The sequence below is a fragment of the Devosia sediminis genome (assembly GCF_016411825.1).
GTDB lineage: Bacteria > Pseudomonadota > Alphaproteobacteria > Rhizobiales > Devosiaceae > Devosia > Devosia sediminis.
Genome location: NZ_JAEKMH010000004.1, coordinates 167,122 through 281,441, shown reverse-complemented (window position 1 = coordinate 281,441; position 114,320 = coordinate 167,122). Strand labels below are relative to the sequence as shown.

Here is a 114,320-nt window from a genome sequence, read left to right as displayed (position 1 = left end):
GGTGGCGTCGCGCAGGATGTCTTCGTCGGTCGGGTCGCTGGCCATGCCCGAACCGGCAAAGCGCGGATCGTCGCATTCCTGGTCATTGGCCCATTCGGAAGAATCATCGCCGAAATCGATCTGGCCCGGGGTCGGGGTGATGCTGACCGTGTCGACCAGCGTCAGCTCGCCCGCTTCATAGGCAGTGCGGCAATCGGTGGCGTCGTGGCCGATATCGGCGTCTTCGAGTTCCTCGGCCATGGCCGATCCGGCAAAGCGGGAATCGTCGCATTCGCCGTCATTGGCCCATTCGGATGTGTCGTCGCCGAAGTCGATATCTTCGGGGCGCGTGGTCACCGGTTCGGTGGCATCGGCATCGCCCTCGTCGGGCTCCGCCAGGGTGATGGTGCCGGCCTCGAAAGCGGTGCGGCAATCGGTGGCGTCGCGGGCGACATCGACATCTTCGAGTTCGGCGGCCATGCCTTCGCCGGTAAAGCGCATGTCGTCGCATTCACCGTCATTGGCCCATTCGGACGTGTCGTCGCCAAAGTCGATATCGCCGCTGCCCACGGGCGGGTCGCCGGCGATCTCGCCAGTCTCGGCCAAGGTGATGGAGCCGGCGTCGAAGGCCGCCTGGCAATCGGTGGCGTCCTTGCCGATATCGGCGTCTTCGAGCTCGGATGCCATGCCCTCGCCGGTAAAGCGCGGGTCGTCGCATTCGCCGTCATTGGCCCATTCGGAGCTGTCGTCGCCGAAGTCGATATCGGCGCCGCTTTGCGCTTGGCTTGGTGCCACGAGGCCCGCGACGAGGATCAGCGCCAGGCCGGTGGCGCCCAGACACTTGTTGAATGTACGCATAAGCTGTTCTCCCTCAACCACATTTGTCGCCCCAGTGAGCACCATCTTATAGCGGCTTTATGGCAGCCAGAAGTGGGAAAGCGCTCGCGCATTATTCGGCGATGGCGCGATTGCGGCTCTCGCGCCGGGCAAAGAGCCAGGACCCGAAAAGGACCATGGCCGTGCCCAGGGCATGCACCCAGGTGAATGCCTCGCCCAGGATCACCACGGCCAGCACGATGGTGATGATCGGGCCGAAGGAAGCGGTGGACGAGGTGGCGCGGGCGCCGATGCGGGTGATGGCGGCGTTGAGCAGGAAGGAGGGCAGGACGGTGCCGAAAATGCCCAGCATCAGCCCCAGGAACCAGATGTAGGGGGTGAAATCGAAATAGCTCTCGACGCCGTCGACGATGAGGCTCTGACCGATAGCGAGCACCGCTGCGGTGGACATGCCGATACAGGTAAAGAGCGCCGAACCCAGCACCAGCATCTGCAGCCGCGCCAGGTGCTGGTAGAGCGCGAAGGTGAGGGCCGAGCCCAGCACCAGCAGCGTGCCGATCCACAGTCCATCGGGCTGAACGGTGAGGTTCCAGGCGAAGATCACCATCAGCCCGCCATAGCTCAGCAGCATGGGCGGCACGAGATTCCAGCTCATGCGGTCGCCGAAGAACCACACGCCGAACAGCAGCACGAAAAAGGGGTAGGTGAAGAGCACCAGCCGTTCATACTGGGCCGAAACGAAGGCGAGACCGGCAAAATCGAGATAGCTCGAAAGGTAATAGCCCAACGCGCCCACGGCCATGCTGGCGGCGAGCCGGGCAGGCGTAATGAGACTGCGGACCTGCGGGTTGCGCCGCAGCAGTGAGACCAGGATGACGAGATAAACCGGCAGGGCCACCAGCATGCGCAAAGCGAGCGTCGCTTCGGTGGAGACGCCGGCGGCAAAGGCGAGCTTGATGAAGATGCCCTTGGTCGAAAACAGCGCCGCGCCGCCCAAAGCCAGGAGATAGCCTGCCGTGTCGATACTGGGCTGGGGGGAGGCGGGGGAGGTCGTGGTCATGCGGCAGGATCCTTTGCGCCAGCAATAGGCCCGATCGCACCCTATTCAAAGCCGGCCACGCGCAATTCCGTCCAGCGACGCGCCGGGTACCATAGTTGCCCTCGGTTCGAGCCCAGGGGCGGAACGGTGATTATGCCACCCACTCAGCCGCGCGGATGGGCCTTGGCGTAACTCTCGAGCAGGTGCTCGGTATCGACCTGGGTATAGATCTGCGTGGTCGAGAGGCTGGCATGGCCCAGCAGTTCCTGGATGGCGCGCAGGTCGCCGCCCTTGCCCAGGAGATGGGTAGCGAAGGAATGGCGCAGGGCGTGCGGGGTCGCCGATGGCGGCAGGCCGAGGGCCGAGCGCAACTGCTCCATGCGCATCTGGATGAGCCGGGGCGAGAGGACGCCGCCGCGCACGCCGCGGAACAGCTTGTCCTCGGGCCAGAGCTTGAACGGCGCCAATCCGAGATAGGTGTCGATGCTTTGGCGCACCGCCGCGATCAGCGGCACCATGCGCACCTTGCCGCCCTTGCCGGTGACGCGCAGCGTATCGGCTTCGAGGTCCGCCTTGGAAAGCGACAGGGCTTCGGAAATACGCAGGCCCGCGCCGTAGCAGAGCGAAATGACCGCCATGTCGCGGGCGGCGACCCAGGGCCGGTCCTCCATCTCGTCGGTGGCGGCAATGGTGTTTTTCGCTTCGACCACGGTCAGTGCCTTGGGCAGCGAGCGGGGTATCTTGGGCGTGCGGATGACATTGAACGCCTCGGTGGCGAGGATCCCCTCGCGCTCGAGAAAGCCGAAAAAGCTCTTCAGCGCCGAGAGCACCCGCGCCAGCGACCGGGAGCCCAGGCTTTCCGAGCGGCGCTGCGCCATGAAGGCGCGGATATCGGCGCCGCGCAGGTCCCGCAGCGATTGGAGCGTGACGGGTCCGCCCATATGGCCGGCGAGGAAGCTCATGAACTGGCCAAGATCGCGGCCATAGGCCTCCAGCGTCTTCGGCGCCAGCCGCCGCACGGACCCCAGGTCCCGCAGCCAGGCGTCGATGCGGCTGCGGATAAAATCATCGGTGGCAAAGGCGCTGTCGGTCATGCGGGTAAGGATAGGGGCGGTTGGTTAGAAAAGTCTGGAAATGTCGCAGACCTCTCCAGTGTCGTCACCACCCGACTTGATCGGGTGGTCCATGCGGCCGAGAACTGGATTGCCCGGTCCAGCCGGGCAATGACGATGGGGCGAGGATTCGTGAGCCAAAGCTCACCCAAACGGCCGCCAGCCGGACCAGTCGCGCTGGCGTTCGCGCGGGGCAAGGCCGAGATCTGCATGGAGATGGCCCGGGATGGTGTCCGGCCGCCGGGCGCGGCTGCGGTCGATCAGCCAGTCATAGAGGCTGGCGTCACGGGCAATAGACTCCATATCCTGGTGCGCGGGGTGATGCATATGGGCATTCATGGTCGTTCTCCTCATCCGTCCTGCCATGAACACTAAGTGAACATCGCGTCAGGGCGTGTCAGCATGGAAGTGGCGCAGAATCGCTTGCATTGCCGGCACGGCGGTGCGAACAGAACAGGCACAGATGATCGATCGCCCGGACATTGTTGCTGTGATGGTGGGGGTGGCCGTCGAAGGCCCCTACAGCTATCGCGTGCCCGAGGGCATGATGGTGGAGCGCGGCTCGATCGTGGCCGTGCCGTTGGGGCCGCGGCTGATCCTGGGAGTCGTCTGGGGTGTTCCGAAAGACCTCATCGCCCACAATCGCCTGCGCGATATAGCCCATGCCTTTGATGTGCCGCCGCTGTCCGAGGAATTGCTGCGCACCGTCGAATGGGTGGCGCGCTACACGCTGACCGCGCCCGGCCAGGTGCTGCGCGGGGTGCTGCGCTCGCCCGAGGCGCTGGATGCGCCCAAACCGGTCATTGCCTATCGCCGCACCGGGCACGAGCCGGAAAAGCTGACCCCGGCCCGGCTGCGCGTGCTCGACACGCTGATGGACGACATGGCCTGGCCCAAGCCGGCGCTGATCGGGGCGAGCGGGGTCTCGTCCTCGGTCATTGATGGGCTGGAGCGGGCGGGGGCGGTCGAAAAGCTGGAAATCCCGGCGCCGCCCGTGGTCATGCCGCCCGACCCGGACGACAACCCCGCCACGCTCAATCCCGAACAGCAGGCGGCGCTGGACAAGATCCTGGCGCTCGATGTCCACGGCTTTGGCGTCGCCCTGCTCGATGGGGTCACCGGCGGGGGCAAGACCGAGGTCTTCTTCGAGGCCGTGGCCGATACCTTGCGCGCCGGGCGGCAGGCGCTGGTGCTGCTGCCCGAAATCGCACTCACCAACACCTTCATCGACCGCTTCACCCGGCGCTTCGGGACGCGCCCGGCCGAGTGGCATTCGGACATGACGCCGGTGCAGCGCGCAAAAGTCTGGCGCGGCGTGCTCGATGGCTCGGTGCGGGCGGTGGTGGGCGCGCGCTCGGCGCTGTTCCTGCCGTTCCGCGAACTGGGGCTACTGGTGCTCGATGAGGAGCATGACGGGGCCTACAAGCAATCCGACGGCTTTACCTACCATGCCCGCGACATGGCCGTGGTCCGCGCCAACCTGGCGCAGGCGCGGGTGGTGCTGTCCTCGGCCACCCCGTCCGTCGAATCGCGCAACAATGCCAATGCCGGGCGCTATAGCCACGTGACGCTGGAAAGCCGCTTCGCCGAAGCGGCCATGCCCGACGTCACCGCAATCGACATGCGCATCAACGGCCCGGAAAAGGGCGAGTGGATCGCCCCATCCCTGGCGCGCGAGGTGTTCGCGGCGCTGGACCGGGGCGAGCAGGCGCTTCTGTTCCTCAATCGACGCGGCTATGCGCCCCTGACGCTCTGCCGCTCCTGCGGGCACCAATATCAATGTCCGGACTGTTCGAGCTGGATGGTCGAGCACCGTTTCCGCGGCGTGCTCATGTGCCATCATTGCGGGCATGAGCGGCGGACCCCGAAGACCTGCGACGAATGCGGCGATACCGAGAGCCTGGTGGCCGTCGGGCCCGGCATCGAACGGGTTGCCGAGGAAGCGGCGACGCGCTTTCCCGATGCGCGCCGGGTCTTGCTCTCCACCGACATGGGCAGCCATGCCCAGCTCCGCGAGCGTTTTGCCGAGATCGAGCGGGGCGAATACGACCTCATCATCGGCACGCAGCTCGTTTCCAAGGGCCACCATTTTGAAAAGCTCTCGGTCGTGGGCGTGCTCGATGCCGATCTCGGTCTCGCCCATGGCGATCCGCGCGCTGCCGAAAAGACCTTCCAGATCCTCACCCAGGTGGCGGGGCGTGCCGGGCGCGCAAGCCGCCACGGCAAGGCGTTCCTCCAGACCTATCACCCCGATCATCCGGTGATGAAGGCCATGGTCTCGGGCGATCGTGAAGCCTTTTATGCGCAGGAAATGCTGGCGCGGGAGGCGGGGGGCATGCCGCCCTTCGGCCGGCTGGCGGCGCTGATCATTTCCGCCAACGAGCAGCAGGCGGCCATGGCCTATGCCAAGGCGCTGCTGTCTGCCGCGCCCATGGCCGAGGGCGTGCGGCTGTTCGGGCCGGCCGACGCGCCCATTGCCATGATCCGCGGCCGCCACCGGGTGCGGCTGCTGGCGCAATCGGGCAAGGATTTCGATCTTTCGGGCTATATGCGCTTCTGGCTGGGCAATGCGGAAAAGCCCAAGGGCGACATCAAAGTCCAGGTCGACATCGATCCGATGAGTTTCATGTGACGGCGGGACGTCGCGCGGGCGCAAGACATCCTTTACCTTTGGACCGCAAGTTGGGGTTAGCCACGGAGTGATGACCGAGGCTAGCGGCGGGCGGTGTGCTTACCCAGCCATCCCAACCGCCCGCTGCGCCCCCTATCCGGTCAGAAGACCGGCCGGCGATCAGAAGATCACAAGGACATAATGCGAGCACAGACCTTAAGCCTTCGTAACGGCGCGGGCCGATACGGCACGTCTGTGCGAATTGGGCGGTGGATGCAAAGCATGGCTGTCGCCATTCAAGCGTAGCTCTCATGGCCGTCTCGCCTGGAATCTCCCCGCCGGGGAGATTCTGCCCGTTAGGCCGGCTGCCGCCATTCGGGCATAGCCCTCATGGCCTTCTCCGCTCTCGCCGCGCCACTGGCGCATCTCGGGCCTCGCGGCCACGCTTCGAAGTGCGACACTTTCGACACCATCGAATCCCCCCGGGGAGCCTTGCATGGCCGGCTTGGCCTGTGTTAGAGCGGGCGCGAATTTCAAGGGGTCCGGCTCGCGGCCCGTTTCCGAGCACGTCCAAGGTACAAAAACCCGCCCGGGTTCCGGCCAACGGAGCCAATAACTGGGTCGGACCAAGAGAGGGTGAAGCGGCATTGGCAGCGCAGAATTCAGTGCTTACCCAGATTGCGCGGCCTTACGCGTCGGCGCTCTTTGATCTCGCCCAGAGCGAGAACCAGCTGGCCCAGGTCGAAACCGGCCTTTCGGATGTTTCGAGGCTCATTGGTGAAAGCGACGATTTCTCGCGCTATCTCCGCTCCCCGGTGATCTCCGGCGACGTCAAGGCGTCGACCCTGGAAGCCATTCTGGGCAAGGCCAAGGTCAATCCGCTGGTGGGCAATTTCCTGCGCCTCGTGGCCAGGAACGGGCGTCTCTTCGCGCTCGACACCATCATCGCCGTGTTCCGCGAGCTGGCCGCCGCCGCCCGTGGCGAAACCACGGCCGAAGTGACTTCCGCTGCCCCGCTGACCGATGCGCAGGCCGCGGCCCTCGCCGAAACGCTCAAGGCCAAGCTGGGCAAGACGGTGACGCTCAATCAATTCGTTGATCCCTCGCTGATCGGCGGCCTTCAAGTGAAGGTCGGCAGCCAGATGATCGACTCATCCCTCAAGACAAAACTCGCTGCGATGAAGATCGCCATGAAAGAGGTCGGATAATGGACATCAAAGCCGCGGAAATCTCTGCGATCCTCAAGGACCAGATCAAGAATTTCGGCCAGGAAGCCCAGGTTTCCGAAGTCGGTCAGGTGCTCTCCGTCGGTGACGGTATTGCCCGCGTCTACGGCCTCGACAACGTCCAGGCCGGTGAGCTCGTCGAGTTCCCGGGTGGCGTCAAGGGCATGGCCCTCAATCTCGAAACCGACAATGTCGGCGTCGTGATCTTCGGCACCGACCGTGCCATCAAGGAAGGCGACGTCGTCAAGCGCACCGGCGCCATCGTGGACACCCCGGTGGGTCCGGGCCTGCTCGGCCGCGTGGTCGACGGCCTCGGCAACCCGATCGACGGCAAGGGCCCGATCGTTCACACCGAACGCCGCCGCGTCGACGTCAAGGCTCCGGGCATCCTGCCGCGCAAGTCGGTGCACGAGCCCATGTCCACCGGCCTCAAGGCCATCGACGCGCTGATCCCGATCGGCCGCGGCCAGCGCGAGCTGGTCATCGGTGACCGCCAGACCGGCAAGACCGCCATCATTCTGGACACTTTCCTCAACCAGAAGCCGGCCCATGAAGCCAATGCTTCGGACACCGACAAGCTGTTCTGCATCTACGTTGCCGTGGGTCAGAAGCGCTCGACCGTTGCCCAGTTCGTGCGTCAGCTCGAAGAGTCCGGCGCGCTGCAGTACTCGATCGTCATCGCCGCGACCGCTTCGGACCCGGCGCCGCTCCAGTACATCGCGCCCTTCACCGGCTGCGCCATCGGCGAGTGGTTCCGCGACAATGGCAAGCATGCCGTGATCGCCTATGACGACTTGACCAAGCAGGCCGTCGCCTACCGCCAGATGTCGCTGCTGCTGCGCCGTCCGCCGGGCCGCGAAGCCTATCCCGGCGACGTGTTCTACCTCCACAGCCGCCTGCTCGAACGCGCCGCCAAGATGAACGAAGACCATGGTCTTGGTTCGCTCACCGCGCTGCCGGTCATCGAAACCCAGGCCAACGACGTGTCGGCCTATATTCCGACCAACGTGATCTCGATTACCGACGGCCAGATCTTCCTTGAAACCAATCTGTTCTTCCAGGGCATCCGTCCGGCCGTGAACGTCGGTCTCTCGGTGTCGCGCGTGGGTGGTTCAGCCCAGGTCAAGGCGATGAAGCAGGTTGCCGGCTCGCTCAAGGGCGAACTGTCGCAGTATCGCGAAATGGCCGCCTTCGCCCAGTTCGGTTCGGACCTCGACGCCGCCACCCAGCGCCTGCTGAACCGTGGTGCCCGTCTCACCGAGCTGCTCAAGCAGCCGCAGTTCTCGCCGCTCAAGACCGAAGAACAGGTCGCGGTGATCTTTGCCGGCGGCCAGGGCTATCTGGACTCGGTTCCGGTCAACAAGGTGCAGGATTTCGAAAAGCACATCCTGTCGAACCTGCGCTCCAAGCATGCCGATCTCTTGACCACCATCGCCACCGAAAAGGCTCTGAGCGACGACACGCGCGCCAAGCTCAAGTCGGCTCTGGACTCGATCAAGCAGACCTACGCGGCCTGAGCCCTGAAGGAGACGACAGGCAATGCCGTCGCTAAAGGATCTTAAGAACCGGATCGACTCGGTCAAATCGACCCAGAAGATCACCAAGGCCATGCAGATGGTCGCGGCGGCCAAGCTCCGCCGCGCCCAGGAAGCCGCGGAAGCTGCCCGTCCCTATGCCGAGCGCATGGGGAAGGTGCTGGCTGCCCTCGGCGCCGTCTATGATGGCCAGGAAAACGCACCGGTGCTGCTCGGCGGCACCGGCAAGGACCAGGTGCATCTGCTGGTGGTCGCCACCGGTGAGCGTGGTCTCGCCGGCGGGTTCAACTCGTCGATCGCCCGTCTTGCCCGCGACCATGCCCAGAAGCTTCTGGCCCAGGGCAAGACCGTCAAGATCCTGACCGTGGGCCGCAAGGGTCACGACATTCTCAGGCGCCAGTATCCGGAACTGATCGTCGATACGTTCAACTTCCGCGAAATCAAGCAGGTCGGGTTCACCCAGGCGAGCCAGGTTGCCGACAAGGTGCTGGCCATGTTCGCCGCCGGCGAATTCGACGTCGCGACCCTATTCTTCGCCAAGTTCGGCTCGGTGATTTCGCAGGTGCCGACGGCCCAGCAGATCATTCCGGCCAAGCTGGAAAAGGCACAGGGCGAAGGCGAAGCCGCCGCGTCGGCCGTGCCCTACGAATACGAGCCGAGCGAAGAAGCCATCGTCGAGGACCTGTTGCCGCGCAACATCTCGGTGCAGCTGCTCCGCGCCCTGCTCGAAAACTCCGCCTCGTTCTACGGTGCGCAGATGTCCGCCATGGACAATGCCACCCGCAATGCCGGCGAAATGATCAACAAGCTGCAGCTGAGCTACAACCGCCAGCGCCAGGCCCAGATCACCAAAGAACTCATCGAAATCATCTCGGGCGCGGAAGCGCTCTAACCCATCAGCGAGGACGAACAAATGGCAGAGAAGAAGGCCGGTCGCGTTTCGCAGGTCATTGGCGCCGTCGTTGACGTGGTGTTCGACGATCACCTGCCCGCCATCCTGAACGCGCTTGAAACCACCAATAATGGTCAGCGCCTGGTGCTGGAAGTTGCCCAGCACCTCGGCGAAAACGCCGTGCGCACCATCGCCATGGACACGACCGAAGGTCTGGTCCGCGGCACCGAAGTGACCGATACCGGCGCTTCGATCTCGGTGCCGGTCGGCGACGAGACCCTTGGCCGCATCATGAACGTCATCGGCGAGCCGATTGACGAAGCCGGTCCGGTCGTCACCTCGGGCCGTCGCGAAATCCACCAGGAGGCTCCGTCCTTCGTGGAACAGTCCCCGGAAGCCGAAGTGCTGGTGACCGGCATCAAGGTCGTGGACCTGATCGCTCCCTACGCTCGTGGCGGTAAGATTGGCCTGTTCGGCGGCGCCGGCGTGGGCAAGACCGTGCTGATCCAGGAACTGATCAACAACGTCGCCAAGGCGCATGGTGGTTACTCGGTGTTCGCGGGCGTCGGTGAACGCACCCGCGAAGGCAACGACCTCTACCACGAAATGATCGAATCGGGCGTGAACAAGGACCCGCATGAGAACGGTGGCTCGGCCGCCGGCTCCAAGTGCGCCCTCGTTTTCGGTCAGATGAACGAGCCCCCCGGCGCCCGCGCCCGCGTTGCTCTGACGGGTCTGACCGTCGCCGAGCACTTCCGCGACCAGGGCCAGGACGTGCTGTTCTTCGTGGACAACATCTTCCGCTTCACCCAGGCCGGCGCCGAAATGTCGGCTCTTCTGGGCCGTATCCCGTCCGCCGTGGGTTACCAGCCGACGCTGTCGACCGACATGGGCGCGATGCAGGAACGCATTACCACCACCACCAAGGGCTCGATCACCTCGGTGCAGGCCGTTTACGTGCCCGCCGACGACTTGACCGACCCGGCCCCGGCCACCACCTTCGCCCACCTCGACGCGACGACCGTGCTCAACCGCGCGATCTCGGAAAAGGGCATCTACCCGGCTGTGGACCCGCTGGCTTCGAACTCGCGTATTCTGGACGCCAACGTCGTCGGCCAGGAGCACTACGATACCGCCCGCCAGGTTCAGTCGATCCTGCAGAAGTACAAGGCGCTCCAGGACATCATCGCCATCCTCGGCATGGACGAGCTCTCCGAAGAAGACAAGCTGACCGTGGCCCGCGCCCGCAAGATCGAGCGCTTCATGAGCCAGCCCTTCGACGTGGCCGAAGTGTTCACCGGTTCGCCGGGCGTGTTCGTGCAGCTCGAAGACACCATCAAGGGCTTCGCTGGCCTCGTGCGTGGTGACTACGACCACCTGCCGGAAGCTGCCTTCTACATGGTCGGCACCATCGACGACGCCGTCGCCAAGGCCCAGAAGCTGGCTGCCCAGGCCGCCTAAGCTTTCTGCCGATTGGGTTCGCCGTGCGCGGCGGACCCACTGCCTGACCCGAACCTCCCGGGTTCGCTCCGCTAAGGGACCAAAAGAATGGCTGAAGGCCTCAAGATCGAGATCGTGTCGCCCGAGCGTCTGGTGCTGTCCGAAACCGTGGTTTCGGTCACCGTGCCGGGTACCGAAGGCTATTTCACCGTGATGACCGACCATGCGCCGTTCATGACCACGCTGAAGCCCGGCTTCATCACCGTGACCAAGGCTGCCGGCACTGCCGACATCTACTTCGTCAAGGGTGGGTTCGCGGATGTGTCGCCGGCCGGTCTCACCATCCTCGCCGAACAGTCCGTGCCCTTCACCGAGTTCGACCATGCCGATCTGCAGACGCAGATCCAGGCCGCGCAGGAAGAACTGACCCGCGCCGAAACGCCGGAAGACAAGTCCTATGCTCAGGAAGTCGTCTCGGGCCTCCTGAACCTGGCCGTGGAAGCGCAGCAGATCAACGGCGCGCACGTCCACTAAGGGTCGAAATCTCTTTCGCTGAATTGCCAGAAGGCCGTCCGCAAGGGTGGCCTTCTTGCTTGCAAAACGGGCATCCCGCACAACTTTTGTGCAAGTCATTGATATTGCACGATATTTCTTGCCCATCAACCAGCGATTAACCCTTGGGGCGCACTCTCCTGGGTAGAGGCGCAAATCCGGCCAACAGCGGTCGGGCCTTGGGGGCACGATCATGGGTTCAATTCTGCGCAATATGCGCCTTACCTTTGCCATCTCCAGCATGACGATCGGGGCGATCACACTGGCGATCCTGGCCGTGCTCGGCGGGCTCTATTTCAGCCTCGGCGCTTCGGTGGCGCGGGACGAGCAGCAGGCGCTGACCGATACGACCCGCATTGCCGCCCAGATTCTACAGGTCAACCTGCCCAGCCTCGAGGTCGGGCTCGACGAAGCGGGCAATGTTGCGAGCCTGTCGGCCCGCAGCATGCCGCGGTTTCGGACGCATGACGTCATCGATGCGGTGGCCCGCGTGGCCGGGCAGGACGTAGCCGTTTATGTCTACGATACGGAGACCAGCCCGGACATGGTGGTGGGGAGCACCAGCCTCCTGGACCCCTCGGGTGAACGACGTCTGAACGACAATCTTGCGGCCGGGCATCCGGTGTTCGACGCTCTCGTCGCCAACCAGCCGGTGCAATCGGAAGCCACGATCGATGGGGTCACCTATCTTCTCGACTACCGCCCCGTCGCCACCGCCGATGGCGTCGTCATCGGGGCGCTGATGGTGGCGGTCGATCGCGGGCCGCTGGTCGCGGTGCTGGCCAGCACCATGACGGTGCTCGGCGCCGTCGCCCTGGCCGGCCTGCTCGTTACTGGCCTCCTCGCGCTTGTCGTGTCGCGCAAACTGATGCGGCCGATCCCGCAGCTTGCCGGCGTTATGGAAAGCCTTGCGGACGGGAAGCTCGATGCCGAAGTGCCGTACCAGACCCAGCGCAACGAGATCGGCGCCATGGCACGGGCCCTCGAAGTGTTTCGCGCCAATGCCGTCGAAAAGGCGGCGCTCGATGCGCAGGCGCGCCAGCACCTGGCCGAGGCCGCTGATCATACCGGCCAGCTCCAGGCGATCTCGCGCAGCCAGATCGTGGTCGAATTCGATCTTCACGGCGTGGTACTCGCCGCCAATGACAATTTCCTGGCGCTGCTAGGATACCGCCTGGAAGACATTGTCGGGCGCCCCAATGCGCAGTTCCTCTTCGATGCCGATCCGGCAAGCGCGAGCTATCGCCAGTTCTGGACTGACCTTTCCGAGGGGGCTTTCAAGAGCGGCGAATATCGCCGCCGCACCCGTTCGGGCCAGGAGGTCTGGATCCAGAGCACCTTTACGCCGATCTTCGACACCGATGGCGTGCCCTACAAGGTCGTGCAGTTCGCCACCGACGTCACGGCCCGCAAGGCCTCGGTCGCAGCCATCGGCGCCGGCCTCAAGCAACTGGCGGAAGGCGATCTATCGACCACGATCGAGCGGCCCTTCCCGCCCGAATTTGAGGACCTGCGTCTTGCTCTCAATGGCACCGTGCAGCGCTTTGCCGATGTGGTGGGGCAGTTGCGAACGACATCGCGCTCGCTGCGCACCGCGAGCGGGGAATTGCTCAGCGGCGCCAATGATCTCTCGGAGCGCACCACCCGCCAGGCCGCCACGATCGAGGAAACCTCCGCCGCCATGGAAGAACTGGCCGCCACAGTGGCCAGCAATGCGGGCATGGCGGAAGATGCCGCCGGCAAGGCCGAGACCGTGTCCAGCGTCGCCGCGGAAAGCGGGGCGGTCATGGGCGAGGCGACCGGCGCCATGGAGCGGATCACCCAGTCCTCGGCCAAGATTTCCAATATTATCGGCATGATCGACGACATTGCCTTCCAGACCAACCTCCTCGCCCTCAACGCCTCGGTGGAAGCGGCGCGGGCGGGCGATGCCGGCAAGGGCTTTGCCGTGGTTGCCGTCGAGGTCCGCAGGCTGGCGCAAAGCGCTGCCCAGGCCTCGGCGGAAGTGAAGGCATTGGTTGAAAAAAGCGCCGAGGAAGTGCGGGGCGGCTCGAGCCTGGTCAGCGCCGCCGGCGACCGCCTCCGGGCCATGCTCGATGCGGTGCGGGAAAACAGCGATCTGGTGCGCGCCATCGCCCGGGCCAGCCGCGAGCAGGCGGCCTCCATCGAGGAGGTCAACACCGCCGTGCGCACGCTCGACCAGATGACCCAGCACAATGCCGCCCTGGTCGAGGAGACCAATGCGGTCATTGCCCAGACCGAGGGGCAGACCCAGGCGCTCGACCGCATTGTCGACGTCTTCGTCCTTGGGGAAGCGGACGCGGCCCCGGCCCCGGCAGTGCCGTCGGGCCGTCGGGCGGCCTAGTCATCTACGCCCGTTCTCCCGACCGCTGCGCCGCCCTCGGGCTTGACCCGAGGGCCACCGCCAACGGTCCCGATATCCGAGCGCGGTGCGTGCCTTGAGGGGCCCTCGGGTCAAGCCCGAGGGCGGCGCGGAGAGTGGTGGCGGATTGGAGCCAGACCTCGAATCCGTGCTTACCGCAAGGGGCCAGAGCCGTCGACCTACCCCAACGCCGCGTCGACCAGCGCCTCGGCGTGGAGCTGGGTCGTGTCATAGGTCGGCAGCGAACTGGTGCTGTCGTCGATCAGCATGCCGATTTCGGTACAACCGAGGATCACCGCCTGGGCGCCGCGCGCCGCCATGCGGTCGATGGCCGCCTGATAGACCTCGCGCGACTCGTCGCGCACGATGCCCTTGCAAAGCTCGTCATAGATGATGCCGTTGAGATTGGTGTGGTCCACCTCGGGCACCATGACGGTGAGCCCGCGCTCGCGCAGGCGCGCCTTGTAGAAATCCATCTCCATGGTGAAGCGGGTGCCCAGAAGGCCGACGGTATCGAAACCATCGGCCAGCAGCGCCGCCGCCGTGGGGTCGGCAATATGGACGAAGGGAATATCGACGCCCGCGAGCATGACGCCGGCAACGACATGCATGGTGTTGGTCGCGAGCCCGAGCACTTGAGCCCCGGCGGCCTCGAGCGATCGCGCCACGGCGTTGAGCTGCTGTCCGGCCTCTTCCCAGCGTCCTTCGGACTGCAGCGCGGCGACCGGGGCAAAATCCACCGAATGGAGGATCAGCGGCGCCGAATGGAGCCCGCCAAGGCGCCGGGCCGTCTCGCGGTTGATCGCGGCATAGTAGTGAGCGCTCGATTCCCAGCTCATGCCGCCAATAAGGCCGATGGTTTTCATGGTGTCAGTCCCGGCGGAAGCGTTGCGGAATATGGGCGAAGGCGTCCACTACCTGCTCATAGGCCTGGCGCTTGAACGGCACGATGAGGCCCGGGACCCGGGCGAGTTTTTCCCAGCGCCAGGCATTGAACTCGGCCTTGTGCCGGCCGCCGCCGGGGGCGAGCACGTCGATCTCGCTGTCCTCGCCGGTAAAGGCAAAGGCGAACCAGCGCTGGCGCTGGCCGCGATACTTGCCCTTGAAGGCGACGCCAAGGAGGTCGTCGGGCAGGTCGTAATAGATCCATTCCGGCGCTTCGGCGAGAAGGCTCACCGAAACGATGCTGGTTTCTTCCTCGAGTTCGCGAAGGGCGGCGCGCAGCGGGTCTTCGCCCTTGTCGATGCCGCCCTGCGGCAGTTGCCAGGCCGAGCCCTCAGCCGCGGATTGCTCGGGATCGCCGGCGGATTGGCGATGGCCGATGAACACCTGGCCATCCCTGTTGAACACGGCAATGCCCACGCAATCGCGATAGGGCAGGGCATCTCGGTCTGGCCGGTCGGTCATGGTTCGGGCTTTCGTTTGGCGCCCGCGCTATTGCATCAGGGCGCTGACGGGCACCAGTGCAATGCCCTTGGCGTCGAGTTCCCGCGTCCAGTCGGACACGGCCTGCACCGAAATGGGCAGGGCGCTGACAATACCGATGGCGCTGCCCGATTCCAGTGCCTGGGCCTCAAGGCTGGCCAGCGCCGAAAGAATGGATGCGCGGGCCGGATTGGCGTCGATCATGGTGGAGGCGCGATTGAAGGGCACGCGATTGGCCCCGGCCAGTTGCTGGGCCACCGAGCGGTTGGAGGAGCCATCGTCGAGATAGCCGAGGCCGCGTGCGCCGAATTCTTCCATGATCGGGGCGAGGTCGGCCGCCGAGGCCGTGAAGCGCGCGCCCATATTGTTGATGACGCCGAAATAGCCGCCGAAGCGCGCCATCAGCCAGAACAGCTTTTCGAGATTGTCGCGCGGCGCCTCGCCGGTGAGGATGGTATGCGGGCCCGGATCGTTCTGCGGATAGTCGAAGGGTTCGAGCGGCACTTCGAGCATGACTTCATGCCCTGCGGTGCGCGCCGCCGCTACGGTGTTTTCGAGGCTCCGGCCATAGGGGGCGAAGGCCAGGGTCACTTCGTCGGGCAGTTGGTCGATGGCGTCGAGCGACCCCTGCTCGTTGATCCCGAGACCGGTGACCACAATCGCGATCATCGGTCCGCCCGCGGCCACGGCCGAGCCTGCCGGACGGCGATAGGCCGCAAAGGGGGTGAGGCCGGTGCCCGACATGCGCGGGATGGTGCCGGCAGAGGTTTCCTCGCTGAGATCGGGCAGGGCGCCGAAGCGGTCGGGCACCTGGCCGAGGGCCGTGCCCGCGCCGGGCGCCGGCTGCGGAACGGCGACGATCGAGCCGTCGGCGGGAAACTGCTGGGGGTCGGCGGTGATGGTGGCGGGCCGGCTCTGGGCCGAATTGGCCACCGTGTTGTTGTCGCGGGTGGAGGTGATGGCCACGTCCTGGCTGGGACGGCCGCCATCGGGGTCTTCCACCAGAAACAGGCGCAGCGCCACGCCGCCGATGATGAGGAAGATCAGGACAAAGAGCAGCCGCGCCAGCGGAAAATGAAACCGCCCCGACCGGGCCTCGTTCCGGCGCTTGCGGCCGGTCAGCGGCGTGGACAGGTCATTGGCCATCGGTCTTGCGTCTATCCCCTAGGGCGCTTCCAGCACAAGCGGCAACGGTCTGCGGTCCGGAAGCGCAACAAACAAAGACCTGGATCCTTCGATCCAGAGGGCAGGATGCGGCGCGAATCAACCCGCCGCATCCCCAGTCTAGCATGGCCTCGTACGCGGCCGGCCTATTCCGCCTTGGGCGGGAAGGCCTCGTTGGTCTCCTCGCCCTTCATCAGGCGGATGGCATATTGGAGCTGGGTATCGTCGGCCTTTTCGGCCGGCACATAGACCGAGGAGCCAACGCTCGATTCTTCCTGGCCCTCGATGGTGATGTGGCCTTCGAGCCCGGCTTCGCCGATGATCTCGTCGCGACCCTGGAACTCCTCGGGCACGACCTGCTTGATCTCGATGTCGGGCGTGATGCCCAGCGCCTGGATCGAGCGATTGTCCGGCGTGTAGTAGCGCGCAGTGGTCAGGCGCATGGCTCCATCAGGGCCGAGCGAGATGATCGACTGCACCGAACCCTTGCCGAAGCTTCGCGTGCCCACGAGGGTGGCGCGCTTGTGGTCCTGCAGGGCACCGGCGACGATTTCCGAGGCCGAAGCCGAGCCGCCATTGATCAGCACCACGACCGGCACGTCTGCCAACTGGTTGTCGAGCGGATCGGGCACGGCGTCATAGCGGGCGCTTTCGCTGTCGGTACGGCCGCGAGTCAGAACCACGGCGCCGCGATTGAGGAAAGCATCGGCGACATAGACAGACTGGTCGACCAGACCGCCGGGATTGTTGCGGAGGTCGAGGATGATGCCCTTGGGTGCAACGCCGTCGCGGGCCTCGTAGATGTCCTCGATGGCGCGTTCGATGCCGACAAAAGCCTGTTCGGAGAAGCGCGACAGGCGGAGCAGGGCAATGTCGCCCTCGCCTTCGGCCTCGCCGCCTTCCATGCTCCAGCGTACGGCGCGCATGGAGATGATGCCGCGCTCGAGCTTGAACTCGATCGGATCGGTCACGCCTTCGCGGATCACCGAAATGGTCACTTCCGTGCCCACCGGGCCGCGCATCTTTTCGACCGCCTCGTCCTGGGTCATGCCATCGACCGGCAGGCCGTCGATTTCGTAGATCAGGTCATTGGCCATGATCCCGGCGCGGGCGGCCGGCGTGTCGTCGATGGGTGAGACGACCTTGATCAGGCCTTCTTCCATGATGATCTCGACGCCGAGACCGCCGAACTGGCCGGACGTATCCTCGCGCATGTCGTCATAATCCTGCGGCGGCAGGTAGCCCGAATGCGGGTCGAGCGAGGTCAGCATGCCCTGGATGGCGGCACGGATCAGCTCTTCCTCGTCGGGGGGATCGACATATTCGGCGCGGATGCGATCGAAGATTTCGCCGAACAGATTGAGATCGGCATAGATCTCGAGCGGATCGCGCTCCTCGGCCGCGGCGCGCTCGGCTGCGGTGGGCTCGGGTTCCTCGCCGCTCGGATTGGGGTCGAGCTGCTCTTCCTGCTGCGCCGGAGGATCGGCCGGGGGCTGGTCCTGGGCGATCAGCACCGTGGCAGGCACCAGCACTGCCGCAGCGATGGCGGCAAGGCGGAGAGTGTTGAGGCGCATGGGTTGGTTATCCCGTCTGTTCGTTATTGGCCCACCACCCGGCCGGGTCGAAGGGCTCGTTGTTCTGTCTCAATTCAATATAGAGGGTCGGCTGTTCGTTACCAGCATTGGTCGTTACGGTCCGTCCAATTGTGCGTGATCCCATGGTCCCGAGCGGTTCGCCCAATTGCACGAACTGGCCGATATCGGCCGTGATGGTGTCGAGGCCCGCCAGGAGGGCGGTATATCCCCCGCCCGTATTGAGAATGACGATCTGGCCATAATTGAGGTAGGGACCCTTGTAGAGCACCCAGCCATCGGCCGGCGCCACGACCTGGGCGTCGGCGCGGGTCATGATCGACTGCCCCTGGGCGAGACCACCGCGCCCGTCATTGGCGCCATAGTCGACGACGGTGACGCCATTGGCCGGCATGGCGAGATAGCCGCGGGCCAGGGGGAAGGGCACGGCGGGCAGCGTCCGCGCGGTATCGGCCAAAGCAAGCTGGATGGCCTCGGGCGAAAGCTGCGGCAGCGTCGGATCGGCGACCGGCGCCGTGGCGGCACCATTGGCGGCGCGTTCGGACAGGGCGCCAATCAGCTCGCGCAGCGAGGTGGCGCGCTCGGCCAGGTCCAAGGCCGCGGCCTCCTCGGCCAGGAGTTCGGCGCTCATCTGGTTGACGCCCTGCTTGCGCGCAGCGATCAGCGTGGCGATGCGGAGCTGTTCTTCTTCCAGCACTTCGTAATTGGCCTTGAGCGTGGCCTCTTCGGCCAGGGCCGCCAGCTTGATCTCGGTCAGGGCCGAAAGGTCTGCGGCGACCGTGTCGGCCTTCTGCTTGAGCTGGGGGAGGATGGCGGCCATCAGCATGGCGCCGCGGGCCGAGCCCAGCGCGTCGTCGGGATCGACGATCAGCGCCGGCGGCGGATTGAGCGAAATGCGTTCGAGAGCCGCCAGCACATTGGCGATCTCGCTGTCGGCGCCATCGAGCCGGCCGCGCACTTCGAGCTCGCGCACGATCAGGTCGGAAATGCGCTCCTCGACATCGGCCACCTCGATTTCGGCCAGTTTCACGCGCTGGGCGGCGGCGATGAGAGCGGCATTCTGCTGGGCGGTATCGCCTTCCATGGCCGCGATTTCGGCCTTGAGCGCGTCGATGCGCTCACGGCTCAAGGTCAGCGAGGCCTCGACCTCCTCGAGGTCGATGGCATTGCGGTCGGCCGGTTCGAGCGCGGGCGTTTCGGTGGCGGCGGGCGCCGCTGCGCCATCAGGCGTCGCCGTCGGAGCCGGGTCGGGATTTTCCGAAGCAGCGCCGGTTTCCCCGGCGGGCGCTTCGGCAGGGGTGGCGGCCGGATCGATGGGCAGGGCAGGCCGCAGTTCGACGGTTTCATTGGCCGGCGCGGGCGTCTCGGTCTGCGCCAGGAGCGGCCAGGCGGCCATGCCTCCCACCAGGCTGCCCGCCAGCAGGGCTATCGCAATTCGTGCCGGCCGCTTGGGCATGGCGTCTCCTGGTGCCGGGACCGAAATCCCCGAATCAATTTGCGGCACTTTAGCAAGCCCCCGGCAAACCGCCGGTTAACAATGCTTAACCATGACGGTGGGCCGGGTGTCGCGACGACGGGGCTCGATACGAGCAAGCCGCGCCCAAAATGTGGCGCCCGCTCGCGCTCAGTCGCCGCGGTGATAGGGGTGACCCGAGAGGATGGTGGTGGCGCGATAGAGCTGCTCGGCCAGCATGATGCGCACGAGCTGGTGCGGCCAGACCATGGGCGAGAAGCTGACGGTGAGGTCGGCGCTGCGCACGAAATCGGGGTCGATGCCATCGGCGCCACCGATGACGAAGCCGATGGCCGGCCGCCCGTCGTCGCGCCAGCGGGCGAGCTGATTGGCGAAGGCCTCGGAATTGAGACCCTTGCCGCGCTCGTCGAGCATGACGGTGATGCCCTCGGGGAGGGCGGCACGGAGGGCCTTGGCTTCTTCGGCCCTGCGTGTAGCGGCCGAGCCGGCGCGCGATTCTGCGATTTCGGTGACGTCGAAGCCGGTCAGGGCCAGCGGTTTGCCGCTGGCCTGGGCCCGGTCGAGATAACGGGCCACGAGCTCGCGCTCCGGCCCGTTCTTCATCCGGCCGATGGCCGCGATCGCAATGCGCATCGAAACCTAGTGCTGGTCGGCGGCGAAATCGGCCTGCCACATCTTTTCGAGGCTGTAGAACTCGCGCACTTCCGGACGGAAGATGTGGAGGATCACATCGCCCGCATCCACCAGCACCCAGTCGCAATGGGGCAGGCCCTCGACGCGCGGCTTGCCATGGCCATTGTCGCGCAAGGCGGTGATAACCTGGTCGGCAACGGCACCGACATGGCGCTGCGAGCGGCCGGAGGTGACGATCATGTGGTCGGCCAGCGACGACTTGCCGGTAATGTCCACCGCAACCGTTTCTTCGGCCTTGGCGTCATCCAGCACGTCGAGAATGAGGTCGATCAGGGGTTTTTGCGAACCGGCCACGGGGGTGGGCGAAGCGGGGATCGGGTTGTTGGGCTGGGCGGCCATCAGAAACGGCCTTCCGCCCATGCGCGGGCATGGGTCATGCGAGAGTTGAGCATCCTTGGTTGTTGATCGGAATGTAGCGGCGTCGACTGAACGGCAAGCCGTATCATCCTGTTCCGGTGACAATCATCACTTGTCCCGAATATGCGCCTTTGCAGGGGTTTTCGCAAGGTCGGGTCCTGCCGGAACCTTAACGCGGGTTGCGTGACGCCCTGATGGCGCTCGAGGAAAGGGCCGATTGCCGGCCCTGGAGATAGATCCAGGCTGGGGGGCGGCAGTCGGCCAGAAGGGCAGCGTCGCTCTCGTCGAGCTGGGCGTGATCGAGCATGGTGGCCGCCCGCGAGGCCAAAGCCCGCCGTGCGGCGCCGGGGCGCACATAGACGGCGATGGGGAGGCGCGCGGCAATATCGCGCCAGCGCTGCCAGCGGTGGAAATCGGCGAGGCTATCGGCCCCCATGATCCAGACGAAGCGCCGGCCAGGCAGCCTGGTGGTGAGGAAATCGACGGTCTGCCAGGAATAGGCAAAGCCCTTGGCCGCCTCGAAACCGGTCACCCTGATGCGCGGATTGCGGATCATCGCCCGTGCCGCCCCGACCCGGTCGGCGAGCGGAGGAAGGGCGGAATTGTTCTTGAGAGGGTTGCCCGGCGTCACCAGTACCCAGAGCGCATCGAGCTGCAGCCGGCGCAATGTTTCCTCCATGACCAGGAGATGCCCCTCATGCATGGGATTGAAGCTGCCGCCAAAGAGGCCGATGCGCATGCCGGGCGCGGAGGGCGGGACTTCGGTGACGCCGGGGATGCGGAGGGGTGGGCGGAGGGTCACTCTACCTCTCCCTCTGGGGGAGAGGTCGGCGCGCAGCGCCGGGTGAGGGGGCCTGCTTCAGGCAGTGAGTTTGCCAAAAGGCCCCCTCACCCCACCCTCTCCCCCAAAGGGAGAGGGGGCGCAGGTGCCGTTGGCTTTGCGTAGTTGAAAGCATCAAGGCCGGAGCTGCCCGTTGCCGCGGACGCGGTATTTGAAGCTGGTGAGCTGTTCGACGCCCACCGGCCCACGGGCATGCATCTTGCCCGTGGCAATGCCGATCTCGCCGCCGAAGCCGAATTCGCCGCCATCGGCGAACTGGGTCGAGGCATTGTGAACGAGGATGGCGCTGTCGATGCCGTTGAAGAACTTTTCGACCGCCTCGGGATCCTCGGCGATGATCGCCTCGGTATGGTGGCTCGAATAATGTTCGATATGGGCGATGGCATCTTCGACGCTGTCGACGACCTTCACCGAGATGATGGCGTCCTCGTATTCGGTCTTCCAATCTTCCTCGGTCGCCGGCTTGGCGACCGGAATCATGGACAGAACCGTGGCGTCGCCGCGGATTTCACAACCCTTGGCCACCAGCGCCTCGATGATCGGCCCGAGGTGGGTCTGGACCACATCCTTATGCACCAGCAGGGTTTCGGCGGCGCCGCAAATGCCGGTACGGCGCATCTTGGCGTTGAGCGTCACGCTCACGGCCTTTTCGAGGTCGGCCGAGCGGTCGATATAGACATGCACCAGGCCCTCGAGATGGGCGAAGACCGGCACCCGCGCTTCGCTCTGGACGCGCGCCACCAGCGTCTTGCCGCCGCGCGGCACGATGACGTCGACATTGCCATCGAGACCCTTCAGCATCTCGCCGACGGCGGCGCGGTCGGTGGTGGGCACGAGCTGCACGCATTCGATCGGCAGGCCGGCGAGATGGAGGCCGTCGAGCAGGCAATCGACCAAGGCGCGGGAGGAATGGAAACTGTCCGAACCGCCGCGCAGAATGACGGCATTGCCTGATTTTATGCAGAGCGCGCCGGCATCAGCAGTGACATTGGGGCGCGATTCAAAGATCACGCCGATGACGCCGAGCGGAGTGCGCACGCGCTCGATATGGAGACCGTTGGGCCGGTCCCATTCGGAAATCACGGTGCCCACGGGATCGGGCAGTTCGGCAATGGTCTTGACCGCCTCGATGATCCCGTCGATGCGCTTGTCGTCAAGCAGCAGCCGGTCGAGAAAGGCCTTGGAAATGCCCTTCTGCTCGGCCGCCTGCATGTCGAGCGCATTGGCGGCGAGGATCTGCTTGCGATGCGCATTGATCGCGCCGGCCGCGGTCAGGAGCGCGGTGCGCTTCTGCTCCGATGTGGCGATCTTGAGCGCATTGGCGCCGATCCGCGCATTGCGGCCGATCTCGGCCATGATGGTGGCGATGTCGCCGGAGGCCTCGTGCGCTGCACTCATTCTGCCGTCTCCTTGGCGCCGGTCAGCACCAGATTGTCCCGATGCACCATTTCCGAGCGATTGCCGGCGCCGAGAAGCTCGGCCATGACATCGCTGCGCTTGCCCATGACGAGGCGGGCATCCTCGCTGTCGAGGCTGGCCAGCCCACGGGCGATTTCCCGGCCGTCGGGATTGAGGACGGCAATGGTGTCGCCGCGCTCGAAGGTGCCCGTTATGCGGGTGATGCCGATGGGCAGCAGCGAGCGGCCCTGGCGCAGGGCGCTGGCGGCGCCGGCATCGACCTGCACCGTCCCGGCCACGGCCAGCGTGCCCATGATCCAGCGTTTGCGGGACTGGGCGCGGGTGGTGACCGGCTTGAAGAGGGTGTGGAGCCCGCCATCGACGAGGCGCCGGAGCGGATGCTCCTCGGTACCCTTGGCGATGACCATGGCGGTACCCGCCAGAGTGGCGATCTTGCCAGCCTCGACCTTGGTGGTCATGCCGCCACGCGACAGATGGCTGGCGGCGCCGCCGGCCATGGCTTCGATGGCTGGCGTAATGGCGTCCACGACCGACAGGTGGGTGGCATTGGGATCCTTGCCGGGCGGGGCGGTGTAGAGCCCGTCGATGTCGGAGAGCAGCACCAGCAGATCCGCCTCGATCATGGTGGCGACGCGGGCCGAGAGGCGGTCATTGTCGCCATAGCGGATTTCGGCCGTGGCCACCGAGTCGTTCTCGTTGATGATCGGAATGGCGCCGAGGCCCAGCAGCGTCTGGATTGTGGTGCGGGCATTGAGGTAGTAGCGCCGCTCCTCGGTGATATTGGGGGTAATGAGGATCTGCCCGGTGACGATGCCGTGCTTGCCCAGCGCTTCGGCCCAGGCCTGGCTGAGAGCGATCTGTCCGGCGCTGGCGGCGGCCTGCGATTGTTCCAGCGTCAGCGCCACGGCGGAAAGGCCGAGCAGACCCCGGCCCAGCGCAATGGCGCCGGAGGAGACGATGACCACGTCCCGCCCCTCGGCCTTCAAAGTCGCAATGTCCTCGGCCAGGCCAGCCAGCCAGGACGCCCGGAACTTGCCGGCTTTGTCCACCAAGAGGGCCGAGCCGATCTTGATGGTGATGCGGCGGTAATTAGCGAGGGGGTTCATGGGGTCGCAAACTCGATCTGCGCCCTCCCCCCTTGAGGGGGAGGGTTGGGGTGGGGGTGGCATTGTGGAGCCTCGATGGACCCCCACCCTCGGTCCCTCCCCTCAAGGGGGAGGGAAGCAATAGGGCCGCGCGGTCCGGTTGGATCCGGCCTGGCATCAAGGCGTCCATGGCCCTTCCACCTTCCGGCGCTCGGCTTCCTCGGCCTCGGCCTTTTCGGCGTCCAGCACGTTGAGGACGTCATAGAGCACCTGGTCGACGCCCTGGCCGGTGGCGCCCGAGACCAGGCGCACTTCGGCCTTGGAGGCTTTCTTCAGCGCCTTGACCTTGGCCTTGACCTCGTCCTCGGTCAGCGCGTCGACCTTGTTGAGGACGACGATTTCCTGCTTGTCGGCGAGCACATCGGCATAGGCCGCGAGCTCGTAGCGCACGGCCTTGTAGACATGGGCGACGTCTTCATTGGTGCCGTCGATGAGGTGGATCAGCACCTGGCAGCGCTCGATATGCCCCAGGAACCTGTCACCAATGCCGACGCCTTCGCTGGCGCCCTCGATGAGGCCGGGAATGTCGGCCAGGACGAATTCACGTTCGCCGATGCGCACCACGCCGAGATTGGGGTGGAGCGTGGTGAAGGGATAGTCGGCGATCTTGGGCTTGGCGGCCGAAACGGCGGCGAGGAAGGTGGACTTGCCGGCATTGGGCTGGCCTACGAGACCGGCATCGGCGATGAGCTTCAAACGCAGCCAGATGCCCTTTTCGACGCCTTCCTGGCCCGGATTGGCCCGGCGCGGCGCCTGGTTGGACGAGGTCTTGAAATAGGCATTGCCGAAGCCGCCATTGCCCCCCTCGAGCAGCACGATGCGCTGCCCCACTTCGGTGAAGTCGGCAATCAGGGTTTCCTGGTCTTCCTCGAAGATCTGGGTGCCGACCGGCACGCGCAGGACGACGTCCTCGCCGTCGGCGCCGGTGCGGTTCTTGCCCATGCCATGCACGCCCGTGCCGGCGCGGAAATGCTGGGTATAGCGGAAGTCGATCAGCGTATTGAGCCCGTCGGCGCATTCGGCGATGACATCGCCGCCGCGGCCGCCATTGCCGCCATCGGGGCCGCCGAACTCGACGAATTTTTCGCGCAGGAAGCTGACGGCGCCGGCGCCGCCGGAACCGGACTTGATGTAGACCTTGGCCTGGTCGAGGAACTTCATTTGTCTCTGGCCTTCCAGACGCCGCGCGTCAGTTTTGTGTCGATATGCTCCAGCTCGGCGTTGCGCGCAAGACAGAGCAGGGAAGATCGACCCGTCTCGGTAAATCCCAGGCGCCGCTGGATCGCCAGCGAGGCCTGGTTGAAATGAAAAACGCCCGAATGGATGGCCGGCGCGTCGCTGGCGGAAAAGAACCAGTCGATCGCGGCCACGGCGGCCTCGCTCATGATGCCGCGACCCCAATGGGGCTTGCCCAGCCAATAGCCGATCACCGCCGTGTCGCCCACCGGCTGGTAGCCGATATGGCCGACATAGCCCACATCCGCAAGTTCGATGGCAAAGCTCACTTCGCTCGGGGCAAGGTCGGCGCGCTGGGCGCGCAGCCACGCCTCGGCATCCGAGAGATAGTAGGGAAACGGCACCCGCGCCAGATTGCCCGCCACGTCCATGTCGTTGAGATAGCGCGCAATGGGTTTTGAATCGCCCAGTTGCGGCGGCCGCAGGATCAGCCGATCGGTGAGAAGGGTCGGGGTCATGCGAGGCGCTCGCATCCGGCCACGATTTCGGCCCTGAGACGCATCCGCATGGACGATGTGGGGGCGGTCAAATCAGGCGCCTGGGCTCCTTCGCCTCCCTCGCCCTTGAGGGGAGGGATCGAGGGTGGGGGTGTCGTGCTTTCAAGTGGATGCAGAGCCAGCGTCAGCGCCGACACCCCCACCCCAGCGCCGCTAGCGCCAGCGGGGCGCAGCTGCGCTACCCTCCCCTCAAGGGGGAGGGCGGGGAGGTGCGAAAGACCCGACTGGACCCTCATCCCCGCCACTCCAGCACCAGCAGCGGCTTGCCCCGGTGGCGTTCCACGACACTGGTGGTTTCCTCGATCACCGCAAAGCCGGTTTTTTCGAGCACGCGGATCGATCCGGGATTGTGCGCGAGGACGCGGGCGCGGATCGGGGCGAGGCCGATGGAGCGGGCCGCGGCGAGGAGACCGTCGACGGCCTCGGGCGCAAAACCCTGGCCCCAATGGCTTTCGCCCAGCCAGTAGCCGAGTCCGGTGGGGCGGTCGTCGAAGAAATAAAGGCCGATCACGCCCTTGAGGCGGTCGGTCTGCCTGTCGGCAATGACATAGGGGTGGTGGCTGGTGCGCGCGGTCTTTGCGACAAAGGCGCGGCCATGCCCTTCCTCATAGGGAAAAGGCAGGCTCGCCGTCGGCTCCAGCACCTTCCAGTTATTGGCTTCGGCCACGAGGTCGTCGATGTCGGAAACGCGCGGCGCCCGCAGCACAAGGCGCTGAGTGTCGATGGTTTCGGGGAGATGGGTGCGTGAGCTCATCGGTAGCTTTCTCCATTCGAGATCGTCACCCTCGGGCCTGACCCGAGGGCACTATACTTGCCGAGGTTTCCAAAAGTGCAGAGCCCTCGGGTCAAGCCCGAGGGTGACGGCCGGTGAGTGACGGTCGCAAGAGCGGTCAAGCGCATCGCCGCTCCGCTCCCGCCATCCAGCTTTCACGCGTCAGTTGGGTGAGCACATGGGCCACATTGTGCTGCAGGGCATGGGAAAAGCGCATGTCGCGGCCGGTTTCGACAAAGCCGAGCTTGGCCTTGAGCTTGAGCGAGGCGCGGTTGTCGTGATGGGCGCTGGAGAAAATGGCGTCGCCATTGGAGCGGGCAAAGTGCCAGTCGATGACGGCGCTGGCTGCCTCGGTGCCGAGACCCTTGCCCCAATGGGTGCGTGCCAGCCAGAAGCCCAGTTCGGGCCCTAGTGCGACGCAGCCGATGAGGCCCTTGCCGGGCAGATCGACGATGAACAGTGCCCGCTCCGGATGGCCGGCGGGCGGGCCCCGCAGCCAGTCGCTGGCCATGGCAAGGGTGAAGGGAAAGGGCAGCGGCGTCAGCCAGCGGGCAACGGCGAAATCGCTGACCCCGAGGGCAAAGCAGGGCGCGTCATCCGGGCGGGCCGGGCGGAGGATCAGCCGGGAGGTATGGAGTTCGGTCATCTCTCGTCGAACTCCAGCCGCATCAGCACCATGGTCTTGCCGGCAAGGTTGTTGCTGGCCTCGACCACCGTATCCGTCTCCACAAATCCCGCCTTTTTGAGGACATTGCGCGAGGCGGCATTGGTCTGGAGGGCGCGCGAACGCAGCCTGGTCGCCCCCGCCGCGCGCGCCGCCGCGACCAAAGCCTGCGCGGCCTCGGTGGCATAGCCATGGCCCCAATGGGGTTCGCCCAGCCAGTAGCCGAGCTCGGGTGTGCCGTCCGCCGCGAAGGTCAGGCCGACAACGCCCAGCAGCTCATCGTCCCTGGTGATGGCGAAGCAGGCTTCCGCGGCGCTGGGCACGATTTCATTGATGAAGAATTCGGCGTCGCTCAGATGGTAGGGAAAAGGCAGCCGCGCCATCCATTTGTGGACGTTGACGTTGTTGCAAAGCTGCGCGATGGCCGGAGCATGGGCCATTGTCGGGGTGACCAGGACCAGGCGCTCGGTGCGGATGGTGGCGGGCAGGCGGTCCTTGAGAGTGGTCGCGACGCTGGTCATTGGCAAATGCTCCGGGAAAGAAAAAAGGGGAACCGGCTGACCGGTTCCCCTTCGCATTTGCTGTATGTCGCCAAACGCCAAGCCGGGGAACAGGTCTCCGGCTGGGTTGTCAGGCCTGCCGGGTTATTCGGCGGCCTCTGCCGGGACGACAGACACGTGTACTTTATTGTTCGCGCGGGTGCGGAACGCGACGGTGCCGTCGATCAGGGCAAAAATGGTGTGATCCTTGCCCAGGCCGACGCCGGTACCGGTCGCCCACTTGGTGCCGCGCTGGCGGATGATGATGTTGCCGGCGATGACGGCTTCGCCGCCGAACTTCTTGACGCCGAGACGACGGCCAGCGGTATCACGACCGTTGCGGGATGAACCGCCTGCTTTCTTATGTGCCATTGTCTAGCTCCTTATTCCTTATCGGCCTTCTTGGCCGGGGCCTTCTTCGCCGGCTTTTCAGCGGCGGTATCTTCGGTGGCGGCGGCCTTCTTGGGCGCTGCCTTCTTCGGTGCGGCCTTGGCCTCGGTGGCTTCGGTAGCCTCAGCCTTGGGCGCAGCCTTCTTGGCTGGGGCCTCTTCGGCGACGGCTTCGGTCTTCTCGGCCTTGGCAGCAGCCTTGATCGTCGGCTTGGCGCCGCCGGTCAGGATCTCGGTGATGCGGACGGTCGTCAGCAGCTGGCGGTGACCGTTGCGACGACGCGAATTGTGGCGGCGGCGCTTCTTGAAGATGATGACGGTCTTCTGCTTCTTGGTCTCGACCAGTTCGGCAGCAACCAGGGCGCCTTCCACCAGCGGGGCGCCGATGGTGTCGCCAACCATGAGGACCTGGTCGAAGGTGACGATGTCACCGGCCTCGGCCTCGAGCTTTTCGATCTTGATGACGTCGTTGGCAGCAACCTTGTACTGCTTCCCGCCCGTCTTGATAACGGCGAAAGTCATATTCATGCCGATTGGGTTTTCCCCACCGGTCCCTATCTGTCGCGCTCTGCGGCGCCGCGGATTTCGTGCCAGTTCCGCGGGCTTTTCGAGATGATGGGGCTGAAGAATTCAGCCGGCAGCCTCGAGCAGCGTTTTCAAACAAAACCAGCGCACCGGACGGACCGGTGCGCAGATTGGTGGGCTTATCGGGGGAAACGCCCCTGGAGTCAAGCGCCAGGCACAACCAGGGGACGTCAAATGCTGACAGTGTGCCAGCAAATTGGTTCAGCCCTGGCCGTTCGGATACCAGTTCCGGATCCGCACCTCGACGCCCTGGTCCACCTCGGTCTCGAGCGGAGCGAGGTCGCTGTCGCCATAATGGTAGGGGTAAACAATGGCGGGCTTGAAGGTGTTTATGGCCTCGATCGCCTGCTCCACCGTCATCGTATAGGGCAGGTTCATGGGCAAGAAGGCGACGCTGATGCCTTCGAGCGCCAGCATATCTTCGGTCGGCTCGGTGTCGCCGGCAGTATAGACCTGGGCGTCGCCAAAGGTCAGCACATAGCCGTTGCCGATGCCTTCGGGGTGATACTGCATGCGCTCGGGCGTGGTGTTGTGGGCGGCCACGGCGCGGATCGGAATGTCGATGACGGAGCCGTCCTCGCCATTGGCCATGGCGGTCGCCTTGGCCTTGAGGCTTTCAGGCAGCTTGGAATGGACATCGCCATTGGTGATGAGCACGGCATCGCCGGCAATCGCCTCGAGCGTCGGGACATCGAAATGATCGCCATGCCCATGGGTAATGAGAATGGCCGACGGCCTGGGCAGGCCTTCATAAAGTGCCGCGCCGCCCACCGGATCGACATAGATGGCCTTGCCGTCCCATTCGAGCACGAGGCTCGCATGGTCGATCGGGTGGATGGTGACGTCACCGGCGCTGGTGGTCAGCGTATCGGCCATCGGCGTCTCCTGGGCCAGGGCGGGAAATGCCGCGAGATTGGCGGTAAAGCCGGCAAAGGGCAAGCCGGCCATGCCGGCAACGACGTTTCGACGGGTAACCATTGGGGTAGTCTCCCTCTCCTCGTGAGGCCCGCAGCATAGAACAGCAATCGCGGCCGGGATGGGGCGGCACGCAAATGTGAGCACGCCCACGAGAAATTTGCGGACGGCGGGATGCACAAGGGGTGTTGCAGGCTCGCGGCTGCTATGTCATAAGCCGCCCCGTATCGACCAGCCGCGCCCGATCCGGGCGCTTTCGATCTCGCGGAGAGATGGCAGAGCGGTTGAATGCACCGCACTCGAAATGCGGCATAGGGGCAACTCTATCGGGGGTTCGAATCCCTCTCTCTCCGCCACTTCCGCTCCAGACCCGCGGAATTCCTCGGAAGCCCGGTTTATCAAGGACTTGTAAACGCGCTCTTGTTACAAAGAGGTGTTACAAATTGGGCCTTGCAATGACCACTCCCTGGCTGCACCCCAAGACCAAGGTGTATTACTTCCGCAAGGGCGTGCCGCTTCGCATGCAGCCGCTCTTGGGTGGCAAGAAATTGGTGCAGATCTCGCTCGGCACCAAGGATCCGCATGAGGCACGCGCCGCCCACATCCTGATGGCGGCCGAGGTCGCCAAGGATTGGGCGGCTCTGCTGGAGGCGCCGCGCGACCTCCCTGTCGTGCCCGTCAAGATGGACAAGAAGGCCCTGGTCACCATGGCCGGGGAGATGTACGACGCCGAGATCAAGAAGCACGAGAACGGCGAGGGCCCGTCCGATCAATGGCGCAAGAAGCTCATGCGCCTGCAGCGGGCGCTGCCGCCCGAGGAGCGCGACACCGATCAGCCGCTGCCGTTCACCACGGGCTGGGCCTTCTCGCCGGGGCGCAATGCGATCCTCATCATTGGGGATGAGATCCGCGCGTTCCTCTTGAGCAGAGGCATCAAGCTGACTTGGGACTGCCATGTGCTGTTCGCGCAGTATGCGGCGAGCGCCCTGGCGCAGGCCTATCGCGTGCTCGAGCGTCGTGCCAAGGGCGATTTCCGCCCGGATCCCGATCGGGAGCGCTTCCCCAAACCCGTGCCCGGCACCACCTGGCAGGCGTTGTTCGAGGTCTACTGCGTCGAGCGCAAGCCCAAGGCTTCGAGCCTCAAGCGCATGCGGGGCGTGCTCACGGCCTTCTTCGAATTCCTCGGGCATGACCGGCCGGGCCTGGTCACCGATGACGATGCCATTCGCTGGAAGCAGAAGCGTCTCAAAGAAGTGGCGATCCAAACCGTCCGCGATGCCGACATCGCCCATCCGCGGGCGCTGTTTCGCTTCGCTAAGGCCAACAAGTACTTGCCCACCAACCCCTTCGCCGATGTCACCGTGGTGATCAAGGGCGACAAGCGCTACGATCGCGCGGGCAACGTCAAGAATACCCGTGAACTCGAATATCGCCCGGAAGAGGCTGAGCAGATCCTGCGCGCCAGCCTCGTGCCATGCGGCCCAAGGATGACGGAGGAAGGTGCTGCCGCCCGCCGTTGGATTCCCTGGCTCTGCGCCTATACCGGGGCGCGGGTCAACGAGCTGACGCAGACCCGGGCCGAGGACATCAAGCAGATGCGCTCGCGAAACAAGAAAAAGCTCATCTGGATGATCCACATCACGCCGGAGGCCGGCCGGGTGAAGGACGACGACGAGCGCGACGTCGCCATCCATCCGCACCTGATCGAGCAGGGTTTCCTAGACTACGTGAAGAGCCGCGAAGGCAAGTGCCTGTTCTACGAACCCTCTCGCAGCCGAGGCGGTACGCCTGCCCACCCCCAGTACGCCAAGGTCGGCGAACGCATCGCCGCCTGGATTCGCAGCGACAAGGTCGGCATCACCGACCAGCGCATCTCGCCCAACCACGCCTGGCGGCATCTGGTGCGCAGTCAGTTGCTCGACGCCGGGATCCAAGAGCAAGTCATCAACGGCATCGATGGCCATCAGGCCAAGAGCGTTGGGCAGAAATACGGTCGCATCTGGCCGGAGGTGTCGCTGAGGGCGATATCGCGCATCCCGCCATACGAGGTTGACTGAAGCCCGCCCGATGGCGCCTCGTCCCTTCGAGGGCAGGGAAGGCGGATGTCAATGATCAGCCGCCGGGCCCGGTCGGAGACCGGTGGCGTCGGGCGTTCCGGGCCTGCGCTTCCGAGCGATCTCGGATGCCAGGCGGCGGCGGAACCCGTTCATCAGGGCCCCGAACGGAACCCGGGCGGGAGCGGAAACGAGCCGCTCCATCTCCTGCATGAACTCCTCAAGCTGCTGAAGCTGCTCTTCCATCACGTCGAGGGACATCGTGGGTCTCTGCCAATGCAGCAGCGTGTGATCGAGGATTTCTCTGATACCTTCGGCCAGGTCTGCGGGCGTGAATGGCCCATCTTTGACCTTGCCGAAGGCCCGCGTCATCAGGTCCTCGAATTCCGCCTCGAACGCCCGCTCTTGCGACACGCCGATCAACCGGCCCATCCTCTCCTGAGTGAATTCGTACAGTTCGTGATCGCCGAGTTTGTGGGTCGCATGCCAGCGCACGCCGGCGAGGGCCTCTTCATCGATCGACGGGTTCACTTCTGTTCCGGTCAGGATGTCGACGGCGTAACTGGCCCGTGCATCCTCCTTTCCCGCATAGGGCATGCGCACGCCGACGGCGACGGCGTTTAAGAGTTCGAAGTAGACCAGCATTTCATGCCGTTCGGCACTGGCCATGAGCGCCACGATGTGTGTCACCTTGCCCGGGGCGGAGATCCACGGCTGGGACGGGATGAAGTAGAATGTGCCCGGCGGCATTTCGGGGCTTTCCGGATCAAATCGGCCGATATAGGCCTGCAAATCCGGGTGCGGTGGATGCCCGTGGTGAACCGCGAAGATCGACGCGGAGACGAAGAGGGCCGGGAAGACGACACGAGGCCCAATCTGCAGCTGTCCATGCAGCATGCCGTCGGGCCAGCTCTGCTCGGTCACGGCATGCTTGATGGCCTCGTCGATGTCGAAGTCAGGATGGTTGGCCTTCACCCGGCCAAGCAGGGTGCGGAGCTCCTTGAGATTGCGGGCCGCAATATGGATCGCGGTGCCACCATCGATCTGCTCCTCCCGGTAGTCCGGTCTGTCCATTTTCAATGGCTCGCCGAATTCGACCACGTAGGTGCTTCCGCTCTCGTCGGTCATGCGCGTCGGCTGGTTCTGGCCCCGGTCGCGCGATCCGTTGAGAAGGGTCATCACCGACTGGAACGCCTGGATCAGAGGCAGGTCGATCTTGTCGCCGACCAGGCCGTTCCCGTTCTTGGACAGAATGCCCAATGGCTTGAGGCGTCCCCCCAGCGCACTGGGAATGACGTGCGCCTTCGAGTCGTTCTCGCGCGTGATCTGTTCGTCGGTGATGATGCACTTGGCAACGCTGGTCTCCCGCCTGCATATCGCCGGCGAGGCGATGTGGTTGGACCGAAGACATGGGATGGGTTCCTCCCTTTTCCAAGTCCTTCGGCAGGGTTGCCAGCGAGGCGCCCGCCCGCAGGCATGAGAAGTGGAGCGTGCGCCTTGCTGCCCATGGCAGTCAGCACCAATGCACACGCCCCTTGCGCAGCCAGAAGTGCGACTTGCAGCCAACATTGCGCCAGACGGAAGGACTAAGCGTCGGCCGGCCGTCGTCGTCGATCGTGAAATCCCATCGGGGCCGGGCGCCGGGGATCACCAGCATCTCGATGACGTCGCCACAGCGGCATGGGCATTGAATGCCAATGCTCCAGGGTTCGCCATCGTCGACCGCCAGCACTAAGTCACGCGCCGGCATCCGGGGTGGCAGGCGGTCACCTGCAATGACGTGCAGGCGCCGTGCCGGTCCGAACCGGTCCAGCAGTCGGTGCACCCATTTCGGCACCCCGATCACGGCTGATCCCTTCCCGGTCCCAAGGCCGGTAGCCCTAGCAACGGCTCCTCGTCTCCGCGTGCCAGAGCGGCATCGGGCACATGTTCGAAATCGTCCTCGTTCCGGTATTCCTCCTCAGCCGCGGCAAGGCTGAATTCAGTTCTTGCGAAACCACGATTGCTGTCGTGACGGAAGCGGAAGGCGCGAGCGATGAACTCCATGACGACTGCCGAGCTGGCCCGCATGTTGAGCGAGATGACGGATGGCGCCTGTTCCATCAGACCTTTGATGTAGCCGGCCTCGAGTTCCTGTCTGAACGCTTCGGGATCGACCCTGCGAAGGTATTCGGCACGGAGGCCTTCCGGGGTGTAGACGCCACGGTCGCTCAGGGTAGCGCCGCCGGGCTGAACGTAGTCGATACGCCCGCACACGTCGGCGATCGCCATCCCATCGATGGCCTTTCGCGTTGGAATGACGACGCCCACATCGAACAAGGGAATGAGGAACGCCGCAGCGATGAGATCGGCGATCTGGCGAGCCTCCTGCGTGTCCACGCAGCTGAAGATCACGTCGCACTGGGCAACGGCCAGCACCGCGTCGCGAGAGGCGACGGTCTTGGCGATCGGCACTGCCACGCCGGGGCCGCGATAGGATGCCACCGCCTCTGCGAACATCTCGACCTTGAGGCGGTTGGCCTCAGCATCCGCCAAAGTCGCATAGATGATCCGGTTGAGGTTTTTGCGCTCGATATGGTCGAAATCGACCAAGGTCACCCGCGCACCCATCCTGGCAAGCTGCTCGGCCACCAGTGAACCTGTCCCGGAAACGCCGATGACGGCGATGGAGAGGCGCCCGAGTTCTTTGCGCATTCCCGTCGTGAACGGCAGCGGCCAAGGTGCCAGTTCGGCATCTTCGATGGCATCGTTCCACCAGTAGTTGATATCGTCACCGGCGACGGTCGTCAGGTCCACGGGCCTGACGCTCATGTCGGGACGGTAAAACCGTGCGCGTATGGCGCCATCGGGGGTCATGATGGCCGACCCATGCTCTTGGCCGAAAGCCGCGAAGAGCGCCGGCATCGTCGATCGGTCGCTTTGATCGTCGACCTCGGAGAACTGCAACCAACCTCCCGGATGGGAGTGGATGAGAATGACCAGGAGAGCATCGCGCTCCGCCCGATCGATGGCCTGTTCGATGAAGTCCCCCGGCCAAACTACACGGTCGGGCATGCGCAAGGGGCAGGCATCGTGGGGAACGAGGATCACCTCTCGCACCAGCAAACGTCGTTTGTCGCCCGCGGTCGCCTTGCAGAGGAGAATGGCGGCGGCCTCGTTGCCGTCACCGCAGATGAGATGCGCCTTGAGGGCTTGGTGGGCACTTCCCGAGAGAACCAGGGTATCGCGCCGGCTCATTCTCCAACCTCCTTGGCGATCGCCGACTCGACCAGAGCGAGGTGGGTGACGACGTTATCGCGACGGGGGTTCCAGACGGCGCCTTGACCCCGGTGACGCGACCAGGTCTGGAAGGTGATGCCGCCGATGACCTGCTGCATCAGATTTGGAATGGCGCCGCCATCCGTTCTGGCCAGAGGCGGGTAGACATAGAACATGTCGATCTCCGCTTGTGGATATGTCGGCGGCACCAACAGCGCCAGCTGCACCGCGCTGGCCTGATAGCCGGCGGGCACGGCGTAGTCGGCAATGAGCAACCAGCGGTGCCCGCCCTCCAGGATCGTCTCCCAGGCGAAACCGAGATTGTCGAGATAGGTCGAGTCGACCGGAAGAATGTCGAAGTCGCGGCGGGGCGCAGTGCGCGCCTCGCCGTTGTCGACCTGCTTGGGGGTAAGGCGAATCTTCTCGATCCCGGGCGTGCGCAGATCGATCTTGTCCGTCGCAGCAAGCTGGCGCTTGGGCTGCCCCTCGACCTTGAGAACGATGATCCACGCGCCGGCATCCTCGAACCCGGCCTTGAGCAGGGCATCGGCCGCAACGATCTCTGGAACGTTGGACGTGATCTTGACCCCTTGCACCGAGAGCTCCCAAACCGCCTTGCGGCTCTTGAAAGCCTCGACACCGTCGCCCTCGATGGGAATGAGGTCGTCGTCGATGACCGAACGGTCGGGCTTGTCCTGGCGCTCCAGGAAGAGCAGATCGTCGGGAGGGATGCCGCCCAGCTTGCGGACGATCGCGCCGGAGACCACGGGCGCCGGCCAGTCGACTCGGTCGCCGTTGATGGTGATCCGGTCGGTGCCGCTGGACTGGGCAACGATGAAGCGCGTGCCCTTGCTGAGGTTTGCCTCCTCGTGGAGGCGCAGGTCCTCGAGGTCGTTGTCCTCGCGCCACTGAAGAACGTGGGCCTGCTGATCGTCGGAAAACCCGCTGGCTTTGGCGATCTGTCCCCCCGTCGGGGTGTCGGTCTCCAGTTGAACGGGACGGAACACCAGATCGGTGCCGGCAACCGAGATGGTCGTCTTCTTGCTGCCGCGAGCCAGCGCGGCGCTGTTTTCGATTTCAATCATTTTCATGCCTTATGAACGCTCCCACAGCGGGAGCAATGTAAGCGTGGCATGAGTCTGGCGCGAGCGCAACAACATTGATCCCGCCATGGGAGCGATTTCACTTGTGCGACGCAGTCTGATATGCGATTCGTCATGAAGTTGATGGGGATAGGCAGGCTGACGGGCTTCATCTCATCCAGCGATCCAGCGCTAGGCGGCTTTGCTCGAGCCCTCGTCGCGGAGCTGGAGCATGGTTGTTGGGACGACGAAGCGGCCGTGCGGAGTCACTACCCAACTGCCGACGTCGACGGCCAGCATGTGACTATCTACCTCGACGCAGACCATTGCGTCGTCCTCATGTTCGAATATGATTCGCAGATGGTCCTCGTTCGCTCCGCGGGCCCATGTCGGCCTGCAACGTCCTCGCGGAAAGAAAGTAGAAGCAAACCTTGATCGTGCGCCCTATTCGCAGTGAAGGCGACTATGCAAAGGCTCTGGAACGGGCCGAGGCACTCATGGCGGCGCCGACGCCGGATGAGCGGGATGAGTTGGAGGTCCTGCAGGCGCTCATCGAGAAATGGGATCAGCGCCAATATCAGTGGCACGCGCCAACGCCCGTTGAGGCGATCAAATTCAGGATGCAGCAGCAGAACCTGAAACCACGGGATCTTGAGAGCTATATCGGTTCGAGGGCCCGCGTTTCGGAGGTGCTTTCCGGCACGAGATCCCTGACCATCGACATGATCAGGGCACTCCACCGCCATCTCCATATTCCGGCAGAAATCCTGCTCGGCTCGCCTGCGGAGTTGCCCAAGGACAGGATGGAGCCATCTCCTGCTGCTTTGCGAACACTTCGGTCGTTTCGCCTGATGAAGGCGAAAGAGGATGCCGGAGCATTTGTTCGCCGCGCATTCGGAGACTCGTCACCGATCCCTCTGATGCGCAAGACCCGCACCGAGAGGACCAATGCGAAAACGGATCTGGCCGCCCTGGAAGCGTGGTGCGCCGCGGCGGTCATCAAGTCCCAGCAGCTCGATGTAGGTCCGCCCCAGTCTGGCCTTGGAATGGACGAGGCACGACAACTCGCTGCGCTCAGCTGCGCCGACAATGGTCCCGCACAGGTGGGTGCCAAGCTGGCTGGTTGGGGCATTGCCTTCGTGGCCTTACCGCATCTTCCCGGCACGTTTCTCGACGGTGCAGCCATGTGCAGAGCGGACCGGACCCCTGTGATCGCCCTGACCATACGGCATGATCGGGCGGACAATTTCTGGTTCACCTTGCTCCATGAATTCTGTCACGTAACGCATCACCTGGGGAAAGATGCCCCGATCATTGTCGACGATCTCGACTTGAAGGGTCATGACGCGATCGAACAGGAGGCAGATACTTTCGCCCAGAACGCGCTCGTGCCCCCAAACATCTGGCGGCTAGCGAATTCTGCGGACATGACAGGCGAAGGGATCAAGGACGTGGCACGGAAGGCCGAGGTACATCCCTCGATCGTCGCCGGGCGTTGGCAGCGAACCTTCAACGATTACAGACGTTTTTCCAAGCTGATGGTGCGTGGGGAGGTACGTCAGCAGTTGGGCATTGAGGCAGACTAAGGATCGTGGTCCTGCACCAAGCCAAGGCACTTCGCCGGCGAACGGTCCTTGCGCACCTGTCTTGACGTTCGCAGGCACCGGTTAGACCCCTGCTATCGCTGAGGTGGCACGGCCGGGCATCGTGAGCTCTGGCTTGCGTGCCCAATCGAACCCAGCGTGGGTGTCGTTCTCCAGGTCTACTTCTTCTTGCCCTGCAGGGCTTCGGTCGCATCCGAAAGCAACGCTTCGAGCCTGGCTATGGTGGTTTCGGAGCGCTCGTTCCGTTCCAGGTCGGCTTCGCTTCTCGAAAGACGAAGCTGTTGATCAGCCTCGAGAAGTCGCCGCCGCAAATCCTCGCACTCACCGGTTTGGGTTTCGTGTGCTGCGCGAAGGCCGCTCAACTCGTTCTCGAGCCGCGCATTCTCGACGGCCAGGTCCTGCAGCTCAACGTCCTGCTCCTCAAGCAGCAGCGACAGGCGCTCCGACAGGGAGCGCAGACGCTCTCCTTCAGCCTTCACCCCGGCCTGGTAGATTTCCGCGAGGGCGGACCGGGCCAGTTCCACAACAGCGGGCGGAACAGCATCCGGCTCGACGGGCTTAGTCCGAAGCACGCGCAGATGGCCAATCACGGTGCTCTTGCTGCCGCCGCCGATACGCTTTATCACGTTCTCGGCCGTAGCCTGAATGCCGCTTTGGCGGAGTGCTGCCACAGCGTCTCGAACGCGTTCCAACGTGGCGATCTCGTTACTCATTTGCTGGATCTCCGTGTTGTGTACCGTACTGTACCGGTACAGTGGAGATGGCCGGCTGGACCGGCCATCCTGGAATGCATCTGGTTGGGCCTAGGGCGAGATCGGTTCGGCCGCCGCGTATCGGGACGCCGCTGAACGTGGCGTGGCGGCGCCCGTCAGCGAGGCGCGTTCGCTCATTGTTGTCGCGTTGAAGACGTCGATGACCTGATGGCGTGTCAAGAAACGCTCTTCGACAAGCCTTGCAGCCAGAGCGTGCAAGTGGGGCAATAGCTGCTCCAAAACCCCCGTGACCGCATCGAGCAAGGTCTGCAGGTCCTCATCGATGCAGTCAGCGAAAGCGGGGTCTTTGAGCAGAAGGTCCTCGACGTTCCGGTGATACAGCAGCGACGACGACATGCCGAGCTGAGCGCGCATGCTTGCTGCAAGCGCTGTGGCCATGCGCAGGTCCAGATTGGCGCCGTCGCTCGGATCATCGCCGAAAACGAGGGTTTCCGCGGCTCGGCCAGCCAACAGCATCATGATGCGAGCCTGCAAGGTCGCCCGTGTTGCGGGTCCAAGTGGATCGAAGGTCTGGACACGTCCCGCCGAGCCCGCGTTGCCAAGCACGGATATGCTGTTCAAGACTGGCGCGCCGGGCAGCACCAGGCAGGCGATCGCGTGGCCGGCCTCATGCACAGCCACGCGTTCCAGAAGAGCTGCGTCCTCGATATCGGATGCGGCCAGTTCGGCTTCGATGTGATCCAGCGCAAAAGGCGAGCCAAGCCCTCGGGCCTGCTGACGGGCAGATCGAACGAGATCCATGATGGCGGCCGATGTGGCACCTTCGGTCAAGTCGAGAACCCGACTGAGATCCTCGCCTTCGAGCTCTCCACGCAGGTGGAAGCGCAGGACATGCTCTCGGCCCTCCCGGTCGGGCGGCTGCAGTTCGATCGTCCGGGACAATCGACCAGGACGACGAAGAGCGGGGTCGATGAAGTCGGGCAGATTGGTCGCCGCGACGACCACAAGGCCCGGCAGACGTCCAGAAGCGCCATCGAGGAGGGTGAGCAGCTCATTGATCATGCTTGTCGTGAAGGAGCGGTTGTTATCGGCGGCGTCCCTCCTCGAGAAGCTGTCGATCTCGTCGAGCAGCAACAATGCCGGTGCAGCGGCCGCTGCGGCATCGAACTGCTCGCGAAGCGCTTTGAGAACGTCGTTGAGACAGCCGTCGTTGTCGAAGATGCTGGCCATGGAGATTTCGAACAACGGAAGCCCAAGGGAGCGGGCAAGCACCTTGGCGAAGTAAGTCTTGCCGTTGCCCGGAGGGCTGACAAGCAGACATGCGGTGTCAAGATCGATGCCCGGCAGCTTACCCTGCTGCCATGCCGCGATATCGCGTTTGACGCTAAGACCCCATTCGCGAGCCATACCGAACTCGATGCAGTCCTCCAGGTCCGGCAGCCGCTCGTGCCCCGTCTGGTTGATGGACTGACCAAGTCGCTGCAGGGCCCTCACAATCCTGACGGGCTCAAGACCATGACGGATGCAGCGGCAGACCAAGGCAGGATCAGGGTGAAGCACGAGGTCCTTGGGGAAGCGCGGGATCGGCTGTTCGAGAACCTTGCGCATCGTCGTCCTGACCATTCGCGCATCATGTCCCCGCACGCGAATGGTCAAGTCGGCCAACGCTGCGAAGGCGATGGGGGCCTCCTCGCCCTGGGTGATAATGGCAATGGCAGGCAGTGCATGCTGCAGCGCGTGCAACAGAAGGGTGCTGGCTTCGCCAGGGGGGCAGGATGCGGTGACCGACACCGCGGCGTTCCCAGGGAGAAGCTGGCGGAGGCCTTCCTCCACGATATGAGCATGGTGCAGGCTCGGCACGACGAGCACGAGGCCGTACTGCTCGCCATTGATGAGCCGCCCCAGAACGGCACGGGGCAGGCTTGCCTCGACAAGTGCGATGCCCAGGAGCGATCGCGGATCAGCAGTGCAGGTGTCCTGATCGGTGCGGTGAGTGGAATTCTTCAAGACTGTGAGCTTGCGCATCGAAATCATTCTCTGTGATGAAGCTGTCTGCGGGCTACAAGCGGGTGGATGCCCAGGTGCCGGGGTGCAGCGGCGTCGAGCGATCAAGGTCGACCATCCCCTGGCCGGCCATGGCCAGCACGACGCCGATGGGGTCGGAGTGGTCGACCAAGGCATGCGCGGTCTCTGCAATGGTGCTGATGCGGGTCTTGCGCAGGTGTTCGAGGACCGCATCCATCTGGGCGCGAGTGAAGCGCGTGTTCCTCGCCTGCGCCACGACACGGGCCACGGCGCTGCGCGTTTCGGCGCGCAGCCAGCGCTGCGGCACCAGGATGCAGTTGGTGCGCAGGGCCCGCGCTTCCTTTTTCACCTCGTGCAACTCGAGGCGACAATCCTCATGCCGCCAGATGCGGGTCGGCACGCAGATCGCGGTGATCATGCGTCCTTCGGCGGCCAGGCGGATCACATAGGCGTCCACGGGGCTGAAGCCCGCGCTGGCAAGAAGGTGCTGAACCACCGGATCGTCCCCGAGACCCATGAGCTTGGGATGCGCGGAGATATAGTTCTTCGCGTTGTTGCCAAGCTTGCGGTGCTCGTGGAACAGACGCGAGGCCTTGGCGTCGTTGAGGTCGAAAAGGGGCGTCGCTCCGCCCAAAGATGTGGCGAACATCTTTAAACTCCAAGTCAAGGGGTGCGTCGCCACGGATGCCGAAGGGCATGCATGCGTTGATCACGATAATGGTCAAGGCCTTGCCCGACGAAGAAATCAGTATCACGCCATCTTGATCTAAAAAAGATCAATTGATCGGAAATAGATCATAGCGTCGATACTTGGTTAATGCCTGCTTTCCTTGGCGGCATCGGAGACGGTCGAAGGGAGCGCTTTTCGCGTCGCACGGTTCGTAGCGTGCTCCATGGCCACGCGGGCGACTGCAAGCTTGGCGCGTTGACAGGCCAGATTGAACGCCTCATCCCCAAGCGCCTCCTGCACTCCTACCAGGCGCTCGAGCAGATCGAGGAGGCGCTCACGCATCGCGTTCCTCCACCGGAATGGGCCGTGCTCGCATGAGGTGATCGAACTGGTCGCCCGAGATGGCTCGGTCCCTGACGAGCAATTCAGCCACCGCAAGGATCGACGAGCGATGCGCGTGCACCAGTTCGAGCGTCTTGGAGTAGAGTTCAGCGAGTTGAGCATCCAACGCGCGGATCAAGCTCGGATTGCGCAAGGCCACCGCCAATGCATCCTGCGGTTCGGCCATGAACATCAACGAAGCGCCAAGTCCCCAAGACAGGTGACATGATGCGACCAGCGCACTTGCCCGCGCAAGATCGCTTTCGTTGCTGCCACCCGCGCCGCCGCTCACCGTACCGAACACCATCTCCTCCGCTGCCCGGCCTGCGAGAAGCTGAACGACGAAGTCGAGATTGTCCTGAAGGCTCAAGATCGGCTTGGAGTCCTTTTCGTAGATTACGCGGCCCCCAATGCTACCGCCGGTCAACGCGATGCTCTTCACCTGCATGGTGTTGAGCACGTCGGCCGCCACGGCATGGCCCGCTTCGTGAACCGCCACGCGATAGTTGTCTTCCTGCGACATAGACGATGTGGGGCAAACCGCCTCGACGAGGTCGGCCAGCATCATCGGGCGGGTTTGCGATCGGGCGATGGCCTTGGCGCTCTTGATCCAACCCACCACGTCCGCGCCGGTATGACCCAGCGACAGTGCAGCGACACCGGACAGATCCGCGTCCGCAAGCTCGGCACCGAGGTGCTGACGATAGATATGGACGAGCTCGGTCTCGTCGGGTGGACTGATCCACAGCACCTGATCGAGCCGGCCTTGGCGCACCAGCGCTGGATCGAGTCGGTCCGGGTGGTTTGTCGCGCCGATCACGATCAAATTGGCTGCGGCGGACGAAGTGGAACCGTCGAGCACCGTCAGGAAATGGTTGACCACCGGCGTCCACCATGACGCATGCCTGGTATCCAGGGTGGAGCGGCTGGGGATCCCTTCCAGCTCGTCCAGGAAAATCAGCGCCGGTGCGACGCGGCTGGCGTTCGCAAACAGTGCGTCGATGCCTTTGATCACAGAATCCAGATAGCCCGAAGTCGTCGCGAACAACGTCCCCATGGAGCTGGCGAAGAGCGGGATTTTGGCGGTCTTCGCGAGGGAGCGGACGAACGCCGTCTTTCCGACCCCCGGGGGACCGGCCAGGACTGCATTGCGCTGGATGGCGGACATCGGCAGCTCACCCCGGCGCCACAGGTCCAGATCCTTGACCAGACGCTCTCCCCAAGCCCCCACTTCCCCATACCCGCGCAGCTCGGACAACAGCGGGGCCGCCTGCACCAGCGGATCGACCGCAGCGGGTGTGCCGGCTGCACGAAGGCGCTTGAGGCAAGAGGCGGCCGTAGTGTCGGCGCGGATGGCGGCCATGGCCTGGATAAGGCCTACGCCAGCGATATCCTCGGATTTCAGTCCCCGAGGACGGCTACCCGTGGCATTGAGAATGGCTCGGGAGACGTCGGCAATGCCGATCTTGTCGATCTTAACCTCGATGTCCGCCGCGGCGGCCACCGGCGAGAGGGGCAGCTGCGGCGTCGACACGCAAAGTACCCTTCCGCCCGCCGCGAGCCTGGTGATGCTCTCCGAGTGTGCGGTATCCTTGTTCCTCGTCGTGCCGGTCGGCTCGATCACCCTGCTCCAGCGACCCATCATCTGGGCCACCGAGACGATCGGAGCCACCCAGTCGCTGGACGGCAGGTGGATCGAGACGCACAGCGCGGGTGCCGTTTCGAAGATGCCGGCCCGTGCGCCCAATGCATTCTGCAACAATGCGAGCGGCACGAGCGCGCCGGCGTTCTTGGCTCTCTGGATCAGATCGAGCTTCTGCTCGTCATGATCGTGATCGTCGTCATCGTCACGCAGGTTCTCAAACATGGTCGCCACCGAAATGGTTGGTGGCCACGCGCAAGCAGCGGGCATGGAGGTCGTAGTAGGTGGAACGGTCGGCGCGCATGGGCCCTCCGCGATCTGGGTCTTGTGGACAAGAACACCGTCGATGGCGACATGCGGCTCAAGCGGCATGCGAGAAGGAGGGGGGCGGGGCCCGTCCCAAGCAGATTGGATGACACCTCATCTTCTTCAACCCCGACGGAACAATTTATTTGGCTTGCCCGTCGCCCGAGGGTGCTGGACAATGATGCAATGGATTCCAATGAGACGAGCCCAGCCGTGACATCGGCCCAAATTCGGGCTGCCCGTGCCCTTCTCGGATGGTCACGTGCAGAGGCGGCGCTTCATTGCGGCGTGGGCGTCGCCACGATCTCGAGAATGGAGCGGGACGAGCGACTGCCAGGGGATCGGGTGCTGGACAGCATGATCAGCGCATTCGAGAAGAGCGGCATCACGTTCTTCAAAGATGCTCGCGGTCATGGGGTGGCAATCGCAGAGCGCGTATCGGCCTGACATCCCGGGTCGCCGAAGCCATCGGCATGATGGCGGGCAGCTGTCCGCCCAAGATAAAGGGACGCTTGCAATTCCTGACGTTGCGACCCATTCTTCCGCCGTGCAAGTATGATTTGATATTTGCTGCGCTGCGACCTACAAGCCGCTTCATGAACCGGCTTGCCTGCGCTTGCGGATTCGAATCTCGGTAGAAGTGGTGCGATGACCAAGAGAGCCTTCCTGATTGCGGACAAGATTCTGCGCGGGCCTGCCCTGGCCATGCTGCAGGCTTCGTACGCCTTGAGGAGCGATGTTCAAGGGGTGGCTGCGTTTGACCGCGACGACTCTGTCGTCGTCGTCGTGGACCCGGACAGCTTCTCGCTGGCCCGGCTATCGGACGCTGTGCGCGACGCCATGCGCGGCGCAGCCGAGCTGAAGATCGTCGCGCCCAGCGCCATCCAGTACTTCGCGTCGAAGATGCAGAAGACCGATCCGATCTTTGCGGCCATCAATTCGCTGGCCAAGTTCGCCGTCGCCGTGCAGGACGCTCCGGTGTTCCGCGTCATCGACGAAACCAAGGGTGCGGATGCGCAATACAAGCACCAGCTGACCTTCAGCTCGTTTCCATCGGACTTCGCGAAGGTGCGGTGCGATTACGTCGGCGCCGATGGCGCCATCGTCGGGCTTGATGCCGTCGGGGTGCCCGGGGAAACCAGGCCTGTCGCCGTGCCGCTGATCTTTTACCACTCGGGTCTGGCGGATCAGCACTTCGAGCCGGGCAGCCTGATCGTGCATGAGAACGTCGGCTTCGATTTCGAACGTCTGGCGTTCGACCAGCTCATGCTGCGTTTCCCGTCCCGGTCTGCCGGCGCGGATGAGATCGCGGATCTGGCGCAGCGATTTGGACTGAGTGTCGAACAGGTGCAAGCAGCTTGGAAGCATAATCGTGAGCAGTGGGATGCCGTGCGCTATAAGCTGGGCGTCCTCGGCTGCATCATGCCCGGGCCCGTGGCTCGAGGCACGGATCAGGCATTCGACCAATTCTCCCATCTCATTCTGTCGGGTGCACTCAAGCTCGTTTCGCGCATCGACGCGGCTGTGCCACGGATTAGGCACATCGGTCTGCCCATCTTCGCCCGCAACGGCGTTAGCATTCCGCTCGGGCCGGAAGGCATCGTGGTCGATAAGCAGGAATTCTCGAACCAGAGCATCGTCGATCGGATCGAAATGCTGTTGCCTCAGGCTCTTGCAGCGACATTTGATCTGGACACCAGTGCAAATGCACGAACTCCGGTTGTGACTGATTCCGAATAGTCATAAACCTTCGACGCGCTGAGCCGCGTCGGAGGATTCGTGTGCCTGACCAACTATATCAGTATTGCGTTGGGTACCTTTCCCAGGAGGCGGCAGGCGATGAGCAGGTCATCGTCGACTGTTCCCGAATTTACCTCGTCGATGGCCAGCCGATAGGCTTTTCCGATACCCTGCGCCAATCCACTGCTCTCGACCGTTTGTCGGATGAGCAGATGCTGGGCCGGAACAATGCCAAGGGCCAGGACTCCATCCATTTCCAGCAGCTTCGTGCCTATGACCTGGCGACCAGGATAATTAGGCACCGCCATGAGCTGGCTCCCGGCAGGACCCTCCGTGTCGCGGTCGTTGGCGCGGGCTTTTCGGGAGTGACGGCAGTGCTCACGCTGCTCAACGACCCCGACATCGACGTCAATGTCGCCCTGTTCGAGCACCACCGGCATATCATGCCGCGCTTCGCTGGCGCTTTTGGCCGGCGTGTCTATCCTTATCATCACCTCCGCGTGCCTTCGCAGGTGATGATAGCTTCCGCGGGCGATGTGCTTTGGTGCTGCCCGGCCAAGGGCACCGACCAGATGGAATTCGGCGGGATTGACAAGGTGCTGTCATGGGCGCCAGGCCCGATCGAGAAGGTGGCCAAGCAGGTCAAGGATTTCGCGGAAGAGGAATTCCTCAAGCACACCGGCGAAGGCCGGCTCGAGGTGCGGCTGCAGACCAAGGTCAAAGGCGTCTACCCGGCGGATGGGAATGTTTCGATCATCGATTGGGTCGATTACGAGGATATCAACGACGACAATACCGTCACCTCCATGGAAGAGATGGACGACGAGAGCAGTGAACGCGAGACGTTCGACGTCGTGATCCTGGCGCCGGGAAGTGGCCGCGATGCCGTTTCGCTGCTCGGCCAATCGAACGCGGAATACTGGACGCCGAGCCGTCTGGTGAACGCCGAGCCGGCTGCCGGGCGGCATGAGGTGGCGGTGATTGGTTCCGGCAACTCGGCTGCCAGTGAGGTCTTCAACTATCTGCTGCCGGAGCATGGCTTCGCCAACTTCCTCGATGCGCTGCAGAAATGGCAGGAAGACGAAGAGCTCGGCCCGAGCGTGAAGAAGCTGTTGAACATCGCTTACGATGGCGAGATGACCGAGGTTGGGTTCGGGGAGCTGCTCACCAAGCAGGCCTGGGATCAGCTCGCCGCCGCATTCAAGTCGAAGCTGGTCAAGAACAGGGTTTTGAATTCTTCCAGGCTGGTGGGCGTAACCGTCTTCGTGAGAACCAACGATCCGTTGTTCAGCACGATGAACGGCATCAACAAGTTCCTGGTCCTGCTGCTTGCACGTCTGGGCTACGTCGAAATCCGCAACGTCTATGACGAATACGGCATCACCGCACCAAGTGCCGCGGATACCTATCTGATATCGATCCGCGAACGCATCCCGGTCATGAAACTGCCGAACGGTGAGGAACTGCTGCCAAAGGGCAGCACCCATTGGACCCAGATCTGCAATTGCAGCGGCGTGGACAGGACCTACCAAAACGTATTCGCCGGCACGACACAGTCGGGCGAGCCGCACGTGATGCTCTATCAGGTCGTTGGCGGCGGCGAACGGAAGTGGTCACTGCGCGAACTTTTGGTCGCCAAGCAGGCTGTGCTCCAGCGGGCGAGCAAGGCTGCCGAAGCGATCAAAGCTGAGGTCGTCACGGCGCAGGAACGCTGAGGCCTATAATCGCTCGAGAAGAACGCGTGCCGTATCAAGCTGAGCGGCCACGGCGGCACGTGCGCGTCGGCGATAGGATTCCTTCACGGCCTCAACGACCCGTGCCCAAGGCAAGCGCATCAGACGTTCGGAGATGGTGGCGTGATCGCCAGCAGCCAACCGTCCGGCAGCGCCTTCATCGAGCATGTCCTGATCGGCATCGTAGATGGCCGCTGCGATGGCATCGATGTCTTCAGCTCTCGGCAATTCATGTGCTGTCACTTATCAGCTCCGTCGCCCAGATATTGGCCGCTGGTACCCCACCCCACGATAGAGCGGACGTGTTAAAAAACAGCTTCGTGGAACCAACGCCTCGCACCAAGGCCGGTTCCGGAGTTGCGGCATCCTGCCGCCGGCCCAACGACCTCAGGTCACCGCCGCCTGAACACATCTGGACCTGATGAGCGGCAAGGAAACGCTCGGCGGGGGAAGTCCATCGACCGCATGTAACGTCGTCGCCACTCCCCACCAAGCTGGCCGACATTTGCATCGAGGCTGTGGCCAGACTTGCTGGGCCGAGCGTCGGCAATACCACGTTCGCTCAAGACCCGGGGAACATCGAAGCTATATCGACGGCCAAGATCCGCCGTGGAAGATCGTGGGGAGCTGCTGATCTCCTGCATGTCGCGAACAACCGAGTTGGCGCGATTGGATCTGCCGTGGAGGTCCGATGCCGCCACAACGCAGAACAGAAAAAAGGGCGCCGGCCATCAATGGCCAGCGCCTTTCCGATTGAATGTGATCGGCCTAGAAGAAGGGGACCGGCTGGTTGCCCAGATCGAGACCCGCATCTTTCAGCAGTGCGTGGGTGATCCGTTCGAAGTCGCCGCTGGCCTGCAACTCGGTGAGGCGACGATTGGTGTTGCCAGCACCGTGCTTGCCCGCCACCGCAACCATGGTGACGTTGGCACGCACCGCCGCGAAAAGACGGTCAAGGTCGAAACGCGCGGTGATGAGACGTTCCGCGGCGCGGGGAGACGCCTCGATCGAGGTCAGTTTGCAACGCACGATCTTCCACTGATCCTCGCTCATGGCAAAACCCTCCTTCTGGCAGATCGGATGCTGAAGGAGCGGATGATCGACCTCCAACATGCGCTCCAGCGGCTTCTTCTTGGTGCGGAGCTTGCCGAAGAAGGCATGCACCTTGGTACCGCAGGTTTCGCTGACCACATCGACGAACTGCTGCAGGGCCACTGCCGACTTGCGCAGCTTGTTGAAAGCCTTCCAGTAAGCCGAGTTGCGGAAACCATCCAGGTCGACGGTGGTCTTGAGCGGCAAGTCGTGGGTTGCCGCCAGGCAGACCAGCGAAAGGAAGCGCTGAAGACGATCCGCAGGCAAGGTGCCGAAATAGGCCTTGATGACCACGTGATCGGAGAGCGCGCCCGCCCGTGCCGCGTCCAGAGCCCAATCGGCCTGCTTGAGCATGCCGGCGATCCGGGTGCGCTGCTCGAACTTGATCAGCTTGGGATCATCCTCGTAGTCGTAAACGTCCTGGAACACCAGCATAGGATCTTTCACGCCGACCGCAGCGCCGAAGTCGAGGATGGTGCGCTGGCGGCGACCGGTATCCGAGGTCACCTCCAGCTTGACCGTGCTCACGATGGCCTGGATGATGCGACGGACTTGCTCGTCCTGAGGCGTGACAGCCTTGAAGGGGCCCGCCGCGATGTAGGCGTCAATGCTGTCGCGCAAGGTGGGAAGATCGCCTTCCGCGAACGAAGCATAGTTCGGCGTGCGCATGTTCGAGATCTCACCCTCGAGCTCTGCAATACGCACGAGGTTCTTCTCGAGCAGATCCCGATAGTTGTGCATTTCAGAGGCGTCGTAGGCCATCTGACGATTCTTGTCGTAGCGCTGGCGTTCGCGAATAAGCTCCGCCGCCTTTTCCACGCGCTTCGCTTCGATCTCGAGAGCCCGGGAGCGAATGCCGTCCACCAGCTCGCGCTGGAACGCCTCTTCGTACACCTGGTCACGAAGGACGTCTCGCATCTTGATCAATACACGCGCCTCGGTGCGGTCATAGGGGAACGCGACCGACACGCAGTTGCCACTGCGAACATGGTTGCTACAGACCAGGTGACGCCCCTTGGCGGACTGATAGGCCGCATGAGCCTTTTCCCCGCAGTCGCTGCACTCGCACTGGCCGGACAGCAGCATGGGCTCTTTGGCGCCCTTCGACACCATCGGACTGGACTTGTCCCGTGCATTGAGGATGTTGATCACCTGGGCGCGCTCCCAGACCTCCTTCTGCACGATGATGAGATCGGGATTGAAGGTGCGGTACTCCTCACCGTCGCCGCACTTGTAGACAACCCATCCCGTATAGATCTCGCGCTTGAGAATGGCCAAGACGCTCGTAGTGCTCCATTCCGCTGTGCCCGGGCGGGGGGCATCGATGCTTTGAAGGTAGCGTGCGATCGTGCCCGTATCTTCGCCACGAGTGCGCATCTCGTAGATCGTGTTGACGACCTCCCGGTTGGCGTTGGGGCGAATACGTGCCCTGCCGGAATACTCATAGCCGAAGGGGATGCCCCCATGGATTCGCCCCTTCTTCATGCTGGAACGACGGGCGCGCAAGGAACGCTCGCACAGCAAACGATATGCTGCGACCGCACGCGCCGCGGCCTCGAGCAGACGAGGCGCATCCACGAGGCCGTTGCGGTCGTAGACACGAATGCCGTTCTGGCGAAGGATCGGGCCGATTCGGAAGAGCACGCCTTCGTCGCGCAGCATGCGGTCGATGTCTTCGACGAAAAGCACGCAGCCGTAAGACTTGGGATTGCTAAGCTTGGCGATGAGAGCCATCAGGCCCTTCCGCTGCTCCCACGTGACGCCGCGAATGCCATGGTCGAAGTAGCGGTCGGCGATGGGGGGCAGCCCGAACTTCAAGACAGCGGCGTCGGCATCTTCGTCCTGTCTCTCCTTGGACACCGCGAATTCACGCGGATTGACCGAGGTCCGGCCGTAGGTGTTGGTCTCGTCCGCAAGCTTGCGGTTTGCGACCTTGCGCTTCTTGATGAGGTCGTTCTTCTCCATCTGAAGAACGAGCAAGGCGCGCTCAATGTCATCCTCGGAAACCGGAGGAAGGTCGGCACTGGCCAAGCCATACACGGATGTCGAGTCCATGTTGGCGTCGGTGGTGGCAGAAGGATTGATATAGAACTGGTCGTGATCGAAGGTGTCCAAGGACATGACTTCTCCTTCACCATCAAACACCCTTGACCGCGCAGGCAACAAAGGGTATCTAGACGGTGCTAGTGATAGCGACTGAGCAGCTGTTGATGTCACTCTATGGGCTGCTCGGCGACGAATTAGGAAGAGGCACTTGGGGTCCAGCCCAGGTGCCCTTTCTTTTTTATGTGTGTGGATGCCGGGTGCTGGCGTCTCCTGCACCGTTGGGATGTCCGCAGACATGCCCTCTCAACACCCCCTATTGACCTCGTAAGCGAGGTAAGGTTAGCTGAGCCGGTTGCTACTGATGGTGGCGATTGAGCAGCGCTTGATTCGCGTTTAGGGCTACTCGGTGATTTGGAAGGAAGGGGTGTCGGGTTCCAGCCGATTACCTCTTTCTTTTTTTCTAAAGCTGCTGGGCGTCGTTTCTCCGTTGTGGTGGTTGCGACGAATCGGTCGCTGTATTGCGAACCTCTCTCGTTTGGTGATTCGGAGTCAACAACCCCCATCGCGATTTCGTCGCGAGGGTTGCTTCAGGACTCTCAAACGGAGAGAGACTCCGCCTCTTCAGACATGTTGTCGCCGAAGCGCGACGAACTGCCGACAATGCCGATGGCGTAGGGCTTCCTGGCCGGCCAAGGGTGTCCAGGCGATGGATGTTCTCCACCCGTTGAAGCACCGCCATGACCTGCCCAAAAAAAAGTTTGCCGGGCCTGGGTCGACCGTCTCGACCGGCAGGTCTCCTCCTAGGAAACCTTGCCGTTGCGTGCGCTGTCCTTGGTCAAGGCGAACTCGATCACCGCGGTTTCGCTTACCTTTTCGGCATCTTCGCGGTCAAAACGACGCGCGGCGACCTGCGCAGCGATGGCTTTGATCAGCGCGCGCACCAATGGATTGGAAGGATCGATGGGGGGAGAAGCAAGTTCGGTCATCATGCCTCCTGGGCATATCGAACGTGATGACGCCGGCCGACGGGCCGCGATGAACTCTGCTGGTGGGATGCACTTAGGCGTCGTCGGGTTTGACTTCAAGCCTGGCCTACTACTAATCAGGGCGAAGGTGGAGCTTCCGACTGGATAGGCAAGAGCGAAGGCGTTTTCCTTCCCTCCGAGCGCACAATCGGAATACAACTCCGAATCATGACTCCGATGCGAAGTGGCTGACCAATGCACACGACGAATCTGAGTGAGTTCGGAATTTCCGTCTAGGATCTGGTGTGTAGAGTGTGGCATTGAAGTTGCGAATTTCGCTCACAACGCAATGCGAAAATGTCCGTCCAGTTTGACGAGGTTGCGTACGCTGCTTACAAGAGAATCGGGACATTGACTTATAAGTCAACTCGCCGGTTCTCATGTGCGTCAAATGAAATGTATCAATGAAAACAATGGGTCTCGTAACGTGGGTTTTTTCCATAATTACCTTAGAGCCGAAATTCGTTAACCAGACTGGCCTAACGGTGCACTTGGCAGTTTACGTTCAGTCGGAATCGGAATAGGTATCTCTCAACCAGAGGAAAAAGCAATGTCGCAATTCGATTCCGAACTCAATGCTGCCAAGGACAAGATTGTCCAAATTGAAGATGAATTGCGAGAGCAGATTCAGAGGATCAACATGGAGGCATCGCAGCGAGTTGTCGATGCTGTTCGGAGGGCCGATGAGCAGCTGGTACACCTCCGAGCCTTCATCCGGGCTATGCAAGCACCCGCTTCGAGCGCTGACGAACAGGCTTTCGCCGCGGTATCCGAGGGGGCCGCAAGTGGCGACTTCCGCGAAAACCCAGGGTCGATCTCAGGTAAGGCAAAATCAAAGGGCAAGAACAAAGGAAAAAGCGTCCGCCATATGATTTTGGAAATGCTCGAGAAGGCCGATGGCGAGTTCGTCGCATATCGGGACATGGACCACGCGGTAATGAAGACCGGGATGACACGGTCGGCAGGCGAAAAGTCCCGTAAGGCCATGAGGGCTGCCGGTCTTGTCGACGAGGGTGAGTTTGCGATCAAAATCAACGAAGCAGGCAGGAGCGAATTGGCCAGATTGAACGGCAAGCTGGCCGAGCTCTGAGGCGAAGACATCACGCCTATGTTCAGCCAGTTTCGGCACCCCCGGCACATGTATCGGGGTATGTGGATGGGATTGCGGCTGGACCTAGTCCGTCAACCACGGTGCCGAAGTGTTCTCGGAGTGTGGGACGCCCGAGCAATATTACCATCGCGGCGATGGATCGAAACTGTATTCCTAGAGGCGCAAGGCGTACCTCGCGCCTCAGGCCGTGTCGCCTAGTTCGGGCGGCGTATTCAGGTTCTCTTTTGCGAGGCGTGCACGACCTCTTGGTGTCAAATACAGCCTAGGCGTCTCGCCTCTCTCTTCCACATAGTCATCATGGACAGCGTGATACCTGGCTCTATTGGCTGCATCACTTGAGAATCCCTTCGCGAGCATCCGCCGACGCACCTCGTCTCGATCCGGTGCGGTCTCCAGATCGGCAACCATCTGTATCACACTGAACATGGCCGGGTCCTCAGGGTCGCCAGGTCCAAGTTTGGTGATCAGCTTCGTGAGTTGACTCAGATGATCGTCCATCTCATTGCGCCCTGCCTTTTGAGCTTCCGCCTGCAACGCCCTGTCTTCAGCTGCTTCCGCCCTGGCCAGCAGACTTGCGTTCTCTTCGATCAATTCCTGCATGCCGTCCGAGATGCCGGCATTCAGGTCTATGAGGGTATCCACGCGGTGCTTCATATCGTTGTTCGCCAACTTTGTGGCGTTACGCCAGATCTCATCTACCAAGCCCGAGGCAAGCTTTATAAGATATGCCTGCGCCATATGGGATTTCGGTTTGGCGCTGGCCGTCTCTTCAAAGACCTGCTGCATGAGAGCCAGAACGGTCGTCCGGGATCCGCCACCGATGTACTTGCTGACCTTCGAGATCGTGGGCTTCTCGTTGTTGCGCTGCAGCATAAGGATTGCTTCACGAACGTTCTCGATAGTTGCCTTAGCCGCGCTCATGTGATCCCCCGTACCGTACTGTGGTGGTACAGTACGGTCGAAAGGTTGCTTTTTCGTCTAATTGGAACCTTCGATGCAGCGGTTGTCGCCTTGAATTCGTTCGTGTGACAACCGATTTGCAGACAACAGCCTCTTATACGCGTGCCGCTACAGCCGCACGGCGCTCTTGAATATCGCAGGAGTCGCCCATGCACCTTACCTTCGACAATCCCGTTACCCTCGAAACCGCTAAACGCATCCATGCCTTGAGTCGTGACCTCAAGCTGATCGAAGAACTCAAAGCGCCTGGCATTCGCGATATCGTAGAGGCGCCGATTCTTTCGAGATGGTCTATCGGTCCGCGGACTGAAATTGCACTCGTCGGTGAAGTCCAGGGACATCCTCTTCGTCCGGACAGCAGGACGATCGTCACCTCTGGAGTGTTCTTCCTCGACCCGATTGCGGGCTATGCTCGAACTCTTTCGCGCTGGTACCGGCTTGGTGATCCCCTGTAACCCCTTTCTCTCTTGGCATTAGGCAGTACCGTGCCCGGTGGCGCTCGGTCACAAGGAAGGTGCCAGGAAAGGGGCGATAGCCGTCTGTAACTCTCGTGGCGCTCCTTGAAGCACCAACGATAAATCGACCGGCCTGTCGGCGGAATCACAGCACTCGCCTGTTCCGGTAAAGAGTTGAAACTTATCGGCTGGCGTCAGGATCACCAGGAGCTGGCCTCTCGAGGCATAGGAGTCATAATGGTTGCTAAGGCGCGCCGCGGTGCACCACCTGGTGCCCATCCCCCACCATGTAGCAGCGAAGCGACTCTGCAGCTTGACCAGCTTCCAACGGCCCTGGTCGAACAGCATTTCGCTTTCGGCGTACGCCTGCTCTCGTTCGGCTCGCCGCACACGTCGAGCGGACTCATCCGACAGGAAAGCTTCCACCTGGAACAGTTCCATTGCGGATTGATACTGCCCGATGTCTCTACGGTCAGGGGGGAGGTCTTTCCGCAATCGGTCGAAATGCGTCAGACCGGCGGTGAGGAGCGAAAGTTCCTCGCAATTGTTGGATCGAAGGAAGCCCACCTTTTGCCATTGCCTACGCCGCCAAGCGGCCAGCCACGATCCGTACCGAAAGGATGACGTTGGATCGCACATCCATACAACCTCACTGACGCGCTGTTCACGCAACACGCTCAGCTGCGGGTCCAGGCGCTCGGCCAGGGCGCGCCGCCATGTCTGGTCGAGGTGGTGGATGATAACGGTTTGACGCTTTGGAAGACTCGGCGAACTGGGCATGTGTCCAGTGCGCGTCAAAAAGACTGAACTGTCGAGCCCAGCTTGTTGTGGATCCATAACGCGCAGTTCTGGACTGCAGAATCATCCGCAACGCCCGATGCGCACCGCGAAGTGCTTCGACCGCCTTTGATCTCGAAAAGGTAGGACATTCTCAGACTATGAAAGGAGCTGGTCGAATGGCCAATCCGATGTCTTCCCTGATCCAGCACAGCCGCCACCTCGGTGCCAACGACGAGGTTTGCCCTTGGTGCGAGCAGGCCATCACTCATGACAAGTTCGAAGAGATCAGTGAGAAGATCGCCCGCGAGGAAGCTGATCGTTTGGCGGAGATCCAGACGCGGCTTGCCATGGAATTTGCCGAAGAACGCAACAAGCTCGCAGCAGATGCACAGACCAGGATCGATACCGTCACGCGACTGGGGGAAGAAGCCACAGCGCGAGCTGTTCGAGAAGCTAAACTGGTAGCTGACCGCCTGGTCGCCCAGGCCGAAGAAAAGCTCGGCGCAGCGGTTGTCCAGAGTCGTCACGACGTCGAGGCCGCGATGGCCGATAAGGTTCGCACTGCAGAAGAGGCAGCCATTCAATCGGCGCGGGACAAACAGGCTGCCGAGATTGCACTGAACACATTCAAGGCGGCTGCCGAAGGGCAGGCCGCGGAGGTCGCCGACCGGCATAAGGCAGAACTCGAGACCGCTGTTGCCAATGCGGAAGACGCGATCCGCCAGCGCGCATCAGCCGTGGTCACCGAGCTGAAGACAAGACTTCAAGCGACGGAGACGGCACGGCAACTCTCTCACGAGGCGGCCGAAGAACGTCTTCGCGCGGTCGAGAAGGAACGTGCTGACTTGCAAGAACAGTTGGTCGGGACCGCAGCGGCACATGAGGTTGAACTCACGGAACGCACGAACGAGATCCGGGATTCGTTAAGTCGCGAAATGTCGAAGGCAGTTCTCGATGTCAAGGCGGCCGCATTCGCCGAAAAGCAGAAACTGACCGAGGCGGTAGACGATCTCAAGCGCCAGCTGGAACGCAAGACCGCCGCCGAACTGGGTGAAGGCTCGGAGATCGACCTATTCGAAGCGCTGCGCGAAGCGTTCGATGGCGACAATATCCGGCGGGTGCCCAAGGGCGAGAACGGTGCCGACGTCGTGCACGAGATCGTGGTCAACGGCACCATTTGCGGCACCATCGTCTACGACAGCAAGAACCGCAACGCTTGGCAGAACAACTTCGCTTCCAAGCTCTATTCCGACATGATCGCAGCTCGAGCGGATCATGCCATTCTCTCCACCAACAAGTTCCCCACCGGCACCCGTCAGCTGCACGTGCTCAATGGCGTGATCATCGCCTGTCCTGCCCGCGTGGTCGCCCTGGTGCAACTCCTGCGCGCCCATATCGTGCAGACACATGCGCTTCGTGTCAGTGCGGAACAGAGAGAGGAGAAGACCGCTGCGCTCTACGACTATGTGACCTCGGAACGTTGTTCCCTGCTCATGGACTCCATGCACGTAGCCTTCGAAAAGCTTGAGGCGATCGACGTCGATGAGAGGAAGTCGCATGACACGGTTTGGAACAAGCGTGGGCGCCTGCTCAAAGAGGTGGAGCGTACGCGGGGCACCATGGTTTACGAGCTCCAGCGGATCATCGGCACGGCCGAGGCGGCGGAGTAAATGGTCGTGGCTACAAGCGGACGAGCCGGACAAGGTTTCCAGCACCTTCTCCGCGCGTTTGGGGCGCTCAATCTCCACTCCCATGCCATGGCAACATGTAGCGTCTTGTCGGCAGTTGGGGGCGGTTGTTACGTGTATCACGTGCAAACGTTCGTGCACTTGCCGTCGCGGTCCCTAATTCGAACAGCTCGCGATGGTGTCGCTAAGGGTGTCTCGTCGCGCTAGGGCTGTGTTCCCTTCTTCACCCGTTCCTCGTCGGCAAGTCGCCTCAGGTAGCGAGCGAAGTCGTGGTCAGCGTCCGCGAGCAGTTGCGGGATGACCTTGGAGAAATCTTCGCGGCCGCACCATTGCCGCATGTAGTTTTCCCACTGTGACCAACGTCGTTGCTGAACCTCCGTCATATGGTCCGAATACGCGAGGATGTAGGCGCGCTCGAACAGAGAACCCAGCAGTTCGAACAGGACCTGCAACCGCTCCTGCTGATCGGCGTCCAGATTGTCTGCCCCATCCTTGGACCACAGTTGGAGGTCGGTATTCTCCAGCACGAGTTTGAGGAAACCGTCGTAACTCGAGGCGAGGCTCTCGTAGATCATCGCCTCCTCGTTGCGCCGCTCCCGGTTTCTTTGGATCCAGAACGCGAGGATGCCGAGCGGGAATCCCAGCACGGTGACGATGTCGCCCAGGAAAGCCGTGACTTCCAACATTTCGCGCTCCGAACAAGAAAACGGCTCGACTTGGCCGGACACCTGTTTCGGGCATTTTCCACGCCGCGGCAACGGAGGAGACGCGCCGATGATGGCGCGTCTCCTCCTACTTCAGTGGCTGCCAGTCAACTTGGGCGCCTTACGCGTCGAGTAGGCGATGTAAGCGGTCGCGACGAAGACGATGGCCGCAACGACCCAGACCGCTGCGACGAAGCCGTTGTCGAACGCCGCCCGCGCGATCTCGAGCAGTTGGCGTCCTGCCTCCGGCTCCATGGTCTCGGCGGCGATGATCGCCTGGTCGATGCTGTCACGGGCAGCCGTCGGCGCCGTGAAGTCGTCCGGGAGAACGAACGAGCGCGCATAGAAAAGCGACAACATGCTGCCGATCAGCGCGACGCCGATGGTGCTGCCGAACTCGTAAGACACCTCTTCGATCGACGCAGCCATGCCTGCCTTGTCCGCCGGCGCGCTCAGCATGATCGCACCGGACGCACCGGTCATCACGCCGCCCAGGCCCAGGCCCACGGCGACCAACGGGACGAAGCGGACGAGGAAGTCGCCTTCGAAGGTGAACACCACCCCGACAAGCCCGACGGCCGCCAACAGCATCGAGATCCACATCACCTTGACGTTGCCCCACGTGTTGGAGAGCAATCCGGCGACGGGCCCGATGACGAGAGCGGCCAGTGACAGCGGCATCAGCGCCAGAGCGGCCTCGAACGGCGACATGCCGCCGACAAGCTGGAACCGCTGCGTCAGGACGAGCAGTGCGCTGATCATGGCCAACATCGCGACGACGGCCGCCACGGCGCCGCCGCGGAACACCGGGTTGGGGAACAGGCCGAAGTCGACCATAGGCTCGGCCATCGACCGCTGCGCCCTGACGAACCAGAACAGGAAGGCCGCGCCGATCGCTCCGCTGATCAAGGCCACTACGAGCGAGCCGTCGATCTTGCTCACTTCTTTGATCGCATAGATCAATCCCACCAAGCCGATCATGACGAGAATGGCTCCCGAGAAGTGCCAGGTCCGGTGCGGATTGTCCGGCACGATGCGCGGCGTCAGCAGCAGAACAAGGATGATCACCGGCACGTTGATCAGGAACACCGAACCCCACCAGAAGAATTCCAGCAGGACGCCGCCGATGACCGGACCGAAGGCCGCGCCTCCCGAAGCCACCGCCGCCCAGACGCCGATGGCGATCCCGCGGTCGCGGCTGTCGGTGAACGTGATGCGGATGATCGACAGCGTGGCCGGCATCATCATCGCCGCCCCGACCGCCAGCAACGCCCGAGAGGCGATCAGAATGGCCGAGCTGGGGGAGAACGCGGCGATGACCGAAGCGACGCCGAAGACGACGAGCCCGTAGAGGAACATCCTCCGGTGCCCGATCTTGTCGCCCAGAGTGCCGGTGCTCATCAGCAGACCCGCCATCACCAACGGATAGGCGTTCACGATCCAGAGCTTGTCGGAATTGCTGGCACTGAGGTCGTGCGTCAGCCGCGGCAAGGCGGTGTAGAGCACGGTGACGTCGATGCTGATTAGGAACAGGGCTGCCGATACGATCAGCAGGACCACCCAACGATTAGATGACATTTGAACCACCATTAGCGCGTCATGCGCATGATCTAAAGAGCTTCAGTCGCGGCCGGATATCACGAGGGCGGCGCCGAGCATTCCGACGCCCACCAGGACGATAACGATGTGCACGAAGTTCGGTAACGGGAAACGGTGCCCGATGAGCGCCATGAAGCCGAGCAGGGCCAGGCCGCTGACCAGGTACTGCAGCGCCATCTTCTTTCCAACCATCGTGGTCCTCGCAAACCATGCATCTGACAATTGCCAGCAACATACCAACCGAATGGTATGTTTGCAAGATCTTTAATTGCAATCCGTGCGCTCGAGCCTCAAATCTCATTCGCTGGAGGTCGCGGCCAGAAGTCGATCCAATAGGTCACGCCTGTCGCCGGTGCGCATCTCGAACAGATCTGAGATCCATATTCCGTCGGCGGCCAAACGGACGATGTGGAGATCCACCCCGCCATCGGTTTCGGCATGACGTTCCAGACGCCCCTCGAACCACTTCGTCCAATGACGTCTCAGATTGGCATCGGTGAGCATCGATATCGAGAGGACGGCCCAAGGACTGAGCTTCCCTGCGGTGCCCGCTTCGAAGACCGACTTGAGATACGCTCGGGTGAACCGCCCGCGGACTTCAGGGTCGTTAGCCATCTGTCCGTCGATCTGATCGTCGATCTTATCGAGAAGTTCGCTGCACAACGTATCGATCAATGCCTGCTTGTTGGGGAAGTGGTGGATGAAGCCCCCCTTGGTCACGCCTGCGGCCTCAGCCACCGCTTGCACGGTGACGGAAGCGAGACCCTCGCGAGTGGCCAATTTCGCCGCCTCGTCCAGCAGGGCGCGTCGCACCACCTCGGGTTGTTTCTTCCTTCGGTGGGCATTGTCGCTATCGGTCAAAACTCTGTATCCTTGGAACGGTGACGGCGTGCCCAGACTTCCCTGCGGCGAAAATATACCATACGAACGGTATGTTTGCGACAGGATTGTTCGTTAGAGCGTTCACCGACGGGCACCCATTCGACATCCGCTACCGCTGCACGAGACCTGGGGCTTCGCGAGGCGCAAACATGCTGGTCGGATCTGCCTTCTCCTAGATGGTCGGGTCCGGTGCCGACACTGTCACGCTCCATGATCCCCTCTCCGGTCGACATCGGGTTGGCCGGCGCGTGGATAGCACACGGCATGCAAGCGGAATTTCCGACATTCCCCCAAGGGTGAATATATCGTCCGGCCCTAACGTCGCCGACCCCCGCGTCATCGGATGGGAGCGGCGAGCACTTCGTGCCCTGCGAAGCGCGCTCTTTCTTTCGTTCGAGCATGTTATCGTCAGGATCAGGACAGAATCTTTCGAGATGGCCGGGTCGATGGCTTCCAAATCGGCTCGATCGCCTCGATGCTATTCCATGCAGGGCACCCCTTGAATTCGCGCTTGGATCACATCGCGGGCGTGAACATCGTCAGATCGGCGCCAGAAATCGCTGGCGGGCATGGAGCTTGAAATGGTGCATGAAAATACTTCCCTGTCGATCCTCTCGAGCCCGGACATTTCCGAACCGGCATTTCTACGCGAGGCCTATCGCTTGGGAAAAGCCGACGGCGTCGAGTGGCTGACACGAAACGAGGACATCCTTGGCCGGCTCGGTATTGCTTGCAGCGCGGTGGAACTCGACGGCTATGCAGGGGGATTCCTGGAAGCCGTCTGGCAAGCACGCACCTCGGTGCCCTTCGCATGTTGCTGGATAGAGAGCAGCGTCGTGGATCTGGGTCCCGACCATGTACTCGCCCAGGTATATCAAGACTATGCCGACCCATGGCCTGCCGAGATCGACGAATTGCTGATCGTGAGCCTTCTGGTCGATACACCGGCAGAAATCTCCGCCATGTACCGCAAGGTGCAGTCCAAGCTTAGGGGTGCAACCGTGCAGGTTTGTTGCGGTGCTGGGCCGCAAGCCATCGAAATATCGTCTTCGGCGTTGAAGGCTCGTTTCACTGTGAACGTGCGCGCCAACGTAGCTTTGGATCGCGGCGATGAACGACTCGGAATACTCAGAAGGCGGCTGAACGATTTGAGGCAAGCGGCTCTTCCGGAGCTCGTGCCGGCGCGGATCAAATTCTGGCGCGATGTAGTCCACCGGAAGGCATCGAAGGCGGCGGCGGCAAGATCCAATTTCTCCGAGTCCTCGATCCTGCCGAAGCAGACCTGAACGCTCATCGCTGTCACCGACCTCGGCACCTCGTTTAAGGCGCCCAGGGTGCTGTCTAGAGCTCTCAGCTTATGCAGAGCGACGCTTTTCTGATGCAGTTCCACGATCGTCTCGACGCCGGGGGTCACGTGCTCGCTCCGGGCCTCGGCCAGGAGGGATACGTAGTAGCCGATGGAGCAATAGGAGAACGAACGGCACAGGTTGATCACCTTGCGAGGGCGATGGGCAAGGTTCGGCCCTTCCGATATGTAATCCTGGGCAGTGATTACCCTGGGATCCTTGTCGGACCATCGGTAATCGCCGCGCCTTTCGACCACGATTATGGGGTCGGTCATCTTTATTCTACCGGTCATTAGGACACTGTATCGTTCGAGAGGATGCGCTCGTAGCGGATGGCACGTGCACCGTCCTCGTAGTAGCCATCCACGTTGTCGAACGGCTTGAGACCGGCCTTCTCGAAGAGGTGCTGTGCATCGAGATTGTCGAAGCGTGTTTCGAGCCTGAAGCGGACGGCACCGGCATGTGCAGCCCGGCGGAGCGCGTCCTCCAGCAGCTTGGTCGCGACGCCCTTACCACGGGCGCCTTCTGCGACGGCGATAGAGTACAGTCTGATGACTGAGGTCCGTGCGTTGGCGAGAAGCACAGCGCTGCCGATCATGGAGCCCTTCAGCTCGGCAACGAGAATGGTCGCTGCCGAGCTAGCCAACAGGTCCCGAAAACTGCGTTTGGATATGCGATCGAGTTTGAAGGCGGAGAACTCCAACTCGACCAACGAGTCGAGGTCTGAAGCGGCGGCCAGGCGGATGCGTAAGTGTGGCATTTCCGGAGACGATGGTTGATGGGACCGTTTAACCTTCACACCCCCGGCATAAAGTCTCGATGCGAAAACAACGATCCGGCGTAAAGCGTGGATAAAGTCGCGCTCCTTGCTGCCGATGATCGTCCAGGCTTTACGCTCTCTTTACGTCACAGCCCGTTTCTCGCATCGATACTTTATGCGCACTCGTGGGATCTCTGCCCTCCCGTCTTTGGGAGACCAAAATGTATCGTCCTTACTGGCCCGCCTATCGAAGCCTCGATGCGTCGCATTGGCCGAGCTACCAGAACACCTCGCATCGTCCGGCCATCTGGGTAGCCTTTGGCCTGCCCCTCTACGTGTGCGTGGTGATTGCGGCGCTCTTCGCGCTCAGCTGACTCCAATTCCCTCAAATATCGACTAAAACTTTCTGACGAGCTGACCCCATGTCCATGCGTCATGCATTTGCCCGTTACCAGACCTTCGCCCGACTTCATGCCGCTGTGCCGGCGGACCTGGTCGGCATCAAGCACTTCAGCGAACGCCTGCCCGAAGACGCTCGAATGAGCGACGACTGGTGGCGGGCCGAAATCAAACGACCGGACTGCCATGTCCTCGTGGCGACGGAATGCAACATCGTCGTCGGTATCGGCATCGTCGAGCACCTTCCCAGGGCTCCCGAAGCCACGATTACCTACTTGTGCGTGGCGCCCGACGCCCGCCGTCGAGGCGTGGCGCAACTGCTCGCCGACACTCTCGTTGGGCGCGGGCGGTCGGAGGGAGCGGCTATCGTACGTGCCACCGACCACGGCCAGATCGGCCTCTCAGCCCTCTACGATCATAGTGGCTTCAAATCCTTCGGAGGCGGTCTTTGGTGCTTCGGACTCTGGGACGACCACGTCTCCCATAGCTACAGCGATCTTCGCGTTCCGCAGAATATGCCTGTCACCCGGGATGAGGCCGCGGCGCAATCCTTGCTGCTCGCGATGGGCTCGATCGACGCTTCCATGCTCCTGACGCCAAGGGCCCGACAGGTAATCAGCCACGAGGTCGAAGACAGCCGGCAGGAACCGGATGCCACGAACCTCGCGATCGCTGCCGCCCGACGCGGGTTCACCGTTTGGATGGACGCCGATATCGCCGACGATGTCCGCATGCGGTTGGAGCCCTCGCGCCGAGAGACTATCATCGAAGATGCGGCAGGACTGACCCCGGAACGCATACTCGGCCATCTGTCCAGATCGCACCTTTGCCTGCTGCGCTTGGCGCTGCCACGCCTCTCCGGCGACAAGCCGACCTGGTACATCGTAGACGGGTTCGATGGCTATCTGTTCCGGGTACATGACGTCACGACTTTCGACGATCCAGGTGATCCGATGGTTGCGACCGCTGCGGAATTGCGCCTTGCCATGGGACAGCTCGCCGCAAGCGATCACCTTATGGTCGGTCGTCCACTATGAGCTGGTGGACCATCTTCCGTCAGGCGAAGACCCACATCTTCAGTCCGCAGCTTAACTACAAAAGCGACAAGGAGAGGATGGACGCCGACTTCGGCGCCTTGCTCGTGATCGCCATCATCTGCGTACCGATCATCATAACGATCGGCGCCCTCATCGTCCTGACCTAGGCGCCTCCGGGCGCCTTTTCTTTATGCCGGCTTTATGTGCGCCTTCATCTTCCATATGGAAACTTTACGCGCATCGGGCGGAATGTGCGGACCTCTTCAACGGAGGCTCGACATGTTCGACATCTTCTTTCTGGCGCTGGGCGCAGGATTTTTCGTCCTGACTTATGCCCTCGCGCGGCTTCTGGCGCGGGTGTAGCGCCATGCTCACCTGGCTTTGGGGTCTCGGCGCCCTCGCAATCGCCGTCTACATGGTCGTCGCTCTTTTCCGGCCCGACAAACTCTAGCGAGAACTCAGAAAAATGAACTGGCAAGGTTGGGCGGAGATCGCCCTCACCTTGGGTCTGGCCCTGGCACTGGGCTGGCCCTTGGGTATTTTCATGTCGCGCGTCTGGAACAAGGAAAGTACCTGGCTCGACCCGGTATTGAAGCCGGTCGAGCGCCTATTCTATTCCGCGAGTGGTATCGACCCCGACAAGTCTCAAGGCTGGCTGGGATACGGTGCTTCGTTGATCGCGTTCAATCTCTTCGGCTTCGTGCTTCTCTACGCCATGCTGCGGTTGCAGGGCATCCTGCCGTTCAACCCGCAGGGATTTGCGGGCGTCTCCCCCGACCTGGCGTTCAACACTGCGGTCAGCTTCGTCACCAACACCAATTGGCAGAGCTATGGCGGCGAGTCCACCATGAGCCACTTTACTCAAATGGTCGGTCTCACGACGCAGAATTTCGTCTCGGCAGCAACCGGTGCGGCAATCGCCGCGGCGCTGGCACGCGCTTTTGCCGGCAATCGAGAAAAAGGCATCGGTAACTTTTGGGCCGATCTGGTGCGCACCACACTCTATGTGCTCTTACCGCTTTCGATCGTCTTGGCAGTCGCCTTAATCGGTTTGGGCGTAGTGCAAAACTTCGCTGCATCGGTCACCGCAACGACACTCGACGGTTCCAGCCAGACGATCTCGGTCGCGCCGACGGCGAGCCAGCTTGCCATCAAGCAGCTCGGCATCAACGGCGGCGGTATCTTCAACGCCAACTCGGCGCACCCCTTCGAAAACCCGAGCCCCTTCACGAACCTCATCACGGCCATTGCCATCAACACGCTCGGCTGGGCCGCCTTCTTCGCGTTCGGTCGCTCTGCCTTCGCACGCAAGGAGATCCGCGCCCTGGCCACTGCCGGCATCCTGATCCTCGGTGCCGGTGCCGCGGTCATCTATGCAGCCGAGGCGCAGCCCGCTCCTGCACTGGTTGCCGCAGGGATCGAGAACCCAATCAATATGGAAGGCAAGGAAACGCGTTTCGGAATCGCTTCGACCGCCGCTTGGGCAGCGCAGACGACCGGCGCCTCGAACGGATCGGTCAACGGCATGCACGACAGCATGATGCCTCTCGGTGGCGGCATGGCGATGCTGCTGATGATGCTGGGCGAGATTCTGCCCGGCGGTATCGGATCGGGCATTGCCATCATGGTCGTGATGGCGCTGCTATCGGTGTTTGTCGCTGGATTGATGGTCGGGCGTACGCCGGAGTACCTGGGCAAGAAGATCGAGGCACGCGAGATCCAGTACGCCATGGTGGCTCTTCTCGTCGTACCACTGTCGACTTTGGGTTTCTCCGCTTTGACGGTCGTGTGGCCGGGCGGTCTCGACAGCCTTTTCAACCCGGGGTCGCATGGCTTGAGCGAGTTGCTCTACGCCTTTACTTCCGCGACTGCCAACAACGGGTCCGCATTCGGCGGCATCTCGGCCAACGTTCCTTGGTGGAACACGACGCTGGGTTTGGCCATGCTCCTTGGCCGCTTCATTCCCATTGTCGCTGTCCTGGCGATCGCTGGAAGCATGGTCAACAAACCCAAGCTGGCGCCGAGCGCCGGTACCTTGCCGACCACCAGCACGCTTTTTATTGGCCTGCTCGTCGGCGTCATCATCATCCTGGGCGCGCTGCAATATTTCCCGGCGCTTGCCCTCGGCCCGATCGTCGAGCACTTCCAGGTGCTCGAAGCGGTCGCCGCCAACTGAGGTCAACATCATGTCTACAATGGACTTCGACAGCCAGGGCAACGGCCCGTCGCGGCTCGGCGGGAGCCTTACTCCCGCCACTCTGACGCGGGCACTCGCCGACTCTTTCGTCAAGCTCGATCCACGCAAGCTCTTCGGCAATCCGGTCATTCTGGCCACCGAACTGGTCGCCGTCCTGGCCACGATCTCGGCATTGGTCGCGATAGGTGCCGGCACCGAAGCGGGCTTCGCTATCGCCATCGCCGCATGGCTCTGGGCGACGGTGCTATTCGCGAATTTTGCCGAGAGCATCGCCGAAGGGCGCGGCAAGGCTGCCGCCGACTCCCTCCGGGCGACCCGCACCACGACCAAGGCCAAGCTCATCGTCGACGAGAAGCAGGGACTGGTGGTCCCGACGCCCGCTCACGAGCTAGGCCTCGGACAGATAATCCTGGTGGAGGCGGGCGATGTCATTCCGGTCGACGGGGAGATCATCGAAGGCGTCGCATCGGTGAACGAAGCCGCCATCACCGGCGAAAGCGCTCCGGTGATCCGCGAGTCCGGTGGCGATCGTTCCGCCGTGACCGGTGGCACGACAGTGGTCTCCGATTGGATTAAGGTCCGCGTGACCGCGCAGCCGGGGTCCACATTCCTCGACCGCATGATCGCCATGGTGGAAGGCGCCGATCGGCGCAAGACGCCCAACGAGATCGCGCTCGCGGTGCTGCTCGCCGGCCTGACCCTGATCTTCCTGATCGCTGTCGTGACCCTCCTGGCCTTCGCCTCCTATTCGGGGATCGAACTCGACCCGGTCGTTTTGGGTGCTCTCTTCGTCTGCTTGATTCCGACCACCATCGGCGGCTTGCTGTCGGCTGTTGGTATCGCCGGCATGGACCGCCTGCTCAAGGTCAACGTGCTGGCGACCTCGGGCCGCGCCGTCGAAGCGGCAGGCGACGTCGACACGTTGCTCCTCGACAAGACGGGGACGATCACCTTCGGCAATCGCATGGCGACGGAAGTCATCGCCGCACCCGGGGTCCGCGAGGACGTCGCCTTCCGGGCCGCGGTGATGGCATCGCTCGGCGACGAAACCCCTGAAGGCCGATCCATCGTCGAGCTCGCAAGAAATCGCGGCATCGACATCCAGGCTCCGGCCAACAGCACCATCATCCCGTTCTCGGCCACGACAAGACTTTCCGGCATCGACGCGGAAGGCAAGGTCTGGCGCAAGGGCTCGGTTGACGCCATCCTCAAGCTCACGGGCAGGACCGATGCCGAAGCGCCCGCACAGTTCCGCCAGGCCGTCGAACGCGTGGCACGGTCCGGCGGCACGCCGCTCGCCGTCGCCGAAGGCAAGACCCTGATCGGCGTCATCCATCTCAAGGACGTCGTCAAGCCTGGCGTCGCCGCACGCTTCGCAGATCTCCGCAAGATGGGTCTTCGTACAGTGATGATCACGGGCGACAACCCGGTGACCGCCGCCGCGATTGCTGCGGAGGCCGGTGTCGACGACTTCCTCGCCGAGGCGACCCCGGAAGACAAGCTGCGTCTAATCCGAGAAGAACAGGGTAAGGGACGCTTGGTCGCCATGTGCGGCGATGGCGCCAACGACGCGCCGGCGCTCGCTCAGGCCGATGTCGGCGTCGCCATGCAGACCGGTGCTCAGGCGGCCCGAGAAGCCGGCAACATGGTCGACCTTGACAGCGATCCGACCAAGGTCATCGAGATCGTCGAAGTCGGCAAGCAGATGCTCATTACCCGCGGTGCTCTCACCACCTTCTCGATCGCCAACGACGTCGCCAAGTATTTCGCCATCATCCCGGCTCTTTTCGTCGTGGTGCTGCCGCAGCTGCAGGCCCTCAACATCATGGGACTAACCAGTCCCGAGAGCGCGATCCTCTCTGCAGTGATCTTCAACGCCCTGGTCATCATCGCGTTGATCCCGCTCGCGCTGCGAGGCGTGAAGTACCGGGCCGTCGGTGCCGGTGCACTGCTGTCGCGCAACCTCCTGATCTACGGCTTGGGCGGTCTCGTTGCCCCCTTCATCGGCATTAAGATCATCGACGTCGCCCTGACGGTTCTTGGCCTCGCATAAAGGAAAACTTGAAATGCTCAATCAAGCCAGACCGGCAATCGTTTCGATGCTGCTGTTCTCCCTTCTTCTCGGTGGCGCCTATCCGGCGGTGGTCACCCTTGCCGGCGGGGCCCTCTTTCCAGGGCAGGCGGAAGGCTCCCTGGTCCGGAACGCACAGGGCGAGGTCGTCGGGTCCACGCTCATCGGCCAGGTGACGACCGGTCCGCAATATCTCTGGCCGCGCCCATCGGCAGCCGGAGACGGGTACAATGCGGCGGGATCGTCGGGTTCGAACCTCGGGCCGCTCAACCAGGACCTGATCGATCGGGTCTCGAGTGATGTTGCGGCGATCCGCGAGTACGCACCGACGGGTGACATCCCACCCGACGCGGTGACCACGTCAGGCTCGGGCCTCGATCCAGAAATCTCGCCGCAGTTCGCAGCCCTTCAAGTGGACCGCATAGCCCTGGCACGCGGCATGGAGGCATCGGCAGTGTCTGCCATCATCGCTGAGAACACCTCGGCGGCCTTGCTTGGTTTCATCGGACAACCTCGCGTGAACGTCCTGATCACCAACCTCGCCTTGGATGCCGCGCAGCCTCAAGCGACGACGACGGAGTAGACCGCAGTGGAAGACGTCCGGCGCCCCGATCCCGAAGCTCTTCTTGCTGAACATGGCAGAGCACAACGAGGCAGGCTCAAGGTCTTCCTGGGAATGGCGCCGGGCGTCGGAAAGACCTATGAGATGCTGCGCCAGGCGCGGCGCAGGAAAGCCGAGGGTCTCGACGTGGTCATCGGCCTCGTCGAGACGCACGGTCGCAAGGAAACGCAGAGCCTTCTTCGTGGCATGGACGTGCTACCTAGGCGCCCCATCGAACACCGCGGTCGCACGCTCCTCGAGTTCGATATCGACGGTGCCCTCGAGCGCCGGCCCGAACTGCTCATCGTCGACGAATACGCCCATTCGAACGCGTCGGGCTCGAGACATCCCAAGCGTTGGCAGGACGTAGAGGAACTGCTGGCCGCCGGCATAGATATCTGGACGACGCTCAACGTCCAACATCTCGAAAGCCTGGTGGATGTCGTCCTCAAGATTACCGGCGTACGTCAGAGGGAGACCGTGCCCGACAGTGCGTTATCCCGAGCCGACGACATCGAAGTCATCGACATTACTCCTGCCGAATTGCGCGAACGAATGGCCGCCGGCAAGGTCTACGTCCCTGAGACCGCTCGTCTTGCCGCGGACAACTTCTTCAAGCCGGAGAACCTGACGGCGCTTCGCGAGCTTGCGCTTCGTCGCGCAGCGCAGACGGTCGACGACCAGCTCAATGCAGCTATGAGGGTCAAAGGTCTTGAGGGTCCCTGGGCGGCGAACGATCGCATTCTCGTCCTAGTTGCCGACGACACGATGGCCGGTGCCCTCGTCCGGCAAGGGCGGCGCCTTTCGGACACCATGAAGGATGCTCCCTGGATCGTTGCCCATATCGCCCGGGGCCGCCAGGAAGACGGCGAAGCGGCACGCTCCTCGCGCCTGACGGATGCCCTGAAGCTGGCGGAGCAGCTCGGGGCCACGACCGTAGTGATGAACGGCGCCGATCTAGTTTCTACCGCTCTACGTTACGCTGGCCAGAACAACGTTACCCAGATCGTTATCGGAAAGGGAGCCGACAATCGTCTGAAGGAATTCCTCGGGATGTCCTTGGCCGCCGAACTGCTCCGGGCGGCCCGTGGCGTCGCGATACACGTGGTAACCGAGCCCGATGAAGGGCAAGGTGCGGTGCGCCGGCGCTGGTTGTGGCGCGGTTTCAATCGCAATCGGGTGCTGCCGCACCTCGTGGGCCTTATCTATGTCGGTTGTGCTACCGGCCTGGCCTACCTCCTCGACCTGCAGTTCGAACGCGCCGATCTGGGCATGATATTCCTTGCCGCGGTACTGGCTGCTGCCGTGATACACGGCTTGGCCCCGGGTCTTGTTGCAGCAATTTTCGCGTTCGGCGTCTACAACCTGCTCTTCCTCAGCCCTCGGTACAGCTTTGCCATCGGCTCGCCGACCGATATCCTGACCCTCTTCGTTTTCATGGCCGTTGCCCTTGCGACCGGTCTTCTCGCAGGGCGCTCGCGCGACAGGGCACGCGATGCGCAGAGAAGAACGAGCGACGTCACCGCCTTGCTAGTTGCGACACGCGCATTTTCCCGCGCGCCCACACGCACCGATGCTGCCCAAGCCCTTGCCGAGCAAACGGCGGCAGTGACTGGCGCGCGCTCGATCGTACTATTGCCACAAGAAGGCGAATTGGTCGTTGTCGCCGGTGCGCCGGACAGGGACGCTCTCGGAGCGGGAGGCATGGCTGCCGCACGATGGACTTGGGAAAGGGGCGAGGCAGCGGGGCACAATACCGGCACGTTGCCGCAGACCAGTTGGACCTTTCGTCCACTTCAGGGTGTGAACCAACGCGCCGGTGTAGTCGGTATCGAGGCGCTCGCGATGTTGCCGGGATCGGATCAGGAAAAGCTCCTGACTGCACTCGCCGACAGCGGTGGCGTTGCAATCGAACGCGCCGAATTTGCGCTGCACGCGGTCGAGGCCGAGACTCTGCGTCGTTCCGACCGCTTCCGTTCCGCATTGTTGAACTCGGTGTCCCACGATCTGAGGACGCCTTTGTCCACAGTATTGGGGTCATCATCTACCCTGCTCGAACTCGGCGACAAACTACCTGCCTCGACCAAGCAGGACCTGCTCGAATCCATTCGGGAAGAAGCGGAACGCCTCAACCACTATATCCGCAATCTGCTGGACATGACCCGGCTGGAAGGAGGCGGCGTAAAGCTGCGTCTGGAGTCAGCCAACGTCGAGAACGTTTTGCGGACCGCCACGGCTCGACTGAGCCGCAGGATCGGAGAGCATTCCATCACCTACGACTTTCCGCAGCAGCTGCCCAAGGTCACGATTGATCCGGGGCTTCTGGAGCAGGCAATCGTCAATATCCTAGAGAACGCCATCGCCTACTCACCCGAACATACCGAAATAAGCATTGCGGCCTACGAAGATCGCAAGAAGGTCATCATCAGCATCGAGGATGAAGGAAAGGGCATCCCTACCGATGAGCTGGAAAGGGTCTTCGACAAGTTTCGCCGGCTGGAAGAGCCGACCGATCGCAGCAAGGGTGTCGGGCTTGGCCTTTCGATCACGAAAGGGTTCATAGAAGCCATGGGGGGCACGATCGTCGCCGCAAGCCCTATCCACGGAGACAAGGGAACGCGCATGCTGATAGCCCTGAACAAGTCGAATGCCGACGTTTGGAAAGACAAGTGAACCAGCTGTTCGCACGAATTCTCGTCATCGACGACGAGCCTCAAATACATAGGTTTCTGGGTCCTGCGCTCGACGCGGCGGGGTATCATCACCTCCGTGCCGACAACGGTGCGCAAGGCCTACGGGAAATCGCGACCTGGAGCCCGGACGTGGTCATTCTTGATCTCGGGCTTCCGGACATGGACGGCAAGGACGTCTTGGTGAAGGCCCGTACCTTCTACGACGGACCGATCCTGATCCTTTCTGCGCGAGATAAGGAAGGCGAGAAGATCGAGGCTTTCGAGCGCGGAGCCAACGATTATGTAGAGAAGCCGTTCGGGATCGGTGAGCTTTTGGCAAGGATAAAGGCCGCTCTCCGTCAGCGCGCCGCGGCACAGCCTGTGCAGTCCAAAATCGTGTTTGGAGACATCGAGGTGGACCTCGATCTGAGATATGTCGTGCGAGGAGGTGAGCAGGTGAAGCTTCCCCCGAAAGAATACGCGCTGTTGACCCGGCTAATCGCAGGTCATGGCAAGGTGCTCACACACAAGGAGCTACTGGTTGCAGTATGGGGCGTGGCCCACATTGAGGATACGCAGTACCTGCGAGTGGCCGTCGGCCAATTACGACAGAAGCTCGAGCAAGATGCAAGTGAACCACAGCATATAATTACCGAGCCCGGTATAGGGTACCGGCTTCGTCGCTGAGATGCGTGTTTCATCCAACCAGTCAGACCGCTGTCGACCCCGTTTTTGCCGTTCAGGGTCATATCGCAAGTTCCCGAAAGCTGCCGGTGCGCTCAGGAGCTGCAATGTCATTAGGGACTCTTCGGTGGTCCCGAAGTGGGTGTGACTCGCGAAGGTGAGCATCGAAGAAGAAATCATTGCCTCGCTTAGGCATGTTGTTCGCTTTCCGCGTGGAACTTCCTACCGCAGTTGTCCCATCGGTTTCGTTCACTGGGACACGGCGAAGGATCCCATCGCAGGCAAGACGAAAGGACATCCAGGGTCAGGGGCCGGGCCTCACGCCATTCGCTGACGTACCGCCCAAGATCGACGAGCCACTGCCGCAGCTTCCTGGTGGCTCCTGTTAAAGCATCTTCAGTGCGGGAGAGATCGATCGCGCAGTTAGAGGATCACGTTTGGCCAGGCAGTCCTTCTCGTGCGACGTTCTTATATTAGGTTGACAGGCGACTAGCGGTCTCTACCAGCTGCCCTCGCAGATCCCACACCCGATGCTCGTCCGCATCTATCGGCAAGACTAGGCAGATGGTGGCGTCTACCTGGCCGTCGGCGTTGTAGATTGGTGCGGCAAGGCACTGGGTATAGGCATCAATCAGCCCCTTGGTGAGGCAATAGCCGTCATCTCGAGCTTGGGCGATGGCAACTTGGAAATCATCGATTGCGATCTGCCGGCCGTCGGGCAGGAAGAAGTCCCGCGGATGGATGAGTTGGCTGATCTGGTCAGGGGAATGCCCCGCTAGCAACAGGCGGCCGGAAGCGGTCCAAGGGATGGGTATCTGTAGCCCCACCGCCGAGCTAATGCGGAACGGCCGCGAGCCTGGGCACATGTGGATGATAGTGTAGCGCCCGCTTTGCAGCATGCAGAATTCGCTGGTCTCGCCGGTCTCTTTGGCAAGGCGATCCACCTCAAGCCGAGCGCGCTTGGCCAAGGGATTCTCGCGCATGTAGTTCAGCCCGTAGAGATACATGGTCTTTCCGAAGAACACCCGGCTGTCGGCGGCGTTGATCTCCAGCAGCCCGGCGCCTGCAAGTGAGCTGACCAGATTGTAGATGCTGGACCGTGGCGCCTGCAATTCCTTTGCCAAAGCGCCGATCTTCACCCCTTCGCCACGGGCATGAAGAAACTCCAAAACTTGCAGCACGCGATTGATGCCGCGTTCGCGCGCCCCCCCACTGGATACGGTCGGCTCTATGACGTCATTTGCCATCTTGCAGTTTCACTTGTGCATGGTACAGTGTCTAAGATATAGTACATATGTCCAATATACGAGACAGTCAATGGGTGCGCTACGCATGACCCCGGCAGAAATTCAGGCGCGCATCGACACGCTGCCACGAGTGCCGATCGCCCTCCGGAACACTCCGCTTGAAGAAGCTAAGCATTTGAGCAAGGTGCTGGGCGGCCCACGCATCTTCGTGAAGCGGGATGACCTTACGGGTGTGGCGCTGGGTGGCAATAAGCTGCGCAATCTTGAATTCCGCTTAGCTCATGCAATGATCGACAGGCCTGATACGGTAATTGTCGGTCTGGACCTGCAATCCAATTCGGCACGTCAGACTGTAGGCGCCTGCAACAAGCTCGGGCTCAAGGCGATCCTCGTACTCGAGGGGGCAAAGCCAGCCGAAGTGCAGGGCAATCTGCTGATCGACTACCTGCTCGGCGCCGACGTGCATTTTGCACCGGACAGACATGTGCAGCGCCAGATGCTGGACCAACTGGCCGCGCAGGTCCGCGCCACCGGCGGGCGTCCGCACATCCTGAATGACAATCCTATGTTCGATGTCGCTTCGGCAGTGGCCTATTTAGAGACCACGCTCGAAGTCGTCTCGCAGTTGCAGAAGAACGACCTGACGCCGAACTATTTTTACATGTCTTCGAGCGGGAAGGGGTCGGCCGGTATTATCCTGGCGCAGAAGCTGCTCGGGCTGCCCTTTGCCATGCATGGCGTCCCAGCGACCGATGAGTTCCACATTCCATCCCGCACCGCTGCGATAGCCAACGAAAGCGCTGCGGCGCTGGGCCTCGACCTCGTAATCGAGGAATCGGACATTACCAGCTTCGATAACTTCGTCGGCCAGGCCTATGGCATTCCCAGCGCCGCCGGCGACGAGGCCGTGCGCCTGTTTGCGCGCACCGAAGGTATCGTGCTGGACCCCATCTACACCGGTAAGGCCGCAGCAGGCCTCGTGGCGCATATTCGAGAGGGGCGGTTCAACAGCAGCGACATCGTGGTTTTCGTCCACACCGGCGGCACGCCGGCAGTTTTCACATGGAATGAACTCTGGCTCTGACGCATCCGCGTCGAGAGGCAAACAAGGGAGAGAGACTAATGCAGCGCAGACAATTTTTGACCGCAGCCGCCGGGGCGGCCGCACTGGCGGCATTGCCAGCAACTACACTTCGTGCATTTGCACAATCGGGATCGGGCACCATCACCTATGGCCAGAGCACGTCGATCCTGACGCTCGATCCGGCGCATGGCGCATTTACCGGCTACCCGGGCGGTTATGAAGCGGCGCTGTTGCTGTTTGATCGCCTGCTCGACTTCGATGCCGACATGAAGATCGTGCCCCAGCTCGCCCAGAGCTACGAAATGAGCGAAGACCTCCAAACCTGCACCATTTCGCTTCGGTCTGGTGTGACGTTCCATGACGGTACGCCGCTGGATGCAGCAGCAGTCAAGTTCAACATCGAGCGGATGATGAACAAGGACATCAACACCACCAACCGTCCGCTCTGGGACCCCATCTCGGGCGTCGAAACGCCCGATGACACGACCGTGGTCATCACCACTTCGGCCCCGTTCGCCCAGCTCCCCAACACGCTGGCACACGGCTCAGGCGCCATTGTCTCCCCCGCAGCCATCGAAAAGTTCGGCGAAGACGGCTTTGCCCAGAACCCGGTGGGCGCTGGTCCATACGAGCTGGAGGCTTTCAGCCCCGGCCAGGAGCTGACGCTCAAGGCCTTTGCAGGCTATTGGGGCGGCAAGCCCGGCGCTGACCGGATCGTCTTCAAGTTCATCGCAGAACCTGCAACGCGCATCAGCGCGCTGACCACGGGCGCTGTCGACATCATCGATTCCGTGCCGGTCCAGCTCGTCAGCCAGCTCGCTGGCAACGCTGATATCGAAGTCATCAATCGTCCGGGCCTGCGCCCGATCGGGCTGATCATCAACCTGACCCGTCCTACACTCAGCGAGGTCAAGGTCCGCCAGGCGCTCAACCTCGCCGTGCCGGTCGTGACCATCGCCGAGAAGGTATTCTTCGGTTACGCCCAGGCACCCGATTCCCCGCTGGCGTTTGACGCGATCGGCCACAAGAGCGTGGGCGAGCTGGTCTATGACCAGGAAAAGGCCAAGGCCCTTCTGGCCGAAGCCGGCTATGCGCCCGGCGCTGATGGCATCGTAGAAAAGGACGGTGCGCGGCTCAGCCTGGCGCTTTATGTTCCCGAAGGCCTATTCCCCGGCGACGTCGCTGTCGCAGAAATCGTCTCCGGCGCGCTCAAGCAGATCGGCGTCGAGGCCGTGATCACCAAGATCGAAAAGGGCGCCTACTGGGACTATCTGCGCCAGGACAAGGCCAGCATGGTCTGGGACCTGGCCATGTTCGGCTTCAACCCCTCCAACGCTTCGGGCACCTACCACCTGGCGTCGCTGTTCAAGTCCAATGCGGATGACAATGGCAAGCCGGACGTTTGGAATGCCGGTCGCTACAACAATCCCCGCGTCGATGAACTGCTCAACCTGGCAGACACCGCGCCGGCCGAGGCCGATCGCCTTGCCGCACTCGGGGAAGCGCAGGACATCATCTGGGCCGACGCTCCGCATGTGTGGCTGCAGGTCAACGAGAACGTTTCCGCGGCCCGCAAGAGCGTCAGCGGTGTGGCCGTGATGCCCATCGTATTCACCACGCTGCGCGACGCCAAGATCTAGATCGACAACGGATACGACCAGCCATGCTCAGGTTCCTCCTTCGGAGAATTGCCTCCATCCCGCTGGTCGCGTTCGGTGTCGTGCTGATCCTGTTCCTGCTGTTCAAATCGGTGCCCGGCGACGAAGCGTCCTTCGTTGCTGGAGCCACTGCCACGCAGGCCGAGATCGATGCCATTCGCATTGCGCTCGGCCTCGACCGGCCATTACCCGAGCAGTTCATCCGCCATATTGCGGGCCTTCTGCAGGGGGATTTCGGCTATTCGACCACTTTCCGCGGCAATCCGCTGCCTCATATCCTGAGCCGCATTCCGGCTACCCTTGCGCTGACCGCATCCGCCATCCTGCTGACGATTGTCATCGGAATTCCGGCAGGCATCATTGCCGGCGCCAACCGCAATCGCTGGCCCGACCTGGTGATCTCGTTTTCGGTTGTGGGGCTGCTGGCCGTTCCCAACTTCTGGCTGGGCATGGTGCTGATCGCGGTATTTTCCGTCAGCCTCGGAATCCTGCCGAGCTTTGGGGCCGACAGCATATTGTCGCTGGTGATCCCGACGCTGGCGCTATCTGCTCGCCTGATCGCCTTGGTTGCCCGCATGACGCGAGGCGTGGTGATCGAGGAGTTGCGCAAGAACTACGTCCGCACGGCCCGGGCCAAGGGGCTGGGCTCGCATGCCATTCTTGTCAGCCATGTGCTGCGCAACGTCCTGATCCCCACGGTGACGATCATCGGTTTGCAGGCCGGCTACCTGCTCGGCGGCTCGGTGGTGATCGAGCGGCTATGCGCCTGGCCGGGCATCGGCGACCTGATGCTGACGGCCATCTCGGTGCGCGACTACACCCTGGTGCAGGCCATTACGCTGATCTTCGTCATTGGTTTCATGCTGATCAATATCGGTGTCGACCTGCTGTACCGTTTCATCAATCCGAGGCTCCGCTATGGCTGATATTCCGGCCGCCGCGCCGCGCCGCTTCCGGCGCACCCACAATGTCTATCTGTGGTTCGGCAGCTCGTTGCTGGGCTTCTTCATCTTCCTGGCCATTTTTGGCCCGATGCTGGCGCCCTATGACCCTACCGAACAGGACCTGTTCGCCCTGCTCGAGGGGCCATCGGCCACTCACTGGCTTGGCACCGACAATATCGGGCGAGATATCTTTTCGCGCATCCTGGCTGGCACAGGCTACACGGTCAGCATTGCGCTGAGCTCGGTGCTTCTGGCCGGTATCGGCGGCGTCGCCCTTGGTTCGGTTGCCGGCTATTTCGGCGGCAAGGTCGACCGTGTTCTCAGCGGCATCATCGACCTGCTGCTGACCGTGCCCAATATCGTCCTGGCCATCGCCATTGCTTCGGTGGCCGGTTCGAGCGCGATGGGGCTGACCATCGCCATCACGGCCAGTTTTATTCCGCCGCTGGCGCGGCTCGTACGTTCGAAGGTCATCGAGCTCAAGGAAGAGGACTTCGTTGCGGCGTCGGTCACTATTGGCATGAGCCACTGGCGCATCCTGCTGCACCACGTGCTGCCCAATGCGCTAACGGTAATCATCATCGAGCTGAGCCTTAATGCTGGGCAGGCGGTGCTGATCGGTTCGGCACTGGGGTTCCTCGGGCTCGGCGTACAGCCGCCTGCGCCTGAATGGGGCACCATGCTGGGCGCGAGCCGCGAGTTCCTGACCGTGGCGCCGCATCTGATCATGGCGCCGGGCATAGCTATTTCGCTGCTCGTGCTGGCCTTCAACACCTTCGGTGACGGCCTGCGTGATTTCTTCGATCCCAATCTAGAGAAGTAGAGACCGTCATGAGCTACGGCATCGTGGACTGCCACGCGCACATTTTCCCCGCCGCTGCCAGCGCCGCTGGATTTGCCGATGCCGCAACGCATCTGCTGCATCAGCAGCGGGCAATGCACATGCATGGCAACCAGCCCTATCGGCGGCAGTCGGACCAGAGCCTGATCGCCGAGCGCCCGCTATGGGATGTGAACGATCCGTCCCCCGCAGGTCGCAAGGATGTCGATTTCCGGGTCGGGACATTCGGGCGCTATGAATGGGGCAGTGGGCCCGATGCCGGTTATGTGCAGTTCCTGCCGCCCTGGATGGACGACCTGTCGATGACCGCCGAGCGCCTGGTGGCGATCATGGACTATGCGGGGGTGCAGACGGCCGTGCTGCAGAATGACCACATTTACGGCAACCTAGCGGAGGCTTTTGCGGAAGCCGCCAAGGCCTATCCGGACCGTTTCGTCGGGCTGGCGCAGGTCGAAGAGGCTTTTGCCTATACCGATGCCGAACTGAAGCGCCTTGAGGATCAGATCGGCCGCCTTGGAATGACCGGTGTGTATTTCACCACGACCGGTATGTTCCGCAGCGGCTACCAGCCGATGCATTCGGACCGCACCTATGATCCGTTCTGGAAGATGGTGGAGGCCAGCGGGCTGCCCGTGTGCTGGGTGCAGTCGGGCAAGTCGCCGGTCGGCAGCTATGAAGACGAAATGCGCCACCTGGCCGATATCTGCGAACGCTTCCCCGACATCCACCATGTGCTGGTGCATGGCATTCCGACCTCGCTCTACGCCGATACGGACGAGCGGCTGGAACTGCCATCAGTGCTCAATACGCTGATGCGCGAAGCCTGCGTTTCCAGCGAAATACTCTATCCCATTGCCTGGGGCGGTCGTCAGGAATATCCCTACCCAAAGGCCCATGGCCATATTCGCCAGCTGATCGATGCCTTCGGGGTGGAGCGCTTTATCTGGGGCTCGGATGCGCCTAACGTCGACCGCTACTGTACCTATGGGCAGTCGTTGACCTATTTTACGCGTTACAGCGACTACCTTTCAGACGCGGATCGGCAGGCTATTCTCAGCGACAATGCCCGCGCCATCTTTCCGGCACTGGCCAAGGCCGCAACCCAATGAGCAATGTCCTTGCGGTCGAGGGATTGACCGTCAACCTTACGACCCAAGATCGTTCTTTCGATGTGCTGTCAGACATCAGCCTCACCGTGGCGCAGGGAGAAATCCTGGCGCTGGTGGGTGAGTCTGGCTCGGGCAAGAGCATGACGGCACTCTCGATCATGGGGTTGCTGCCTGACCCGGTCGCGGCGGTGACTAGTGGAGCGATCTATTTTGATGGCATCGACCTAGCCCGCGCCGACGAAACCACCATGCGCAAGTTGCGAGGCAATCGTATCGGGCTGATCTTCCAGGAGCCGATGACGTCACTGAACCCGACTATGCGGGTGGGGCCGCAGGTGGCTGAAGTGCTCGAACTGCACAAGGGGCTCAAGGCGCATGAGGCCCGGGCGCGCGTCGAGGGAATCTTCGCGTTGGTGCGTATTCCTGATCCTAAAAGCCGGTATGACAACTACCCCCACCAGATGTCAGGTGGCATGCGGCAGCGTGTGATGATCGCCATCGCACTGGCTTGCGATCCGGACCTGCTGATCGCCGACGAGCCGACAACCGCGCTCGACGTGACCACACAGTCGCAAATTCTCGATACCCTGCGCGACCTGCAGGCCGAACTGGGCAAGGCGACGATCCTGATCACCCACGATCTGGCGGTTGTTGCCGAGACGGCAAACCGCGTTGCCGTGATGTATGCCGGCCGTATCGTCGAGCAGACCAGCACCGAGCAATTGTTCGCCACGCCGCGCCATCCTTACACGGTGGGTCTGCTGCACGCGATTCCGCGTGACGAAGCGATGCCAGGTGAAGGGCGAGGCAGGCTGGTGGAAATCCCCGGTTCGGTACCGGCCCTGTGGAACCTGCCCAAGGGCTGTGCTTTTGCGCCGCGCTGCAGCCGGGCAACCCAGCAATGCCAAGACAGCCGCCCGTCACTTGTCGATATTCAGCCAGGTCATCAAGTGGCGTGCTGGCATCCGGTGGAGGCCGAGATATGAGCGCTTTGCTCGAAGTTGAGGGCCTGACCCGCCACTTCGCCGTCACCAACAGCGCTGGAAACAGCATCGGCACTGTCCATGCGGTGACCGATGTTTCCTTCAAGATCGGTGCGGGGGAGACGCTGGGCCTGATCGGGGAATCAGGATGTGGCAAGTCCACCGTCAGCAAGATGGTCGTTCGGCTGGTCGAGCCGACGCGCGGTGCGGTGGTGCTCGAGGGCGAGGATATCAACAAGGTCTCATTCTCGCGCATGAAGATGCTGCGCAAGCGCGTGCAAATGGTGTTCCAGGACCCGTTCGGTTCTCTGGATCCGCGGCAAGCCGCCGAGGACATCATTGCCGAACCGCTGCTTGTGCACGGTATGCGCTCGAAGAGCGAGCGCCGCGCACGTGTCGTCGAGCTGATGGAGCGGGTAGGCCTGCGTGCAGACCAGATGCGCAATACCCCCGCCGCTTTCTCGGGAGGTCAGCGTCAGCGAATCGCCATCGCCCGGGCGCTGGCGCTCAATCCGGCGCTGATCGTTGCCGACGAGCCGGTTTCCGCCCTCGACGTTTCGATCCAGGCGCAGGTGGTCAACCTTATGGTCGACATTCAGAAAGAGCTGGGCCTGTCCTATCTGTTCGTGTCGCATGACCTTGGCGTAATCCGCCATATCAGTGACCGGGTGGCCGTCATGTATCTCGGGAGGATCGTGGAGATCGGCAGAACGAGTGACTTGTTTGCCAATCCGGGGCATCCCTATACCCGTACTTTGATGGATGCGCTGCCGAAGCCCAACCCGGCGCGGCGCCTAAGCAAAAAGCGCGTGCCGCGGGGCGAAATCCCTAGTCCGCTCAATCCACCAACCGGATGTGCTTTCCATCCGCGCTGCCCCCTCGCCACCGACGTCTGCCGCCAGCAGTTGCCGGCGTTGCGGCCCCTTGCCGGAGGCACGCAGGGAGCGTGCCATCACGCCGCCTAACGCAGGCTGCGCCAAAGAAATGACGATTGGGATATCCATGACTGATGCAACCGCCGCCGCCCCGCTGGCCTTCGACAATACTGCAACTCCAGAAGATCGGCTGGCTCGTCTGGGCCTTGTGCTGCCGCCATCGCCGCCGCCGATCGCCAATTTCGTGTCGCATGTGATCGAGGGAGGCATTCTGTATCTCTCCGGCCAAGGGCCGCGTGAGGCTAACGGCTTTCTCCACACCGGCAGGGTAGGTCAAGATGTCAGTGTCGATCAGGCCTACGCTCACGCTCGGCTAACGGGCCTTAACTTGCTAGCAGTCATGCGAGAAGCTCTTGGTGATCTTTCGCGAGTAAGGCGGGTGGTCAAGGTCCTCGGGATGGTCAACGCCGTTCCCGAGTTTGCCGAGCATCCCAAGGTAATTAATGGGTGCTCCGACCTTTTCGTATCGGTGTTCGGCGACATCGGCCAGCATGCGCGCAGCTCGGTCGGTTTGGGCTCGCTGCCCGACAATATCAGCGTGGAAATCGAAGCCGTTGTCGCGCTGCGGGACTGGTAAGAGACAGTAGCAAGTCACAATTCTTGCATTTCACCCTTTGGCAGAAATAGTAGCCACTGAGCACTTTCAAGCCACTAATCGCCTGGAACTGACGCTATCTGGGCGCCGATGTGCTGGGCCAGCTAACGTCTGCTTCTCGATATGTGCGTGTCAGAAGCTGCCTGTCCGCAACCCACCCCATGATTGACAGGCCCTTTCCAGCCCTCAGATCACTCAATTGGTCCGAACTTGGCGATTACCTCCTTCGCTCGAAGACACATTTTCTGTTAGGCGCTCCGGCAGGTCAGCATCCTGCCTGCGCATGACTGACCGCCGCGCTTCAATCGCCGAGCGGTTCGTTTTCAGGAATGCGAGGGAGTGTTTGTAGGCTTCCCCCGTAAGGCGCCCATCCAGATGGCTGGCGAGACCGTAAACCTCCAGCATCGCCATCACGTCGACGATTAGGTCACGGGAGAACTCGCGGCTGGCCTGCCCCAAGAGACGCATCCTGGTACCGGCGGCCAGCAGCTCAATCCAATTGAGCAGTTCGACTGTGGCTGAATTGGTTTTCTTCTCGTCGCCCGACACCACCGCGTCAGCAAGGTTTCGTTCGAGAACGCGCATGTGTTCGAGGATCCCCGATAGCGTATCGAAATCCCTGCTTCGGCTTGCCTGTCGCGTCTGCAGCCCCGCGAATATAAGCCCGACACCCGCGAAGGCCGCGGCGGCAATGCCAGAGAACGCCGCGATGTATTCCGCGTTCACTTCTTGTCAGAATCGGCGGGTTTCTGCGCGCAGGAGGGAGTGCCGCCCTGCCGTGTCGTCTGCTGCGCGGGTCCTGTCGCACGCATCGCGTCACGCAGGTTGGCAGTTCCGAAGGAACGCGCTTCGAGGTCCTGCATCGCCTTGGCTAACATGGCGTCACGCAGATTCGTGGTCCCGAAACCCGCCAGTGGATTTCCTATTTGACCCCTCGGGAGGTCGCCGTAGAAGGGCGGCTTGGCCATCGTCCTGATCCTTTCACCCGGGAAACCCCATCGAAACAGATTCGATGTCGGCATGCGAGCGTGCAGACTTGCTTGAACTTAGGGTTGCGACATTGTTCAAGGGACGAGATTCTCAGCCGGGATGGAGTGCAATCAAGGTGCTCCCGTACTCCATGCTAGAAACGCGCTCGACTGCTTTCGTACGGTCGTCCGACACTCTTCTTGGTCTAGCAGGGCACGAGGATGGCAAGATCGGCTAGGAAGAAGACCCGATGATCGGCTATCGGCACGAAACAAGGAGCTTCATTCTGGCCATCGGCGTGCCGTGAGACACGGACGTGCGCAAGAGCTTCAGGGTCCGGGCGCCAGCTTATCATAGTCCGTGTAGCCTTCAGGGCCATCGTCATAGAAGGTGTCTTTGCCCGGCTCGTTCAAAGGCAAGGAACACGTCCGTTGCCGGCAGAGGAAGGTCTGCGAAGCGATCCAGGATCTACGCTCGAAGGCAACGCCGGCTATCCTTGGTCTCGGCATAGGAGGGACGCAAGGTCTCTCAGCCGTAAAGACTCGTCGCGACGGGCCGCTACCCAAGTTCGACGCAACAGACCTTCGGGCACATAGTCGTCATACTTCTCTGTCCGCAGGTTCATGACGAATTCTGACAGGTCTTCCAGTGACGGCGGTGCTGCGGCGATCTGCCCGAGCATTCCCGCGACTTCGACAGGACTGGCGTCGACGACGGTGACGCCTATGTCGAGGACCGAGCACTCCAGGCCTGCCGAAGCGAGGGCGAGAGCCAATACCGAATTCATCTCGGTACCGGTCCATGTGAGGACATGCGTGTCGCGGCCCGCGCGCAGCACGCGGGTCCTATCCAGTTCCATATCGCGAAAGGCTTGCCGGCCTTCCAGCAGATATGCGGCGGCGTTGGCGTCAAGGTACGCGGGCATGTCATCGGAGGCGAGGATGTCGCGCATCCTTTCCGACAGCAGATCGTGGACCGGTTCGTTCGCGACGCCGTCGAACTTGGGTATCTTGCCTGACGCGTGTCTCGCGACCTCGATGACCTTGGCGGCGTCGTCGACCGCTACGATTTTCCAACGCTGGCCTGCGAACGAGACGATGCCGCCGACGCCGACCGGGTTGGAGATCGGCATCGTGCCGAGCGTCCTGCCGGCGGTCACCAACCGCCATTCCTGGTCCGTCGAGAAGATCGCGTAGAAGTCCCGACCCGAAGTCAACCGTTCCCCGTTCCTGCCGAGCATGACGGTGCCGTCCGGAGCCTGCTCGACCAAACCCGCTTCCGGCGAGGCCATTGCTCTGAGCAAGGTGACGTAGTCCTGCTTGGGAAATGTGGAAAGGGGACCGGCGCCGCAGACGGCCTCATACAACCTGTCCGCCCGGTCGCCGCCGACCTGCGTTATGACCGAAAGGGTCTGATGCAGGACCACGGTCGCCACCGCACCTTCGGGACTCTGTGGCTCGACGAACTTCTCCAACAGTAGACGGATCGCGGCCGCCGCTCGCACGACCTCGAGGCGGAGACTGTCGAGAGGATCGCCATCCAGTCGAACGGTGCGCTCGCGAACGTATATCCGGAGAACCGCCGGCACGCCCTGCCGGCGGCCGCTGCGGCCCAGCCGCTGCCGCAACGAGGCGATCGAGCGCGGAGCGCCGATCTGCGCCACAGACTTCACCGACCCTATGTCTATACCCAACTCCAGGGTCGTCGTGGCTATGCCGGTGGTGGGAAGCTCGGAACTCTTGAGCCGCGCTTCGAGCTCCTCGCGCAGTTCTTTTGATAGGCTACCGTGGTGAGGGAAGAATTCGTTCGGCACGTCCGCGCGCTCGGAGCGCGCGCGGAGACGGTCCGCGACCGCCTCGACGCGTCGGCGGGAGCCTCCGAACACGAGATTATTCGATCCGCGCAGGTTTTCGAAGATGTGGTCGGCTATGTGGTCCAGGGCGATAGACTTGCCGTCGACTTCCAGGGCATCGGGGTCCTCGGTATCCACGGGATCGACATAGGCCCTGATCTGCAGGCGAAGCTCCGGCGCGTCGGAGCCGGATTGCACGATGGCCACGGAAGACGGCGCATGCGGGCTCAGCCAGGCGGCGGCCTTGTGCAGGTCCCCGATGGTCGCCGAGAGGCCCACCCGTCTCGCCCGTTTGCCGCCGAGCGCGTCCAATCTGCGGAGCAGACTGGCGAGGTGAAGGCCCCGCGGTCCACGCATGAAGGCATGGAGTTCGTCGATTACGACGAAGTCCATGCTTCCGAGCATCGCCTTGGCTTCTCCCGGCCGCCTCACGAGCATGGCTTCTATTGACTCCGGGGTGATGAGCATGACGCCGCGGGGGTTGCGGCGAGCACGGTCCTTCGCCGACTGCGGCGCGTCGCCGTGCCACCGCACCGTGTCGACACCCAGCCTCTCGCATAGCTGGTCGAGGCGCCGGAACTGGTCGTTGATCAACGCCTTGAGGGGGCTGACGTAGAGTACCGAGAATCCGCGCTCCTTTCGACCCGCCGTCGCCGTCAGGATCGGGAGGAACGCCGCCTCCGTCTTGCCGGCCGCCGTGGCGGCGGCGATCAGCACGTCGGACGAGCCATCCAGGACAGCCGATATCGCGCGGTCCTGTACATCCCGCAATTCCTCCCACTTCTGCTCCCAGATCCACCGGCGGATCTCAGGGTCGAGCCTGTCGAAGGCCGATTGCCGGTCAGAGCCGGATGGAGGCGAGCTCGTCATCTCCCGACCCCTGACCATCTTGGTCCGACCCCTCGCTGCCCATCTCGGCGTCGGCCGCTATTTCGACGGCGTCGATGAGGTCCGTCCAGCCGGTGCCGGGGTTCTGCTCGAGGACAGCCAGGAACTGAACGAAGGCCTTGATCGTGTTGCGCGGCGTACGGAAATAGGCTTCGCCGACATGCCTGTTGCAGTGGGCCATGAAGGACGGCAGCGCTTCGTCGGGAACGAGATGCCGCTCGGGGTCGCCGGATGCGAAGACCGAGCGAATATTGGAAAGCAGGATAAGCAGGTCTTCGGGAGTGAGGCTTTGCAGGCGCAAGACCGGGCCCGACAAATCGACCAGACCGTTCTTCGCGAAGGCGTTCTCCGCCAGCCGCGACTGGAGCGCTGCATAGCTGTATAGGCCCCGACGCGTGTCCATGAGGAACTCCGGCGTGCCGCCGAAGACGAAGCCGATACCCCCGAAGTTCCCTTGCAGGACGTCGTTGAGCATACGCAAGATCTGCTCGTAGTTCTGGTTACGGGCCTGACTGCTCTGGAGCTTGTAGATGTTCACCATCTCGTCGAACACCACGAGAAGTCCGGAGTACCCTACCAGCGTCACGAAGGCGGCCAACAGCTTCAACGCGTCGTAGACATCGCCGTCGTCTATGATGTTGCGCACGCCGAGGGCCTGTCGGGCTTCGGTCTTGGTCGAGTACTCGCCGCGCAGCCACCGGAGAGCCGCGGCCTTCAATAGCTCGTCCCCGTCCTCGCTGCCCCGCCAGTATGCCTTGAGCACGGTGGCGTAGTCGTATCCGCCGACATGCTCCTGCAACCGGGCCAGCCTTTCGTCGATCACCGCCTCCACGGAAACGGCCCGCCGCGATGCCTCGTCCATGCAGTCGGTGACGAAGCGCTCGACGATGCTGCCGAGCGCGCCGCCGTCAGGCTTGTTTCGCGTGGCCATGTTGCGGACCGCCTCGGCGTAGAGGCCCCTGGCCTGACCCGCCGAAGCGTGTACCCGACGGTCCGGCGCGAGATCCGCATGTATCGTGACGAATTTGCGCTCGAGCGCGATCAACCGAACGAGGTTGAGGAAGAACGTCTTGCCCGCACCGTACTCGCCGATGACGAACCGCATGGCCGAGCCGCCCTCGGAGATGCGCTCGATGTCGCGCACCATGGCCGTGATCTCCGCCGCGCGCCCGACCTGGACATGGCGCAAGCCTGCACGCGGCACTACGCCGGCAGACAGGGCCTGGAGAATGACGTCCCGCTCCCGCGGCTTTATGGAAAGGACTGCACTCATGCGGCTGATTCCGATTCCTTCAACTGGTCGACGATGTGCGGCGCGATGGACAACTCGTCGTCGCCCTCCAGGATCGGCTCCTCGAACCGATCGTAACCCCAGTCGTTTATCCGCTCGATCGCTCCCTCCGGCAATAGGCGCAGATGCCTGGCAGCGGCGTCAAACCGTACGCGGTCGGAGGCTTCCCCTCTAAGCACCGTCCGCAGCAATTCGGAATGCGCGACGTCGAGGCCGGCGAACAGGGTGCCATCGGCGACTTCGACGGGTGGCCCAGGCGGTGCCGCCGTGCGCTCTTCCTCTTCGACGAAGATGCCGGCAAGCAGCTCGGAAACCGCCGAAGTCTCCGAGCGTAGGCGCTCTAGCCTCGACGTATCGATCGTCACCTGCGCCCGTTCGGGTTCCGAAGGGGGCGACGGAGGGGGAGGTATCGGTATGCCCGCGGTCCGACGCTCGGGGGCGACGGGCACCGGTTCGTCGATCACGACGGCGCCACGGTGCAGCATGGCGTAGACGCCTTCGGTCGGGAGGCCCATCGCCTTGTGCAGGCGCTCCAGGAACTTCAACTCCGCGGGACTGGCATGTCCGTCGGCAAGGATAGCTCCGGTCGCGGAATTCAATACCGAAAGCCTTGCCGAGGCATCGAGGGTCTTGAGCTTGTTGAGGGCGAACTTGTGCATCGACGTGTCCGCGAGCAGAGTGGTCGCGTATGCGATCAGTCTGGCCCGTTCCACTCCGCCCAGGCCCGCCATGTTCCGGATGTCCCCCGTGATCGCTTCTATCTCGCCGCCGTCTATCCTGGAGTCGGCGCTAGCCGCGAGGGCTGCCACGTCCACCATCGCGCGGGCCGCGGAAAACGCCGCGGCTTCACCGTCCACCGGCCCCCCGCCCGACGACTTGAACAGCACGACATGGCCGCCTGTCATCAGTGGCGCGGCGCCGTAGCGACGATCGGGTTCGAAGCCGATATCCAGCCGATCGAGGTAGGCACCGATGCGGTTGGAGATTGCCGACGCGATCCTTTCCGGTCCCGATATATCCAGGGCCAAGGCTTCGGCGAGCAGGCCGACCGTGGTTCGGGCGGCGTTGCGTCCGGCAAGCAGTAGTTCGACCCGGTTTCGCATCTCGGCCATGGCCGTCGTGCCGACAAGCTCCCGAGGGAGCAGCATCTCCGCATCCAGGGTTCCCCGCGCTTCGGGGTTGCGGCCGAGAAGCCTGCTGTATGCGCTCAACTCGTCGGAACAGGCGGCCAGAAGGTCGCGCAAACCCGACAGGGGCGCCGTCACCGCGGCAATATCCGGTATTGGGCCGCTCTCGTCCCTGGCTTCGATCTGGACGGTGAAGCCGTTGCTTGCGGAGCGGTATTCCATCTTCAGGCGGGTCTTCGGTGCCGTGATTGGCAAACCCGCCGGATACCTAGCTGCGAAACGGATGCCCCAAAGCTTGACGAGCTCGTCGAAACATCGCTTCGCGGGCGTCGTCAGGTTGGTGTCCGGCAACCCCAAGATCCACATGAGGGCGTCCTCTGCCTCGAGAGGCTTGCCTGCACCGACCTTACGCCCGAGATAGGACCTGACGTCCATCGGCAGTTCATACCCCCTGCGAAGCTCGATCGACGGCACCGGGCGCACTACCGGGAGCCCGCCCGTCTGGCCCACTGCCGCCAGAAGTCGGTTGGCATGGTTCCTGAAGGAAGCGTTGGTGCCGTGGAGATCGAGCAGCCTCCGGATTTCCGCGACGATGGTAGCTGTCTCTTCACGCGCGCCGTCAATCAGCAGGCGTCGCTCCAAACCGTAGAAGAACAGGAAGACGTAACCGATGCCTATTCCGGGGTCTTCGCGACCTCCGGCAAGCCAATCGAGATAGGTGCGGCGCGCCGTGGGGGTACACGACTGGTAGGAGGGCCAATACGGAAGCGACGTTCCAGACGTGTCCAGGCCCGACGAGGGGAGGGTCGCCCCGGGGTCCACGACGCAGTTGCCGCAGGTCCCTTCCCGTTGTCCGGGAAGGACCTTTCCCAAGTAGAACATCCCGGAATCTATATGGAACGGGCCGACCTTCACCGCCTCCCCCGGCCTCACCCATCTCGCCTCGTCCGCCGCCTTTTTTCCTGCCCTGCGCGCACGGTTCAAGTCGGTCGGGGTCGTGGCTTTGGTTCCCTTACTTTTCCCTCGGGCCGTGCTCCGACCCTTGCCGCCACCTCGGAACGCCAGGACGAGTATTCCCCCGACGATCAATGCAATCCATTCCAAAGAACGCCCCCCGCTTCCATTGCATCGCGCAAGGCGCGATTTCCCAACCCCAGTGCCAGATTAGCATGAACCTCGCCCGCATAAACTCCATAGCTCGCCCTCCCAAGATTGAGGATGGCGGCCTATCCCCGTTTGACAGTCTTCCAGTGTTATCGGCCTGGTCTGTCCGCCAACCGGCACTCCACCGAAACATTCCGAGCGCCTAAGTGCCGCAGGTCTACGTTCCGTCTCGGATTGTCATGCGGCCGCGACCGGCCTAGGCTTCGTCCGCGAGGTAGCGATGGATCTGGCAAGGGCTTTGGGAAAAGAGATCGTCGGCGCCATGTCGGTGCTGGCACTCATCCTCGTTTCCATTCTCGCCATCCAGCCGTCTGCCGCGTATGGCTACGACCTCCCGAGCGGATCGTCGAGTTTCTGCGGCGACCTCGACCCGGAGCATGATCACGACCTGTCTCCGTGCCACGGGTGTCCTTCCTCGCCCGTAGCGCTGTCGTGTCCTGAGCCCGCGGCTGTCCGCTCGCGCATGCCAACCGCTGCAGCAGTAGAGGAAGCCTTCACCGCGACCGCGCCCTCGTCCTCCCGCCGTTCGCCTCAGGGCCCGCGCGCACCGCCTGCCGCTGTTTGATCGGCGCGGCTTCCGTCGCGCATCTTCCCCACCCAAAAGAAATCAGAGGCGACCGATGCCGGGAGGCGCGGCGCCCGATGCCGTTCGGAACGATCCAGATGAGCGAAACGACACCTACCAGATCCGATATCGCTGCCGCGTGCCTGACACTTCTCACTCCCATCATGGCCGGCATGTTGGGCTTCCTCCTGGCGCAGTGGCCGGGTTTGTCGGCCGGCGCCGCCGCGGGCTACCTTATACTCGTCGGCGGCGCGAGGGCGGACGCCGGGACCGGCAATCCGAGGCGCTTGTTCAGGAACGAGCGCGGAGGCGCCCGCCACTTGCACCATCTCGCCACCGATGCCTTCGCCCTCGCCCGCGACGCCGTCGTTGTACTATGGCGACAGACGGCCTGGACCATGTTCGGGCTGAGGTCAGGCGGCGACGGCCCGGACCGATCGACGGTCGAGTTCCGCAACCGAAGGCTTTTCCGAAGCCTGTCCTTCCTGGCCGTGGGCATGGTGGGGATGGCGTTCGCCGCCGTGCCGCTATACGGCATGTTCTGTTCGATAACAGGCTACGGCGGCACTCCCGCACGATCCGACGGCAACCTCAAAGGGATAGTCGATCGCCCCATCACCGTCAGGTTCGATTCCAACGTCGACCCGGACCTGCCTTGGCATATCGTGCCTGCGGCTTCGGTAACCCGGGACATCGGAACCGTCGAGCAGATCGATTACGTCGCCACCAATACGAGCGATGAGCCGGTGACGGGGATGGCGGTCTTCAACATCGCGCCGGACAAGGCCGGTATCTACTTCAACAAGATCGAATGCTTCTGCTTCACCGAGCAGACGCTGCAGCCCGGCGAGACCCTGAAGATGCCGATCGTGTTCTTCGTGGACCCCGACTTCGCCGACAACCGGGAACTCGACACGTTGCGCGAGATCACCCTCTCGTACAGCTTCTATCGGAAGTAGATCCGGCGGGGGCGGGTGCTTCCCGAAGGAGCGCTCGCCCTCATCCGCCCAACGCCTTTTTCAGGGCGACCAGCGCCGCGGCCAAGGCGATAAAAAACTCCAACCAATCCATCTTTGAAACCTTTCCGTCCATTTCACGAGCATGGATGGAAAGGGCACGAGGCGCACCGCCCGGCTGTGACCCGAACGTGAACTGCATGTCAGCCTGGCCGATCGCGTCGGCCGGAACGGTTTGCGGCTAGGATGAAACGAGGTGAAACGCGGGTGTGTCCGCCCGCCTCGGGGCGGGCTATGGTGAGGCGGAAGGAGCACCGACATGCCTGCTGCAGGAACGATCATCCATGCCTTGGGCCCGAAGCTGGAGGTCATCTGGACCTGCATGCACAGGGCCGGAAAGCTCCGGACACCCAACCTGCGCGGCCTTGCCGAAGCGGCGGACATCAACCTGCAGACCTTGAAGTCCTCGCGTTCGAAAAGCTCCCTGACCGACGTCACCGCGATGAAGCTATCGCGCTTCGCCGGCTTCGACCATGGCGACCACCGCTGGCACGACGCCAACATTTCCATTGGTCTTCGGTCCCTGGCGGACAAGACGTATCCCGGGCGCGACACCGTGACGGCGTTCCGGTCCATGATGCATCGTCTCCACGACCTGGGCGGGACCCATGTCCATCTGGGTACGGCCGGGTTGCGCCATCTCGACACCCGCCTTGCCAGCTTCCAGGTAGACGCCTCGGGACAGCATTCCCAGGAGGGCGAGCCGGCCGAGCTGCTGATGACGATCAATCTGGAGACCAGCGACGAAGGCGGTGTCCGGTTCGGTTTCCGCCGCGTCCACGTCGAGATGACGCTCCCTGCCGGCAAGCGCGTCGAGGTGGCGGACAGGCTCGGACATCGAAATCCCCACCGGCTCAAGGACGCCATCCTCACCGCGGTTGGCGGAAGCATGAACCCGCAATGGCATCTCGAGCGGGACGACGATGTCCTCAAGGGCGAGTATGCCACGACCGATCGTGCACTCGGCACGCTCTCACGCCTCGACGTCGGCGACGCGATGGTCGTCAAGCTTTCCGCCAGGATAACTGATGGCGACGTGCGCGTGCTTGAGGGAGGCGACGACCTTTCGGCCGACCAGGAAGCGGTGATCCGCGCCCTCTTCCAGCGCAGCATGGCAGGCGTGGAGGACCGGGGCGGATGGCTGACGCTGGCGCTGCAGAACCTCGAGGTCAAACGTGGCGACGACTGACCGGTCGGGCTTGGCGGGCAAGATTCTAGCAGTCCGTCGGGCGAGCGGTGCGGGGTTTGTGGAGCTGGTCCGGATCGCGGGTCTCGACCGCGCGACGGCATTCAGACACTCGGATCTTTCAGGCGTCGATCTCCGAGGGCAGGACCTTCGCGGTTTCGATTTCACCGGCGCGGATCTTCGCAAGGCCAAGCTCGACCGGTCCAGCCTTGTCGGCGCCATAACGACGGACGCCTTGATCGCCAGGAAATTTCGGTCGACCAATCGAAGGCGCACGGCGGTAGACGAACTTGCATGGCTCTCCGACGCAGGTCTGCTGAAGATGATCCGCAACCTCCCGTTCGATGCGGCGGCGGAGCTGCTGGAGCGGATCGACAAGCTCGATCGATCCAACGTGGCGCTGCTCGCCGAGCTCGTGGGACTGGCGCCCGACGAGGACGACGCGCTCAAGGCCATCCGAACCTACTTCAGGCTTCACTGGGCCGGCCCCTCGACGTTCCCCATCGTAAAGAAGATGATCGCGGGGAAGGCCGGACCGTCCTTTCTGGACGAAGCCGTGGATTTTCTCGGATATGTTCCGGCCGGCCCCGCACAGGTCGAGGCGCTCCTGAAGGTCGCGGGCGATTTCGGCACCGCCAACTTCGTCTATAAGCGGTTCGCCCGGCTATGTTCCGAACCGCACCTGAAGCTCTTGGGCAGGCACGTCCGGTCGCCGTCGGATTACGAGCATCTGCACGAATTGGCCGGCGTCTTCAGCGAAGGGAAGCGCCGACGGTTGGTCGCGCTTCGCGCCCTTCCCTCCGCGGCGATGGTGAAGTCCGCCTTGGCCCACCATACGACGGAGGGACTTGCCGAAATGCCCGACGTCCAGGTCATATTGGCCGGGAAGGTGGAGAGTGCCGAAGAGGCTCTTGCGATGCTGGAGGGCGGCGGCATGGAGCGACCGCTGATAAAGATGCTCGACGCCGCCGTGGCCGCGCTGAAACCGCGCGAAGCTTTCCGGCTGATGAAGACCTTTACCGGCGACGAGACGCCGATCCGTGTGGGAGGGGATATCTGGGCGACGTTGATCCTTACCGTTTACCTGAAACGAAGCGACATCGATTGGCGCTGGTCGATGTTCGACGAATATATCCAGTGGGGCTTCAGACCCGAGCTTCTCCGTTCGCCCTCGATACGCAAGCAGACGGGATTTCGAGATGTCGTCGAATTGGCGGCCATGTTCGCTTCCGTAGTCGATCTTGACCTCGAAGAGGTGCTGTCGCCATTCGTGGAGAATCGTCGCGACGAGCGCCTGCTCGAAAGCGGATTGAACGCCTTGAGGATCGCGGGCGCCCTAGGATCGCGCGCTGTCATCGAAGCCTTTCGTGCAGAGCTGAGGATAGGCAGCAGAAGTCGAAACGGGCTCCCCCGAAGAACTTGAGGTTCTTCGTCGATGTAGGTGCCAAGAGTTGGACGCTCGATGGCCGAACTTGCCTTGTACTGCGTCAGTCTGAAATAATGACGTACTACAGGGGTTAAGGTAGCACTTCCGTATCCGGAAGAATGGGGAATAGGTTTGTAATGGATCAGGGGGCGATCCGGGGGGGTATCGGGTCTCAAGAGCGGTTCGACCTGCTCTGCAATCCGTTTGCGGTCTTGCGGATTCCGATTACGGCCTCGAAGGAAGACGTAGCGGCGGCCTTCGATGACGCAATGAGCGACGGCTGGGCCGATGACGCGACTCTTCGTGAAGCCCGCCGCCAGCTTCTTGCGCCGAAGCCCCGACTAGCGGCGACGATCGACTGCCTGCTTGACGCCTCGCCACAGCAGCGCGACCTTGTCCTTTCGGCCCTGCGAGACGGCGTAGCGCCTTCGGATCTTATCGCCTTGGCCAAGGATCTGCCGGAAGTCGCCCGTGCGGGTTTCCTTTCCAATGTCGCCCAATTGCGGCCCAGCGCGGGAGTGCTGAGGTATTTCGCGCTGACCCAGGCGGCTATCGACAAGTCGAAGGTGCAAACCGAAGTCGATCTTGCTTTCGAGGCGGTGGGCTTGCCGGTCCCAACCATGGATGCCGTGGGAGAAGCCTACGATGGATTCACTCGCGACAATGTCCGCAGGTTGTTTTCGGCTTACCGCGACGTGGCGTCGGCGTCGGCAGACTTGCGTCGATGCCTTCAGGACGGATTGCCCTCGGCCACGGATGATCAGATGGCCGCATTCACGTCCCTGGTAAATTGGTATCTCGACTTCGCCGCAGGACCGATAGGCGATCTGCGACGCGACATCGATGCCATTCTGGAAAACGTGATGGCCAGACCAGTCGTGGACGGTCTCGCCGTCGAGCGGATCGAGGCGCCCCTTCGGCAGTGGGACGATCTAAGCCAGCCGGCGCAGCTGCTCGCGCAGAGAAAAGGCCGCGACGACCCCCAGGCGAGAGAGCTGTTCCAACATCTCCGAAGTTTAATGATCAGGATCGCGAACGACGGAAACGCGCCTGACGTTGCGTTGAAGTTGAGCAAGGTTTGCTCGGAAGTCTTCGCGGAGCTCCCTCGGGCCACGCAGCAGCTCGAAGAAGATATCGTCGCACTGCAAGGACTTGTGGACGAGATGGGGGCGCGCGAGCTCAGCGCCTTCATCGACGGGATCAAGACTGATCTGGATCCCTTGGTTCGAGACTTGGCAAGCGGCTTCACGGCGGGAGGCATTGGTCGCGCGAAGCTGCTCTTCCAAGCCTTCGATGCCGCGGTGAAGAAAACCAAGGGTACGGCGGCATCCGATCTGCCTTGGTTTCTGGTGCGCGGCCTGGCTCTCGATATAAACAATGAGATGGGCGAAGGAGCCGCCAGCCAGTCGCTGATCACCGGCATGACCACGCATTCCGGTTTCGGCCAAGCGTCGCAGAACATGCGTGCCGCCATCCAGACCGATGATCGGGTACTCAGGATGAACGCGGCACAGGCTCGCTTGAGCCGCGCCGTCGAAAAGAAGGATACGGCGCGCGCGCGTGAAGAACTGCTCGTCATGAGTGGGTTAGCGACCGAGGAAAGCGAGAAACGTCAGTACCGGCAGGCGATTGCCGACCTGGATGCGGCCCAGCGCGGGCGTATGGTCAGGTGGATTTTCTGGGCCATCATAATTGTCATCGCCGTGATCGTGGTTGCAAGCCAGAACAACAATCGAAGCCGCTCACCGTCGTACGCCAGCAGCCAGCCGCCCGCAGCGACCAGCGGCACGCCGGCGGCTCTTCCTGCCACGGCATCGTCTCAAGCTGAGCTGAAGCCGACACCTTACTCGACCGTGCCCTTCTCGAGAGGCAATATCCGGTACTGCGAATTCGAGAATGCCAGGCTGGATGCGATCAACGCACTGATGGCGACCGAAGCCAATTCGGTCATCGACCGCTTCAATGCAGCCGTCGGCGACTACAATTCTCGCTGCGCCGAGTATCGCTATTATCCGGACGACCTCACCGCCGTTCGGCAGGAGTTGGCCACGAGCCGACCACGTATCGCCTCGGACGCAAAAACGATCCTACAAGGATGGAGGGCAGGTGATTGAACGAAGCGATCGATGACAGGACAGTAGACATGGCAGAGCTGGCCGCCGAGTTCTGGAAGCTGTTGAGGAACTATGAGCGGGTGGTCGAAGCCGCCCCGGAAAACCAAAAGGCGGGACTGGTCGCGCAGGCGCGTTATGGAAGCCGCCGCCTCGTCACCATTCTCGAAAGACACGGGATGCACGTCGAGACCTTCGACGGCGTCGCATTCTCGACCAACCTTCCGGTGGCGGCGGTCAACGCCGACGACTTCGCCGGAGGCGATCCGGTCGTCGAGCAGACCTTGGAACCCGCGATCATCCTCGGCACCACGGTCATCAAGACCGGCAGGGTCTTCCTGCGGGCGGAACAAACTTAAGGAGGCCTTATGTTTCTTGGCATCGATCTCGGCACCTCAAACTCGGCCATCGTCGGTTCCGACGGCGAAACCCTTAAACTGTTCAAGACGGTCGAGGGCATGGACGTCATGCCTAGCGCCATTATGGTAGACCGCCGAGGCGGCTTGTTCGTCGGCCGAAAGGCCTATGACCAATCCGCTTTCTCCCCGCAGAGCGTACAGCAGAAGTTCAAGCGCCTCATGGGGACGGCAAGCGTTATCGAATTTCCGGGCACCGAACGTGCGTTGACGCCGGAAGAAGCCAGCGCGGAAGTCATCAAGAGCCTAGTGGCGCAGGCGAGACGCGATCTTCCCGACCTGAAGATCGAAGGTACGGTCATCACAATTCCTGCCGCCTTCAACCAGATGCAGTCGGAAGCGACCATGCGCGCGGCGAGGCTGGCCGGTCTGGACAAGGTCGCGCTGTTGCAGGAGCCGATAGCGGCTGCCATGTCGGCAAACGCCGGCATCGGCGGCGGATCGGGTCAGTTCCTCGTCTACGACCTAGGCGGAGGAACCTTCGACGCCGCCATTGTCCAGGGTATTTCCGGAAACATCACCATCGTGGCCCATGCTGGAGTGAACATGCTTGGCGGTGCCGACTTCGACCGTGCCATCGTCAACAATCTTGTACGGCCTTGGCTCCTCAAGACCTTCGACCTGCCGGAAAACTTCCAAGCCGATCCCCGCTATTCCCGGCTCATACGAATCGCCTCCTATCGTGCTGAGCTTTGCAAGATCGCGCTGTCCTCCCAGCACACCGACTTCGTTTCGGCTGACGAGACCCAGGTGGGAACGAAGGACCAGTCAGGTAACGACATCTATCTTGATGTCGAAGTCACACGTTCGATTCTCGAGGAGTTGATCTCCGAAAACGTCGAACGGTCCATAGCGGAATGCCGGACATTGTTGTCTTCGAACGGTTACTCGCCGGGAGACATGGACAGCATCGTCATGATTGGCGGCCCAAGTCGCATGCCGTACGTTCGCGAACAGGTAGCTTTCGAGCTCGGGATCTCCCTGGACACCAAAATCGATCCCATGACCGCTGTCGCTACCGGCGCCGCGATCTTCGCATCCGGCAGGAGCTGGTCCGATGACGGGGCGACGACCTCGCGGACAGGCAGGACCAGCAAGGTCACGTCTTCGCCCTTGAGGCTGCGTTACGAGTATGTCGACAACACCGCCGCCGCGGCGACGACCTTGAAGATCAAGAGCGACACCCCGCCGCCGCCCGGACTGCATGTTCAGGTGGAAGCGTCGAACGGCTGGACATCCGGTAAACTGCCGTTGACCGCAACCGTCGACGTGAAAGGGGTTCCGCTACCGAGAACGGGAGCGAACGACGTTCGGGTGTCGGTGTTCGGTGTGGACGGCATGCTGGACTCCCAAGCCAGCACTACTCTGCAAATCAACCGGCTGACGGCGACCGCAGACGGCATGCCATTGATGCACAACCTGGCGATCAAGCTGGTGAAGGGCGGCCCCGGTGGCGAACAGAACGTGCTGCATACCATCGCGAAGAAGGGCTCGCCGACACCCGCCCGCGGCATGGAATCGTTCCGTGCCTCTCGCGATCTTAGGGCTGGCGAGAAGTCTTCACTGGTTTTCGAGCTGTTCGAGCAGGCGGACGGCGTCGACGACCCGGCACTCAACCTTGCAGTCGGCTCCTTCGAACTCAAGGGGGACGGCCTGGCTCCGGGCCAGATCATCCGGAAAGGCGACCGGGTCAATGTCCACTGGAGCATCGATGAGAACAGCCTTCTGCACTGTCACTTCGAGATGCCCGACATCGGGCTCTATCACAGCCTGGAAAACATGTACGTCCCCTCGGCCTTCAATTTCGACGGCGAAGACGGCGCCATGCTCGCTCGCGAAGGCATCGACGAAGCTCGCAAGGATCTGGAGCAGCTCGAGCGCGCACTTGGCAACAGGATCGGCGGTCAATCAAGCGCGTTGCGCGGGAAGCTGGAGGCTCAGGAGACCGCCGTATCCCTCTCGCCCGAGGCGGATACCAGGCGCATGGTGACACAGGAAACCAGGTTCATCCGCCAGGAAATCCACCGTCTCAGGCATCACCCGGCCAACGTAGCAGCCGTGATGCAGATGGAGATCGACGACTTCGAGAACCATTATACGCGCTATTTCGCCGCCGAGGTCGAACCTGCAACGAACACCAACATCGGTCGTCAACTTGCGTCTGCCAGGGATGATTTGCGTCGCAACGACTTCCAAGGGAGCCGTCACGCCCTAGAGGAAGCCTCGGCCATGCTCAACGCGTTCCTGCTGAAGCAACCCGCATTCTGGGTCGCCAGGTACGAGAACCTCGTCGACGCCAGGTTCAACGCCATCGATAAGGGTCTGCACGATCGCCTTGCCGAGCGGGGCGAGAAGGCGATCCGAAACAACGACGTCGATGATCTTCGGAAGGTCGTCTTCGAGTTGTACCAGAATTCGATACGGGACTCCGGCGAGGGCGATACCGGGATTCTGTCAGGATTGATGCGGTAAAGCTCCCTAAGGTCCCGAGCGATAGGTAAGGCCATGGAAGCAACTTCGGCTTCGCATTGGTGGCGCCCTTCGGGATGCGTACGGCAGATGTTCCAAGGTCCGCGCGGTCGCCGCGCCCGGCTGGCCAGATGGGCGACAGCGACGGTCAGATGTGGAACTTGAAAGGCTGATTGTCGGGACTCCCTTGGGATACCATGGTCAGGACATAGCCTGCTTATGGACGAACTGAGCGATGACCGACAGTTCGTTGCATGCCTTGTAGTTGATCTCAGTCATCCCATGATGTCCGCCACGACCAGCCGCAGACCGAGCTCTTCTGGGTTGGTCGAAAGATCGTCACGAACAATGGGCCAGGCATTTCGGCGATGTGCGTGTCGAGCCGAGGCAAGAAGCCCTTGGTCCTCAGGAAGGCGTCGAATGGCAGGGACCCGAGCAATGTATCATTCATTCGATCACAAAAGCGGCGTCACACCGAATTGCTCTTCCTAACCTACCAACCGTACGGTATGCTTTGTTGTGGCCGCACATCGTGTGCAGACCTTGAAGATGGAGATCGTCATGACGACCACTGACCAGCGGAAGAAATACGAAGCCGTCGACCACGCGCTTCTGAACAAGTGGCGCAAGCCGGAGGGGCAGGAGCTGATCCGTGAGGGCGGGAAGATAGCCAACTATCTGATCGACCACGGGCCGCTTCCCGTCCACGTCGCAGACGCGATGCTGCCCGAAGAGCATCGTGCCACGGGGATGATCAAGTTCTTCAACGACCGCGACTACGGTTTGGAGGTGAATGCTGCCGGCGACATCGTCGGCGCGGGCATCTCGTTGATCGCGGACGAGCGCTCGGCAGTGCACGTTTCGGAGATCAAGGGGCGCCGGTTCTATAACTGGTGCGTCTGCGACATCGTCATGTTCCCGATCGTTCTCGGCCTGGACGCGCCCAGCTCGACGAAATGCCCGGCGTCTGGAGAAACCATCACCTTCACCGTGACCCAAAAGGGCCTCGAAAACCTTTCGCATCCGGACGCCTGGTTCACCCTCGCGCCGGCGCATGGCGGCGACATCCGCAAGGTCTACTGCAACCGGGTGAACATCTACATCGACCGCGAGAAGGCGGAAGCCGCGGTCGCTGCCGATTCCGATCTGGCATGCGCGCCGATCGCCGAGCTGTGGACCGGCACAAAGGATCTTGCCGACATGTTCTAGAGCGAACGGCTCGGAGCCGGTCCGTGTCGGTGTGGCCCAGGTGCCTATCCTGCGCCGCACCGGCATCTACACAAGAGAAGGTAGGTCGGCGTTACATGCAGGAAGCAGTATCAACGATCGGGTGCTTGGTTCCAGGTCGGCTTGCCCAGGAACTCGCTGTAGTCGTCGAGTGTTGCGGGGCTCTCAGCCGCCGACTGTGCGTTGTGTCGGGCGATGTCGAACTCATTCGCGACTTCCAGCCCATGATGCTTGAGGGCTTTGTCGATCGGAACGCAGTAGGCGTGAAGACCGGCTATGGCGACGATCACGCCGACTAGATCCATCCACTTGCAGGTGAACGCCGACGGTATGGGGAGGAACGTCGTCTACGCGACCCGGCATGGCGTAGACGCGCAATCCGGCTGGTTCCTTTCAAGCTTCCAGACGATCCTTTCGCAGCAAGCAAAGGAGATCGCCATGTCGGTGTATGAAGCCCTCGTAGACGAGGCCAGAGCAAGGGTCGCAGACCGGCTTCACGAAGGAGATGCGCGCGCAGAGATCGAGCATGTTTCCGAGACGGTCACCGACGACATCGTCGGCACCAACTGCCGAGGGGCGTGGCTCGCCGCGGTGATCGCGGCAAAGCCGGACATGTTGGAAACATACGAAGTCAAGACTTTGATGGTACGGGCGGTCCGCCATCACGTTCAGGAACTTCTCACCGAAGAATTTGTCCAAGCGGCAGAAAGCAAGCAGTCCGCCGCGCTGCGCTGATCCACCTCAAAACATCCCTGCCACTAGAATTTGGGAGAAGCGCAGCGGTGGTCGATGCGTCGACGACTGGTCGTTCGCAATCTCCGCCGAGCCTTGAAGTGTCGTCGCCCCTCCGATTAGTTTCGCATCTGCCGGAATTACCGGCGTAGCGTCGAGTCGGCAGGTGATTGCATGGAAATGGATTTTTCGAAATTAGGAAGCACCAAGAAGGCTCCCTCGCCAGTCGACCCGGTGAAGATCTTCGAAGCCTTGCCGAGCCTTCCAGGCACTTTCAACGATCTCTGGCGTGGCCAGGACAAGGCCCTCGTGGACTGGCATGCGGCGCGCAAACGTCCCGACGTGCTGGTTTCCTTGGATACCGGTGCAGGGAAGACCATCGTGGGCCTGCTCATCGCCCAGTCTCTCGTGAACGAAGGCCTGCAGAACGTCCTCTATCTCTGCTCGACCGTCGACCTGGTGGAGCAGACCGCTGCCGAAGCGAAACGGATCGGCATCGCGCATACTACGAGGACGAGGAGAAATTTCTCGAACGAGCTATTCGAGACCGGAAAGGCTTTCTGCATCACGACCTACGCCGCGCTGTTCAACGGCCACAGCGCGCTGCGCAAGCGCCATTTTCCACAAGCGATCATCTTCGACGACGCCCATGTCGCCGAGAGTATGTTGCGCGATTCCTTCACGATCAGGATAGACTCCCGCGAATTGCCGGAAGCGTTCGCGGAGATCGCACAGCTTTTCGAGCCGCACTTCAAAGACCTGGGCATCTCGGGAAAGTTCCGCGACTCTCTCGACCTTGGCCGCCAGTCCACCGCCTTCGTCGCGCCCAAGGGCCTTTACGACCGTAGCGCAAGGCTACTCGAAATCCTTCTCAAGCACGAGATCAAGGACCACGAGCGGCTGTCTTATCCATTCGCGTGGCTCGAAGATCATATCGATGCCTGCGCGGCGTTGTTCACGCGCGGCGTCTTCGAACTTGCGCCGCCATTCCTGCCTTCCCTGGCGCTGGACGTCTTCCGGGACGGAATCCGGCGAGTCTACCTCTCGGCCACCCTGGAGAGCCAAACCGATTTCGTCCGCGCGTTCGGCCGCCTGCCGGACGTAACCGTCACCCCGGCCAACGACGCCGGCAAGGGCGAGCGGTTGATCGTGGAAGGCCGCAACATCGCGGGCGGCTTCGGCCCCGCCTTCGCGCAGAAGCTGGTGGAAGGGCGAAAGGCGGTCATCGCCGTGCCCGACTACGAGACGGCCAAGCATTGGGCCGATCTGGCGGTTCCCCCTAAACCGGAGAACTTCACCGGGGAACTACACGCGTTCCGAAAGGCCGACGAAGGCGCCTTCACGCTGGTGTCGCGGGTCGACGGCATCGACCTGCCCAACGACACTTGCCGCATCATGATCATGGAGGGGTTGCCCTCGGGCAGTTCGCTGTTGGAGCGCTACCAATGGGAATTCCTGCGCATGAACAACGTGCATGCCGTGCGCATCGCCAACAGGTTGGCGCAGCTATTCGGCCGCATCAACCGCGGTCGGAGCGATTACGGCGCGTTCCTCATCGAGGGGGACGAGCTGGGGAAATGGCTGGGCAACGACCGGCATCTGGCACTGCTTCCGCCACTGCTGCAGAAGCAGATCCTGATCGGGCGGGAAGTGCAGACGGCTTTCGGCATCAAGAAATCGGACCAGGCCATCGGTCTCGTCGACAAGGTGATCGGCGACCCGCGCGACCCGGGTTGGTTGGCCTATTACCAGAGCGAGGTGAAGCTGGCGGAACTGGACGAGGACCAACTCGAGCGTCATCGCAACGCCGAACCGGCGCTTGTGCAGGCCGCCCAGAGCGAGGCGAAGTATGCCGCCGCGATGTGGAATGGCGATCCGGCAGGAGCGCGCCGCGAATTGGAGAAGACGGTGGATGTCACCGCCCGGCACGACACGCCGCTAGGTGGCTGGCACGCCCTTTGGTTGGGAGCGGCCCTCGATCGCGAGGGCGATGGTGATGCGGCGCTCATCCAATATGGACAGGCGATGCGACGGCTGGGCGGAGGCATGATCCTGCCAAGGCCATCCGGAGGACGCGTCGAGAAGAAGGAAGGTCCCGACCTCAATCCCTTCGGAAGAGCGCTCATGGATGTTTTGGGTTACAGCCACGGCGAGAAATTCGAGAGCGAACTGTCCAAGCTGAAGGTATCGTTCGCTGCGATCGCGGGAGACGACTCCAACGCTGCCGAGGCCGGCGTCCGCCAGCTCGGCGAACTGCTAGGGTTCGACTCCACCAGGCCCGACAACGACGAAGGTACCGGGCCGGACGTCCTTTGGCGTTGCGACGAAGAGCTGTTGCAGGTCGGGTTCGAACTCAAGACGGACAAGAAGTCGCCGGCGACCTATTTCAAGAAAGACATCGGGCAGGGTCACGACCATCTCGAGTTCATGGCTGCCAAGAACCCGGGGCACCGCAGCTTGGGTTTGGCTTTCGTCGGTCCGGCAGGGAAGGTGGACGCCAAGGCGAACCCTTCGGATCAAATGAGCCTTTGCCAAACCTCTGCCATGTCCGAATTGGGCCGGAAGCTACTGGCGCTTCTGGAGGACTTCAGGCGGTTGACCCCGATGGAACGGGTGATCGCCGTTTCGGACGAGACCGAGAGGGCCGGATGGCGGCTTGAGAACATCTTGGCGAGCCTCGATTTGGATCCCTTGACCGAATAGGGGATGGCCCGGCACTGCCTTGTTCGATTGGCCGTTGCCGCTGGTTGCGCGCGGCGGCGCCGACTTGGCGGCGGTGCCGGCGGCATCTCTGGAAGACGGTCCTTCGGTAGTCGTGAGGGTGAGGGCTCTCTCGCGTCCTCGGTTCTCCATCGGCCTACCCAACGTCACGATCATAGCCTGTGGTGATCGTCTCGCTCCTTGACGTGGCCCCTTTGCGCCGCCATTCGCCTTGCGGATCCGCGGGGGGAGCAAGAGCGGGGTCAATGCGGTTGAATCTCTCTCGAGCCGATCTCCAGATTCTCGCCATTCGGCATGCAAAGCGGCTCGACGCTGTCGGTCGGCGCTGGCCCGAGTCGGGAACGCGGACCCGGATGCACAGGGGACTAGCCAACTCGTCTCATATGCATTATACGTATTTCACTGCTAATGCAGATAATAGGCAGACGCATGGATGAATTCTCCTTGTCGGATCTCAATCGCCGACCGGGCGAGCTGGTGGATATCGCGCTCACACGCCCGATTTTGCTGACGAAACGAGGCCGCAGGCAGTTGGTTATGATGTCGGCTGCGGCCTATGACGCGCTCACGCAGGATGTCTCCAGACCTGCCCCCGCACCGTCTCGTCTGCCCGGAAAACTGGCGAAACTCCGCTCCGCAAGCTACGAAGACGAAGGCGAATGAGCCGATTGCCCCTGACATAGAGGGGTGTTACAAAGAAGCTCCGGAAGCAAAGAGCGAAAAGCCTTGTTTTCCGGGCTTTTCTGAAAAAGGCAGGCGAGTCCCTCTCTCTCCGCCACTTCTCCCTCTAAAAAATCAGCGTTCAGGCGGCCGGCATTTGCATGGCGTCGTTTCCGGCCGGGCTCGAAACGGGACGGGGCGGACAGGATTGGGACCGGGCGCACATCATCGGCATTGCGCCATCGGCTAAGCTCCGCCCATTCGTCGGATGGTCGGGAGGATGCCGTCATGAAGCGCTTCGCCTTGAAACGTCTGTTTTCCACGCTGATCGTTGCCGCGCTCTGCAGCCTGCCGGTTCCGGCCCAGGAGGGCGCGGCGCCGCTGGTCATGGTGCCCGACCACCCGGTCGGGGTGCCGGTGACCGGGTGCTTCCGCGCCAATGAAACCCTGTTCGGCCCCTATTGGCTGACTTTTTGCCTCGACCGGCGCGGCTCCTTCCAGGTGCGCGGCGGCGGGGTCACCTGCAATGGGCGGATGACCTGGTGGACATCGGGGCGCGACATTTTCATGGATCTCGACCGCACGCCCTGTGGCGGACGGCAGGCCTGGGAGGCCGCCTCGATCGATTGCCGCTCGACCGGCGGGCTGATCGGGGCCATCGGCCGCGTCATCGTGGGTGAGAGCCCGCGCATCAGGACGCTGCGCTGCACCTATCACCCGACCGTGCCGGGCGTGACCAGGCGGACCTTTACGGCGACGCGGACCTAGCGGCTGGCGGGCTGTGGCCCGTCGTTGCGCAGGACCTGCCAGCCGGTGAACCCAATTGCCAGGGTGACGAGCGGGCTCGCTATGTTGAAGAAGCAGAAGGGCAGGTAGTCCACCGTGGCAATGCCCAGAACGGCGGACATATAGGCGCCGCAGGAATTCCAGGGGATGAGCGGCGAGGTAACGCTGCCGCCATCGGCCACGGCACGGGAAAGATTGCTGGAGGCAAGACCCCGTTCGCGGAAGGCGCTGCCAAAGATGCGCGCCGGCAGCACCACAGCGACATATTGGTCCCCGGCAACCAGATTGAGCCCAATGGCCGAGCCTACGACGGTGGCGATCAGCGCGCCGGTTGTCCGGGCGCGCTCCAGCAGCGGCTCGACCAGCCGCAGCAAGAGGCCGAAGCGCTCCAGGAGGGAGCCGAAGACCAGGGCGCCCAGGATCAGCCAGATCGTGGGCAACATGCTCGCCATGCCGCCGCGCGACAGGAGATTGTCGACCTGTTCGAGCCCTGTACTCGCCTCGAAGCCGGTGGCCATGGCCTGCCAGCCGGCCTTGATAAAGGCGATGGGCATCGGAAGATCGGGTGAGGCGACGAAGCGGAGCACGGCTTCCGCCTGCAACAGGGGTGCGAGCAGGGTGGCAAAGATCGCCGAGGCGATGATGGCCAGGGATGGCGGTACCCGCAGTATCGAGAGAACCACCAGCAGCACCATGGGCAGCAGCGTCCAGGGGGTGATGGCGAACAGTTCCGACAGCGCCGAAAGTTCGGAATCGATCACCGTCTCTGAAACCCCGGCGGTCCCATCTGCGGCGCCGAGGATGGCAAAGCCGAGGAGGGCCAGGGCGAGGGCGGGTGCCGAACTCCAGAGCTGCGCGCGCAGATGGGTCTGCATCTCCGTCCCGGTCAGTTGCGCGGCAAGGATGGCGGTTTCCGAGAGCGGCGACATTTTCTCCCCGACATAGGCACCCGAAATCACCGCGCCCGCCGTGATCGGGGCGGAGACGCCCACCAGGGCCGATAGGCCGACAAGACCGACGCCGATGGTGCCGGCCGTGGTCCAGGAACTGCCGATGCCCAGCGAAATCATGGCGCAGAGCAAGAAGGCTGCCGGGTAGAACCAGTCGGGATGGATGATGTCCATGCCGTAGGAGACCAGGGTGGGGATGGTGCCGGCCAGGTTCCAGGCGCCGATCAGGGCGCCGACGGCAAAGAGGATGAAGATGGCGCCGACCACCGACGACACGCCCTCGCGCCCGGCCTCCGCCACCTCGTCCCAGGTATGGCCATTCTTGAGAACGACGAGCGCGGTCACGAGCGCCGCGAAGATCAGCGCCAGTTGCAGGGGGCCGTCCATGGCAGCGTCGCCGAAGAGGAGGATGGCGCCGAGGATCAGCACCGCGAGGACGACCAGCGGGATCAGCGCATCAAAGAGCGAGGGCGGTCTGGGCTTTGCCGGTTTGGCCTCGTCTTGCATCCGTAGCGCTCCCCGGCCTCAGACCATGTCACCGACCGAAAGCAGCAAAGCAAGGATGACCCAGATGGCAAGGATCGAGAGTGTCGCGCCCAGGGCGCCGAGGGCGCTGCCCAGGACCACGGCGGCGCCATCCTGATTGAGGACGCCCAGGCAAATGATGGCAAGGCCGGTGGATGGGACGATGTTCATGAAGGGAATGGGCGAAATGTTCACCAAGCCCAGAACCACGCCGATCACGGCGATGGCCGGCATTGCGTGCGCGCCGACCAGGGCACGCCAGCGGGGCGCGGAAAGCCGCGCCGCCCAGCCGATAATGGTGGCCAGGACATCGAGCAGCTTGCGGATCACCCAGATGGGCAGGCGCAGGCGGCCGAACCACTGGGCAAAGCGCATGGGCCGCCGGCGCAGCATGGCGATGCTGATGACGAACATGGCGACGCCCATGAGCGAATTGTAGCCGGGGGGACCCGGCAACAGGTTGAGCAGGGCAAAGATCATGATGGCAAGGACATGGGACTGATGCCCCACCATGGCCAGGAGATCATCGCAGGTGAGCGCGGCATCGGGCCCGGCGGCGTGGGCGCGCAACTTGGCCACGATGCCGTCGACAATGGGAATGACCGGATCGGCATGTGCCTTGATGGCGTCGTCGCTCATCGGCCGCTCCGGCGCGGGCTAGGCCAGGGCCTTGGCTTTCAGCCGGTCGAATTCCGCCTGCGAGATGGCGCCGTCCTTCAGGAGGGCGCTGGCATGCGAAATCTGCTCGGCGGGCGAAGTGCCGGCGACGCGGCGGATATAGTTTTCGGTTTCGGCCCGCGCCTCGTAGGCGGCGTCCATCTGGCGCTTGCCCATGCCGCCGCCGCGGAAGATCAGGTAGGCCAGTGTCGTCAGGAGCGGCAGGAAGATCAGGGCGATCACCCAAGCCGCCTTGGCCCAGCCGTTGAGCTCGTGGTCACGGAACAGGTCGACGATGACCTGGAACAGCACGATCAGGTAGGTGATGAAGAAGAACATCCAGACCATGAGCCAGAAGAAATCCCAGAAAGTAGACATCTCACACCTCTATTTGCGCGTGGCGGTTAGTAGTCGGCCGCATCCCGGATGATGGGGCAGGTCATGCAATGGCCGCCGCCGCGACCGCGGCCCAGTTCGGATCCGGAAATGGTGATGACCTCCACGCCGGCCTTGCGCAGCAGCGTGTTGGCATAGGTATTGCGGTCATAGGCAAAGACCACGCCGGGCGAGGCACAGACGAGGTTCGCGCCACTGTCCCATTGCGTGCGCTCGCGGGTGTAGTCGTTGCCGGCGGTCTCGACGACGCGCATCTCGGAAAGGCCCAGCGCCTCGCGCACGGTTTCTACGAGCCCGCCCTTGTCCTTGCTCAGTTCCAGGCCACCATTGCCATCCGGCCGATAGGAGAAGCAGTCGATGGCGTTGACGATATCGGGATAGATCAGCACGCAGTCGCGGTCGGCAAAGGTGAAGACCGTGTCGAGATGCATGGCGGCGCGCAGCTTGGGCATGGCGGCGATGATGACGCGCTCGGCGGCGCCCTTGTCGAACAGGGCCTGCGCCACCTGGCTGATGGCCTGGCGCGAGGTGCGCTCGCTCATGCCGATGAGAACATTGCCCTTGCCTATGGGCATGACGTCGCCGCCCTCGAGTGTCGCCAGCTCCCATTCATGGGTGGGGTCGCCCCACCAGACATTGACCTTGCCGGCAAAGTCGGGATGGAAGCGGTAGATCGAGGCGGTGAGCAGCGTTTCCTCGTGCCGCGCCGGCCAGAACAGCGAATTGAGGGTGACCCCGCCATAGATCCAGCAGGTGGTGTCGCGGGTATAGAGCGTGTTGGGGAGCGGGGGGAGAAGGTATTCGTTGACCCCGGCGGCGTCCCGCACCAGCCGCATACGCTCGCCGCCCAGGTCATCGGGGAATTCATAGGTCGAGAGGCCCCCGAGCAGGGTCTCGGCGAGTTGCCTGTTGCCCAGCCCATCGAGATAGGAGCGGACGTCGTCGACCAGGTCGGGCCCGACCTTGTTGGCGGTGATCTGGTTGTCGAGCACCCAGGCCCTGGCCTCGGGCACGGCCATGGTCTGTTCGAGCAGGTTGTGCATCTCGACCACTTCGACGCCGCGCTCGCGCAGCTTGTTGATGAAATCGAAATGGTCGCGCTTGGCGACGTCGACCCAGAGCACGTCGTCGAACAGCAGGTCGTCGCAATTGGACGGGGTCAGGCGCTGATGCGCCTTGCCGGGCGCGCAGACCATGACCTTGCGCAACTGGCCGACTTCCGAATGGACACCGAAACTGGCTTCCATGGCGATATTCCTCCGCTTGGCTAGGGGACGATGGCCCCGGTCACGAGACCCACGGCGCCCAGCCCGCCGGCCACGACCGTGACGGCGAAGACGATGAGCTCGGTCGGCGAAAAGATGCGCGCGTTCTGCTCCCGGCGGGCCCAGAAATAGAGAATGAGCGTGCCCGGCACGAAGAGCACGGCCACCAGCAGGACGTATTCGAGGCCGGCCGCGACGAACATGAAGAGCGTATAGGCGACGGCGATCCAGGCGATCACCTGGTCGCTGGTGCGTTTGTCGTCCTCGGGCCCGTAGCCGATGCCGCGGCGGGCCACGATGACGCCATAGCCGGCCACCAGCAGATAGGGCAGCAGTGCCGTGACGCTGGTCATGTCGAGCATGAAATTGAAGGCGTCGGCCGACCAGTAGGTGGAAATAACGAAAAGCGAGACCACGATATTGGTGAGCCAGAGCGCATTGGCGGGCACGCCATTGTTGTTCTGGGCGGCAAAAAGCTTGGGCATGTCCTGCGACTTGGCGGCGGCGAACATCACCTCGGCGCAGATCAGCGACCAGGCAAGGTAGGCGCCGAGCACCGAAACCAGCACGCCGATGGAAATGAAGACCGCGCCCCATTGCCCGACCACCAGTTCCAGCGCGCCCGCCAGCGACGGGTTGGCGACCGAGGCGATTTCCGCCCGCGGCGCGGTGGCGAAGGGCAGTAGGGTGACGGCAACCATGAGGCCGGTAACGGCGACGAAGCCGAGGATCGTGGCCCGGCCGACATCCTCGCGGCGCTTGGCATAGCGCGAATAGACGCTGGCGCCCTCGATGCCGAGAAACACGAAGACGGTGATCAGCATGGTGTCGCGGACCTGGTTGACCAGGCTCTTTTCCGGCATGCCGACGCCGCCGAAGAAGTTCTCGGCGAACTGGTCGTAGTTGAAGAAGACTACAAAGATCAGGATGGCGACGATGATGGGGACGATCTTGGCGATGGTCACCACGGTATTGATGAAGGCGGCCTGTTCGACGCCGCGCAGGATCATGAAGTGAAAGGCCCAGATGCCGAGTAGCGAGACCACGATGGCAATGGGGCTGCTGCCGTCGCCGAAGATTTCGGGGAAAAACCGCCCCAGGGTCGAGCCGATCAGCACCCAATAGAAGACGTTGCCGAGACAGGACCCGAGCCAGTATCCGAATGCTGAAAGGAAGCCCATATAGTCGCCAAAGCCTGCCTTGGCATAGGCAAAGACGCCGGAATCGATGTCGGGGCGGTTCTTGGCCAAGGACTGGAAGACGCGGGCCAGCATATACATGCCGGTGCCGGCAATGGCCCAGGCGATGATGGCGCCAAAGGGACCCGTGGCGGTGGCGAAGCGCCCGGGCAGGTTGAAGATGCCGGCGCCGACCATCGAGCCGATGACCATGGCTGTCAGCGCGAACAGCGACAGCTTCCCTTTATCCGTCCCCGCCATGACGTTGGCCCTTCCGCAAACGGCTCCAGCCGACAGCGGCCTTTGTGGAGCCTGCCAACGCTAGCGCTCGATGGGTCGGGGCGAGAATGGCGGGGCGTCCCTGCAATAGGCCTGGCGTCCCGGAGTCGGCGCGATGCCGCCGCTGGACACCAATTGAATCAACTTGGCTCTGCTGGCTCCCGGCATCATGGTTGTTAGGGCCAAACCTCTGTGCTAAAAAGAAAAGCACTACTCCGCCTGATGTCGCCCAACACAACAGGCTGCGAAGACACGCCGGGGCGACGTTTCTACTGTGCATGTCGCAGGCGTCTTGAGGTCCGATACGTATACCCGTCTTGAATCCGCGTGGCGCGCAGCGCCGCGCTTCTTGCTGTCGGCTTTCTGTCGGGAGGCCGGTTCATGAAGCGATCCCCTTGTGGGAGGAGGACAGCACAAGTGTATCTCGCGTCGAAAGCTCGGCCCCGTGCCCCGTTTCCACCCTTTGCTCCGCCCCCGGAGGAGGAGCCGACCAGCCTCCAGCCGCTGGAATTTTCAACGCTCGAAGCTGCGCCCGGCGATCGGTTCGACGCCTGGCGGGCCGCCTTTTCGCCGGCTTTCGACCTGCGCCCGCGGGGCAAGAACCCGTCCTTCCGGGGCCGTCACCGCACCTGGGACCTGGGCGGAATGGCCTTTCAGGTGATCGAAACCGACAGCCTCTGCTTTTCCAGTTTGGCCGAGCAGGCAAGAAAGGACCCGCTCGACCATTGGGTGGTCTCGCTCTTTGTCACCTGTTCGGGCACCACGATCGGCGACAAGGTCATTCTCGAAAATGTCAGCGGCGTGCCGCAGCTTTCGGCGCTGGTGGATCCGTTTCACGGCGAACTGACGCGGGGCCGGCTACTCTTGCTCTATGTGCCGCGCGATACCTGCCGCGAGACGGCGCATCTGCTCGATGCGGCCTCGCTCACGCTGATGCGCGACGGCATGGGCAAGATCTTCGCCGATTTCATGCTGAGCCTCGAAGATCGGGTAGCGCAATTGCAGCCCAAGGATCTGCCCGATCTCGTCACCGCGACGCGGGCCCTGCTAATGGCCGCCATCGCCCCGTCCAAGGACCGGCTGGAGACGGCCGGCACCATGATCAATGCCGCCCTGCGCGAGCGGGCGCGCCAATGCGTTCAGGACAATCTGCACAATCCGGGGCTCGACGTGCCTTTTCTGCTCCAGAGCCTGGGCGTGTCGCGGTCCCGCCTTTACCGGGCCTTCGAGGAGACGGATGGGATCATGCGCTATATCCAGAAGCGGCGCCTCCTGGCCGCGCATGTGGCGCTGGCGGATCCCTCGGGCAGCCGGCGGATCTTCGAGGTCGCCGAGGATTTCTGCTTCAACGATGCCGCCGAGTTCAGCCGCGCCTTCCGGCGCGAATTTGCCTATAGCCCGTCCGATGCGCGGGCGCTGGGCCACCACATGGGCGCCGAACAGGCGAACCATGCCCCCCGTGCCCAGGATCTCGGCGCGCTACTGCGGCGCATCTGACGCCGCGCCGCGGCGGCATGTCATTGACAATGGCGCGCCGGGCAGCCATGCCCGGCTCCCGACCCCGACCGACAGATTGGTTCGCATGGCGCGCCTGATCCTCTTCAACAAGCCCTATGGCGTGCTGTCGCAATTTACCGGCGGCGGGCCGGGCGAAACCCTGGCCGATTTCGTCGAGGTCCCCGGCGTCTATCCGGCCGGCCGGCTCGACAAGGACAGCGAGGGTCTCTTGCTGCTGACCGATGACGGGGCCCTGCAGGCGCAGATTTCCTCGCCCCGCTTCAACAAGGAAAAGACCTATCTGGTGCAGGTCGAGGGCGTGCCATCCGAGGACGCGCTGGCTCGGTTGCGCAAGGGCGTCGAACTCAAGGACGGGCTGACGCGACCGGCCAAGGCGCGGCGCATCGAGCCGCCCGAACTTTGGGAGCGCGATCCCCCGGTGCGGTTCCGCAAGAGCGTGCCGGATAGCTGGATCGAACTCAGCATCACCGAGGGCAAGAACCGGCAGGTGCGGCGGATGACGGCGGCTGTGGGCCTGCCGACGCTGCGGCTCGTGCGCTGGCGCATTGCCGACTGGACGCTAGAGGGCGTGGCGCCGGGACAATGGCGCGAGGTGCGTGCCGGCATGGGCCAGCCGCGCCGCTGACCGGCCAGCGCATAGCACCAATGAGGGGCTGGCGCGCCGGCTGGCTTTGCCCTATCTCCCCGCTCAAGAGCCGGACCATGTCGGAGCCGGCCGGGTTGGAGGACGTTTCATGTCAGCCCAGACCCCGCGCAAGCGCATCACCACCCGCGATATCGCCGCCATGCGGCAGCGCGGCGAAGCCATCGCCATGCTCACCGCCTATGATGCCACCATGGCCGCCCTGGTCGACATGGCCGGGGTCGACATGATCCTTGTCGGCGACAGCCTTGGCAATGTGGTGCTGGGGCACGAGACCACCCTGCCGGTGACACTGGACGACATGATCCGCCATGCCGCGGCGGTCAAGCGCGGCTCGGCGCGGGCGCTGCTGGTCTGCGACATGCCTTTCGGTTCCGTCACCGATCCGCAGACGGCGCTCGAGAGCGCGGTTCGCGTGCTCAAGGAAACCGGCGTCGAAGCGGTCAAGATCGAGGGTGGCCTCGCCATGGTGCCGACGGTCGAAAGGCTCGTGGCGCATGGCATTGCCGTGGTCGCCCATATCGGGCTCACGCCGCAGCATGTGCACCAGATGGGCGGCTATTACATGCATGGCAAGGACGAGGCCTCGGCCGAACGCCTGCGCCAGGAGGCAAGGGCGCTGGAAGCCGCCGGCGCCTTCGCCATCGTGCTGGAATGTGTGACGCCGGTCCTGGCGGCGGAGATCACCCGCTCGCTGACCATCCCCACCATCGGCATCGGCTCGGGCAAGGACTGCGCGGGCCAAGTGCTCGTGGTCAACGACCTGATCGGCCTCAACACCACGCCGCCGCCGAGCTTTGCCAAGCCGCGCGCCGATGTCGCTGCGATCATCAAGGCGGCCGTGGGCGACTATGTCGGCGAGACCAAGGCCGAGCGCGGGCCCATTCCGCTGCCGCGGCGTGTGGATTGAGCCATGGCCAATATCCTCATCGCCGTTTCCGGCTCGATTTCGGCCTACAAGGCCGCCGACCTGGTTTCCGAATTGGGCAAGGCCGGGCATCAGGTGCAGTGCATCCTGAGCCGGAGCGCGACCGAGTTCGTGTCGCCGCTGGTGCTGGAAACGCTGAGCGGCCGCAAGGCGCCCTCGGAGCAGTTCGGACCGGGGGTCTCCGGGACCGAACATATTGATTTTGCACGCTTTGCCGATCTGATGGTGTTCGCGCCGGCGAGTGCCAACATGCTGGCGCGGCTGGCTTTGGGGCTGGCGGACGACCTGCCGTCGACGGTGGCGCTGGCGACCGAGGCGCCGCTCCTGATCGCCCCGGCCATGAATACCAGCATGTGGAACAAACCCGTTGTGCAACAGCATCTCGCGACGCTGATCGAACGCGGCGCGACGGTGGTACAGCCGGCTTCCGGGCTCCTCGCCTGTGGCGAAGTGGGCATGGGCAAGCTCGCGCCGGTGGCCACAATCGTCGCCGCCATCGAGGCAGCCTTGCGACCGGCTACGGTCCAGGACCTCAAGGATGAACGCATCCTGATCACCGCCGGGCCGACCACCACTGCCATCGATGCGGTGCGCTACATCACCAATCATTCCACCGGGCGCATGGGCGCCGCCATGGCCGAGGAAGCGCTGCGGCGTGGGGCGGTGGTCGATTATGTGCTGGGGGTCGACAAGGGTGTCGTCCGCCCGGTGCCGTCACGCGGGTCGGAAGGACGCCTGCACCTTGTCGAAGTGCGCACCGCCGAGGAGATGGCCGCGGCGGCGCTTTCAAAACTGCCCACGGCAACCGGTGTGGTCGCCACGGCGGCGGTGATGGATTATTCGGTCGCGTCCCCTTCCGCCAGCAAGCTGAAGCGTGCCTCGGACGCGATCGCGCTCGATCTCGTGCCCTCCACCGATGTGCTCGGGAGCCTGAAAGGGGCGGCCAATGGCCAGTGGTTCCTCGGCTTTGCAGCCGAGACCGACAATGTCGAAGAGCATGGCGCGGGCAAGCTCAAGGCAAAGGGGCTCGATTTCCTGTTTGCCAATGCGGTGAGCAAGCTGGGCGCCAGTGGCGCGACCGGCTTTGCCGTGGGCACCAATGCCGGCGTGCTGCTTTCGGCCAAGGGCGAGCGGCATGAACTGGCGCTCGGGCCCAAGGCCGACATCGCCCGGCAGATCTGGGACCTCATCGCATGACAGTGATCCTGAGGGACAAAGCGAGCCTTCGCGCCTGGCGCGCGGCGCTGCCTCTGGGCAAGCGCCTGGGCTTCGTGCCGACCATGGGCGCGCTGCACGAAGGGCATATCAGCCTGATGCACCAAGCGCGGGAAGCGGCCGACGTGGTGATCGCCTCGATCTTCGTCAATCCGCTGCAGTTCGGGCCCAACGAGGACCTCAGCCGCTATCCGCGCCCCATCGAGGCCGATATCGCCAAGCTCGAAGCGGCCGGCGTCGATGCGCTTTTCCTGCCCACGGTGGAAGACATGTATCCGACCGGCGCCTCGACGCTGGTCGAGGAAAGCATGGTGTCGGGTCCGCTCTGCGGCGCCATGCGGCCGGGGCATTTCACCGGCGTCACCACGGTGGTGCTGAAACTCTTCAACATGGTGCAGCCGCATGTGGCGGTGTTCGGCCAGAAGGATGCGCAGCAATGCGCCGTCATCGAGCGCATGGTGCGCGATTTCGATGTGCCGGTCGAAATCCGGCGCGGGCCGATCGTGCGCGAAGCCGATGGCCTGGCGCTGAGCTCGCGCAATATCTACCTCTCGCCCGAGGATCGGGCGGCGGCGCCGCTGATCCACCAGAGCCTCCGCGCCGTCGAGGCCGCCTATCGCGGCGGCGAGCACGACGCGGCACGGCTCGCCGAAGTCGGCAAAGCCGTGCTGGCCCAGTCGGACCGCATCCGGGTGCAGTATTGGGAAGTGCGCGACCCCGAAAGCCTCGGCGCCATCACCACGGTGGGCGCGCGCGGCGCCCTGCTGGCGGTCGCGGCGCATCTGGGGACAACGCGGCTGATCGATAATCTGGTGATTGGGGCGGAGGTTTAGAGCACCCCCACCCTAGCTGCGCTAGCGCCGTCAGGCGCAGCTTCGCTACCCTCCCCACAAGGGGGAGGGAGAGGACGAACACAGGCTCCGAGGTTTACTCCGCCGCCTGCACCTGCGGGGCGCTGGTGAGGTGGCTGTCGCCGAAAAAGCGCAGGGGGCGGATTTCGTAGGAGCCGAGGCCGGGATTGGCCTTGGCGAGATCACGGGCGAAGTCGAGCGCCTCATCCATGTCGGCGCAGTCGGCGACGTAAAAGCCCAAAAACTGTTCCTTGGTCTCGGCGAAGGGACCATCGAAGACCACCGGCTCGCCGCTGGATTTTTTCAGCGTCTTGGCCTCGTCGGTATTCCACAGGCGCACCACCGGACCGAGCTTGCCGCGCGCGGCCATGCCGGACTGCACCTGCATCAGGCGCTCCATGCATTCGGCGTCTTCTTGCTTGGTCCAGGACGCGACGGCGTTTTCGTCGTTGTAGCACAGGATGGCGTAGAGCATCGAAACCCCTCGTTCCGCAATTTGAGCGCGGACTATGCTCCCGCTCGACGCCAATTCCAAGACGCTAAGCGGCGCTTCCCTGTCCCTGCCTTGCAATGGTCAGCGTTGCGCCCACCGAGGCCAGGGTGATGGCCGCCATGCCGGCAAGCTGCACCGGCCCGATGGTTTCACGCAGGATGACGAAACCAGACAGGGCCGCCAGCGCCGGCTGGCCGCTCATCAGGATGCCGAAGAGGCGCGAGGGCATGTGCGGCAGCGCTACCATGTCGAGCGCATAAGGAATGGCGCTCGAGAGCAAGGCAACGGCGAGAGCGAGCGGCAGCAGCGCCGGATCGAGCAGCGCCGTGCCCGCCGTCGCCACGCCGAAGGGCAGGGCGATCAGCGCCGCCGTGCCGACGCCGAGCGCCGCGATATGGGCGCCGCCGCCGGTTCCGGCGCGCTGGCCGAAGACGATATAGCCGGCCCAGCAGGCGCCGGCGCAGAGGGCGAGGACGACGCCCATGGGGGCGATGTCGCCCCCAGTCTGCGCCCAAGGCAGCAGCAGGGCAAAGCCCGCGACGGCGAGCGCAATCCAGAAAAAGTCGAGCGGCTTGCGCGCGCCGAACAGCGCCACGGCCAGGGGGCCGGTGAATTCGAGCGCCACGGCAAGCCCAAGCGGAATGTGTTCGAGCGCGGCGTAGAAAAAGAGGTTCATCGCGCCCATGGCACCGCCATAGAGCAGCACGGCGCGCCATTGCGCGCGATCGAGCCGGTAGCGCCAGGGGCGGAAGACCAGGATCAGCACGATGGCGGCGAGCGTCAGGCGCAG

Annotated in this window: 105 protein-coding genes and 1 tRNA gene (2 of these 106 only partly in view); 49 read left to right on the top strand and 57 right to left on the bottom strand. The window is 62.9% G+C overall.

All coding sequences use genetic code 11. From position 1 onward, the window contains the following. The 4 genes from JEQ47_RS17065 to JEQ47_RS17050 all read right to left on the bottom strand — a co-directional run. Positions 1-837, bottom strand: partial view of a hypothetical protein gene (locus tag JEQ47_RS17065; protein ID WP_198877626.1) — the 5' portion only. The gene continues 672 nt to the left of window position 1, outside the view; the window shows 837 of its 1,509 coding nt (coding positions 1-837); it begins with the start codon at positions 835-837; its stop codon lies beyond the left edge, outside the window. A gap of 91 nt (positions 838-928) precedes the next feature. After that, positions 929-1,876: a DMT family transporter gene (locus JEQ47_RS17060; protein WP_198877625.1), complete on the bottom strand. Its 948-nt coding sequence runs from the start codon at positions 1,874-1,876 to the stop codon at positions 929-931. A 143-nt stretch (positions 1,877-2,019) separates the two neighbouring features. Continuing rightward, positions 2,020-2,949 carry a tyrosine recombinase XerC gene (locus JEQ47_RS17055; protein WP_198877624.1) on the bottom strand — a complete coding sequence of 310 codons (930 nt, stop codon included), beginning with the start codon at positions 2,947-2,949 and terminating at the stop codon, positions 2,020-2,022. A 162-nt stretch (positions 2,950-3,111) separates the two neighbouring features. Next, a complete protein-coding gene (locus JEQ47_RS17050) occupies positions 3,112-3,306 on the bottom strand; it encodes a hypothetical protein (protein WP_198877623.1) in 195 nt (64 codons plus the stop codon). 124 nt (positions 3,307-3,430) lie between these two features. On the opposite strand from JEQ47_RS17050, the gene JEQ47_RS17045 reads away from it, so the two are divergent. From JEQ47_RS17045 to JEQ47_RS17015, 7 genes are all read left to right on the top strand, one after another. Next, positions 3,431-5,599, top strand: coding sequence for a primosomal protein N' (locus tag JEQ47_RS17045; protein ID WP_198877622.1), 2,169 nt, complete (start codon positions 3,431-3,433; stop codon positions 5,597-5,599). 626 nt (positions 5,600-6,225) lie between these two features. Next, positions 6,226-6,786 (top strand): F0F1 ATP synthase subunit delta, encoded by a 561-nt coding sequence (locus JEQ47_RS20820; protein WP_198877621.1) that lies wholly within the window; start codon positions 6,226-6,228, stop codon positions 6,784-6,786. Further along, the gene (atpA, locus tag JEQ47_RS17035) at positions 6,786-8,321 is read left to right on the top strand and encodes a F0F1 ATP synthase subunit alpha (protein WP_198877620.1); all 1,536 of its coding nucleotides are present in this window, start codon (positions 6,786-6,788) and stop codon (positions 8,319-8,321) included. Before JEQ47_RS20820 ends, atpA begins: the two co-directional genes overlap by 1 nt. Before the next feature lie 22 nt (positions 8,322-8,343). After that, a complete protein-coding gene (locus JEQ47_RS17030) occupies positions 8,344-9,231 on the top strand; it encodes a F0F1 ATP synthase subunit gamma (protein WP_198877619.1) in 888 nt (295 codons plus the stop codon). Positions 9,232-9,252: 21 nt separating this feature from the next. After that, positions 9,253-10,692, top strand: a complete 1,440-nt coding sequence (atpD, locus tag JEQ47_RS17025) for a F0F1 ATP synthase subunit beta (RefSeq protein ID WP_198877618.1) — start codon at positions 9,253-9,255, stop codon at positions 10,690-10,692. Between the two features lie 87 nt (positions 10,693-10,779). Next, positions 10,780-11,205, top strand: a complete 426-nt coding sequence (locus tag JEQ47_RS17020; RefSeq protein ID WP_198877617.1) for a F0F1 ATP synthase subunit epsilon — start codon at positions 10,780-10,782, stop codon at positions 11,203-11,205. A gap of 211 nt (positions 11,206-11,416) precedes the next feature. Then, positions 11,417-13,588, top strand: a complete 2,172-nt coding sequence (locus JEQ47_RS17015; protein WP_198877616.1) for a methyl-accepting chemotaxis protein — start codon at positions 11,417-11,419, stop codon at positions 13,586-13,588. 197 nt (positions 13,589-13,785) lie between these two features. Here the strand turns inward: JEQ47_RS17015 and JEQ47_RS17010 are convergent, their stop codons facing one another. The 18 genes from JEQ47_RS17010 to JEQ47_RS16925 form a co-directional block, all read right to left on the bottom strand. Continuing rightward, the gene (locus JEQ47_RS17010; RefSeq protein WP_198877615.1) at positions 13,786-14,472 is read right to left on the bottom strand and encodes an aspartate/glutamate racemase family protein; all 687 of its coding nucleotides are present in this window, start codon (positions 14,470-14,472) and stop codon (positions 13,786-13,788) included. Positions 14,473-14,476: 4 nt separating this feature from the next. Beyond that, positions 14,477-15,013 (bottom strand): RNA pyrophosphohydrolase, encoded by a 537-nt coding sequence (locus tag JEQ47_RS17005; RefSeq protein WP_198877614.1) that lies wholly within the window; start codon positions 15,011-15,013, stop codon positions 14,477-14,479. Between the two features lie 27 nt (positions 15,014-15,040). Beyond that, positions 15,041-16,177, bottom strand: coding sequence for a divergent polysaccharide deacetylase family protein (locus tag JEQ47_RS17000; protein ID WP_198877613.1), 1,137 nt, complete (start codon positions 16,175-16,177; stop codon positions 15,041-15,043). Positions 16,178-16,341: 164 nt separating this feature from the next. Continuing rightward, on the bottom strand, positions 16,342-17,769 hold the full coding sequence (locus JEQ47_RS16995) for a S41 family peptidase (RefSeq protein ID WP_198877612.1): 1,428 nt from the start codon (positions 17,767-17,769) through the stop codon (positions 16,342-16,344). Positions 17,770-17,776: 7 nt separating this feature from the next. Then, on the bottom strand, positions 17,777-19,243 hold the full coding sequence (locus tag JEQ47_RS16990; protein ID WP_198877611.1) for a murein hydrolase activator EnvC family protein: 1,467 nt from the start codon (positions 19,241-19,243) through the stop codon (positions 17,777-17,779). A gap of 168 nt (positions 19,244-19,411) precedes the next feature. Next, on the bottom strand, positions 19,412-19,894 hold the full coding sequence (gene rlmH / locus JEQ47_RS16985) for a 23S rRNA (pseudouridine(1915)-N(3))-methyltransferase RlmH (protein WP_198877610.1): 483 nt from the start codon (positions 19,892-19,894) through the stop codon (positions 19,412-19,414). Between the two features lie 6 nt (positions 19,895-19,900). Beyond that, complete coding sequence (gene rsfS / locus JEQ47_RS16980) at positions 19,901-20,293, bottom strand: ribosome silencing factor (protein ID WP_198877609.1); 393 nt, start codon at positions 20,291-20,293, stop codon at positions 19,901-19,903. 187 nt (positions 20,294-20,480) lie between these two features. Further along, on the bottom strand, positions 20,481-21,113 hold the full coding sequence (locus tag JEQ47_RS16975) for a nicotinate-nucleotide adenylyltransferase (protein WP_328769432.1): 633 nt from the start codon (positions 21,111-21,113) through the stop codon (positions 20,481-20,483). Between the two features lie 153 nt (positions 21,114-21,266). Beyond that, positions 21,267-22,550, bottom strand: coding sequence for a glutamate-5-semialdehyde dehydrogenase (locus tag JEQ47_RS16970; protein WP_198877608.1), 1,284 nt, complete (start codon positions 22,548-22,550; stop codon positions 21,267-21,269). Beyond that, positions 22,547-23,677, bottom strand: coding sequence for a glutamate 5-kinase (proB, locus tag JEQ47_RS16965; protein WP_198877607.1), 1,131 nt, complete (start codon positions 23,675-23,677; stop codon positions 22,547-22,549). Before proB ends, JEQ47_RS16970 begins: the two co-directional genes overlap by 4 nt. A gap of 156 nt (positions 23,678-23,833) precedes the next feature. Further along, positions 23,834-24,877, bottom strand: coding sequence for a GTPase ObgE (gene obgE, locus JEQ47_RS16960; RefSeq protein ID WP_198877606.1), 1,044 nt, complete (start codon positions 24,875-24,877; stop codon positions 23,834-23,836). Beyond that, positions 24,874-25,410, bottom strand: a complete 537-nt coding sequence (locus JEQ47_RS16955; protein ID WP_198877605.1) for a GNAT family N-acetyltransferase — start codon at positions 25,408-25,410, stop codon at positions 24,874-24,876. The genes obgE and JEQ47_RS16955 overlap by 4 nt, the downstream gene beginning before the upstream one ends. A gap of 271 nt (positions 25,411-25,681) precedes the next feature. Continuing rightward, positions 25,682-26,203, bottom strand: a complete 522-nt coding sequence (locus tag JEQ47_RS16950; protein WP_198877604.1) for a GNAT family N-acetyltransferase — start codon at positions 26,201-26,203, stop codon at positions 25,682-25,684. 136 nt (positions 26,204-26,339) lie between these two features. Beyond that, positions 26,340-26,867 (bottom strand): GNAT family N-acetyltransferase, encoded by a 528-nt coding sequence (locus tag JEQ47_RS16945; protein WP_198877603.1) that lies wholly within the window; start codon positions 26,865-26,867, stop codon positions 26,340-26,342. Continuing rightward, complete coding sequence (locus JEQ47_RS16940) at positions 26,864-27,406, bottom strand: GNAT family N-acetyltransferase (protein ID WP_198877602.1); 543 nt, start codon at positions 27,404-27,406, stop codon at positions 26,864-26,866. Before JEQ47_RS16940 ends, JEQ47_RS16945 begins: the two co-directional genes overlap by 4 nt. 123 nt (positions 27,407-27,529) lie before the next feature. Beyond that, positions 27,530-27,796, bottom strand: coding sequence for a 50S ribosomal protein L27 (gene rpmA / locus JEQ47_RS16935; RefSeq protein WP_198877601.1), 267 nt, complete (start codon positions 27,794-27,796; stop codon positions 27,530-27,532). 11 nt (positions 27,797-27,807) lie between these two features. Continuing rightward, on the bottom strand, positions 27,808-28,335 hold the full coding sequence (rplU, locus tag JEQ47_RS16930) for a 50S ribosomal protein L21 (protein ID WP_198877865.1): 528 nt from the start codon (positions 28,333-28,335) through the stop codon (positions 27,808-27,810). Between the two features lie 264 nt (positions 28,336-28,599). Beyond that, positions 28,600-29,376 carry an MBL fold metallo-hydrolase gene (locus tag JEQ47_RS16925; protein ID WP_198877600.1) on the bottom strand — a complete coding sequence of 259 codons (777 nt, stop codon included), beginning with the start codon at positions 29,374-29,376 and terminating at the stop codon, positions 28,600-28,602. Between the two features lie 203 nt (positions 29,377-29,579). Between JEQ47_RS16925 and JEQ47_RS16920 the strand changes: the two genes are divergently transcribed. Then, positions 29,580-29,669 (top strand) — tRNA-Ser (locus tag JEQ47_RS16920). A 99-nt stretch (positions 29,670-29,768) separates the two neighbouring features. Continuing rightward, on the top strand, positions 29,769-31,370 hold the full coding sequence (locus tag JEQ47_RS16915) for a DUF6538 domain-containing protein (protein ID WP_198877599.1): 1,602 nt from the start codon (positions 29,769-29,771) through the stop codon (positions 31,368-31,370). Positions 31,371-31,418: 48 nt separating this feature from the next. Here the strand turns inward: JEQ47_RS16915 and JEQ47_RS16910 are convergent, their stop codons facing one another. The 4 genes from JEQ47_RS16910 to JEQ47_RS16895 all read right to left on the bottom strand — a co-directional run bounded on the left by JEQ47_RS16910 (position 31,419) and on the right by JEQ47_RS16895 (position 35,710). Further along, positions 31,419-32,627, bottom strand: a complete 1,209-nt coding sequence (locus JEQ47_RS16910) for a hypothetical protein (protein WP_198877598.1) — start codon at positions 32,625-32,627, stop codon at positions 31,419-31,421. Positions 32,628-32,880: 253 nt separating this feature from the next. After that, entirely contained in the window at positions 32,881-33,213 is a 333-nt protein-coding gene (locus JEQ47_RS16905; protein WP_328769423.1) for a ubiquitination-like system serine protease family protein, read from the bottom strand. Beyond that, on the bottom strand, positions 33,210-34,604 hold the full coding sequence (locus tag JEQ47_RS16900; protein ID WP_198877597.1) for a ThiF family adenylyltransferase: 1,395 nt from the start codon (positions 34,602-34,604) through the stop codon (positions 33,210-33,212). The genes JEQ47_RS16905 and JEQ47_RS16900 overlap by 4 nt, the downstream gene beginning before the upstream one ends. Then, positions 34,601-35,710 carry a multiubiquitin domain-containing protein gene (locus JEQ47_RS16895; protein WP_198877596.1) on the bottom strand — a complete coding sequence of 370 codons (1,110 nt, stop codon included), beginning with the start codon at positions 35,708-35,710 and terminating at the stop codon, positions 34,601-34,603. The genes JEQ47_RS16900 and JEQ47_RS16895 overlap by 4 nt, the downstream gene beginning before the upstream one ends. Before the next feature lie 434 nt (positions 35,711-36,144). On the opposite strand from JEQ47_RS16895, the gene JEQ47_RS16890 reads away from it, so the two are divergent. Next, positions 36,145-37,293 (top strand): ImmA/IrrE family metallo-endopeptidase, encoded by a 1,149-nt coding sequence (locus tag JEQ47_RS16890; protein ID WP_328769556.1) that lies wholly within the window; start codon positions 36,145-36,147, stop codon positions 37,291-37,293. A gap of 176 nt (positions 37,294-37,469) precedes the next feature. On the opposite strand, the gene JEQ47_RS16885 is transcribed toward JEQ47_RS16890, so the two are convergent. The 5 genes from JEQ47_RS16885 to JEQ47_RS16865 all read right to left on the bottom strand — a co-directional run bounded on the left by JEQ47_RS16885 (position 37,470) and on the right by JEQ47_RS16865 (position 42,967). Next, positions 37,470-38,024: a DNA-binding protein gene (locus tag JEQ47_RS16885; protein WP_198877594.1), complete on the bottom strand. Its 555-nt coding sequence runs from the start codon at positions 38,022-38,024 to the stop codon at positions 37,470-37,472. 90 nt (positions 38,025-38,114) lie between these two features. After that, entirely contained in the window at positions 38,115-40,049 is a 1,935-nt protein-coding gene (locus tag JEQ47_RS16880; RefSeq protein WP_198877593.1) for an AAA family ATPase, read from the bottom strand. A gap of 34 nt (positions 40,050-40,083) precedes the next feature. Beyond that, positions 40,084-40,698 (bottom strand): hypothetical protein, encoded by a 615-nt coding sequence (locus JEQ47_RS16875; RefSeq protein ID WP_198877592.1) that lies wholly within the window; start codon positions 40,696-40,698, stop codon positions 40,084-40,086. Positions 40,699-40,863: 165 nt separating this feature from the next. Next, on the bottom strand, positions 40,864-41,061 hold the full coding sequence (locus tag JEQ47_RS16870; RefSeq protein WP_198877591.1) for a hypothetical protein: 198 nt from the start codon (positions 41,059-41,061) through the stop codon (positions 40,864-40,866). Next, a complete protein-coding gene (locus JEQ47_RS16865) occupies positions 41,054-42,967 on the bottom strand; it encodes an AAA family ATPase (RefSeq protein ID WP_198877590.1) in 1,914 nt (637 codons plus the stop codon). The genes JEQ47_RS16870 and JEQ47_RS16865 overlap by 8 nt, the downstream gene beginning before the upstream one ends. Between JEQ47_RS16865 and JEQ47_RS21215 the strand changes: the two genes are divergently transcribed. The 3 genes from JEQ47_RS21215 to JEQ47_RS16850 all read left to right on the top strand — a co-directional run bounded on the left by JEQ47_RS21215 (position 42,926) and on the right by JEQ47_RS16850 (position 46,503). Beyond that, positions 42,926-43,495: a helix-turn-helix domain-containing protein gene (locus JEQ47_RS21215; RefSeq protein WP_198877589.1), complete on the top strand. Its 570-nt coding sequence runs from the start codon at positions 42,926-42,928 to the stop codon at positions 43,493-43,495. The genes JEQ47_RS16865 and JEQ47_RS21215 overlap by 42 nt on opposite strands. Before the next feature lie 201 nt (positions 43,496-43,696). Continuing rightward, positions 43,697-44,788, top strand: a complete 1,092-nt coding sequence (locus JEQ47_RS16855) for a hypothetical protein (protein ID WP_198877588.1) — start codon at positions 43,697-43,699, stop codon at positions 44,786-44,788. Positions 44,789-44,829: 41 nt separating this feature from the next. Beyond that, positions 44,830-46,503 carry an FAD/NAD(P)-binding protein gene (locus tag JEQ47_RS16850; protein ID WP_198877587.1) on the top strand — a complete coding sequence of 558 codons (1,674 nt, stop codon included), beginning with the start codon at positions 44,830-44,832 and terminating at the stop codon, positions 46,501-46,503. A 3-nt stretch (positions 46,504-46,506) separates the two neighbouring features. On the opposite strand, the gene JEQ47_RS16845 is transcribed toward JEQ47_RS16850, so the two are convergent. The 3 genes from JEQ47_RS16845 to JEQ47_RS16835 all read right to left on the bottom strand — a co-directional run bounded on the left by JEQ47_RS16845 (position 46,507) and on the right by JEQ47_RS16835 (position 50,645). Continuing rightward, complete coding sequence (locus JEQ47_RS16845; protein ID WP_198877586.1) at positions 46,507-46,764, bottom strand: hypothetical protein; 258 nt, start codon at positions 46,762-46,764, stop codon at positions 46,507-46,509. A gap of 525 nt (positions 46,765-47,289) precedes the next feature. Then, on the bottom strand, positions 47,290-49,728 hold the full coding sequence (locus tag JEQ47_RS16840; RefSeq protein ID WP_198877585.1) for a recombinase family protein: 2,439 nt from the start codon (positions 49,726-49,728) through the stop codon (positions 47,290-47,292). A 731-nt stretch (positions 49,729-50,459) separates the two neighbouring features. Next, entirely contained in the window at positions 50,460-50,645 is a 186-nt protein-coding gene (locus JEQ47_RS16835) for a hypothetical protein (RefSeq protein ID WP_198877584.1), read from the bottom strand. A 589-nt stretch (positions 50,646-51,234) separates the two neighbouring features. Between JEQ47_RS16835 and JEQ47_RS16830 the strand changes: the two genes are divergently transcribed. After that, the gene (locus JEQ47_RS16830) at positions 51,235-51,774 is read left to right on the top strand and encodes a hypothetical protein (protein WP_198877583.1); all 540 of its coding nucleotides are present in this window, start codon (positions 51,235-51,237) and stop codon (positions 51,772-51,774) included. A gap of 201 nt (positions 51,775-51,975) precedes the next feature. On the opposite strand, the gene JEQ47_RS16825 is transcribed toward JEQ47_RS16830, so the two are convergent. Further along, complete coding sequence (locus tag JEQ47_RS16825) at positions 51,976-52,716, bottom strand: DNA-binding protein (protein WP_198877582.1); 741 nt, start codon at positions 52,714-52,716, stop codon at positions 51,976-51,978. A 188-nt stretch (positions 52,717-52,904) separates the two neighbouring features. On the opposite strand from JEQ47_RS16825, the gene JEQ47_RS16820 reads away from it, so the two are divergent. After that, positions 52,905-53,210: a DUF6634 family protein gene (locus JEQ47_RS16820; protein ID WP_198877581.1), complete on the top strand. Its 306-nt coding sequence runs from the start codon at positions 52,905-52,907 to the stop codon at positions 53,208-53,210. A gap of 48 nt (positions 53,211-53,258) precedes the next feature. Here the strand turns inward: JEQ47_RS16820 and JEQ47_RS16815 are convergent, their stop codons facing one another. Beyond that, the gene (locus tag JEQ47_RS16815) at positions 53,259-53,990 is read right to left on the bottom strand and encodes a hypothetical protein (RefSeq protein ID WP_198877580.1); all 732 of its coding nucleotides are present in this window, start codon (positions 53,988-53,990) and stop codon (positions 53,259-53,261) included. Positions 53,991-54,166: 176 nt separating this feature from the next. Between JEQ47_RS16815 and JEQ47_RS16810 the strand changes: the two genes are divergently transcribed. Further along, on the top strand, positions 54,167-55,660 hold the full coding sequence (locus JEQ47_RS16810) for a DUF2130 domain-containing protein (RefSeq protein WP_198877579.1): 1,494 nt from the start codon (positions 54,167-54,169) through the stop codon (positions 55,658-55,660). Between the two features lie 221 nt (positions 55,661-55,881). Here JEQ47_RS16810 and JEQ47_RS16805 read toward each other — a convergent pair whose 3' ends face one another. The 6 genes from JEQ47_RS16805 to JEQ47_RS16780 form a co-directional block, all read right to left on the bottom strand. Beyond that, the gene (locus JEQ47_RS16805; protein ID WP_198877578.1) at positions 55,882-56,364 is read right to left on the bottom strand and encodes a hypothetical protein; all 483 of its coding nucleotides are present in this window, start codon (positions 56,362-56,364) and stop codon (positions 55,882-55,884) included. A gap of 111 nt (positions 56,365-56,475) precedes the next feature. After that, on the bottom strand, positions 56,476-57,942 hold the full coding sequence (locus tag JEQ47_RS16800; RefSeq protein WP_328769413.1) for an MFS transporter: 1,467 nt from the start codon (positions 57,940-57,942) through the stop codon (positions 56,476-56,478). A 60-nt stretch (positions 57,943-58,002) separates the two neighbouring features. Beyond that, positions 58,003-58,158 (bottom strand): hypothetical protein, encoded by a 156-nt coding sequence (locus JEQ47_RS16795; protein ID WP_198877576.1) that lies wholly within the window; start codon positions 58,156-58,158, stop codon positions 58,003-58,005. Positions 58,159-58,278: 120 nt separating this feature from the next. After that, positions 58,279-58,842, bottom strand: a complete 564-nt coding sequence (locus tag JEQ47_RS16790; protein ID WP_198877575.1) for a TetR/AcrR family transcriptional regulator — start codon at positions 58,840-58,842, stop codon at positions 58,279-58,281. A gap of 901 nt (positions 58,843-59,743) precedes the next feature. Continuing rightward, positions 59,744-60,484 (bottom strand): RimK-like ATPgrasp N-terminal domain-containing protein, encoded by a 741-nt coding sequence (locus tag JEQ47_RS21210; RefSeq protein WP_198877574.1) that lies wholly within the window; start codon positions 60,482-60,484, stop codon positions 59,744-59,746. A gap of 17 nt (positions 60,485-60,501) precedes the next feature. Further along, positions 60,502-60,969 (bottom strand): GNAT family N-acetyltransferase, encoded by a 468-nt coding sequence (locus tag JEQ47_RS16780; protein WP_198877573.1) that lies wholly within the window; start codon positions 60,967-60,969, stop codon positions 60,502-60,504. 221 nt (positions 60,970-61,190) lie between these two features. Here JEQ47_RS16780 and JEQ47_RS16775 point away from each other — a divergent pair, with 221 nt between their 5' ends. From JEQ47_RS16775 to JEQ47_RS16740, 9 genes are all read left to right on the top strand, one after another. Next, positions 61,191-61,343, top strand: a complete 153-nt coding sequence (locus JEQ47_RS16775; RefSeq protein WP_198877572.1) for a hypothetical protein — start codon at positions 61,191-61,193, stop codon at positions 61,341-61,343. Positions 61,344-61,391: 48 nt separating this feature from the next. Then, the gene (locus JEQ47_RS16770; protein WP_198877571.1) at positions 61,392-62,405 is read left to right on the top strand and encodes a GNAT family N-acetyltransferase; all 1,014 of its coding nucleotides are present in this window, start codon (positions 61,392-61,394) and stop codon (positions 62,403-62,405) included. After that, a complete protein-coding gene (locus JEQ47_RS16765; RefSeq protein ID WP_198877570.1) occupies positions 62,402-62,572 on the top strand; it encodes a hypothetical protein in 171 nt (56 codons plus the stop codon). Before JEQ47_RS16770 ends, JEQ47_RS16765 begins: the two co-directional genes overlap by 4 nt. Positions 62,573-62,736: 164 nt before the next feature. Then, positions 62,737-62,856, top strand: a complete 120-nt coding sequence (locus tag JEQ47_RS21205; RefSeq protein WP_407931790.1) for a potassium-transporting ATPase subunit F — start codon at positions 62,737-62,739, stop codon at positions 62,854-62,856. A 15-nt stretch (positions 62,857-62,871) separates the two neighbouring features. Continuing rightward, entirely contained in the window at positions 62,872-64,581 is a 1,710-nt protein-coding gene (gene kdpA, locus JEQ47_RS16760) for a potassium-transporting ATPase subunit KdpA (protein WP_198877569.1), read from the top strand. A gap of 19 nt (positions 64,582-64,600) precedes the next feature. Further along, the gene (gene kdpB, locus JEQ47_RS16755) at positions 64,601-66,655 is read left to right on the top strand and encodes a potassium-transporting ATPase subunit KdpB (RefSeq protein WP_198877863.1); all 2,055 of its coding nucleotides are present in this window, start codon (positions 64,601-64,603) and stop codon (positions 66,653-66,655) included. 13 nt (positions 66,656-66,668) lie between these two features. Next, positions 66,669-67,256: a potassium-transporting ATPase subunit KdpC gene (gene kdpC, locus JEQ47_RS16750; protein WP_198877568.1), complete on the top strand. Its 588-nt coding sequence runs from the start codon at positions 66,669-66,671 to the stop codon at positions 67,254-67,256. Between the two features lie 6 nt (positions 67,257-67,262). Further along, entirely contained in the window at positions 67,263-69,947 is a 2,685-nt protein-coding gene (locus JEQ47_RS21105; protein ID WP_328769408.1) for a DUF4118 domain-containing protein, read from the top strand. Then, positions 69,944-70,633 carry a response regulator gene (locus JEQ47_RS16740; protein ID WP_198877567.1) on the top strand — a complete coding sequence of 230 codons (690 nt, stop codon included), beginning with the start codon at positions 69,944-69,946 and terminating at the stop codon, positions 70,631-70,633. Before JEQ47_RS21105 ends, JEQ47_RS16740 begins: the two co-directional genes overlap by 4 nt. A gap of 470 nt (positions 70,634-71,103) precedes the next feature. Here the strand turns inward: JEQ47_RS16740 and JEQ47_RS16735 are convergent, their stop codons facing one another. Then, positions 71,104-71,877, bottom strand: coding sequence for an IclR family transcriptional regulator (locus tag JEQ47_RS16735; protein WP_198877566.1), 774 nt, complete (start codon positions 71,875-71,877; stop codon positions 71,104-71,106). 70 nt (positions 71,878-71,947) lie between these two features. On the opposite strand from JEQ47_RS16735, the gene JEQ47_RS16730 reads away from it, so the two are divergent. From JEQ47_RS16730 to JEQ47_RS16695, 8 genes are read left to right on the top strand one after another with little or no spacing between them, the layout of a single operon-like run. Then, on the top strand, positions 71,948-72,961 hold the full coding sequence (locus JEQ47_RS16730) for a 1-aminocyclopropane-1-carboxylate deaminase/D-cysteine desulfhydrase (RefSeq protein ID WP_198877565.1): 1,014 nt from the start codon (positions 71,948-71,950) through the stop codon (positions 72,959-72,961). Positions 72,962-72,999: 38 nt separating this feature from the next. Next, positions 73,000-74,601 (top strand): ABC transporter substrate-binding protein, encoded by a 1,602-nt coding sequence (locus JEQ47_RS16725; protein WP_198877564.1) that lies wholly within the window; start codon positions 73,000-73,002, stop codon positions 74,599-74,601. Between the two features lie 23 nt (positions 74,602-74,624). Beyond that, positions 74,625-75,545, top strand: coding sequence for an ABC transporter permease (locus JEQ47_RS16720; RefSeq protein WP_198877563.1), 921 nt, complete (start codon positions 74,625-74,627; stop codon positions 75,543-75,545). Next, the gene (locus JEQ47_RS16715; protein ID WP_198877562.1) at positions 75,538-76,386 is read left to right on the top strand and encodes an ABC transporter permease; all 849 of its coding nucleotides are present in this window, start codon (positions 75,538-75,540) and stop codon (positions 76,384-76,386) included. The genes JEQ47_RS16720 and JEQ47_RS16715 overlap by 8 nt, the downstream gene beginning before the upstream one ends. 8 nt (positions 76,387-76,394) lie before the next feature. Next, positions 76,395-77,513, top strand: a complete 1,119-nt coding sequence (locus tag JEQ47_RS16710) for an amidohydrolase family protein (protein WP_198877561.1) — start codon at positions 76,395-76,397, stop codon at positions 77,511-77,513. Further along, positions 77,510-78,499, top strand: a complete 990-nt coding sequence (locus JEQ47_RS16705) for an ABC transporter ATP-binding protein (protein ID WP_198877560.1) — start codon at positions 77,510-77,512, stop codon at positions 78,497-78,499. The genes JEQ47_RS16710 and JEQ47_RS16705 overlap by 4 nt, the downstream gene beginning before the upstream one ends. After that, entirely contained in the window at positions 78,496-79,461 is a 966-nt protein-coding gene (locus JEQ47_RS16700; RefSeq protein ID WP_198877559.1) for an ABC transporter ATP-binding protein, read from the top strand. The genes JEQ47_RS16705 and JEQ47_RS16700 overlap by 4 nt, the downstream gene beginning before the upstream one ends. Positions 79,462-79,498: 37 nt before the next feature. Beyond that, entirely contained in the window at positions 79,499-80,008 is a 510-nt protein-coding gene (locus JEQ47_RS16695) for a RidA family protein (protein ID WP_198877558.1), read from the top strand. 213 nt (positions 80,009-80,221) lie between these two features. Here JEQ47_RS16695 and JEQ47_RS16690 read toward each other — a convergent pair whose 3' ends face one another. From JEQ47_RS16690 to JEQ47_RS16670, 5 genes are all read right to left on the bottom strand, one after another. Then, the gene (locus JEQ47_RS16690; RefSeq protein WP_198877557.1) at positions 80,222-80,752 is read right to left on the bottom strand and encodes a hypothetical protein; all 531 of its coding nucleotides are present in this window, start codon (positions 80,750-80,752) and stop codon (positions 80,222-80,224) included. Further along, positions 80,749-80,994, bottom strand: a complete 246-nt coding sequence (locus tag JEQ47_RS16685) for a hypothetical protein (RefSeq protein ID WP_198877556.1) — start codon at positions 80,992-80,994, stop codon at positions 80,749-80,751. The genes JEQ47_RS16690 and JEQ47_RS16685 overlap by 4 nt, the downstream gene beginning before the upstream one ends. A gap of 491 nt (positions 80,995-81,485) precedes the next feature. Next, entirely contained in the window at positions 81,486-83,717 is a 2,232-nt protein-coding gene (locus JEQ47_RS16680; protein ID WP_198877555.1) for a DEAD/DEAH box helicase, read from the bottom strand. Continuing rightward, positions 83,689-85,008 carry an ATP-binding protein gene (locus tag JEQ47_RS16675; protein WP_198877554.1) on the bottom strand — a complete coding sequence of 440 codons (1,320 nt, stop codon included), beginning with the start codon at positions 85,006-85,008 and terminating at the stop codon, positions 83,689-83,691. The genes JEQ47_RS16680 and JEQ47_RS16675 overlap by 29 nt, the downstream gene beginning before the upstream one ends. Continuing rightward, positions 85,005-87,068, bottom strand: a complete 2,064-nt coding sequence (locus JEQ47_RS16670) for a tellurite resistance TerB family protein (RefSeq protein WP_198877553.1) — start codon at positions 87,066-87,068, stop codon at positions 85,005-85,007. The genes JEQ47_RS16675 and JEQ47_RS16670 overlap by 4 nt, the downstream gene beginning before the upstream one ends. Before the next feature lie 912 nt (positions 87,069-87,980). On the opposite strand from JEQ47_RS16670, the gene JEQ47_RS16665 reads away from it, so the two are divergent. After that, complete coding sequence (locus JEQ47_RS16665) at positions 87,981-88,841, top strand: cytochrome c oxidase assembly protein (protein ID WP_198877552.1); 861 nt, start codon at positions 87,981-87,983, stop codon at positions 88,839-88,841. 40 nt (positions 88,842-88,881) lie between these two features. Here the strand turns inward: JEQ47_RS16665 and JEQ47_RS16660 are convergent, their stop codons facing one another. Next, positions 88,882-89,040, bottom strand: a complete 159-nt coding sequence (locus tag JEQ47_RS16660) for a hypothetical protein (RefSeq protein ID WP_198877551.1) — start codon at positions 89,038-89,040, stop codon at positions 88,882-88,884. A 117-nt stretch (positions 89,041-89,157) separates the two neighbouring features. Between JEQ47_RS16660 and JEQ47_RS16655 the strand changes: the two genes are divergently transcribed. The 6 genes from JEQ47_RS16655 (at position 89,158) to merB (ending at position 97,715) form a co-directional block, all read left to right on the top strand. Continuing rightward, complete coding sequence (locus JEQ47_RS16655; protein ID WP_198877550.1) at positions 89,158-90,087, top strand: hypothetical protein; 930 nt, start codon at positions 89,158-89,160, stop codon at positions 90,085-90,087. Continuing rightward, positions 90,074-91,507 carry a pentapeptide repeat-containing protein gene (locus JEQ47_RS16650; protein ID WP_198877549.1) on the top strand — a complete coding sequence of 478 codons (1,434 nt, stop codon included), beginning with the start codon at positions 90,074-90,076 and terminating at the stop codon, positions 91,505-91,507. The genes JEQ47_RS16655 and JEQ47_RS16650 overlap by 14 nt, the downstream gene beginning before the upstream one ends. A gap of 140 nt (positions 91,508-91,647) precedes the next feature. Next, complete coding sequence (locus JEQ47_RS16645; protein ID WP_198877548.1) at positions 91,648-93,624, top strand: hypothetical protein; 1,977 nt, start codon at positions 91,648-91,650, stop codon at positions 93,622-93,624. Further along, positions 93,621-93,980, top strand: coding sequence for a hypothetical protein (locus JEQ47_RS16640; RefSeq protein ID WP_198877547.1), 360 nt, complete (start codon positions 93,621-93,623; stop codon positions 93,978-93,980). The genes JEQ47_RS16645 and JEQ47_RS16640 overlap by 4 nt, the downstream gene beginning before the upstream one ends. A 9-nt stretch (positions 93,981-93,989) precedes the next feature. Beyond that, positions 93,990-96,509 (top strand): Hsp70 family protein, encoded by a 2,520-nt coding sequence (locus tag JEQ47_RS16635; RefSeq protein ID WP_198877546.1) that lies wholly within the window; start codon positions 93,990-93,992, stop codon positions 96,507-96,509. 558 nt (positions 96,510-97,067) lie between these two features. Further along, a complete protein-coding gene (merB, locus tag JEQ47_RS16630; protein ID WP_198877545.1) occupies positions 97,068-97,715 on the top strand; it encodes an organomercurial lyase in 648 nt (215 codons plus the stop codon). 110 nt (positions 97,716-97,825) lie between these two features. Here merB and JEQ47_RS16625 read toward each other — a convergent pair whose 3' ends face one another. Continuing rightward, positions 97,826-98,023: a hypothetical protein gene (locus tag JEQ47_RS16625; RefSeq protein WP_198877544.1), complete on the bottom strand. Its 198-nt coding sequence runs from the start codon at positions 98,021-98,023 to the stop codon at positions 97,826-97,828. On the opposite strand from JEQ47_RS16625, the gene JEQ47_RS16620 reads away from it, so the two are divergent. From JEQ47_RS16620 to JEQ47_RS16605, 4 genes are all read left to right on the top strand, one after another. Next, positions 98,010-98,468, top strand: coding sequence for a hypothetical protein (locus tag JEQ47_RS16620; protein ID WP_198877543.1), 459 nt, complete (start codon positions 98,010-98,012; stop codon positions 98,466-98,468). The genes JEQ47_RS16625 and JEQ47_RS16620 overlap by 14 nt on opposite strands. Before the next feature lie 171 nt (positions 98,469-98,639). Then, the gene (locus JEQ47_RS16615; RefSeq protein WP_198877542.1) at positions 98,640-101,168 is read left to right on the top strand and encodes a DEAD/DEAH box helicase family protein; all 2,529 of its coding nucleotides are present in this window, start codon (positions 98,640-98,642) and stop codon (positions 101,166-101,168) included. A 447-nt stretch (positions 101,169-101,615) separates the two neighbouring features. After that, positions 101,616-101,849: a type II toxin-antitoxin system prevent-host-death family antitoxin gene (locus tag JEQ47_RS16610; protein ID WP_198877541.1), complete on the top strand. Its 234-nt coding sequence runs from the start codon at positions 101,616-101,618 to the stop codon at positions 101,847-101,849. A gap of 285 nt (positions 101,850-102,134) precedes the next feature. Then, positions 102,135-102,614 (top strand): hypothetical protein, encoded by a 480-nt coding sequence (locus tag JEQ47_RS16605; RefSeq protein WP_198877540.1) that lies wholly within the window; start codon positions 102,135-102,137, stop codon positions 102,612-102,614. On the opposite strand, the gene JEQ47_RS16600 is transcribed toward JEQ47_RS16605, so the two are convergent. From JEQ47_RS16600 to JEQ47_RS16580, 5 genes are read right to left on the bottom strand one after another with little or no spacing between them, the layout of a single operon-like run. Next, positions 102,611-104,089, bottom strand: a complete 1,479-nt coding sequence (locus tag JEQ47_RS16600) for a Na+/H+ antiporter NhaC family protein (protein ID WP_198877539.1) — start codon at positions 104,087-104,089, stop codon at positions 102,611-102,613. The genes JEQ47_RS16605 and JEQ47_RS16600 overlap by 4 nt on opposite strands. A gap of 18 nt (positions 104,090-104,107) precedes the next feature. After that, positions 104,108-104,746: an exopolysaccharide biosynthesis protein gene (locus JEQ47_RS16595; protein WP_198877538.1), complete on the bottom strand. Its 639-nt coding sequence runs from the start codon at positions 104,744-104,746 to the stop codon at positions 104,108-104,110. 18 nt (positions 104,747-104,764) lie between these two features. Then, positions 104,765-105,142 carry an SHOCT domain-containing protein gene (locus JEQ47_RS16590; protein ID WP_198877537.1) on the bottom strand — a complete coding sequence of 126 codons (378 nt, stop codon included), beginning with the start codon at positions 105,140-105,142 and terminating at the stop codon, positions 104,765-104,767. Positions 105,143-105,168: 26 nt separating this feature from the next. After that, the gene (locus JEQ47_RS16585; protein WP_198877536.1) at positions 105,169-106,407 is read right to left on the bottom strand and encodes an arginine deiminase; all 1,239 of its coding nucleotides are present in this window, start codon (positions 106,405-106,407) and stop codon (positions 105,169-105,171) included. A gap of 20 nt (positions 106,408-106,427) precedes the next feature. Next, positions 106,428-107,864: a basic amino acid/polyamine antiporter gene (locus JEQ47_RS16580; protein WP_198877535.1), complete on the bottom strand. Its 1,437-nt coding sequence runs from the start codon at positions 107,862-107,864 to the stop codon at positions 106,428-106,430. Positions 107,865-108,299: 435 nt separating this feature from the next. Between JEQ47_RS16580 and JEQ47_RS21100 the strand changes: the two genes are divergently transcribed. The 5 genes from JEQ47_RS21100 (at position 108,300) to panC (ending at position 113,019) form a co-directional block, all read left to right on the top strand. Further along, entirely contained in the window at positions 108,300-109,379 is a 1,080-nt protein-coding gene (locus JEQ47_RS21100; protein WP_198877534.1) for a helix-turn-helix domain-containing protein, read from the top strand. Continuing rightward, positions 109,333-110,025, top strand: coding sequence for a pseudouridine synthase (locus JEQ47_RS16570; RefSeq protein WP_198877533.1), 693 nt, complete (start codon positions 109,333-109,335; stop codon positions 110,023-110,025). Before JEQ47_RS21100 ends, JEQ47_RS16570 begins: the two co-directional genes overlap by 47 nt. 109 nt (positions 110,026-110,134) lie before the next feature. Further along, on the top strand, positions 110,135-110,953 hold the full coding sequence (gene panB / locus JEQ47_RS16565) for a 3-methyl-2-oxobutanoate hydroxymethyltransferase (RefSeq protein WP_198877532.1): 819 nt from the start codon (positions 110,135-110,137) through the stop codon (positions 110,951-110,953). Between the two features lie 3 nt (positions 110,954-110,956). After that, the gene (gene coaBC / locus JEQ47_RS16560; protein WP_198877531.1) at positions 110,957-112,168 is read left to right on the top strand and encodes a bifunctional phosphopantothenoylcysteine decarboxylase/phosphopantothenate--cysteine ligase CoaBC; all 1,212 of its coding nucleotides are present in this window, start codon (positions 110,957-110,959) and stop codon (positions 112,166-112,168) included. Beyond that, positions 112,165-113,019, top strand: a complete 855-nt coding sequence (gene panC, locus JEQ47_RS16555) for a pantoate--beta-alanine ligase (protein ID WP_198877530.1) — start codon at positions 112,165-112,167, stop codon at positions 113,017-113,019. Before coaBC ends, panC begins: the two co-directional genes overlap by 4 nt. Before the next feature lie 94 nt (positions 113,020-113,113). On the opposite strand, the gene JEQ47_RS16550 is transcribed toward panC, so the two are convergent. Both JEQ47_RS16550 and JEQ47_RS16545 read right to left on the bottom strand, forming a co-directional pair. Then, a complete protein-coding gene (locus JEQ47_RS16550) occupies positions 113,114-113,512 on the bottom strand; it encodes a YciI family protein (RefSeq protein WP_198877529.1) in 399 nt (132 codons plus the stop codon). A 64-nt stretch (positions 113,513-113,576) separates the two neighbouring features. After that, on the bottom strand, positions 113,577-114,320 hold the 3' portion of the coding sequence (locus JEQ47_RS16545; protein ID WP_328769390.1) for an EamA family transporter. It continues 120 nt past the right edge of the window; only the last 744 of its 864 coding nucleotides appear in the window; its start codon lies beyond the right edge, outside the window; the stop codon is at positions 113,577-113,579.

What these genes read in the sequence shown, in the direction of transcription:
- JEQ47_RS16825 (WP_198877582.1), bottom strand. Translation starts at nt 52,716, where the DNA reads ATGAGCGCGGCTAAGGCAACTATCGAGAACGTTCGTGAAGCAATCCTT.
- JEQ47_RS16590 (WP_198877537.1), bottom strand. Translation starts at nt 105,142, where the DNA reads ATGTCTACTTTCTGGGATTTCTTCTGGCTCATGGTCTGGATGTTCTTC.
- JEQ47_RS16570 (WP_198877533.1), top strand. Translation starts at nt 109,333, where the DNA reads ATGCCCCCCGTGCCCAGGATCTCGGCGCGCTACTGCGGCGCATCTGAC.
- JEQ47_RS16940 (WP_198877602.1), bottom strand. Translation starts at nt 27,406, where the DNA reads ATGACCAGCGTCGCGACCACTCTCAAGGACCGCCTGCCCGCCACCATC.
- JEQ47_RS16620 (WP_198877543.1), top strand. Translation starts at nt 98,010, where the DNA reads ATGGCGACGATCACGCCGACTAGATCCATCCACTTGCAGGTGAACGCC.
- JEQ47_RS16780 (WP_198877573.1), bottom strand. Translation starts at nt 60,969, where the DNA reads ATGCCACACTTACGCATCCGCCTGGCCGCCGCTTCAGACCTCGACTCG.
- JEQ47_RS16925 (WP_198877600.1), bottom strand. Translation starts at nt 29,376, where the DNA reads ATGGTTACCCGTCGAAACGTCGTTGCCGGCATGGCCGGCTTGCCCTTT.
- JEQ47_RS16775 (WP_198877572.1), top strand. Translation starts at nt 61,191, where the DNA reads ATGTATCGTCCTTACTGGCCCGCCTATCGAAGCCTCGATGCGTCGCAT.
- coaBC (WP_198877531.1), top strand. Translation starts at nt 110,957, where the DNA reads ATGGCCAATATCCTCATCGCCGTTTCCGGCTCGATTTCGGCCTACAAG.
- JEQ47_RS17050 (WP_198877623.1), bottom strand. Translation starts at nt 3,306, where the DNA reads ATGAATGCCCATATGCATCACCCCGCGCACCAGGATATGGAGTCTATT.
- JEQ47_RS16705 (WP_198877560.1), top strand. Translation starts at nt 77,510, where the DNA reads ATGAGCAATGTCCTTGCGGTCGAGGGATTGACCGTCAACCTTACGACC.
- JEQ47_RS16770 (WP_198877571.1), top strand. Translation starts at nt 61,392, where the DNA reads ATGTCCATGCGTCATGCATTTGCCCGTTACCAGACCTTCGCCCGACTT.
- panC (WP_198877530.1), top strand. Translation starts at nt 112,165, where the DNA reads ATGACAGTGATCCTGAGGGACAAAGCGAGCCTTCGCGCCTGGCGCGCG.
- JEQ47_RS21205 (WP_407931790.1), top strand. Translation starts at nt 62,737, where the DNA reads ATGCCCTCGCGCGGCTTCTGGCGCGGGTGTAGCGCCATGCTCACCTGG.
- JEQ47_RS16605 (WP_198877540.1), top strand. Translation starts at nt 102,135, where the DNA reads ATGAAGCGCTTCGCCTTGAAACGTCTGTTTTCCACGCTGATCGTTGCC.
- JEQ47_RS16680 (WP_198877555.1), bottom strand. Translation starts at nt 83,717, where the DNA reads ATGACGAGCTCGCCTCCATCCGGCTCTGACCGGCAATCGGCCTTCGAC.
- JEQ47_RS16880 (WP_198877593.1), bottom strand. Translation starts at nt 40,049, where the DNA reads ATGCGCAAGCTCACAGTCTTGAAGAATTCCACTCACCGCACCGATCAG.
- JEQ47_RS16865 (WP_198877590.1), bottom strand. Translation starts at nt 42,967, where the DNA reads ATGTTTGAGAACCTGCGTGACGATGACGACGATCACGATCATGACGAG.
- JEQ47_RS16820 (WP_198877581.1), top strand. Translation starts at nt 52,905, where the DNA reads ATGCACCTTACCTTCGACAATCCCGTTACCCTCGAAACCGCTAAACGC.
- JEQ47_RS16595 (WP_198877538.1), bottom strand. Translation starts at nt 104,746, where the DNA reads ATGAGCGACGACGCCATCAAGGCACATGCCGATCCGGTCATTCCCATT.
- JEQ47_RS16955 (WP_198877605.1), bottom strand. Translation starts at nt 25,410, where the DNA reads ATGACCCCGACCCTTCTCACCGATCGGCTGATCCTGCGGCCGCCGCAA.
- JEQ47_RS17015 (WP_198877616.1), top strand. Translation starts at nt 11,417, where the DNA reads ATGGGTTCAATTCTGCGCAATATGCGCCTTACCTTTGCCATCTCCAGC.
- obgE (WP_198877606.1), bottom strand. Translation starts at nt 24,877, where the DNA reads ATGAAGTTCCTCGACCAGGCCAAGGTCTACATCAAGTCCGGTTCCGGC.
- JEQ47_RS16900 (WP_198877597.1), bottom strand. Translation starts at nt 34,604, where the DNA reads ATGAGCCGGCGCGATACCCTGGTTCTCTCGGGAAGTGCCCACCAAGCC.
- JEQ47_RS16875 (WP_198877592.1), bottom strand. Translation starts at nt 40,698, where the DNA reads ATGTTCGCCACATCTTTGGGCGGAGCGACGCCCCTTTTCGACCTCAAC.
- JEQ47_RS16995 (WP_198877612.1), bottom strand. Translation starts at nt 17,769, where the DNA reads ATGCGCCTCAACACTCTCCGCCTTGCCGCCATCGCTGCGGCAGTGCTG.
- JEQ47_RS16805 (WP_198877578.1), bottom strand. Translation starts at nt 56,364, where the DNA reads ATGTTGGAAGTCACGGCTTTCCTGGGCGACATCGTCACCGTGCTGGGA.
- JEQ47_RS16950 (WP_198877604.1), bottom strand. Translation starts at nt 26,203, where the DNA reads ATGAGCTCACGCACCCATCTCCCCGAAACCATCGACACTCAGCGCCTT.
- JEQ47_RS16645 (WP_198877548.1), top strand. Translation starts at nt 91,648, where the DNA reads ATGGATCAGGGGGCGATCCGGGGGGGTATCGGGTCTCAAGAGCGGTTC.
- JEQ47_RS16715 (WP_198877562.1), top strand. Translation starts at nt 75,538, where the DNA reads ATGGCTGATATTCCGGCCGCCGCGCCGCGCCGCTTCCGGCGCACCCAC.
- JEQ47_RS17030 (WP_198877619.1), top strand. Translation starts at nt 8,344, where the DNA reads ATGCCGTCGCTAAAGGATCTTAAGAACCGGATCGACTCGGTCAAATCG.
- JEQ47_RS16685 (WP_198877556.1), bottom strand. Translation starts at nt 80,994, where the DNA reads ATGGCCAAGCCGCCCTTCTACGGCGACCTCCCGAGGGGTCAAATAGGA.
- JEQ47_RS21215 (WP_198877589.1), top strand. Translation starts at nt 42,926, where the DNA reads ATGATCGTGATCGTCGTCATCGTCACGCAGGTTCTCAAACATGGTCGC.
- JEQ47_RS16885 (WP_198877594.1), bottom strand. Translation starts at nt 38,024, where the DNA reads ATGAGTAACGAGATCGCCACGTTGGAACGCGTTCGAGACGCTGTGGCA.
- JEQ47_RS16660 (WP_198877551.1), bottom strand. Translation starts at nt 89,040, where the DNA reads ATGCAGTTCACGTTCGGGTCACAGCCGGGCGGTGCGCCTCGTGCCCTT.
- JEQ47_RS16815 (WP_198877580.1), bottom strand. Translation starts at nt 53,990, where the DNA reads ATGCCCAGTTCGCCGAGTCTTCCAAAGCGTCAAACCGTTATCATCCAC.
- JEQ47_RS17005 (WP_198877614.1), bottom strand. Translation starts at nt 15,013, where the DNA reads ATGACCGACCGGCCAGACCGAGATGCCCTGCCCTATCGCGATTGCGTG.
- merB (WP_198877545.1), top strand. Translation starts at nt 97,068, where the DNA reads ATGACGACCACTGACCAGCGGAAGAAATACGAAGCCGTCGACCACGCG.
- JEQ47_RS16700 (WP_198877559.1), top strand. Translation starts at nt 78,496, where the DNA reads ATGAGCGCTTTGCTCGAAGTTGAGGGCCTGACCCGCCACTTCGCCGTC.
- JEQ47_RS16810 (WP_198877579.1), top strand. Translation starts at nt 54,167, where the DNA reads ATGGCCAATCCGATGTCTTCCCTGATCCAGCACAGCCGCCACCTCGGT.
- JEQ47_RS16585 (WP_198877536.1), bottom strand. Translation starts at nt 106,407, where the DNA reads ATGGAAGCCAGTTTCGGTGTCCATTCGGAAGTCGGCCAGTTGCGCAAG.
- JEQ47_RS17055 (WP_198877624.1), bottom strand. Translation starts at nt 2,949, where the DNA reads ATGACCGACAGCGCCTTTGCCACCGATGATTTTATCCGCAGCCGCATC.
- atpA (WP_198877620.1), top strand. Translation starts at nt 6,786, where the DNA reads ATGGACATCAAAGCCGCGGAAATCTCTGCGATCCTCAAGGACCAGATC.
- JEQ47_RS16615 (WP_198877542.1), top strand. Translation starts at nt 98,640, where the DNA reads ATGGAAATGGATTTTTCGAAATTAGGAAGCACCAAGAAGGCTCCCTCG.
- rlmH (WP_198877610.1), bottom strand. Translation starts at nt 19,894, where the DNA reads ATGCGCATTGCGATCGCGGCCATCGGCCGGATGAAGAACGGGCCGGAG.
- JEQ47_RS16970 (WP_198877608.1), bottom strand. Translation starts at nt 22,550, where the DNA reads ATGAGTGCAGCGCACGAGGCCTCCGGCGACATCGCCACCATCATGGCC.
- kdpA (WP_198877569.1), top strand. Translation starts at nt 62,872, where the DNA reads ATGAACTGGCAAGGTTGGGCGGAGATCGCCCTCACCTTGGGTCTGGCC.
- JEQ47_RS16710 (WP_198877561.1), top strand. Translation starts at nt 76,395, where the DNA reads ATGAGCTACGGCATCGTGGACTGCCACGCGCACATTTTCCCCGCCGCT.
- JEQ47_RS17060 (WP_198877625.1), bottom strand. Translation starts at nt 1,876, where the DNA reads ATGACCACGACCTCCCCCGCCTCCCCCCAGCCCAGTATCGACACGGCA.
- rplU (WP_198877865.1), bottom strand. Translation starts at nt 28,335, where the DNA reads ATGACTTTCGCCGTTATCAAGACGGGCGGGAAGCAGTACAAGGTTGCT.
- JEQ47_RS16725 (WP_198877564.1), top strand. Translation starts at nt 73,000, where the DNA reads ATGCAGCGCAGACAATTTTTGACCGCAGCCGCCGGGGCGGCCGCACTG.
- JEQ47_RS16550 (WP_198877529.1), bottom strand. Translation starts at nt 113,512, where the DNA reads ATGCTCTACGCCATCCTGTGCTACAACGACGAAAACGCCGTCGCGTCC.
- JEQ47_RS16795 (WP_198877576.1), bottom strand. Translation starts at nt 58,158, where the DNA reads ATGGCGCTGCAGTACCTGGTCAGCGGCCTGGCCCTGCTCGGCTTCATG.
- JEQ47_RS16600 (WP_198877539.1), bottom strand. Translation starts at nt 104,089, where the DNA reads ATGCAAGACGAGGCCAAACCGGCAAAGCCCAGACCGCCCTCGCTCTTT.
- JEQ47_RS16665 (WP_198877552.1), top strand. Translation starts at nt 87,981, where the DNA reads ATGAGCGAAACGACACCTACCAGATCCGATATCGCTGCCGCGTGCCTG.
- panB (WP_198877532.1), top strand. Translation starts at nt 110,135, where the DNA reads ATGTCAGCCCAGACCCCGCGCAAGCGCATCACCACCCGCGATATCGCC.
- JEQ47_RS16895 (WP_198877596.1), bottom strand. Translation starts at nt 35,710, where the DNA reads ATGATTGAAATCGAAAACAGCGCCGCGCTGGCTCGCGGCAGCAAGAAG.
- JEQ47_RS16915 (WP_198877599.1), top strand. Translation starts at nt 29,769, where the DNA reads ATGACCACTCCCTGGCTGCACCCCAAGACCAAGGTGTATTACTTCCGC.
- JEQ47_RS21210 (WP_198877574.1), bottom strand. Translation starts at nt 60,484, where the DNA reads ATGACCGACCCCATAATCGTGGTCGAAAGGCGCGGCGATTACCGATGG.
- JEQ47_RS16580 (WP_198877535.1), bottom strand. Translation starts at nt 107,864, where the DNA reads ATGGCGGGGACGGATAAAGGGAAGCTGTCGCTGTTCGCGCTGACAGCC.
- JEQ47_RS16730 (WP_198877565.1), top strand. Translation starts at nt 71,948, where the DNA reads ATGGGTGCGCTACGCATGACCCCGGCAGAAATTCAGGCGCGCATCGAC.
- JEQ47_RS16635 (WP_198877546.1), top strand. Translation starts at nt 93,990, where the DNA reads ATGTTTCTTGGCATCGATCTCGGCACCTCAAACTCGGCCATCGTCGGT.
- rpmA (WP_198877601.1), bottom strand. Translation starts at nt 27,796, where the DNA reads ATGGCACATAAGAAAGCAGGCGGTTCATCCCGCAACGGTCGTGATACC.
- JEQ47_RS16655 (WP_198877550.1), top strand. Translation starts at nt 89,158, where the DNA reads ATGCCTGCTGCAGGAACGATCATCCATGCCTTGGGCCCGAAGCTGGAG.
- JEQ47_RS16945 (WP_198877603.1), bottom strand. Translation starts at nt 26,867, where the DNA reads ATGACCGAACTCCATACCTCCCGGCTGATCCTCCGCCCGGCCCGCCCG.
- JEQ47_RS16610 (WP_198877541.1), top strand. Translation starts at nt 101,616, where the DNA reads ATGGATGAATTCTCCTTGTCGGATCTCAATCGCCGACCGGGCGAGCTG.
- rsfS (WP_198877609.1), bottom strand. Translation starts at nt 20,293, where the DNA reads ATGGCCGCCCAGCCCAACAACCCGATCCCCGCTTCGCCCACCCCCGTG.
- JEQ47_RS17020 (WP_198877617.1), top strand. Translation starts at nt 10,780, where the DNA reads ATGGCTGAAGGCCTCAAGATCGAGATCGTGTCGCCCGAGCGTCTGGTG.
- JEQ47_RS16855 (WP_198877588.1), top strand. Translation starts at nt 43,697, where the DNA reads ATGACCAAGAGAGCCTTCCTGATTGCGGACAAGATTCTGCGCGGGCCT.
- kdpC (WP_198877568.1), top strand. Translation starts at nt 66,669, where the DNA reads ATGCTCAATCAAGCCAGACCGGCAATCGTTTCGATGCTGCTGTTCTCC.
- JEQ47_RS16990 (WP_198877611.1), bottom strand. Translation starts at nt 19,243, where the DNA reads ATGCCCAAGCGGCCGGCACGAATTGCGATAGCCCTGCTGGCGGGCAGC.
- JEQ47_RS16765 (WP_198877570.1), top strand. Translation starts at nt 62,402, where the DNA reads ATGAGCTGGTGGACCATCTTCCGTCAGGCGAAGACCCACATCTTCAGT.
- JEQ47_RS16675 (WP_198877554.1), bottom strand. Translation starts at nt 85,008, where the DNA reads ATGAGTGCAGTCCTTTCCATAAAGCCGCGGGAGCGGGACGTCATTCTC.
- JEQ47_RS16695 (WP_198877558.1), top strand. Translation starts at nt 79,499, where the DNA reads ATGACTGATGCAACCGCCGCCGCCCCGCTGGCCTTCGACAATACTGCA.
- JEQ47_RS16830 (WP_198877583.1), top strand. Translation starts at nt 51,235, where the DNA reads ATGTCGCAATTCGATTCCGAACTCAATGCTGCCAAGGACAAGATTGTC.
- JEQ47_RS16720 (WP_198877563.1), top strand. Translation starts at nt 74,625, where the DNA reads ATGCTCAGGTTCCTCCTTCGGAGAATTGCCTCCATCCCGCTGGTCGCG.
- kdpB (WP_198877863.1), top strand. Translation starts at nt 64,601, where the DNA reads ATGGACTTCGACAGCCAGGGCAACGGCCCGTCGCGGCTCGGCGGGAGC.
- JEQ47_RS17045 (WP_198877622.1), top strand. Translation starts at nt 3,431, where the DNA reads ATGATCGATCGCCCGGACATTGTTGCTGTGATGGTGGGGGTGGCCGTC.
- proB (WP_198877607.1), bottom strand. Translation starts at nt 23,677, where the DNA reads ATGAACCCCCTCGCTAATTACCGCCGCATCACCATCAAGATCGGCTCG.
- JEQ47_RS16735 (WP_198877566.1), bottom strand. Translation starts at nt 71,877, where the DNA reads ATGGCAAATGACGTCATAGAGCCGACCGTATCCAGTGGGGGGGCGCGC.
- JEQ47_RS17000 (WP_198877613.1), bottom strand. Translation starts at nt 16,177, where the DNA reads ATGGCCAATGACCTGTCCACGCCGCTGACCGGCCGCAAGCGCCGGAAC.
- JEQ47_RS17010 (WP_198877615.1), bottom strand. Translation starts at nt 14,472, where the DNA reads ATGAAAACCATCGGCCTTATTGGCGGCATGAGCTGGGAATCGAGCGCT.
- JEQ47_RS16870 (WP_198877591.1), bottom strand. Translation starts at nt 41,061, where the DNA reads ATGCGTGAGCGCCTCCTCGATCTGCTCGAGCGCCTGGTAGGAGTGCAG.
- atpD (WP_198877618.1), top strand. Translation starts at nt 9,253, where the DNA reads ATGGCAGAGAAGAAGGCCGGTCGCGTTTCGCAGGTCATTGGCGCCGTC.
- JEQ47_RS16835 (WP_198877584.1), bottom strand. Translation starts at nt 50,645, where the DNA reads ATGACCGAACTTGCTTCTCCCCCCATCGATCCTTCCAATCCATTGGTG.